At 63.5% G+C, this 108,631-nt stretch carries 124 protein-coding genes, 1 tRNA gene and 1 other RNA gene (2 of these 126 cut by a window edge); 52 read left to right on the top strand and 74 right to left on the bottom strand.

The features are described 5' to 3' along the window. Both cyoB and cyoA read right to left on the bottom strand, forming a co-directional pair. Nucleotides 1–916, bottom strand: partial view of a cytochrome o ubiquinol oxidase subunit I gene (cyoB, locus tag U8330_RS03295; RefSeq protein WP_323103730.1) — the 5' end (the start) only. The gene continues 1,088 nt to the left of window position 1, outside the view; 916 of the gene's 2,004 nt are visible here — the first part of the coding sequence; its start codon is at nt 914–916; its stop codon lies off the left edge, out of view. 47 nt (nt 917–963) lie between these two features. After that, complete coding sequence (gene cyoA / locus U8330_RS03290; RefSeq protein WP_323103729.1) at nt 964–2,253, bottom strand: ubiquinol oxidase subunit II; 1,290 nt, start codon at nt 2,251–2,253, stop codon at nt 964–966. 410 nt (nt 2,254–2,663) lie between these two features. On the opposite strand from cyoA, the gene U8330_RS03285 reads away from it, so the two are divergent. Next, entirely contained in the window at nt 2,664–4,001 is a 1,338-nt protein-coding gene (locus U8330_RS03285; RefSeq protein ID WP_416236807.1) for an MFS transporter, read from the top strand. 198 nt (nt 4,002–4,199) lie between these two features. Then, complete coding sequence (locus U8330_RS03280; protein ID WP_323103728.1) at nt 4,200–4,382, top strand: hypothetical protein; 183 nt, start codon at nt 4,200–4,202, stop codon at nt 4,380–4,382. 188 nt (nt 4,383–4,570) lie between these two features. On the opposite strand, the gene U8330_RS03275 is transcribed toward U8330_RS03280, so the two are convergent. From U8330_RS03275 to U8330_RS03260, 4 genes are all read right to left on the bottom strand, one after another. Beyond that, nucleotides 4,571–4,750 carry a hypothetical protein gene (locus U8330_RS03275; RefSeq protein WP_323103727.1) on the bottom strand — a complete coding sequence of 60 codons (180 nt, stop codon included), beginning with the start codon at nt 4,748–4,750 and terminating at the stop codon, nt 4,571–4,573. Between the two features lie 268 nt (nt 4,751–5,018). After that, nucleotides 5,019–5,924: an RNA polymerase sigma factor RpoH gene (gene rpoH / locus U8330_RS03270; RefSeq protein WP_323103726.1), complete on the bottom strand. Its 906-nt coding sequence runs from the start codon at nt 5,922–5,924 to the stop codon at nt 5,019–5,021. A 264-nt stretch (nt 5,925–6,188) separates the two neighbouring features. Beyond that, a complete protein-coding gene (locus tag U8330_RS03265) occupies nt 6,189–6,446 on the bottom strand; it encodes a DUF2171 domain-containing protein (protein ID WP_323103725.1) in 258 nt (85 codons plus the stop codon). A gap of 96 nt (nt 6,447–6,542) precedes the next feature. Beyond that, a complete protein-coding gene (locus U8330_RS03260) occupies nt 6,543–7,565 on the bottom strand; it encodes an RluA family pseudouridine synthase (protein WP_323103724.1) in 1,023 nt (340 codons plus the stop codon). A gap of 28 nt (nt 7,566–7,593) precedes the next feature. On the opposite strand from U8330_RS03260, the gene U8330_RS03255 reads away from it, so the two are divergent. Together U8330_RS03255 and U8330_RS03250 are read left to right on the top strand one after the other, a co-directional pair. Further along, nucleotides 7,594–7,980 (top strand): hypothetical protein, encoded by a 387-nt coding sequence (locus U8330_RS03255; protein ID WP_323103723.1) that lies wholly within the window; start codon nt 7,594–7,596, stop codon nt 7,978–7,980. Nucleotides 7,981–7,986: 6 nt separating this feature from the next. Then, nucleotides 7,987–8,820: an RNA methyltransferase gene (locus U8330_RS03250; protein ID WP_323103722.1), complete on the top strand. Its 834-nt coding sequence runs from the start codon at nt 7,987–7,989 to the stop codon at nt 8,818–8,820. 27 nt (nt 8,821–8,847) lie between these two features. Here the strand turns inward: U8330_RS03250 and U8330_RS03245 are convergent, their stop codons facing one another. Further along, nucleotides 8,848–10,197, bottom strand: a complete 1,350-nt coding sequence (locus U8330_RS03245; protein WP_323103721.1) for a hypothetical protein — start codon at nt 10,195–10,197, stop codon at nt 8,848–8,850. A 136-nt stretch (nt 10,198–10,333) separates the two neighbouring features. Continuing rightward, nucleotides 10,334–10,924, bottom strand: coding sequence for a DUF1134 domain-containing protein (locus tag U8330_RS03240; protein ID WP_323103720.1), 591 nt, complete (start codon nt 10,922–10,924; stop codon nt 10,334–10,336). 258 nt (nt 10,925–11,182) lie between these two features. On the opposite strand from U8330_RS03240, the gene chpT reads away from it, so the two are divergent. Both chpT and U8330_RS03230 read left to right on the top strand, forming a co-directional pair. Continuing rightward, nucleotides 11,183–11,830, top strand: coding sequence for a histidine phosphotransferase ChpT (chpT, locus tag U8330_RS03235; protein WP_323107123.1), 648 nt, complete (start codon nt 11,183–11,185; stop codon nt 11,828–11,830). 109 nt (nt 11,831–11,939) lie between these two features. Continuing rightward, on the top strand, nt 11,940–12,302 hold the full coding sequence (locus tag U8330_RS03230) for a response regulator (RefSeq protein ID WP_323103719.1): 363 nt from the start codon (nt 11,940–11,942) through the stop codon (nt 12,300–12,302). A gap of 190 nt (nt 12,303–12,492) precedes the next feature. Here the strand turns inward: U8330_RS03230 and ctrA are convergent, their stop codons facing one another. Further along, complete coding sequence (ctrA, locus tag U8330_RS03225; protein WP_323103718.1) at nt 12,493–13,191, bottom strand: response regulator transcription factor CtrA; 699 nt, start codon at nt 13,189–13,191, stop codon at nt 12,493–12,495. A 441-nt stretch (nt 13,192–13,632) separates the two neighbouring features. On the opposite strand from ctrA, the gene U8330_RS03220 reads away from it, so the two are divergent. Then, on the top strand, nt 13,633–13,983 hold the full coding sequence (locus U8330_RS03220; protein WP_323103717.1) for a flagellar export protein FliJ: 351 nt from the start codon (nt 13,633–13,635) through the stop codon (nt 13,981–13,983). 234 nt (nt 13,984–14,217) lie between these two features. On the opposite strand, the gene U8330_RS03215 is transcribed toward U8330_RS03220, so the two are convergent. Further along, a complete protein-coding gene (locus U8330_RS03215; protein ID WP_062474978.1) occupies nt 14,218–14,493 on the bottom strand; it encodes a DUF1153 domain-containing protein in 276 nt (91 codons plus the stop codon). A 439-nt stretch (nt 14,494–14,932) separates the two neighbouring features. Here U8330_RS03215 and U8330_RS03210 point away from each other — a divergent pair, with 439 nt between their 5' ends. The 3 genes from U8330_RS03210 (at nt 14,933) to U8330_RS03200 (ending at nt 17,261) form a co-directional block, all read left to right on the top strand. Continuing rightward, complete coding sequence (locus tag U8330_RS03210; RefSeq protein WP_323103716.1) at nt 14,933–15,691, top strand: helix-turn-helix transcriptional regulator; 759 nt, start codon at nt 14,933–14,935, stop codon at nt 15,689–15,691. A gap of 151 nt (nt 15,692–15,842) precedes the next feature. After that, entirely contained in the window at nt 15,843–17,033 is a 1,191-nt protein-coding gene (gene mnmA / locus U8330_RS03205; RefSeq protein ID WP_323103715.1) for a tRNA 2-thiouridine(34) synthase MnmA, read from the top strand. A gap of 151 nt (nt 17,034–17,184) precedes the next feature. Next, nucleotides 17,185–17,261 (top strand) — tRNA-Met (locus tag U8330_RS03200). 515 nt (nt 17,262–17,776) lie between these two features. Here the strand turns inward: U8330_RS03200 and U8330_RS03195 are convergent. Together U8330_RS03195 and U8330_RS03190 are read right to left on the bottom strand one after the other, a co-directional pair. Continuing rightward, entirely contained in the window at nt 17,777–18,793 is a 1,017-nt protein-coding gene (locus U8330_RS03195) for a hypothetical protein (protein WP_323103714.1), read from the bottom strand. Nucleotides 18,794–18,897: 104 nt separating this feature from the next. Beyond that, nucleotides 18,898–19,407: a hypothetical protein gene (locus U8330_RS03190; RefSeq protein ID WP_323103713.1), complete on the bottom strand. Its 510-nt coding sequence runs from the start codon at nt 19,405–19,407 to the stop codon at nt 18,898–18,900. Nucleotides 19,408–19,954: 547 nt separating this feature from the next. On the opposite strand from U8330_RS03190, the gene U8330_RS03185 reads away from it, so the two are divergent. Next, the gene (locus U8330_RS03185) at nt 19,955–20,692 is read left to right on the top strand and encodes a hypothetical protein (protein WP_323103712.1); all 738 of its coding nucleotides are present in this window, start codon (nt 19,955–19,957) and stop codon (nt 20,690–20,692) included. A gap of 54 nt (nt 20,693–20,746) precedes the next feature. Here U8330_RS03185 and U8330_RS03180 read toward each other — a convergent pair whose 3' ends face one another. From U8330_RS03180 to U8330_RS03135, 10 genes are read right to left on the bottom strand one after another with little or no spacing between them, the layout of a single operon-like run. Continuing rightward, complete coding sequence (locus U8330_RS03180) at nt 20,747–22,378, bottom strand: hypothetical protein (protein ID WP_323103711.1); 1,632 nt, start codon at nt 22,376–22,378, stop codon at nt 20,747–20,749. A gap of 12 nt (nt 22,379–22,390) precedes the next feature. Continuing rightward, nucleotides 22,391–23,035, bottom strand: a complete 645-nt coding sequence (locus tag U8330_RS03175; RefSeq protein WP_323103710.1) for a hypothetical protein — start codon at nt 23,033–23,035, stop codon at nt 22,391–22,393. A gap of 2 nt (nt 23,036–23,037) precedes the next feature. Further along, on the bottom strand, nt 23,038–23,877 hold the full coding sequence (locus U8330_RS03170; protein WP_323103709.1) for a gp53-like domain-containing protein: 840 nt from the start codon (nt 23,875–23,877) through the stop codon (nt 23,038–23,040). Further along, entirely contained in the window at nt 23,864–24,148 is a 285-nt protein-coding gene (locus U8330_RS03165) for a hypothetical protein (protein WP_323103708.1), read from the bottom strand. The genes U8330_RS03170 and U8330_RS03165 overlap by 14 nt, the downstream gene beginning before the upstream one ends. After that, on the bottom strand, nt 24,145–27,213 hold the full coding sequence (locus U8330_RS03160; RefSeq protein WP_323103707.1) for a phage tail protein: 3,069 nt from the start codon (nt 27,211–27,213) through the stop codon (nt 24,145–24,147). The genes U8330_RS03165 and U8330_RS03160 overlap by 4 nt, the downstream gene beginning before the upstream one ends. Nucleotide 27,214: 1 nt before the next feature. Continuing rightward, a complete protein-coding gene (locus tag U8330_RS03155) occupies nt 27,215–27,643 on the bottom strand; it encodes a DUF6950 family protein (RefSeq protein ID WP_323103706.1) in 429 nt (142 codons plus the stop codon). After that, nucleotides 27,643–28,284 (bottom strand): hypothetical protein, encoded by a 642-nt coding sequence (locus U8330_RS03150; RefSeq protein ID WP_323103705.1) that lies wholly within the window; start codon nt 28,282–28,284, stop codon nt 27,643–27,645. The genes U8330_RS03155 and U8330_RS03150 overlap by 1 nt, the downstream gene beginning before the upstream one ends. Beyond that, nucleotides 28,281–28,940 (bottom strand): hypothetical protein, encoded by a 660-nt coding sequence (locus U8330_RS03145; RefSeq protein ID WP_323103704.1) that lies wholly within the window; start codon nt 28,938–28,940, stop codon nt 28,281–28,283. Before U8330_RS03145 ends, U8330_RS03150 begins: the two co-directional genes overlap by 4 nt. Continuing rightward, complete coding sequence (locus U8330_RS03140) at nt 28,937–32,737, bottom strand: phage tail length tape measure family protein (RefSeq protein ID WP_323103703.1); 3,801 nt, start codon at nt 32,735–32,737, stop codon at nt 28,937–28,939. The genes U8330_RS03145 and U8330_RS03140 overlap by 4 nt, the downstream gene beginning before the upstream one ends. After that, nucleotides 32,737–32,967, bottom strand: coding sequence for a DUF1799 domain-containing protein (locus U8330_RS03135; protein ID WP_323103702.1), 231 nt, complete (start codon nt 32,965–32,967; stop codon nt 32,737–32,739). The genes U8330_RS03140 and U8330_RS03135 overlap by 1 nt, the downstream gene beginning before the upstream one ends. Here U8330_RS03135 and U8330_RS03130 point away from each other — a divergent pair. Then, a complete protein-coding gene (locus U8330_RS03130; protein ID WP_323103701.1) occupies nt 32,956–33,171 on the top strand; it encodes a hypothetical protein in 216 nt (71 codons plus the stop codon). The two genes, U8330_RS03135 and U8330_RS03130, sit on opposite strands and share 12 nt — an antisense overlap. Here U8330_RS03130 and U8330_RS03125 read toward each other — a convergent pair. The 23 genes from U8330_RS03125 to U8330_RS03015 form a co-directional block, all read right to left on the bottom strand. Continuing rightward, a complete protein-coding gene (locus tag U8330_RS03125; RefSeq protein ID WP_323103700.1) occupies nt 33,126–33,539 on the bottom strand; it encodes a hypothetical protein in 414 nt (137 codons plus the stop codon). The two genes, U8330_RS03130 and U8330_RS03125, sit on opposite strands and share 46 nt — an antisense overlap. Nucleotides 33,540–33,597: 58 nt before the next feature. Next, nucleotides 33,598–34,530: a phage tail tube protein gene (locus tag U8330_RS03120; protein WP_323103699.1), complete on the bottom strand. Its 933-nt coding sequence runs from the start codon at nt 34,528–34,530 to the stop codon at nt 33,598–33,600. Between the two features lie 2 nt (nt 34,531–34,532). After that, complete coding sequence (locus tag U8330_RS03115) at nt 34,533–34,712, bottom strand: hypothetical protein (protein ID WP_323103698.1); 180 nt, start codon at nt 34,710–34,712, stop codon at nt 34,533–34,535. Beyond that, the gene (locus U8330_RS03110) at nt 34,712–35,140 is read right to left on the bottom strand and encodes a hypothetical protein (RefSeq protein ID WP_323103697.1); all 429 of its coding nucleotides are present in this window, start codon (nt 35,138–35,140) and stop codon (nt 34,712–34,714) included. Before U8330_RS03110 ends, U8330_RS03115 begins: the two co-directional genes overlap by 1 nt. Beyond that, the gene (locus U8330_RS03105) at nt 35,131–35,556 is read right to left on the bottom strand and encodes a DUF1320 domain-containing protein (RefSeq protein ID WP_323103696.1); all 426 of its coding nucleotides are present in this window, start codon (nt 35,554–35,556) and stop codon (nt 35,131–35,133) included. The genes U8330_RS03110 and U8330_RS03105 overlap by 10 nt, the downstream gene beginning before the upstream one ends. Next, nucleotides 35,556–36,290: a hypothetical protein gene (locus tag U8330_RS03100; RefSeq protein WP_323103695.1), complete on the bottom strand. Its 735-nt coding sequence runs from the start codon at nt 36,288–36,290 to the stop codon at nt 35,556–35,558. Before U8330_RS03100 ends, U8330_RS03105 begins: the two co-directional genes overlap by 1 nt. A gap of 98 nt (nt 36,291–36,388) precedes the next feature. Beyond that, on the bottom strand, nt 36,389–37,327 hold the full coding sequence (locus U8330_RS03095) for a capsid protein (RefSeq protein WP_323103694.1): 939 nt from the start codon (nt 37,325–37,327) through the stop codon (nt 36,389–36,391). Nucleotides 37,328–37,357: 30 nt separating this feature from the next. Next, the gene (locus U8330_RS03090) at nt 37,358–37,729 is read right to left on the bottom strand and encodes a hypothetical protein (RefSeq protein ID WP_323103693.1); all 372 of its coding nucleotides are present in this window, start codon (nt 37,727–37,729) and stop codon (nt 37,358–37,360) included. 12 nt (nt 37,730–37,741) lie between these two features. After that, complete coding sequence (locus U8330_RS03085; RefSeq protein ID WP_323103692.1) at nt 37,742–38,848, bottom strand: peptidase; 1,107 nt, start codon at nt 38,846–38,848, stop codon at nt 37,742–37,744. A gap of 214 nt (nt 38,849–39,062) precedes the next feature. Then, a complete protein-coding gene (locus tag U8330_RS03080; RefSeq protein ID WP_323103691.1) occupies nt 39,063–39,575 on the bottom strand; it encodes a phage virion morphogenesis protein in 513 nt (170 codons plus the stop codon). A gap of 120 nt (nt 39,576–39,695) precedes the next feature. Then, complete coding sequence (locus U8330_RS03075; RefSeq protein WP_323103690.1) at nt 39,696–40,937, bottom strand: PBECR2 nuclease fold domain-containing protein; 1,242 nt, start codon at nt 40,935–40,937, stop codon at nt 39,696–39,698. Further along, nucleotides 40,927–42,399, bottom strand: coding sequence for a DUF935 domain-containing protein (locus U8330_RS03070; RefSeq protein ID WP_323103689.1), 1,473 nt, complete (start codon nt 42,397–42,399; stop codon nt 40,927–40,929). Before U8330_RS03070 ends, U8330_RS03075 begins: the two co-directional genes overlap by 11 nt. Nucleotide 42,400: 1 nt before the next feature. After that, nucleotides 42,401–44,023, bottom strand: coding sequence for a hypothetical protein (locus U8330_RS03065; RefSeq protein ID WP_323103688.1), 1,623 nt, complete (start codon nt 44,021–44,023; stop codon nt 42,401–42,403). Further along, nucleotides 44,020–44,601: a DUF3486 family protein gene (locus U8330_RS03060; RefSeq protein ID WP_323103687.1), complete on the bottom strand. Its 582-nt coding sequence runs from the start codon at nt 44,599–44,601 to the stop codon at nt 44,020–44,022. The genes U8330_RS03065 and U8330_RS03060 overlap by 4 nt, the downstream gene beginning before the upstream one ends. Next, the gene (locus U8330_RS03055) at nt 44,601–44,897 is read right to left on the bottom strand and encodes a hypothetical protein (protein WP_323103686.1); all 297 of its coding nucleotides are present in this window, start codon (nt 44,895–44,897) and stop codon (nt 44,601–44,603) included. Before U8330_RS03055 ends, U8330_RS03060 begins: the two co-directional genes overlap by 1 nt. Continuing rightward, the gene (locus U8330_RS03050; protein WP_323103685.1) at nt 44,894–45,250 is read right to left on the bottom strand and encodes a hypothetical protein; all 357 of its coding nucleotides are present in this window, start codon (nt 45,248–45,250) and stop codon (nt 44,894–44,896) included. Before U8330_RS03050 ends, U8330_RS03055 begins: the two co-directional genes overlap by 4 nt. After that, nucleotides 45,247–45,375: a TraR/DksA C4-type zinc finger protein gene (locus U8330_RS03045; RefSeq protein ID WP_323107121.1), complete on the bottom strand. Its 129-nt coding sequence runs from the start codon at nt 45,373–45,375 to the stop codon at nt 45,247–45,249. The genes U8330_RS03050 and U8330_RS03045 overlap by 4 nt, the downstream gene beginning before the upstream one ends. An 86-nt stretch (nt 45,376–45,461) precedes the next feature. Beyond that, entirely contained in the window at nt 45,462–45,896 is a 435-nt protein-coding gene (locus U8330_RS03040) for a hypothetical protein (protein WP_323103684.1), read from the bottom strand. Continuing rightward, nucleotides 45,893–46,735 (bottom strand): peptidoglycan-binding protein, encoded by an 843-nt coding sequence (locus U8330_RS03035; protein WP_323103683.1) that lies wholly within the window; start codon nt 46,733–46,735, stop codon nt 45,893–45,895. Before U8330_RS03035 ends, U8330_RS03040 begins: the two co-directional genes overlap by 4 nt. A gap of 95 nt (nt 46,736–46,830) precedes the next feature. Continuing rightward, complete coding sequence (locus tag U8330_RS03030; RefSeq protein WP_323103682.1) at nt 46,831–47,229, bottom strand: helix-turn-helix domain-containing protein; 399 nt, start codon at nt 47,227–47,229, stop codon at nt 46,831–46,833. Beyond that, on the bottom strand, nt 47,213–47,431 hold the full coding sequence (locus U8330_RS03025) for a hypothetical protein (RefSeq protein ID WP_323103681.1): 219 nt from the start codon (nt 47,429–47,431) through the stop codon (nt 47,213–47,215). The genes U8330_RS03030 and U8330_RS03025 overlap by 17 nt, the downstream gene beginning before the upstream one ends. Continuing rightward, a complete protein-coding gene (locus tag U8330_RS03020) occupies nt 47,428–48,075 on the bottom strand; it encodes a regulatory protein GemA (RefSeq protein WP_323103680.1) in 648 nt (215 codons plus the stop codon). The genes U8330_RS03025 and U8330_RS03020 overlap by 4 nt, the downstream gene beginning before the upstream one ends. After that, entirely contained in the window at nt 48,072–48,263 is a 192-nt protein-coding gene (locus U8330_RS03015; protein WP_323103679.1) for a hypothetical protein, read from the bottom strand. Before U8330_RS03015 ends, U8330_RS03020 begins: the two co-directional genes overlap by 4 nt. Nucleotides 48,264–48,334: 71 nt before the next feature. On the opposite strand from U8330_RS03015, the gene U8330_RS03010 reads away from it, so the two are divergent. The 3 genes from U8330_RS03010 to U8330_RS03000 all read left to right on the top strand — a co-directional run bounded on the left by U8330_RS03010 (nt 48,335) and on the right by U8330_RS03000 (nt 49,579). Continuing rightward, nucleotides 48,335–48,661, top strand: coding sequence for a YnfA family protein (locus U8330_RS03010; protein ID WP_323103678.1), 327 nt, complete (start codon nt 48,335–48,337; stop codon nt 48,659–48,661). A gap of 174 nt (nt 48,662–48,835) precedes the next feature. Continuing rightward, nucleotides 48,836–49,216 (top strand): hypothetical protein, encoded by a 381-nt coding sequence (locus tag U8330_RS03005; protein ID WP_323103677.1) that lies wholly within the window; start codon nt 48,836–48,838, stop codon nt 49,214–49,216. Between the two features lie 96 nt (nt 49,217–49,312). After that, on the top strand, nt 49,313–49,579 hold the full coding sequence (locus U8330_RS03000; protein WP_323103676.1) for a DUF6894 family protein: 267 nt from the start codon (nt 49,313–49,315) through the stop codon (nt 49,577–49,579). 38 nt (nt 49,580–49,617) lie between these two features. Here the strand turns inward: U8330_RS03000 and U8330_RS02995 are convergent, their stop codons facing one another. The 14 genes from U8330_RS02995 to U8330_RS02930 form a co-directional block, all read right to left on the bottom strand. Then, the gene (locus U8330_RS02995; RefSeq protein WP_323103675.1) at nt 49,618–49,827 is read right to left on the bottom strand and encodes a hypothetical protein; all 210 of its coding nucleotides are present in this window, start codon (nt 49,825–49,827) and stop codon (nt 49,618–49,620) included. Beyond that, nucleotides 49,824–50,372, bottom strand: a complete 549-nt coding sequence (locus tag U8330_RS02990) for a hypothetical protein (RefSeq protein ID WP_323103674.1) — start codon at nt 50,370–50,372, stop codon at nt 49,824–49,826. The genes U8330_RS02995 and U8330_RS02990 overlap by 4 nt, the downstream gene beginning before the upstream one ends. 13 nt (nt 50,373–50,385) lie before the next feature. Beyond that, entirely contained in the window at nt 50,386–50,580 is a 195-nt protein-coding gene (locus U8330_RS02985) for a hypothetical protein (RefSeq protein WP_323103673.1), read from the bottom strand. An 8-nt stretch (nt 50,581–50,588) separates the two neighbouring features. Beyond that, complete coding sequence (locus tag U8330_RS02980) at nt 50,589–51,242, bottom strand: DUF3164 family protein (protein ID WP_323103672.1); 654 nt, start codon at nt 51,240–51,242, stop codon at nt 50,589–50,591. Between the two features lie 2 nt (nt 51,243–51,244). Continuing rightward, nucleotides 51,245–51,538: a hypothetical protein gene (locus tag U8330_RS02975; protein ID WP_323103671.1), complete on the bottom strand. Its 294-nt coding sequence runs from the start codon at nt 51,536–51,538 to the stop codon at nt 51,245–51,247. Next, nucleotides 51,535–51,819 (bottom strand): hypothetical protein, encoded by a 285-nt coding sequence (locus tag U8330_RS02970; RefSeq protein WP_323103670.1) that lies wholly within the window; start codon nt 51,817–51,819, stop codon nt 51,535–51,537. The genes U8330_RS02975 and U8330_RS02970 overlap by 4 nt, the downstream gene beginning before the upstream one ends. Then, complete coding sequence (locus U8330_RS02965; protein ID WP_323103669.1) at nt 51,816–52,121, bottom strand: hypothetical protein; 306 nt, start codon at nt 52,119–52,121, stop codon at nt 51,816–51,818. Before U8330_RS02965 ends, U8330_RS02970 begins: the two co-directional genes overlap by 4 nt. Continuing rightward, entirely contained in the window at nt 52,118–53,143 is a 1,026-nt protein-coding gene (locus tag U8330_RS02960; protein ID WP_323103668.1) for an AAA family ATPase, read from the bottom strand. The genes U8330_RS02965 and U8330_RS02960 overlap by 4 nt, the downstream gene beginning before the upstream one ends. A gap of 79 nt (nt 53,144–53,222) precedes the next feature. Then, the gene (locus U8330_RS02955) at nt 53,223–55,241 is read right to left on the bottom strand and encodes a transposase domain-containing protein (RefSeq protein WP_323103667.1); all 2,019 of its coding nucleotides are present in this window, start codon (nt 55,239–55,241) and stop codon (nt 53,223–53,225) included. Beyond that, nucleotides 55,241–55,699, bottom strand: a complete 459-nt coding sequence (locus tag U8330_RS02950; RefSeq protein ID WP_323103666.1) for a hypothetical protein — start codon at nt 55,697–55,699, stop codon at nt 55,241–55,243. The genes U8330_RS02955 and U8330_RS02950 overlap by 1 nt, the downstream gene beginning before the upstream one ends. Continuing rightward, nucleotides 55,696–56,523, bottom strand: coding sequence for a ParB N-terminal domain-containing protein (locus U8330_RS02945; protein WP_323103665.1), 828 nt, complete (start codon nt 56,521–56,523; stop codon nt 55,696–55,698). The genes U8330_RS02950 and U8330_RS02945 overlap by 4 nt, the downstream gene beginning before the upstream one ends. Further along, nucleotides 56,523–56,885 carry a hypothetical protein gene (locus U8330_RS02940; RefSeq protein WP_323103664.1) on the bottom strand — a complete coding sequence of 121 codons (363 nt, stop codon included), beginning with the start codon at nt 56,883–56,885 and terminating at the stop codon, nt 56,523–56,525. Before U8330_RS02940 ends, U8330_RS02945 begins: the two co-directional genes overlap by 1 nt. Next, nucleotides 56,879–57,100: a hypothetical protein gene (locus U8330_RS02935; protein WP_323103663.1), complete on the bottom strand. Its 222-nt coding sequence runs from the start codon at nt 57,098–57,100 to the stop codon at nt 56,879–56,881. Before U8330_RS02935 ends, U8330_RS02940 begins: the two co-directional genes overlap by 7 nt. Before the next feature lie 292 nt (nt 57,101–57,392). Then, complete coding sequence (locus U8330_RS02930; RefSeq protein ID WP_323103662.1) at nt 57,393–57,722, bottom strand: helix-turn-helix domain-containing protein; 330 nt, start codon at nt 57,720–57,722, stop codon at nt 57,393–57,395. Nucleotides 57,723–57,840: 118 nt separating this feature from the next. On the opposite strand from U8330_RS02930, the gene U8330_RS02925 reads away from it, so the two are divergent. The 10 genes from U8330_RS02925 to U8330_RS02880 all read left to right on the top strand — a co-directional run bounded on the left by U8330_RS02925 (nt 57,841) and on the right by U8330_RS02880 (nt 64,908). After that, nucleotides 57,841–58,647 (top strand): LexA family transcriptional regulator, encoded by an 807-nt coding sequence (locus U8330_RS02925; RefSeq protein WP_323103661.1) that lies wholly within the window; start codon nt 57,841–57,843, stop codon nt 58,645–58,647. An 84-nt stretch (nt 58,648–58,731) separates the two neighbouring features. Beyond that, on the top strand, nt 58,732–58,983 hold the full coding sequence (locus U8330_RS02920; protein ID WP_323103660.1) for a hypothetical protein: 252 nt from the start codon (nt 58,732–58,734) through the stop codon (nt 58,981–58,983). Nucleotides 58,984–59,730: 747 nt separating this feature from the next. Then, entirely contained in the window at nt 59,731–60,273 is a 543-nt protein-coding gene (locus U8330_RS02915; protein WP_323103659.1) for a hypothetical protein, read from the top strand. Between the two features lie 11 nt (nt 60,274–60,284). Beyond that, nucleotides 60,285–61,010 (top strand): hypothetical protein, encoded by a 726-nt coding sequence (locus tag U8330_RS02910; RefSeq protein WP_323103658.1) that lies wholly within the window; start codon nt 60,285–60,287, stop codon nt 61,008–61,010. A 96-nt stretch (nt 61,011–61,106) separates the two neighbouring features. Then, on the top strand, nt 61,107–61,721 hold the full coding sequence (gene ruvA, locus U8330_RS02905) for a Holliday junction branch migration protein RuvA (RefSeq protein ID WP_323103657.1): 615 nt from the start codon (nt 61,107–61,109) through the stop codon (nt 61,719–61,721). 119 nt (nt 61,722–61,840) lie between these two features. Continuing rightward, nucleotides 61,841–62,881 (top strand): Holliday junction branch migration DNA helicase RuvB, encoded by a 1,041-nt coding sequence (gene ruvB / locus U8330_RS02900; protein ID WP_323103656.1) that lies wholly within the window; start codon nt 61,841–61,843, stop codon nt 62,879–62,881. Further along, nucleotides 62,878–63,756 (top strand): metallophosphoesterase, encoded by an 879-nt coding sequence (locus U8330_RS02895; RefSeq protein ID WP_416236806.1) that lies wholly within the window; start codon nt 62,878–62,880, stop codon nt 63,754–63,756. Before ruvB ends, U8330_RS02895 begins: the two co-directional genes overlap by 4 nt. Beyond that, a complete protein-coding gene (locus U8330_RS02890) occupies nt 63,756–64,265 on the top strand; it encodes an NUDIX hydrolase (protein WP_323103655.1) in 510 nt (169 codons plus the stop codon). Before U8330_RS02895 ends, U8330_RS02890 begins: the two co-directional genes overlap by 1 nt. Nucleotides 64,266–64,319: 54 nt before the next feature. Further along, complete coding sequence (locus U8330_RS02885; RefSeq protein WP_323103654.1) at nt 64,320–64,535, top strand: DUF2945 domain-containing protein; 216 nt, start codon at nt 64,320–64,322, stop codon at nt 64,533–64,535. Nucleotide 64,536: 1 nt separating this feature from the next. Continuing rightward, complete coding sequence (locus U8330_RS02880) at nt 64,537–64,908, top strand: hypothetical protein (RefSeq protein ID WP_323103653.1); 372 nt, start codon at nt 64,537–64,539, stop codon at nt 64,906–64,908. A 9-nt stretch (nt 64,909–64,917) separates the two neighbouring features. Here the strand turns inward: U8330_RS02880 and U8330_RS02875 are convergent, their stop codons facing one another. The 3 genes from U8330_RS02875 to U8330_RS02865 are packed head-to-tail and all read right to left on the bottom strand — an operon-like array spanning nt 64,918 to nt 67,889. Then, nucleotides 64,918–65,814, bottom strand: coding sequence for an NAD(P)-dependent oxidoreductase (locus U8330_RS02875; RefSeq protein ID WP_323103652.1), 897 nt, complete (start codon nt 65,812–65,814; stop codon nt 64,918–64,920). Beyond that, the gene (locus U8330_RS02870; protein ID WP_323103651.1) at nt 65,814–66,659 is read right to left on the bottom strand and encodes a glycosyltransferase; all 846 of its coding nucleotides are present in this window, start codon (nt 66,657–66,659) and stop codon (nt 65,814–65,816) included. Before U8330_RS02870 ends, U8330_RS02875 begins: the two co-directional genes overlap by 1 nt. A gap of 9 nt (nt 66,660–66,668) precedes the next feature. Further along, nucleotides 66,669–67,889 carry an NAD-dependent epimerase/dehydratase family protein gene (locus U8330_RS02865; protein WP_323103650.1) on the bottom strand — a complete coding sequence of 407 codons (1,221 nt, stop codon included), beginning with the start codon at nt 67,887–67,889 and terminating at the stop codon, nt 66,669–66,671. A 123-nt stretch (nt 67,890–68,012) separates the two neighbouring features. Here U8330_RS02865 and ybgC point away from each other — a divergent pair, with 123 nt between their 5' ends. From ybgC to serA, 15 genes are all read left to right on the top strand, one after another. Then, the gene (ybgC, locus tag U8330_RS02860; RefSeq protein WP_323103649.1) at nt 68,013–68,456 is read left to right on the top strand and encodes a tol-pal system-associated acyl-CoA thioesterase; all 444 of its coding nucleotides are present in this window, start codon (nt 68,013–68,015) and stop codon (nt 68,454–68,456) included. Nucleotides 68,457–68,742: 286 nt separating this feature from the next. Continuing rightward, the gene (gene tolQ, locus U8330_RS02855) at nt 68,743–69,462 is read left to right on the top strand and encodes a protein TolQ (protein ID WP_323103648.1); all 720 of its coding nucleotides are present in this window, start codon (nt 68,743–68,745) and stop codon (nt 69,460–69,462) included. Between the two features lie 30 nt (nt 69,463–69,492). Continuing rightward, on the top strand, nt 69,493–69,948 hold the full coding sequence (gene tolR, locus U8330_RS02850) for a protein TolR (RefSeq protein WP_323103647.1): 456 nt from the start codon (nt 69,493–69,495) through the stop codon (nt 69,946–69,948). Between the two features lie 10 nt (nt 69,949–69,958). Then, complete coding sequence (gene tolA / locus U8330_RS02845; RefSeq protein WP_323103646.1) at nt 69,959–71,071, top strand: cell envelope integrity protein TolA; 1,113 nt, start codon at nt 69,959–69,961, stop codon at nt 71,069–71,071. A 45-nt stretch (nt 71,072–71,116) separates the two neighbouring features. Beyond that, complete coding sequence (gene tolB, locus U8330_RS02840) at nt 71,117–72,421, top strand: Tol-Pal system beta propeller repeat protein TolB (RefSeq protein WP_323103645.1); 1,305 nt, start codon at nt 71,117–71,119, stop codon at nt 72,419–72,421. Between the two features lie 267 nt (nt 72,422–72,688). Beyond that, nucleotides 72,689–73,225, top strand: coding sequence for a peptidoglycan-associated lipoprotein Pal (gene pal, locus U8330_RS02835; RefSeq protein ID WP_323103644.1), 537 nt, complete (start codon nt 72,689–72,691; stop codon nt 73,223–73,225). Nucleotides 73,226–73,407: 182 nt separating this feature from the next. Next, the gene (gene ybgF / locus U8330_RS02830; RefSeq protein WP_323103643.1) at nt 73,408–74,397 is read left to right on the top strand and encodes a tol-pal system protein YbgF; all 990 of its coding nucleotides are present in this window, start codon (nt 73,408–73,410) and stop codon (nt 74,395–74,397) included. A 68-nt stretch (nt 74,398–74,465) separates the two neighbouring features. Continuing rightward, nucleotides 74,466–75,848 carry a tRNA lysidine(34) synthetase TilS gene (gene tilS / locus U8330_RS02825; protein ID WP_323103642.1) on the top strand — a complete coding sequence of 461 codons (1,383 nt, stop codon included), beginning with the start codon at nt 74,466–74,468 and terminating at the stop codon, nt 75,846–75,848. A gap of 112 nt (nt 75,849–75,960) precedes the next feature. Continuing rightward, a complete protein-coding gene (ftsH, locus tag U8330_RS02820) occupies nt 75,961–77,898 on the top strand; it encodes an ATP-dependent zinc metalloprotease FtsH (RefSeq protein ID WP_323103641.1) in 1,938 nt (645 codons plus the stop codon). 286 nt (nt 77,899–78,184) lie between these two features. Continuing rightward, entirely contained in the window at nt 78,185–79,537 is a 1,353-nt protein-coding gene (gene glmM, locus U8330_RS02815) for a phosphoglucosamine mutase (protein WP_323103640.1), read from the top strand. Between the two features lie 194 nt (nt 79,538–79,731). Continuing rightward, nucleotides 79,732–80,571, top strand: coding sequence for an outer membrane protein (locus U8330_RS02810; protein ID WP_323103639.1), 840 nt, complete (start codon nt 79,732–79,734; stop codon nt 80,569–80,571). A gap of 188 nt (nt 80,572–80,759) precedes the next feature. After that, the gene (locus U8330_RS02805; protein ID WP_323103638.1) at nt 80,760–81,083 is read left to right on the top strand and encodes a hypothetical protein; all 324 of its coding nucleotides are present in this window, start codon (nt 80,760–80,762) and stop codon (nt 81,081–81,083) included. 123 nt (nt 81,084–81,206) lie between these two features. Beyond that, nucleotides 81,207–82,004 (top strand): outer membrane protein, encoded by a 798-nt coding sequence (locus U8330_RS02800; protein WP_323103637.1) that lies wholly within the window; start codon nt 81,207–81,209, stop codon nt 82,002–82,004. Nucleotides 82,005–82,151: 147 nt separating this feature from the next. Beyond that, nucleotides 82,152–83,330 carry a phosphoserine transaminase gene (locus U8330_RS02795; RefSeq protein WP_323103636.1) on the top strand — a complete coding sequence of 393 codons (1,179 nt, stop codon included), beginning with the start codon at nt 82,152–82,154 and terminating at the stop codon, nt 83,328–83,330. A gap of 77 nt (nt 83,331–83,407) precedes the next feature. Beyond that, nucleotides 83,408–85,003: a phosphoglycerate dehydrogenase gene (gene serA / locus U8330_RS02790; RefSeq protein ID WP_323103635.1), complete on the top strand. Its 1,596-nt coding sequence runs from the start codon at nt 83,408–83,410 to the stop codon at nt 85,001–85,003. 39 nt (nt 85,004–85,042) lie between these two features. Here the strand turns inward: serA and U8330_RS02785 are convergent, their stop codons facing one another. Then, nucleotides 85,043–85,933, bottom strand: a complete 891-nt coding sequence (locus U8330_RS02785; protein ID WP_323107118.1) for a DMT family transporter — start codon at nt 85,931–85,933, stop codon at nt 85,043–85,045. 288 nt (nt 85,934–86,221) lie between these two features. Between U8330_RS02785 and U8330_RS02780 the strand changes: the two genes are divergently transcribed. Next, on the top strand, nt 86,222–87,520 hold the full coding sequence (locus U8330_RS02780; RefSeq protein WP_323103634.1) for an adenylosuccinate synthase: 1,299 nt from the start codon (nt 86,222–86,224) through the stop codon (nt 87,518–87,520). A gap of 66 nt (nt 87,521–87,586) precedes the next feature. After that, nucleotides 87,587–90,445, top strand: a complete 2,859-nt coding sequence (locus U8330_RS02775; protein WP_323103633.1) for a hypothetical protein — start codon at nt 87,587–87,589, stop codon at nt 90,443–90,445. 63 nt (nt 90,446–90,508) lie between these two features. Here U8330_RS02775 and ruvC read toward each other — a convergent pair whose 3' ends face one another. After that, nucleotides 90,509–91,024, bottom strand: a complete 516-nt coding sequence (gene ruvC, locus U8330_RS02770; RefSeq protein WP_323103632.1) for a crossover junction endodeoxyribonuclease RuvC — start codon at nt 91,022–91,024, stop codon at nt 90,509–90,511. 147 nt (nt 91,025–91,171) lie between these two features. Here ruvC and U8330_RS02765 point away from each other — a divergent pair, with 147 nt between their 5' ends. Then, complete coding sequence (locus U8330_RS02765) at nt 91,172–92,188, top strand: LLM class flavin-dependent oxidoreductase (RefSeq protein WP_323103631.1); 1,017 nt, start codon at nt 91,172–91,174, stop codon at nt 92,186–92,188. An 82-nt stretch (nt 92,189–92,270) separates the two neighbouring features. Here U8330_RS02765 and U8330_RS02760 read toward each other — a convergent pair whose 3' ends face one another. The 5 genes from U8330_RS02760 to U8330_RS02740 all read right to left on the bottom strand — a co-directional run bounded on the left by U8330_RS02760 (nt 92,271) and on the right by U8330_RS02740 (nt 96,176). Then, on the bottom strand, nt 92,271–93,017 hold the full coding sequence (locus U8330_RS02760) for a YebC/PmpR family DNA-binding transcriptional regulator (protein WP_323103630.1): 747 nt from the start codon (nt 93,015–93,017) through the stop codon (nt 92,271–92,273). Nucleotides 93,018–93,137: 120 nt separating this feature from the next. Then, nucleotides 93,138–93,983 (bottom strand): MBL fold metallo-hydrolase, encoded by an 846-nt coding sequence (locus U8330_RS02755; RefSeq protein WP_416236805.1) that lies wholly within the window; start codon nt 93,981–93,983, stop codon nt 93,138–93,140. Between the two features lie 119 nt (nt 93,984–94,102). Next, nucleotides 94,103–94,927, bottom strand: a complete 825-nt coding sequence (locus tag U8330_RS02750) for a TIGR00282 family metallophosphoesterase (RefSeq protein ID WP_323103629.1) — start codon at nt 94,925–94,927, stop codon at nt 94,103–94,105. Then, nucleotides 94,905–95,516, bottom strand: a complete 612-nt coding sequence (locus tag U8330_RS02745) for a 5-formyltetrahydrofolate cyclo-ligase (protein ID WP_323107116.1) — start codon at nt 95,514–95,516, stop codon at nt 94,905–94,907. The genes U8330_RS02750 and U8330_RS02745 overlap by 23 nt, the downstream gene beginning before the upstream one ends. Nucleotides 95,517–95,588: 72 nt before the next feature. After that, nucleotides 95,589–96,176 carry a hypothetical protein gene (locus U8330_RS02740; protein ID WP_323103628.1) on the bottom strand — a complete coding sequence of 196 codons (588 nt, stop codon included), beginning with the start codon at nt 96,174–96,176 and terminating at the stop codon, nt 95,589–95,591. 165 nt (nt 96,177–96,341) lie between these two features. On the opposite strand from U8330_RS02740, the gene U8330_RS02735 reads away from it, so the two are divergent. Next, the gene (locus U8330_RS02735; protein WP_323103627.1) at nt 96,342–97,520 is read left to right on the top strand and encodes a polysaccharide pyruvyl transferase family protein; all 1,179 of its coding nucleotides are present in this window, start codon (nt 96,342–96,344) and stop codon (nt 97,518–97,520) included. Nucleotides 97,521–97,658: 138 nt separating this feature from the next. Continuing rightward, nucleotides 97,659–98,309, top strand: coding sequence for a hypothetical protein (locus U8330_RS02730; protein ID WP_323103626.1), 651 nt, complete (start codon nt 97,659–97,661; stop codon nt 98,307–98,309). A gap of 25 nt (nt 98,310–98,334) precedes the next feature. On the opposite strand, the gene U8330_RS02725 is transcribed toward U8330_RS02730, so the two are convergent. The 4 genes from U8330_RS02725 to U8330_RS02710 form a co-directional block, all read right to left on the bottom strand. Beyond that, nucleotides 98,335–99,237 carry a glycosyltransferase family 8 protein gene (locus U8330_RS02725; RefSeq protein ID WP_323103625.1) on the bottom strand — a complete coding sequence of 301 codons (903 nt, stop codon included), beginning with the start codon at nt 99,235–99,237 and terminating at the stop codon, nt 98,335–98,337. A 138-nt stretch (nt 99,238–99,375) separates the two neighbouring features. After that, a non-coding RNA gene (gene ssrS / locus U8330_RS02720) (6S RNA) lies at nt 99,376–99,534 on the bottom strand. A 57-nt stretch (nt 99,535–99,591) separates the two neighbouring features. Then, on the bottom strand, nt 99,592–99,984 hold the full coding sequence (locus U8330_RS02715) for a cell division protein ZapA (RefSeq protein ID WP_323103624.1): 393 nt from the start codon (nt 99,982–99,984) through the stop codon (nt 99,592–99,594). Nucleotides 99,985–100,036: 52 nt separating this feature from the next. Beyond that, nucleotides 100,037–100,309: a DUF4164 domain-containing protein gene (locus U8330_RS02710; RefSeq protein ID WP_323103623.1), complete on the bottom strand. Its 273-nt coding sequence runs from the start codon at nt 100,307–100,309 to the stop codon at nt 100,037–100,039. A gap of 318 nt (nt 100,310–100,627) precedes the next feature. Here U8330_RS02710 and tkt point away from each other — a divergent pair, with 318 nt between their 5' ends. The 6 genes from tkt to U8330_RS02680 all read left to right on the top strand — a co-directional run bounded on the left by tkt (nt 100,628) and on the right by U8330_RS02680 (nt 108,036). Further along, nucleotides 100,628–102,610 carry a transketolase gene (tkt, locus tag U8330_RS02705; RefSeq protein WP_323103622.1) on the top strand — a complete coding sequence of 661 codons (1,983 nt, stop codon included), beginning with the start codon at nt 100,628–100,630 and terminating at the stop codon, nt 102,608–102,610. 87 nt (nt 102,611–102,697) lie between these two features. Beyond that, a complete protein-coding gene (gene gap / locus U8330_RS02700) occupies nt 102,698–103,708 on the top strand; it encodes a type I glyceraldehyde-3-phosphate dehydrogenase (protein ID WP_323103621.1) in 1,011 nt (336 codons plus the stop codon). 83 nt (nt 103,709–103,791) lie between these two features. Beyond that, complete coding sequence (locus U8330_RS02695) at nt 103,792–104,364, top strand: putative glycolipid-binding domain-containing protein (RefSeq protein WP_323107115.1); 573 nt, start codon at nt 103,792–103,794, stop codon at nt 104,362–104,364. Nucleotides 104,365–104,379: 15 nt separating this feature from the next. After that, entirely contained in the window at nt 104,380–105,576 is a 1,197-nt protein-coding gene (locus U8330_RS02690) for a phosphoglycerate kinase (protein ID WP_323103620.1), read from the top strand. A 207-nt stretch (nt 105,577–105,783) separates the two neighbouring features. Beyond that, nucleotides 105,784–106,809 (top strand): class I fructose-bisphosphate aldolase, encoded by a 1,026-nt coding sequence (locus U8330_RS02685; RefSeq protein WP_323103619.1) that lies wholly within the window; start codon nt 105,784–105,786, stop codon nt 106,807–106,809. Between the two features lie 306 nt (nt 106,810–107,115). Beyond that, the gene (locus tag U8330_RS02680) at nt 107,116–108,036 is read left to right on the top strand and encodes a PhzF family phenazine biosynthesis protein (RefSeq protein WP_323103618.1); all 921 of its coding nucleotides are present in this window, start codon (nt 107,116–107,118) and stop codon (nt 108,034–108,036) included. Nucleotides 108,037–108,051: 15 nt separating this feature from the next. Here U8330_RS02680 and U8330_RS02675 read toward each other — a convergent pair whose 3' ends face one another. Then, on the bottom strand, nt 108,052–108,207 hold the full coding sequence (locus U8330_RS02675; RefSeq protein ID WP_323103617.1) for a hypothetical protein: 156 nt from the start codon (nt 108,205–108,207) through the stop codon (nt 108,052–108,054). A gap of 132 nt (nt 108,208–108,339) precedes the next feature. Here U8330_RS02675 and U8330_RS02670 point away from each other — a divergent pair, with 132 nt between their 5' ends. After that, nucleotides 108,340–108,631 carry the 5' end (the start) of an MFS transporter gene (locus tag U8330_RS02670; RefSeq protein ID WP_323103616.1) on the top strand. Its footprint extends 1,022 nt past the window's final position, so 292 of the gene's 1,314 nt are visible here — the first part of the coding sequence; it begins with the start codon at nt 108,340–108,342; its stop codon lies off the right edge, out of view.

The following is a 108,631-nucleotide window of genomic DNA, read 5'->3' as shown; positions in this document are numbered from 1 at the left end:
CGAAGGCCGGCAGGATCAGGATGTAGACTTCCGGGTGACCCCAGATCCAGATGAGGTTCACATACATCATCGGGTTGCCGCCGAGATCGTTTGTGAAGAAGTGCGTGCCGACATAGCGGTCAAGCGACAGCAGGGCGAGCGTTGCGGTCAGGATCGGGAACGAGGCGACGATCAGGATGTTGGTGCAGAGCGAGGTCCAGGTGAAGATCGGCATCTTCATCATGGTCATGCCCGGCGCGCGCATCTTGATGATGGTCGCGATGAGGTTGATGCCGGACAGCGTCGTGCCGACACCCGCCACCTGCAGGCCCCAGATGTAATAGTCCACCCCGACGCCCGGGCTGTAATCCGCGCCGGAGAGCGGCGGATAGGCGAGCCACCCCGTGCGGGCGAACTCCCCGACGAAGAGCGAGATCATGATGATCGCCGCACCGGCTGCCGTCATCCAGAAGGAGAAGTTGTTGAGGAACGGGAACGACACGTCGCGCGCACCGATCTGCAGCGGGACGACGAAGTTCATGAGACCGGTGACGAAGGGCATGGCCATGAAGAAGATCATGATCACGCCGTGGGCCGTGAAGACCTGGTCGTAATGATGCGGCGGCAGGAAGCCTTCGCTGCCATTGAAGGCGATGGCCTGCTGCGTCCGCATCATCAGCGCGTCGGCAAAGCCGCGCAGCAGCATGATCAGCGCCAGGATCACATACATGATGCCGATCTTCTTGTGGTCGACGCTCGTCAACCAATCCCGCCACAGGAGCCCCCAGAGGCGGAAATAGGTCAGAGCGCCGACGACCACGATGCCGCCCAAGGCGACGGCCGCGAAGGTTGCCACGAGAATGGGCTCATGGAGCGGAAAGGCATCGAGCGTCAGCCGCCCGAAGATCAGTGCCGATATGTCCTGGTTGGAAAACATGGTGAACCCTGTTCCTTCAGTTCCGCAACGCGCAACGCGCTGACGGATTAGTTCTGGCTGTTGTTGAGCTGGTCCGGTGCAACAGTGTTGTCCTTGCTGTCCGGCTGCTGCTCCTGCTGCTGGTTGCCGTCCGGCGCCGCCTGCGGCTCGGTCGAGGGCATGGTGTGCCCGTCATGGCCGCCCATGGCACCGCCGGGCATGCTGTTCATGTCGTGCTGCATCGGCTGGCTGCCTTCGGCGCCGCCTTCCTGCGCACCGTTCGAACCCGCGCCATCCTCGTTGCCCGTGCCTTCCGGCTTGCTTTCGCTGCGGGCGGGATTTTCGCTGGCCGGGAAGGTGGCCGCATTCGTGCCGTCGCCGGTGTCGGCATGACGGTTGTCATATTCGAGCTTGGCGCGGTTGGCCGCACTCTCCTCGCCGCCGCCGCCCATCATGTCGACATGCATCATGTCCTTCATGCACATCTTCCCATCGATCACGCAGAGATTGACGATACGATCGAAGAGGTCGTTCTGGATCGAGGCAAAATAGCGCACCGGCTCGCGTTCGCTGGGCTTTTCGAGCTTCAGATAGGCATCGCGGTTCAGTGCGGTGCCCTGCTGCTTGACCTTGGCCACCCAGCCGTCGAAGCCGGCGCGGTCGAGCCCATGGAACTTGAAGCGCATATGGGAGAAGCCGTCGCCGCTGTAATTGGCGGAGAACCCGTCAAATTCGCCCGGCTCGTTGATCACGGCGTGAAGGCGCGTCTGCATGCCCGGCATCGCATAGATCTGGCCGGCGAGCGCGGGAATGTAGAAGGAGTTCATGACCGACGAGGCCGTGATCTTGAAGTTGATCGGCGTATCGACCGGGGCTGCCAGCTCGTTCACCGTCGCGATGCCGAGATCGGGGTAGAAGAACAGCCACTTCCAGTCGAGCGCCACCACTTCGACCGTCAGCGGCTGCAAGTCGGCCGGGATCGGACGCTCGGCGTCGATCCGGTCGAGCGGGCGATAGGGGTCGAGCTTGTGGGTCGAGATCCAGGTGACCGCGCCGAGCGCGATGATGATCGCCAGCGGCGCCGACCAGATGACGACTTCAAGCCGCGTGGAATGATGCCATTCGGGATCATAGACCGCTTCGGTGTTCGAGCGGCGGTAATGGAAGGCGAAATAGAGCGTGAGCGCGATCACCGGAATGATGATCAGCAGCATCAGGAAGGTGGAAACGAGAATAAGGTCCCGCTGCTGCGTCGCAATATCGCCGGAAGGAGACATGACGACCATGTTGCAGCCCGACAGGAGGCCGAGGAGCGGCAGAGCCAGCAACCGACATGCATGTTTGAAGGAGTTCGCCATGGTCCGGTGTCTTTCGTTTCGTTCGTCCTGCAGCTAGTCCTGCCCGTCGCGAAGCTAAATGAGGTGTTTGGTCGCACCGCAGCAAACCGCATTCCGCCGGGTAAGTTGCCGTGAGCGTGCATATCGGTGGCGTACAAGGAAAACAACGCCGTCCGGACCCACGAGCTATGCGCTGTACGAAAGCTAGGTATGCGCGGATGTGCGAAAGTCGAGTCCGCCTGACGCAGTTCGTTGCGCGCAGCACGGGCGGCTGAAACGTGGCTGATTTGCCGGCGTGCAGCGGCCACGGGGCAGAAAATACGAGACATGGGACTTGATAAGCCCATCGCTTTGATCAACATCGTCTTGGAGGCAAAGAAGGCGCGCCTCATGAACCGGGTTGCGCCTTGTCGGGAACGGGAGACGATCAGATGAGCAGTGCGAACATGGCGGCAAGCAGCCCATCTTCGACATCGATGGAACAGGATGCCCGGCGCATCCATGGCGACGCCCCGGTGTCCCCGGGCAGCATCGCCATCGGCGTGGTGATCGGGCGCATGTCGGAATTCTTCGACTTCTTCGTCTACGGCCTGGCCTCGGTGCTGGTCTTTCCGCAGCTCTTCTTCCCCTTCGCGCCCGATGCGCTGACAGGAACGCTCTATTCCTTCGCGGTCTTCTCCCTCGCCTTCATCGCACGCCCCATTGGATCGCTCGTGTTCGGGGCGATCGACCGCAAGCACGGACGCGGCACCAAGCTGACCATCGCGCTCTTCCTGCTCGGTGGATCAACGGCTTCGATCAGCTTCCTGCCGGGCTATAACCAGATCGGCGTCTGGTCGATCTATTTGCTGGCTCTCTTCCGCCTCGGCCAGGGCTTTGCGCTCGGCGGCGCCTGGGATGGCCTTGCCTCCCTGCTCGCCTTGAACGCGCCGGCCCGCCACCGCGGCTGGTACGCCATGATCCCGCAGCTCGGCGCACCGATCGGCTTCGCGCTTGCCAGCGCCCTGTTCGGCTTCTTCGTCGCCAATCTGTCGAGCGAGGATTTCCTGAGCTGGGGTTGGCGATATCCGTTTTTCGTCGCCTTCGCGATCAACGTGGTGGCGCTGTTCGCCCGCCTGCGTCTGGTCATGACCAAGGAATTCGGCACGCTGCTCGAACAGCATGAACTCGAAGCCATCCCGGTCTCGAAGCTGGTTCAGGTCCATGGCCGCGATATCGTCATCGGCGCCTTCGCGCCGCTCGCCAGCTTCGCCATGTTCCATGTGGTCACGATCTTCCCGCTGAGCTGGACCAAGCTGTTCGGCGACCAGTCGATCGGCAGCTTCATGCTGATCCAGATCGTCGGCGCGATCGTGGGGATCCTGTCGGTCATCGCCTCGGGCCTGCTCGCCGATCGTATCGGCCGCCGCAGCCAGCTTGGCGTCGCAGCCGTCATCATTGCCATCTTCAGCTTCATCGGCCCGATGCTGATGGCCTCCGGCCAAGCCGGCATCGATGCCTTCGTCATCATCGGCTTCGGCATTCTGGGCCTGTCCTTCGGCCAGGCGGCCGGTTCGGTTTCCTCGCAGTTCGGCCTCGGCTATCGCTATTCCGGAGCGGCGCTGACCTCGGATCTCGCCTGGTTCATCGGCGCAGGCTTCGCGCCCTTGGTCGCGCTCGGCCTCTCCAGCCATTACGGGCTGCCTTTCATGGGCTACTACCTGCTGTCCGGCGCGCTGTGCACCATGGCCGCCCTGTTCCTCAACAAGCGGCTGCTCGCCCGCGAGTAGTCGACCGCCGCAGATCGATACCAGAGACCATGCCGGCGCGCCCTACGCGCCGGCATTTTCATCCGTATGACCATCTCACGGGAAAATGATCGCACCACTCTGCCAGTTCGCGAAAAGCCTGCGGAACCTTGAGTCAATCGGGTCGTTCATGGGCCAAGAGGGCGTCAGCGCGCCCGACCTTGAGAGATGGAGCTGATCATGCTGAAAACTGCTCGTTTCGTTGCGCTCTATGGCGCAGCAGCCGCCCTCTTCCTCGGCGCCGCCGTGATGACGGTGCCGAAATCCGACCCGGTCGTCACGAGTTCGGTGACGCTCGAAAAGACCAATCGCGCCAATATCGGTTCGCCCGAGAGTTTCGAGAGCGACCGTTTCGCTGGCTAAGGTTGCGACAGTCCCATCATTGCTCGAAGGGGCAAGTTCTGCGGAGCAACCCTCAACGACGTCTTGCGCACCAGAGAAACGCACGCCCCCCCCCCCCCGCGAGGCACACCGCGTCGCGAGGTTTTTAAATCCGCAGGGGTGAAGGTCTTTTCGCGCAGCTGGACGGAGCGGCGCTCCACTCCTGTTAGCTAGAGCGCAGAGATGAGGACGTAAAGTCCGCACCACATCAGGATCGAGACGGCGAAGCAGGCCACAAGGGCGACGAGCCGCAGGCTCGGTCCCTGACTGTCCCCGGTCGCCGGGTTTTCCGCGCGGCGAAAAGCCGGGAGATTCGGCAGAAGATTGCGCTTCGACGAGACGTCTTGCATGCCAACACTCCTCTCCGCCTTTCAGGCCTCCATCTGGCAACTCGCGAATAGGTTGATTGTTTCACGGACGTGACAGCTTGGCAAGCATCTGCCCCGTTTTGTCCATAACTTGCCCGTGATCCTGCCCCATCTTCGTCACTCGTGCCTAACACTTTAGCAACAAGCTGGCCCGAAGCTGGACAGACGCCGCACATTCTTTATGTAAGTCTTCGAATACAAAAGACCCGGCTCATCGGCCGGGTCCATTTACGCAATCTCTAGTTGCTAATCAGGCGTCTTCGACGACGCGGAGAGCCTTGGCGCGGTCCAGCGCGGCCTTTTGCACCGCATCCTGAACCTTCTCGAAGGCGCGAACTTCGATCTGGCGCACGCGCTCGCGGCTGATGTCGAACTCCGTCGAGAGCTCCTCCAGCGTGATCGGGTCTTCGCGAAGGCGACGCGCCTCGAAGATCCGCCGCTCACGGTCGTTCAGCACACCCATGGCAGAGGAGAGCAGCGAGCGGCGGTTTTCCAGCTCGTCCTGCTCGATCAGAATATCTTCCTGGCTGTCATGATCGTCGACCAGCCAATCCTGCCACTGCCCCGACTCGCCTTCGCTGGCCTTGATCGGCGCATTGAGCGACGCATCGCCGGAAAGGCGCTGGTTCATCGAGATGACCTCTTCCTCCGAGACGTTCAGGGTCGTGGCGATCTGCTTGACCTGGTCGGGCTTGAGGTCGCCATCGTCCAAAGCCTGGATCTTGCCCTTCAGCCTACGCAGGTTGAAGAACAGCCGCTTCTGGTTGGCAGTCGTTCCCATTTTCACCAGCGACCAGGAGCGCAGGATATATTCCTGAATCGAGGCCTTGATCCACCACATGGCGTAGGTCGCCAGACGAAAGCCGCGTTCCGGGTCGAACTTCTTCACGGCCTGCATCAGGCCGACATTGCCTTCGGACACGACTTCGCCGATCGGCAGGCCGTACCCACGATAGCCCATGGCGATCTTCGCCACGAGGCGCAGATGGCTGGTCACGAGCTCATGGGCGGCCTTGCGGTCGTCATGTTCCTGATAGCGCTTGGCGAGCATGTATTCCTGCTGCGGCTCAAGCATGGGGAATTTCCGGATCTCGTCGAGATACCGGCTCAGGCCGCCTTCGCCGGCGGCCAGGATCGGAAGATTGTTACGGGCCATGTCGCACCCCTTTCGCATTCCGGTCCCACGCAGCGGACCGGCCTCGTGGGTTCATCAGAACCCCACCGAGTGTAGAGATAAGAATGACGAAAGCATGATTCAAGACGCCGGCCACCGGTCAGGGCGGGCCGGAGCGACAGGCGCTGGCTGCAATGTTTCGCCTTAGATTGTGCCTCGGTTCCGAAGATCAAGAGCACGGGCGCACCAAAGCCGGATCGCCCTGCCCGCTCGGGGCGGGGCAACCGACGCGGTGCAGGCTGTCCGTCAGTGGATCGAGGACCGATCGCCCTCTTCTTCGGAGGCGAAGGCATCTGCGCCCTTGGCGCTCAGGCGAACCCGGTTCTCATCGATGCTTTCGACAAGGTCGAGCGCGATGAAATGGTGATGGTCCTGATGGCCGGCCGGGTTCTCACGCTTGGTCAGCTTGATCCGGTCGCCTTCGACACGGTCGACTGTCCCGACATGGATGCCGTCCGCGCTGATGACTTCGGCATGTTCGCGAATCTGGCTTGCATCGATCATGGCATTGCTCCTTGCGAGGGTTGATGCCGCCTCAACGCGGCTCCGCGCAAAAAGATGCATGGCCATGCCATCGCTCCCGGGCGATCGCTGCACGCGTCAGGCCTGCAGAGCTTCGGCCAGTTGGCGCATGTCCTCCGGCAGGTCGGAGCTGAACCGCATCGTCTCGCCGGTCGAGGGATGTTCGAAGGCCAGCATGAAGGCGTGCAGCGCCTGGCGGGGGAAACGGTCGACCACGGTCTTCGCCGCATCGAGAAGCAGGTTCGACTTTGTCCGGAACGCCGCGCCATAATCGGCATCGCCGATCAGCGGATGGCCGATATGGGCCATATGCACGCGGATCTGGTGCGTCCGCCCGGTTTCCAGCCGGCATTCGACCATGGCTGCGAGCGCGGTGGCATCCGGCTTTTCATGGTAGCGGGCAATCACCTCGTAGTGGGTGATCGCCTCGCGCGCATCATCGGCATCCTCGCGTTTCACCGCGCGACGGGTGCGATCCGCAGCGCGGCCGAGCGGCGCGTCGATCGTACCCTTCAGGCCGCGGGGCCGGCCCCAGACGATCGCCGCATAGGCGCGTTCGAGCGGTCCCGTGCGGCCGTGATCGGCAAACTGGTCGGAGAGATGCCGGTGGGCGGCATCGTTCTTCGCAACCACCATGACCCCGCTCGTATCCTTGTCGAGCCGGTGCACGATGCCCGGTCGACGCACCCCGCCGATGCCCGACAGGCTGTCGCCGCAATGGTGGATCAGCGCGTTGACCAGAGTGCCGGTCCAGTTGCCGGCGCCCGGATGCACGACGAGACCCGGCGGCTTGACCAGCACGATCAGATCGTCATCTTCATAAAGCACGTCGAGGGGAATATCCTCGCCCTTCGGCTCCGGGTCCTCCGGCTCCGGCAGGCCGATGGCGATCTGGTCGCCCGGCTGCACCTTGCGCTTGGGCTCTGTGATGCCGGCGCCATTGACGCTGACCTCTCCAGCCTCGATGAGCGCCTTGATGCGGCTGCGTGAAAAGGCGCCGGCCAGCGCTTCGGCCAAGTAGGCATCGAGCCGTCCCGCGGCATCCGGTCCGGCCGTCAGCTCTTTCCTATCGGCGCTCGCTTGTTTAAAGGGGTCGCTCATCGCTGGATCCATAGGCAAAAGGCTGGACATGTCACTTTCCGAACCCGACGATCAGGACGAAAAGCCGCTCGATCCGGTGATGGAGAATGTAAGGCGCAAGATGATCCGCCTGCAGCTCGTCTCCGCCGGTGTCATGGCGGTCATGCTTATGGCCGTGCTGGGCGCGATTGTCTACAAGGTCACCCGCCCCGATCCGAAGGCAATCGCCGCGCAGCAGGCCGGCGGCGCCCTGCCCGTTCCGGCCGATGCACCGCTTGCCGCGACCGCCACGCTGCCGGAAGGCTTCGTCGTCGCCTCGACCGCACTGTCCGGCGGGCAGATCCTCTTCTTCGGCACCCTGCCGCAGGGGGAACGCAAGGCCTTCGTGTTCGACATCGCCGCCGGCCGGATCGTCGCCGACATCACGGTCGATTGAGGCCGCATGCAGCCGGACAGCGTCCTGCCGATCCGCATCACGGACCCGGCCGATCCGCGCATTGCAGGCTTTGTCGGGGTTCGCGAACGCGACCTGATCGGTCGCCAGGGCGCCTTCATCGCAGAGGGCACCGTCGTTCTGCGCATGCTGGCAGAAGCGAGCCGGGCTGGCGCGTTCGACGCGCTGTCTCTGCTCATTCTCGAAAACCGTTTTGCGGGGCTTGCCGATCTCGTCGCCCGCTTTCCGGTGGATGTGCCGGTCCATGTGGCGGACAAGGCGGTGTTCAACGCCATTGCCGGCTTCGACATGCATCGCGGGGTGATGGCGCTTGGCCGTCGACGGCCGCCTCAAAGGCTTGCGGATCGGCTGGCGGCGCTTCCGGCCGAAGCGCTGGTGCTGGCCGCCTGCGGCCTGAGCAACCACGACAATGTCGGCTCGATCTTCCGCAACGCGGCCGCCTTCGGCGTCGATACCGTGGTGATGGACGAGACCTGCTGCGACCCGCTCTACCGCAAGGCCCTGCGTGTCTCGGTCGGCGCGGTGCTTGCCGTGCCCTATGCCCGCGAAGGGAGCGCCGATGAGATGATCGAAGCGCTGGATGCCGCCGGCTTTGCGCTCTGGGGTCTTTCGCCGCGCGGGGCAACGGATCTCGATGCCATCCCGCCGGCACCGCGCACGGCGCTGCTGGTCGGAACGGAAGGCGAAGGCCTGCCGGAGGCGCTGATGCGCCGTATCCGCACGGCACGCATCCGCCAGCGGCCCGGCCTCGACAGTCTCAACGTGGCAACCGCCACAGGCATCGCCCTGCACCGCGTCGCCAGCCTGAACGGACGCATCTGACCGCTCGGCCCTGCGGGCACCCGACACTCAAACGCTGCGCGAGGCCTCGGCCGCGGCGATGAGCGTCCGGCTGCGGGCCGCCAGGGTCTGCAGCCCGTCGGGGCGCACCCCGTCCAGCCGGTCGAGCAATTCGGGAATGGGCGAGGCCTCGCCCTCGCGCTGGGCGGTAAGAGCTGTCATGATCGCGCCGATTTCGGCAAGCTCGAGCCGCAGGGCATCGTCGTCCTCGGGCGGGGCAGTCATCAGGCGCTCGACGAAGCGGGCCGCGCGGTCGCGCACCGTGTCCTCCGACAGGGCCGGTACGGCCTCTGGCTCGTCGATGACCGTGGAAACCGGAACGACGGAGGAGAAGGTCGGCAGAGGATCGGCGAGACCAGAAACCGGCGGCGGCGTCAGGCTTTCCGCATTCCCTCCGGCCAGGACCACGCCCTCCGGCGGAAGCGGGATTTCATCTCCCAACGGGGCGCCGACGCCGAGCGGGGCATCGACAAGAACGTCCTCATTGGTTGCGGGCAGTGGCTCCGCGACGTCGCTCACCATCGCCGCGCGCTGCGGCGGGGCGATACCGGCCTCGCGCAGCAGGCGGGTCATGTCGCGCAGCTCGGACGCGGTTTCACGAGCCCGGCCGAGCAGACGCTCGATCTCCGTGCCCCGGCTTTCGATCAGGCCGTCCTTTTCCGCAAGCGCGGCGCTGATACGGCTGATCTCTCTGTCGAGCTGCTCATTGCGCGCTTCGAGCTCGCCGATGCGCTGTTCGGCATCGGCCGCTCGGGCGCTGTCCTGTCGCGCTTCCTCATGCAGCCGACGTCGCTCCTCGCGCAGGCGGGTGACCTGATCGCGCAGCACCTCGAGATCGGTATCGCGCTGCAGCGTCTCGGCGCGCAGGGCTTCGAGGTCGCCAGAAATGGCCTCGATCTCCGCAGAGAGGGCCGTCGCCTGGTTCGCCTTGGCAGCATAATCCTCCTCAACCTTCGAGAGCGCCGCCTTCAGCCGCTCGATATGCTGCTCGCCTTGGCGAATGGTGCCACGCAAGCCGACCGCATCGCGATCGAGCGCCTCGATATGGGCTTTCAGATCCTTGTTGTCCCGCTCCAGCTTGCGCGCGGCCTGGACCGCCTCTTCCCGCGCCAGCATGATCGCGGTCGTGCGGCTGCGCTCCCGGTTGAGCGCCTGCGCGATCCGCGCATTCTCGGCGGCATAGACAGCGCGGGCCGCATCCTTCTGGGCGCGGACCTCCTGGGGGGAGAGCGGCATGGTGGCCTTCAGCCGGTCTTCGGCAAACCGCACGATGCGTCGCTGGACGATCGGCGCCAGCAGCATGCCGATCAGAACGGCCGCAAGGAAGCCAAGGGCGAAGAGCAGGGCATATTCGATCACGCGGAATTCACTTCAACCCGGCAAAAGCGCCTTTTGAGACAGGAGGGCGCATTATCTCGCAACTGCGCGTGGCTTGGCAAGGCGCAAGCGCCATCGCGCCGAAGGCGAGGATGGCGCGGTGCGCGGGACCTGCGGATCAGAAGGGATTCCAGGTCGGCTGCTGCGTCAGTTTGAGGTAACCGACATTGACGCCGAGGCGGGCACCGACGCCGGTGCGGATCGGCACGAGCACGATATGTTCATCCGTCAGCACGGTCATTCCAACCCCGGCTACGACGTAAGCCGACCCGGACACACCGCCGAAGCGTTTGAACAGGCTGGGCACGCTTGGAAGATTGTAGACCAGCATCATGATGCGGCTGCCCTGCCCGCCGGCATCGATGCCGAGCGAGGGACCCTGCCAATAGACATTGTGCTGACCGGCATTCTTGGTGTTGAGGCTGCCTTCGCCATAGGTCAGGCCCGCAACGAAGGCGCCCGAACCTTCCTGGCCGAGGATATAGCCATTCGGCAGGCCGTAGCTCTGGAAGGCGCGCTCCACCACCTTGGCCAAGCCACCCGAGGTGGACCCGAAGAAGCCATGGCCGGCATCGACGATTTCCTGCATGGAATAGCCGCCGTCATTGGCCTGCTGCGCCTTGGCTGCACCCGCGGCGAGGCCAAGCGCGAGAAGGGCGCAGAGCACCTGGACAGGGCGCAGGACGCCATGAATGAGTTTCGGGAGCATCGCGTGGTCCTCCTCACGTGAGAGCGCAACCGGCGGGCGGCACGAGGCCTCTAGAGCCCGCGACCTGCCTTGAAAGCCCGGCAGGCGATACAGTGAACCGATGATCTTAACAATCGGTTTACCAAATATGGTGTCTTTATGATCGAAGGCTGAACACCACATCCGCGCAACCTTCACCGTTTAGAAGCGCGCCGACTGCCGGGTTTGCCGGCGCCTACAGGCTGAAGAAGCCGTCGACGACGTTTTCGAGGAGATATGATGGACAAGAATCCGAACCTTACGCTGACCGGCCCCGATCTCGCGGCGCTGCTGTGCAGCCGGGTCTGCCACGACATCATCTCGCCGGTGGGAGCCATCAACAACGGCCTCGAACTTCTCGACGAGGGCGGCGCCGATGCGGACGCGATGGACCTGATCCGCACCTCGGCGCTCAACGCCTCCGTCCGGTTGAAGTTCGCCCGCCTGGCCTTCGGCGCTTCCGGCTCGGTCGGCGCATCGATCGACACGGGCGAAGCGGAAAAGGCCGCCCGCGATTTTGCCGAGGTCGAGAAGAAGACGACCGTTTCCTGGGAAGGCCCCAGGGCGATCATCGCCAAGAACCGGGTCAAGCTGCTGTTGAACCTGTTCCTCATCGCCTACGGCGCCATTCCGCGCGGCGGCTCGATCGACGTGGTTTTGGAACAGCCGGATGGCGAGGCGAACTTTACGCTGACCGCCAAGGGCAAGATGATGCGCGTGCCGCCGAAGCTGGTCGAGCTCCTGTCCGGCACCGTGGAGGAAGCGATCGACGCCCACTCGATCCTCCCCTACTACGCCGTGCTGCTTGCCGACGAGGCGCAGATGGCCATCGACGTGACATCCACCGGCGAGGCGATCGTCTTCACCGCAAAAACAATCACCGGCTGAGTACGCAAACACGCATCCGTGTCTCCCTGGTAACCGATTGTTTGCCAAAAACGGCTAATCTCGGCTGTCGGGCCTCTCTGGGGCCCGATCAAGGGACAAGGAGCCGAAGATGCAGCGCTTGATGATTGCCGATGACTCCGACGTTGTTCGCAAGGTCGGAAAGCGGATTCTGACGGGAATGGGCTTCGTCGTCGCCGAGGCGGCGAACGGACTGGAAGCCTTCGCCCGCTCGCGCGAGGAACTGCCGAACATTCTCATCGTCGACGCCGCGCTGGACGGCGCCCTGGAGCTGATCGCCAATATCCGCCTCCTGCCGGAGGGCAAATCGGTGCGGATCTATTATTGCGTGATCGAGGCGGATCTGAAGAAGATGATGGCCGGCAAGCGGGCCGGCGCGGACGACTTCCTGCTCAAGCCCTTTGACCGGAAGATCCTGACCAGCGTCTTCGGCGCCTACGCTGCCGCAGCCTGATCCCCTCCCCTGACCGCAAGACCGCTCGATCCCAAGCCGCGTTCGACACGCGGCTTTTTCTTTGCGCGATTTCATGGGTGCCAAAACGCGAAAACCCGCCACGAGGGCGGGTTCGGCAGGGGACCTGCGGCCGGTGCGGGCGGAGCGCCGGCGCGGATCGGGGTCTTCTCGTTGGTTCAAAAGACGAAGCTTAGGCGCTTTCGGCGAGGTCGCCATCCGGCTCGCGCAGAACATAGCCGCGGCCCCAGACGGTTTCGATATAGTTCGCGCCGCCGGCGGCATTGGCGAGCTTCTTGCGCAACTTGCAAATGAAGACGTCGATGATCTTCAGTTCCGGCTCGTCCATCCCGCCATAGAGATGGTTGAGGAACATTTCCTTGGTGAGCGTGGTGCCCTTGCGCAGCGAAAGGAGCTCCAGCATCTGGTATTCCTTGCCGGTGAGGTGCACGCGCTGACCGCCGACTTCGACCGTCTTGGCGTCCAGGTTCACGATCAGCTCGCCGGTGGCGATGACCGACTGGGCATGGCCCTTGGAGCGGCGAACGATCGCGTGGATGCGGGCAACCAGCTCGTCCTTGTGAAACGGCTTGGTCATGTAATCATCTGCGCCGAAACCCAAGCCACGAACCTTGTCCTCGATGCCGGCCATGCCGGAGAGGATCAGGATCGGAGTCTTGACCTTGGACAGACGCAGCGTCCGCAGGACCTCATATCCGGACATGTCCGGCAGGTTGAGATCGAGGAGGATAATGTCGTAGTCGTAAAGCTTTCCAAGATCCACGCCCTCCTCGCCGAGGTCCGTGGTGTAAACATTGAAGCTCTCGGATTTGAGCATCAGTTCGATGCTCTGCGCTGTTGCGCTATCATCCTCGATGAGAAGAACCCGCATGTGTGATGTCCCCTTTTCCGCCGCCGAAAGGTGCAACCTTCAAATGCGACACGGATCCAGTCGTTGCCTGATTTGAGGTTGCCACGAAATGGTTAACAAATTCTGATTCCTTCTGACAAGGACCCCAGGCCTCGTTAAATATTTTTCGCAGCCCCTTGTTTTCATTGGTTAATACCTAGACAGAATCTTAACCTTCCGGATGAGGAAGTAAGCCTATCCGACTCAACAGACTCACCAAATGACCGCTTGTCGAAATTTCGCCGCTGTCATTTACCGGGCCTTAAAACACTGCCGCTAGGATTAACTATGCCCGTAAACGAAAGGTTACCGGCGGTAGGCTTTTGTTAATGCCGCAGGTGATTTTTTGAAGACGTCGCGGGCAGGTGCCCACGGCAGGGTTGAGCATCGAAATCCGGGTCTCGCACTGCGGGAGTATTGCGTATGAAATCACGTGAGAGCCTTGTCCGCCTGAAAGAATTTCAGGTGAAGGACAAGCAGCGTCAGCTGAAACAACTTCAGATGATGATGGCAGAATTCGAGCGGATGACGAAGGATCTGGAGCAGCAGATCACGTTTGAAGAAAAGAAGTCCGGGATCACCGATCCCACACACTTCGCCTATCCGACCTTCGCCAAGGCGGCGCGCCAGCGCGCCGACAATCTCCAGGTCTCCATCCGCGAGCTGAAGGTTCAGCAGGACGCGGCCGAGCTGGCCCTGGAAGAGGTGCAGGCGGAATTTGCCAAGGCAGCCGCGCTCGAAGAGCGGGACGGCACGGTGCGGATGCGCGCCTGACACGGCGCCGCGCCGACGATCAAGACGCCGAGCCAGCCCTGCAGCTGGCCCGCCGGATCACGATGGACCGATGAAAGCCGGCGGGCACTCCCCGCCGGCGCTTTCGTGCGTTTGGACTTCCCCTTCGATCCCCGCGCCTGGCACAGGTGGGAGCCTCGTCGGCACAGCAAAAAGGGCGGCAAAGGAGAGGACCTCCCTTGCCGCCCTTTTCTCGATGTCACGGACGAACCGTGCTTAGTGGCGATATTGCTGGATGCGCGTGGTGCGCAGGCCGGCCAGGCCATGATCGTTGATCGAGGCCTGCCAGGACAGGAACTCCTCGACCGTCAGCGTGTACCGCTCGCACGCTTCCTCGAGGCTCAGGAGGCCGCCGCGCACTGCGGCGACCACCTCAGCCTTGCGTCGAATTACCCAGCGCCGCGTGTTTGCCGGCGGAAGGTCGGCAATCGTCAAGGGACTGCCATCCGGGCCGATGACATATTTCACGCGGGGTCGTACCATTTCGGTCATTGGACTCTCTACACATACTCAAGACCACACCCGTCACGTTAGTCCGCCAGCTTTAAGAATTGACTAAACCGTCCGCCGCAATTTTTCCATCTTCGCCAGAATGTACGCTGGCGCGGCCGAATCTTCCTGTTTCAGGCATGAATTTCGTCAGACGTGCCGTTTTCCTTGGGTGCGACATGGTTACCTTCCACTTACGCACATGGGTGCCATGCAGGAAACAGCCTTCATTTCGTCGTCAAATCGACCTATAGCCACCACCATTGAGACAATCGGCATCGCTGAACGATGCCCCAGGTTGCCGAACCCGCGCTCCCTCCCTCTGACCGGCTCGATCTCAGCTGCTTCGGCAAGCCGAGATCATGCGGCGGTCGGAGCGCTGAGGCGTTTCGCACACCTGAAAGAACGCTCGGGCGATCGCCGGGCGCGAGGATAGGAACGCATGTCAGAAACGACGACGTCTTCGACCGGCAGCGCCGATTATGCCGCGCTGCTCTCCACCCTCGACACTTGCTGCCCGCAGACCGAATATGAGGTGTTGCGCCTGATGCGCCGCTGCGTGGCAAGCTATGATTTCGCGCATTTCATGATTGCAAGGTTGCCGGGTGGCGACCGGCAATCCTTCGCCGAGCGGCTGGTGATGAGCAGTTGGCCGGCGGAACTGGTACAGCGCTACGAAGCGGCCGATCTCTTTCCCGTCAGCCGCCTGGTAAGCGAGGTGCGCCGCACGAAGCTGCCGCTGTTCGAGGAAACGCAGGCGCTGCTTGGCCGCGTCGGCGAAGCCTTCGAACCCGCTCTGTGCCTGACGATGGGCGAACCCGGCAAGCCGCGCCCGCCAAGCCGCACCTATGCCGCGCTGCTCCACACCACCTATGGCGAACCCTTCATGGTCGCGCTCACCGGCACGCGCAATGCACCGCGCGGTCTCGAAGCGGCGGGGCTCTATTTCCTGCTGGTCAGCCTGTTCGAACGGCTGGAGAGCACGATGGAAGGGGCAAGCCCGGTGCGGGAAAGGCTGTCCGCCCGCGAGGTCGAGTGTCTGCGCTGGGCGGCGGCCGGCAAAAGCAGCGACGAGATCGCCATCATCCTCGATATTTCGGCCTATACGGTCAGCAGCTACTTCAAATCGGCGGCCCGCAAGCTCGATGCGGTCAACCGCATGCAGGCGATCGCGCGCGCCATGCGCCTGAAATTGATCTGACCTCAAGCCTGCCGTTGCCGGGCAGGATGCGCGCCGAACGGTGCGAGACGGCGAACCTTGTCGCGACCGGCCGGAGATCTTATACTCTGGCAAAATTCCTGTCGGCCGCCTGGCACCGTGCCCGCCGCCGCAAGACAATCGGACGCCGCCTGTGAACAGCCTCGATTTCGACCGCAAGCCGGAAGATACACGCGTTGTCGTTGCCATGTCCGGCGGCGTCGACAGTTCGGTCGTGGCCGGGATCTTGAAACGCGAAGGCTATGATGTCTTCGGCATCACGCTGCAGCTCTATGATCACGGCGCGGCCGTTCACCGGGCCGGCTCCTGCTGTGCCGGCCAGGATATCGACGATGCGCGGCGCGTCTGCGAGGTGCTGGGCATTCCGCATTATGTTCTCGATTACGAACAGCGGTTCCGCGAAACGGTGATCAACCCCTTCGCCGAAAGCTATGTCGCCGGCGAGACGCCGATTCCCTGCGTGGCCTGCAACCAGACGGTCAAGTTCGCCGATCTTCTGGCGACCGCGCGCGAGCTTGGTGCTGATGCGCTGGCGACCGGCCATTACATCCGCTCGCGCCCCGCCCCGCTGCCCGGCCAGCCGCAGCGGCGCGCCCTCTTCCGCCCGGCCGACGCCGACCGTGACCAGAGCTATTTCCTCTTCGCCACGACGCAGGAGCAGATCGACTATCTGCGCTTTCCGCTCGGTCACCTTACCAAGGCGGAGACGCGGGCGCTTGCCGAGGAGATGGGGCTGGTCGTCGCCAAAAAGGCCGACAGCCAGGACATCTGCTTCGTGCCGCAGGGCAAATACAGCGACATCGTTTCGAAGCTGAAGCCGAATGCGGCGCTCGCCGGCGACATCGTCCATCTCGACGGCCGGCTGCTCGGCCAGCATGACGGCATTCTTCACTACACGATCGGGCAGCGGCGCGGCATCGGCATTGCCACGGGCGAGCCGCTCTATGTCGTGCATCTCGATGCGCGCAGCCGCCGGGTGATCGTCGGGCCGAAGGAGGCGCTGGAAACACGCCGGATCATCCTGCGCGACGTGAACTGGCTGGGCGACCAGCCGCTCGAAGACCTGCCGGCAGACGGATTTTCCTGCTTCGCCAAGGTCCGCTCCACCCGCAGCCCGGCACCGGCCATTCTGCGCGTCGTCGATGGAGAGGTGAGCGTCGAGCTGATGGAAGGCGAAGCGGGCATCGCGCCCGGCCAGGCCTGCGCGCTCTATTCCGGCCAGGGCGAGAATGCCCGCGTCTATGGCGGCGGCTTCATCCGCCGCTCCGAACGCGAACCGGCCGCCGAAGCCGCCCTGCGCGACCTCCTGCAGCCGGCCGCCTGAGGGCTGCAGGCACCCCTGCCAGGAGCGCTGCCCGGCCGCGCCACCGGCACCCCTCCCCGTTCGAATTTTTCCCCAGCCCTCGCTTGACACTTCAGGGACCCAAACCTTATAAGCCGCGCACCGACAGCGACCCGATGGGCTCGTTTCCGGCGGCGGGGTAGCTCAGGTGGTTAGAGCAGCGGAATCATAATCCGCGTGTCGGGGGTTCAAGTCCCTCTCCCGCTACCAAATTTTCCAATAGACAGCCGATTAATCGATAGTTGCTGACTGAATTTTTCGGCTTTATCTTTGTGTAGCCGGACGCGGTTTTCCGGAATTTTGACAAGAGAAATCGGAAAAATCTAGATTTCCAGAACGTTTGTCAAAAAGCCTGTGTCAGGATGTAGCCGGTCGCGATTTTTCGCAGATTTGACACAAGGATCTGCAGTAACTTGGTTTTGCAGACTGCTTGTCAAAGACGCCACACATAGCAGTGTAGCCGGACGCGAGTTTCCGGAATCGACCTCGCGAATCGAAATTTTCTATTTTTCCAGTCGCCTTGTCAAAAGGTGCTCGTCGGCCGCCAGTGAATGTTGACGACCTTCCCAACTGACATGTTCTCGTTCTGCCATGGATCATCAAGCCCGACCGAGCGTGAGGTGGCCTAAACTTCAGCTCCACTCCCTAACCAGTTTAACAATGTCAGGCTGATCCGTTTACGTCCGCAAACTAGTGAAGCGTCGTGCAAGCGTGCCTAGATGTCGTCAGTCGTCCTCTGGGATGTCTTGGATGGCAGGGAGCTCCCCGCTGCGCTTCAACGCATCCAACTGTGGCCTGAGGACGCGCCAGCGCCGGAGCAACTTGCGTTGATATAAATGTCCTTCGTTTCCCCATGCAGCGGTGATTGCCTCCGTGGCAGGAGAAATTCCGTTTATCGTGGCGTACAGCCACTCTGCTTCTGAGATGCCTCTCAAGATAATATACATGGCATCATCTTCAGAGGCGGCATTCCTCCTGAGCGCTGCAGCAATTAACGACCCTGCGATCATCCTTTGGCGAAGCGGTGGAGACGGATGAACCTGTTGTTCCTGAGGATCAAAATCAATTGGTTTATTAAAAATCCTAAATGTGAAATGGAGACTCATGGCTATCATCAATAGTCGTGTAGCGCCGGTTCCATGGGTTTGTTCCCATTGGGAATTAATGCCGGGAAATGGCCTATATTCGAGCCCGAAATCGAAAAGGTTGTCTGCGGCAAAGCCGTCGGCGTCCATCTCCATCGTTTGGCGATCAATCTTGCTGAGCGGACGTCCCTTCAGGGGTCCAGTTTCGAACCAGAACGCTGGCACTCTACCGGTTTGAAGCAGGCTTGTATGACCATGCCAAATGTGGCCCAACTCATGTATGAAAATAAAATACTTGGCGCAGTCGAACAGCCAATCAACAGCTTCGAGTTCCTTGCCTGAGGGCAGCCACGCAAACTGATCTCGATAGTCTATTGCCCGGACGAATTCAGAGCGCAGCTTCTGCAGCCCTCCCCAGCTAATCCCAATCGCATCCTGACCATCACAAGTGGTTGCGAAAGCATTCACTTGCAGAGAATCATAAAACCCAATCGCGATGTGATGGCCTGGAAGGGCGAGGTCGATATACGACTTGGCAAAAGCTTCGAACTGTTGAAGCGTACGCTCCAACTGTAAACGATCATCGTCATTTAGATACTCGGCGTTTACCACCTTTTTACCCGCAGCTTTGCAAACTCTTTCGAAACGGTCGTCCATTCGCTTCTCCAAATAGAAAATAGCCGCGCTAACCAGCTCTGAGTTTGATACCGTCCACAGGTCCTGGAATTCGGCCGCGTTTTTGCCAACGATGGAGCGCGGGCTCAGGCCGCGAGCTGATCAACGTTACCGCTAAAACGCCTCCACTGCAGGGAGAGATCCAGGGTGTCGCGCTTTGAGTGCCTGAATACATATACCCACTCAGGGCGAAACTCTAAGCCATCGGCGCCAAACGTAACTGTACCTTTTTCCTGAGCTAAATACTGAGGGCCGAAGATACCCGTCTCTTCATCAAGATCGCGCACGCGTATCCGCGTTTGTAAGTGTTGTTCGACTGCCTGTGCAAACGCCTGCTTTGGACTGTGAAGGCGAACCACGAAAGGATCGATCTCCGGTGGAGTGGCAGTCGCTCTATAAGCGGTGAAGAGTTTTTCAGACAGCGCCAGTGGGCCGACAAAATCGACCACCGGTGTGATCAGGACGAGCAGAAACATTTTATCTGCCGGATCATAGGCCCATAACAGTCCAGCCGGCTTAAGGCCGAGACTCTCGAGCGCGGTTTTGTAACGTGCCCCAGCGGCTAAGCGCTCGGCGTTAATTTCGATAGTATCCATCTCACTGTTCCGCGCGTTCCGAACGTTGCTTCGTACATTGATTTGGCGACTAGCCTTGGCATCCTTTGAGGATCATAACGTTGGCGATGGTCCCACGATACCATCATGTGCCACGAGGCCGCTATGGGATTAGCAGCTGTGAGATTGATGCCCGCGTGAGAAATGAGCTTTCGCAAATCATGGGTTTTTAGACCGTTTGCGGTCGCATAGGCGTCCCAATCGTTGGGGCGTTGGCTCCAGAGGATGTAGGCCTTTAGAGCAGCTTCAGCCGCCATGCCACAGTGCCACCAGCCTTCCGCGGCAGCCTTCTTGTCCACGATTAGCAACGCTGCTGCGCGTTCGTGTCGCGCCGCAACCGAAAGCCACTCTTCTACCGTTGAAGGATCTGCCACAAGCTGCCCCCGTCGTGCCATAGATCCAAGCAGGTCTTTGTCGGAAAGTCGACCCGATCTTGGTACCAGCGACGAGCTGTTTCTGAGGCTATGCTCCACCATTGGTAAGAATCACAGCGACTTGTTGATTCTCGCAATGCGGCTAGGGGATGCAGATGAGACGAGCCTACGACTTGACTTCGCTACTGGAAGAACTGCCTTCGGGGAAAGAGTACCGACCTTTAAAGGAGAGCATCAAGCGCTTTGCGGGTGCGTTCTCAATCCGAGAGGATCTCAAGGAAGTCGCAAAAACACTCGACACACTCACAATTCTCGACCAGTCGAATGTCAGCCAAGACCGTGAGCGATTTGGCCTCGCGTTGATGACCTTGACGGTCACGACCTACTGCAGAGCCTTCGCTGTCAACGGTTCACGACGCAGCATAGATGGCACCAAGGGCATGTCGCGAGAACTGCTAGCAAAACACCAGAGGGTTATTCAGCTCCGCCACAAGGTTATGGCGCATTACGACGATGGCTCGGACGATGCTCTCGTCCAAGCTTTTTTGAGTGAGCGAGCGGTCCTTAAGGTCGTGGAGGCCGGTGCCGCGTTATCGATTGTACTGATTAGGGCAAACTATCTCGCTCAGCTCGTTCAGGACATCTACCTGCTTCTCGAGCATGTGGGCCCGATTGTCCAAGCGGCATGTGGCGAGCGCATGAGCGAGTTGATGGAACGCTTGCTGGTGTTGAACAGGACTGACCCACACTTCAATAAATTGATGGAGCGGTGCCCGTTCGATCCAGCGGATTTCTATCGGGGCGCATACTCGGAAGAGCGCTTTTGGGCCAACGAAGATAGCAGTTCAGAAAAGCGTGACCCCCTCGGTCAGCTTTTCCCGTTAGAACCATAACCAGGTATGCTCATCGCTGGGCTAGCAGCAGATCGACGCCAAGTTGATCAATAATTATGATACCCCGATCTGCGGCCGCCAAGCTGCGTTCAAAAAGTAGCCGATACCAACGGCACCGTGGGTTGAATCTCCTCGATACGGGTGCGTGGTGTCGGTCGAAATCCAGTCTTGATAGGTCGTATCCTTGATCAGCGCCGTTGCATAGTTTGACGAGATCGGCAGGAAGAAAGCATTCGTCTCGCCGGTCTCGGCCTTCCAAGCGTCGAACTCCGCCTTGATCGCCGCCTCTGACGTGATCGTGTTGCTCGTGTCATTCGCCACACTTGCGCCGCCGCAGGTGCCGCAAACTACGATCGTTGCGCCTGGCTGGCGCGTCCGAGCCTTCACCCAAGCGGCGCGGGCGTCTGCTCGCATCTGCGCTACGTTGAGCCCCTTATCGTTGTACGGCCCGCCGAAAAAGATGAGGTCATACAGATCATCATCGATCCAGTATTCCATCTGATCCAAAATCTTCGACTTGGTACCCGCCGTGTTGCTATAGCCAGTCCCACCTTCGGCCGAGTTGCGCCAGTCGTATCCGTTCAGGCGGCAGAAGACTTGGAACAAGCCGTCCCAAGGTGCATAGCGCGCGACGCCGGCAGCATCCTTAGTGAACGTTCCAGCGGTGTATAGGCCCATGAGAAGAGCCTCTTCAAAGCTCGTTCCAGTCGCGACGGCCTTGGGACGACGCGTGGGTTCAACGAGCTGCGCTCCCGCGTTTAACCGCAGACCGCCGGCGCGGTTAGCGTGCTGGAGCTCAAGCTCGACCTCGTGTGTTCCTGCCGGCACGGCGATCTTCATATAGCGGGTAGAAACTCCGTTAAACGCCTGGCCGTCGCGGTTGACGTACTGCCCGTCGATGATGATGCGGATCGGCTGGTTGGTTGCATCATTGGCGTGGTCATACTCGATTGTCTGGAGGCCGGTTGCCTTAAAGCGGAAGTTCCAGTTCTTGCCTTGATCGAAGCCGGTGGTAGGGGCCGGCGGCGTTGTTGCAGGGTTTCCCGCCGATGTGAGCTGCGATTTCACTGAGCCGCCCGTCGAAGGAGCGATGCTCGTGTGCGCTACATATGCGAAGTTGCTGGTATTGTTCTGGAAGAACTTGCCGCTCGTTTTGTAGATGAGCGGATTACCGGCGATCTGAATAGCGGGCTGCAGGCTGGCATCGGAGACGTTGGAGTAGGTGACGACTGCACCGAGCGTCGAATCCGGAAGCTCCTGCGGATTGTTGCCCTTCGCGGCGGTAGAGGCCGCCCGCAGCTTGGCGAGCGAGCCGCCCCCATCGCCCTGCCCGAGGGCGGGCATGATGATCGCTTCGAGTTGGTCGCCAGCCGCCATGTTGTAAATCGACCGGCCACCGACGTAGTGCTTGCCGGTGGCCATGTCCGCCACGGCGCGTCCGTTGACGTCGGCCGTGAACGCCGCGCCCGGCGTGATAGGCCCACCCGCTTCGACCTGGGCTATCCCTTCAAGCACGATGTCGACGCGCCCCTTGTTCAACACTCCGCCAGGGCAATCGCTAACGCCGGCGATTACGTCGGCTGGGCTGGTGGCAAGGGCGACCTCGTCATCGGTAGCGGTGAATTTGACGAGACGGCGATGGCCGATGGCTCCAGAGGCTCGGTAGGCTTTGGTGATCTTCCCCATTTCAAAGGCCCTTCAAAGGTTCGATGAGGGCCACAGGCCCGGATTGGTGATGTCGAAATCTTCGCCGGCGGCGAGCCGGTCCTTGATCGAGCGGCCGGCCAAGGTCATGGCGGTCACCCAGGCCATCGCCGTCTTGCCGAAGGCGATCACCGTCTGCGCATCCATCGGTGCAAGCGTGTTGTCGGCGCGGATCCAGGCGAAATCTTCGGCCGGGTTCGCCCAGCGGAGATCGCCGGACTTGGCGCCCGCAATGAAGGCGAGCGCCGCGCCGGTCGCAGCGCCGTTGATGTTGCGGAGATCCTGCGGCCGAGCCTGGTATAGGCTGCCGGCGAAGGCAAAGCCCTCGGCGATGCGCCGTTCGCGCTCCGCATCGACTTGGTCAGCCGTCGCGATCGGAGCCGCCGGCACATAGGGCACAGGCTTCGAGCCGTCCCAGCGCCGCTGGTTCGGATAAGCGAGAAACTCCTGCCAATGCGCGACGCTGATGATGATTGCCGCTGGCGGGATCAGGCACTCCGGATTACTGCGTTCACCCGTGATCGGTGCTTCGCCGCTTTCATCGGGAGCGCCGTATAGCGGGAGGGTTCGCGGCCCGTGCATGTCTTCGGTGAAGAAGCCCGATGGCAGGCCGAGTTGATCGAAAGTGGCGTAGATCATCGTCAGAACCCTATTGCGAGCCAGCGGATCGGGACTGGTGAAGGAGACCAGGCGCCGCCGGCTGCAGGCTGAGCCTTCTTCCGGAACAGGACGGAGGAGGCGGAAATGCCGGCAATGTGGATCGAGAAAGCGCCCGGGTAGGCGCCGTCCTCGCAGATCGCGCTGACCACGATGGGATAGACCGGGAACGAGAGCGGGAAGATCACCGTCGTGTCGGTCGTCTGATCGTTAAGGTAGCCCCACTGAAGGATCACCCCGTTCGGCAGCTTGCAGAAGCCCGGCGACGCGAGGCTCTTTGGCGCCTGGAAATCGCTCCAGATCTCGCCGATCGGCGTCCCGTCGATCTGGCCGATCAGCCGCGCATTCGCGCTCCAGCCAAGACGGACCTTGTTCGCGTTCATGCCCTGCCCGCCACCTTGCTGGACAGGCATGAAGTTCGCGCCAAGGAACTGGCGGGCGATCAGCGGGAAGTCCGCAAGCTCGGCCGCGCCATCACCGGTAAAGAACGGCACCTTGTTGGCAGCGCTATCCAGTGCCGCGATCGCCGCCAGCTCGCCGCCGGTCAGCATCTCCATCAGATCACGGATCGTGGCCTGGAAGCGCACCGCGTCGGCTTTCGGCTGGATCGCATAAGCGCCCGCGATCTGCGCCGGGCCCCGCCACGGATAGGCGAGCGTGATGACATTGCCTTCGATTTTCTCGATCGGAACAGCAAGTCCGCGATGCGCTCCGAAGAAGTCGCCTTCGCGGACGTTGCCCCAGCTGATGCCCTGGCCGGTAACCGTCAGGCCATCCGCATCGACGGTGACCGTCCCACCTCGGATCAAGTCAGCATTCGCCATCGTTCGACACCTCCGTAGGCTTGAATGCGCTTTGCGCGATGCGTAGGTCGTCCTCGAGACCGGCGATGCGGGCGAGGAGGCCAGTCTCGATCTCCTCCAACGCCGCGCTGTGCGCAGCTTCGGCCTCCACCGCTGCGCTCTTCAGCGCCTTCGTTTCAGCTTCCTGGTTCAGGAGCTGCTGGCTGAGGATCATGCAGCGGGTGCGCAGATGCGCGACGAGGCTGTTGGCTTCGTTCAGTTGCGCTTCGACCGTGATGGTCAGTTCGGTCATGCCTTCACTGCCTTCTTCTTCCGTTCCGCGACCAGCGTCCGGCGAGAGATCGCCAAGGTGGAGATGCGATCTTTCTCGATGGTCAGCGTCAGCGCACGATTGCCGGTCCCGCTGACGACGGTCCCTTGCAGCTGGATCGTTTGCCAAAGGCCAGTTTCGGTGATCACGCAGGTGCCCTCGCCGATAAGGAGAACACCGTCTCTAAGCTGGACGGTCACGTTGATCGGCGGGTTTTGGATGCTCGTTGCTCGCACGCGAACATCCGCGAGCACCGTCACGGCATCGACTGCCTCTTTCGGAACGTTCAAAGAAAGAAGCGTCGTGGTGCCGGCAGTATGCTCTACGGTCGTATTGGAGGCTTCGAGGTAGACTTCTGAAACCGCATTCCTGGCCATGGCCGAGTCGAGCACGCTCTCGTCGAGGAATGTGATGCGGTCCGTGGTCAGGTTCTTAATGAAGGCGCCATTGACGGACATCCCGGTCCCGTCCACCAGGAAGATCTCGGTGACGAGTGCCGATGCCGGATCTTCGCTGGTTGAGAACGCAAGCTGCTTCGCGTTAATGATGAAGCGTGATGGCTCGGCGGGGTCTGCCGGCATATCGACGAAGAAACCAGCCGAGCGCCAAACGCTTTGCGTCCCGTAGCGCACCTGCACGCCGATCCGGGCGAAGCCTGCATTGGTGCCGTCGTTCAAACCTTCGAACTTGATCCTGCCTTCGGCCGACACGTCGTCGAGGTCAACCTTCAGCCCATTGATCAACGTCGCCTGCGCGGTGATCTTGTCGCCTTGTTGAACGACGTTGGCGGCGAGTTCGCTGAAGGCTTGCGCCTCGGCTTTCCCCTCAAGCTTAGCTGTGATCGTCGTGATCTGCCCGGCGATAGATTCGGTTGCCGAAGTCGCAACGATGATGCGCTCGTCGAAGGACGCTTGCATGGCGCCGGTGCGCGCCGACACCTCGCGGCGAAGCGTCTGCTTGTCGAGGAAGTTCTGAAGATCCTGCTCTGCGACACCGCGAGCCAGGCGGTCGACCTTGTCGCTGAGGTCGCGCGTGTTGCTCGTTCCCCAGATCCAGTTGAGATCGCTTGAAAGGCTATTCTGAACGTCTGCGGTCACCTCCTGGAGATGAAGGTCTTCAGCCGAGAAGCGCGTGTCACTGGTTTGAACGGCGAGCCAGTCCGACCAGTCCGACTTCCCCTTCCCAGACATGATCAGCTTCCCTCTCACCTCGTAATTCGAGTTCGGCAAACACCAGTTGCCGGACAGCAGCCAGTTGTAGTCTGCCACGTAGGGGAACCGGTCGGACTTGTAGATCACCTCTTTCGAGCCAGCATGACGCACTTCGACTGACACCCGCTCCACGCGGTCGAGGTCTCCGGAGCAACTGATCCGGATCGCCGGCCGGCGCGGCTTGCCTGTGCCATCGAGGATGATGGCCGGCTGGACGAGCCATCCCTGCATCGGCAGAACGGGAACATCGATCTGGCCGCGCCAGCCGGTCGAAGTCGGCAGCTCGTAGGACGAGCTCCAGTCGTAATCGGACGGATCGACCTCGCGCAGCGTCACGACCTGGTTCATGCCGATGTCGCCGGTAATGTCGTCGACGATGAAGCGCTTGTTGTTGTAGCCGTTGTGTTCGCTCGACCAGGTCACGATGTCGATGCCCGGCTCCAGGAGCCACGCTTCGGGCGGCAAGGTCAGTTGATGCTTGCGCCAGCGCTGCTCTTCCTTCAGTGCCGCGCGCATCAGCCGCTGGACCTGCCGCTTGAAGGGCGCAGCAGCAAACCGGAGATCGGCCGGCAGTCGCTTGCCGTCGCGGGCAAGATAGTCAGCATTTTGAAGCGCCGGCGCATCCTTCGCTTCCCAGCCTTCGTCGGGCTCAGGATAAACTGCGTTCACCGCGTTGATGGTCTTGTCGAGCGTCGGAAACGGATCGAGCCCAGCTTTTTCCGTCGTGACGACATCCTCGTCTGTGAAGGCATAAACAGAGGCTGGAAGCGCTCCAACCTGGATCTTGAAGATCCCGCCGACTTCCACGATCCGGGCACCCATTGCCTTCGCCAGTTCGTTCAGCACCTCGTAGGGCTGCATATCGACGGTCAGCTCGTAGCCGCCGCGGAACTGCGATTCCGTCCCACCTCCGGAGAGGTCGATCTGGCGGGCGCATTCCTGCGCAGCCGCGATCCAGTTGGCGGCGGGCAAGCGGTGCGCGGCAACATCCTGCCCACCGTAGAACCACTCGTCCTTGTAGGTCAGGCCGCGGATCAGGTTGTAAGCCATCAGAGCGAGATTGTTGCTCGGCTCGTAGGTGGCCTTGTTGCCCCATCGATGCGACCCATTGCCGCCGACCGAACTGTCGCGGCGGACATCGTAGAGGGGCAGTGGGTCGAGCTCAAAAATCGCTTTCGGCTGGCCGTACCATTTGTCGCGATTGTAGCGGTAGGACATCACGGCGTAGGGCGTGCCGATCCCGACCATGGTTGCGAGGTAAGGGCGCTGCTTGTCCGTGCCGAGCTTCGAGCGCAGATATGGGTCGGCCGTCGTCTGGCTGCCATCGTAGAACCGCACCCAGGCATAGTCCTTGCCGCCCTCGCGATACTCCATGATTGGAGCACCACGGCTCGACATCTCGTTCCACAGGATCGTGCAGGGCTCGCCGTTGATGTGGACGCGCTTCAGGCCGACACCAGGAATGTTTCCAAGCTCGTAAACCTCGCTGACATGCGAGTTCGGCACGCCGTCGAGGTCGCCGTAGGAGCCGGAGTACTTCAGCTTGCCGCGTGTGGCGAAGGTGCCCATCGTGGTCGATTGCGGCTGGTCGTCCCCAACCTTGACCTGCAGCTCGACGCCCACCGGCTTCTGTTGCGGCGTGTCGGTGAGCGCCATCTGGAGCAGCGAGCTTCCGACTGAGATCGCGAGGCTGAGAGCGACCTGGCCAAGCGTCGCGCCACCGGCGATGGCCGAGAACACGCTGATGATGCCGCTGATCGGATCGGCATGGGCAGCAGCCGGCGTGAGAAGCAGCGCTGTCAGGGCGGTTGTGCATAGAGCGAACGTCCGGTTCATCTCAGCCCACCTTGAAGGCGCGCACGGCCGCCGCGCGATCGACTGAGCCGAGACCGCCTTCGGTCAGCACCCAGATGCGCTCGCCGTTGAAGACGCCCAGCACGTGGCGAAACGGGGTATGGGTCGGGATGGCGGCGATGTCGGCAATGTGCGCGTCGACCGGATGATCGTATTCCGGCAGAACCGATGCGGCGAAGTCGGCGAGATCTGCAAAGCCGGTCGAGCGGAGCGTTCGGTAAGCCGAGACCGCGTCTTGGTAGCGGCCGGCATAGGGCAGAGCGAGATCGACCCCGGTCACGGCCGTGACGACGCGGGCGGCGAGGCCCGACGCGCACTCATGCTCCTTCCAGGAGAATGGTGTGCGACGGATCAGTTCGAGCTCGTCGTGATAAGCGGAGAGCCACTGGTCCTTGCGCTTCAGGGTGATCATCAGTCCTCACCCCATGGTTCTCGCCATTGCTTCACGGAGCCGGCATAAATGGAAAAATCGTCCGGCCGGCCGTCCGGCAACAAGCGCTTCTTTCCTTCTTCGTGGCTGGACTTTGCCGGGTTTGACCTGGTCAGCATCACCATCGCCTCGTTCACCACGGTGAGCGACACCATTACCCCGTCGTCGCCTTCATCGATCGGCGCGCCGTCGATGATGCCAAGCCACGCGAGCTCCGGCATGCCGACGGGCACGCGCGATTGCGGGCTGAGAAGTTGAACCCAGATCTCGACGCGCGCGCCCTTCAGATTGTTCGAACGGATGAAGTCGTTCACGGCCGGCGCCGAAGCACTCATCTTCACCTCGACCTGCTGAATCCTCAGCTCAGACACGCGCGGGATGCGGCCGATCTCCAGATTGACCGATCCAAGGAATTGACGCGTCGTCACGAGGCCCGTCTTGGTGGAGACGACATCGATGTTCATGTGATCGTCGTAGGTCGAGAAGCTCCGCATCACCTCGACCGCGTCGGCCGGGCTCTCGGCAAACGTCTTGCCCGCGATCGAAATCAGCCAGCGCGGCACAATCCCGTCGCGGGTCGCGTTCTTCAGTGCATTGGCGAAGTTGAGGGAAACGCTTCTCATGCGAACAGCTTCTGGATGGCGGTGAAGCCCGCACCTTCCGTCAGATGACGGCGTGCCCGGCCGGGGTTGTGGCTGCCCGGCTCGACGACAAACAGGCCGAAGGGCTTGGCAAGGATGACCACCGCATTTTCAGCAACGCCTGCCGGCAGGTGCGGATAAACCCCGATCAAGCCGGTCGTGCCGTCCGAGGTGGCTGCGGCATCCTCCGTGATCTCGAAAAAGCCGTAGCGGGTCGGATTGCTGCCGTAGACGACCGTGAACTTGTCGGCGATCGACAACTGATAGAAGGGCGGCAGTCCCTTGAACGACTGGGATGAGCGATGGCTCGGAATGCTCTCGATCTGGACCTGCGAATTGCCAAGGATCTGGCCGCCCGGATCGGCGGCCGGAAACGGCGATAAGGGGTCGGTCAGGAAGAAGCCGTTCTGGACACCGTGAAGCGCGCGAATAAGCGCCGCATAGCGCTTCATCTCGGAGCTCGGCCGGGTCGCGAGTTCGATCGTCGGCCGCCACAAGGGCGGCGCGAGCTCAGCCCCCCAGAAACGACCGCTCGCCTGTCCGGAGATCCGGTCCATCCGCTTTTGATCCCAGACAACAGCCGCGATCGGCAGCTTGTCGTTCAGAACGTTCGGAGCAAGGGGAAACACAAGGGTCATCGTGGCGCCCTCACGAGAGGTCGCTTCTTGTAATCGTCCACCAGGTCCGGAAGCTGAGCCCGGAGCTCCTTAAACCCGGATTTGAGGCCACTCGCCACCGCCGCATCGATGGCGCTGTCGCCCTGCGGGTTGTCGACGTTGACGATGATGTCGCGAACACCGGAACGGCTGTTGCCACCGCGACCGCCAGATCCTCCTGCCCTGGGCAAGTCATAGACCGGCGCCGGCGTGTCGATCCGGCCGCCGCGCCGCACGTCGCCGCCAGAAGCGAAGGGTAGAACCTTACTGCCGCTGTTGATCGCGCGAAGCAGTGGGCGATGAAGAGCCGTCGCTTTTGCGTTCACGACGAACTCGCCGTCCGAGAGCATAGCAGGAATGCTGTCGGACGTGCCCGTACCTGGTCCGGACACGTCGCCGCCGCCGGCGAGATGCGCGCCGGTAAGCCATGCCCCCATCGTCGTGTTCGGCGCCCATAGCGGGCTGGTGGGGCTGATACCGCCCAACAGGCTACCGAGGCCGCCGAGCAGGCTGCCGCCCGGTGCGTTGGCGCCCGACACAGCGTTCATGAGCTGCTGGCTCACCTGACCCATGCCAGCGCCGAGCGCGCCGACGCCCTGGACCGCCTGGCTGGATGCGTTGGCAACGGCGGCAAGCGCGCCGCCGGCGTCATCAGCGCGTCGAGCCATAACATCGGCCGCATCGATCCAGGACTTGCTGACCTGGTTGCCCTGGTTGCCGGAAAGCATTTCGAGCTGAAGCCCGCCGGCACCCATGCGCGACGAGCCAGTTGCGAAGCCGACATGACCGCCTGGCTGGCCTGGGCCAAGCCCGCGCGACTCGACCAGCACGTCGCCGCGCAGGACCTGGGACACATCCACGCCCTTGCCCCAGCTCTGGAAGCTGTTCGCGGTCAGGCCGCCCGATCCCTTGACGCCGATCTGCTCGAGCGAGGAGTTTACGAAGGCGGCGCACCACGCGGTCTGCGCCGCATCGATATTGACGCCGCCGGCCTTGAGGAAGCTGTTGATGTTGCCGCGCTGCGCGGTCTCGTTGAAGCCGAGAAGCCCACCGGCGAGATCCACGGCCGACGACGTGGACATGACCGCCGCCGGAACGGCGACTGGCGAGGGGATTGCCGCCGCGGCAGTGGCGGCGACCTGATTGGCAGCGGCTGGAGCGGCTGCCGCGCTTCTGCCGCGGCCTGACAAGGTTTCGAAGATCGTGCCGATCGTCGGCAGGTCGGTCTTGAATAGGCTGTTCTTGATCGAGTTGCCGGCGAGCTCGCTGAAGAATGACGAGATGTCGCCCAGAAGCCCGTTCAAAGCGCCCTTAAAGTCGCCTTTCGTCAGGTTGCCGATGATGTTGTCGATCGCCTGCGAGCCGGCCGACTGAACGGTCTGCCAGGCAGCCTCGTGACGATGCAGCTCTTCGGTGCTCTCAGCGATCGCCCGTGCGTTCCGCCGGATCGCCTCGGCCTCGGCCGAAAGCGAACCGAAGCCGCGGGCGCGGATCATCTGCTCCGTCTCGAGGAGGGCGAGCGCCTTTTCGCGCTCGGCCGTGCTGGCGCCGACGAGAAAGGTTTCGAGCTTCAGCTTCTCGATTGTGTCGGCCTGGCCGCGGGCCACCTCGATTGCGCCGGAGCGTCGGGTTTCCGTTTCCATAGCGGCCTGCGCGGCACGCGCTTCTTCCAGGACGGCCGTCAGTCGTCGCTGCTCATCGCCCTGCGCGGCGGCCGCGGCGGTCGCCAAGGGACGGAGCTGAATTTCGGTGCGCAGCCGCGCTTCGGCCTCGGCCGCGGTTATGGTGCCGGCAGCGACTTCGGCGTTGAGCTGCCGGCGGATCGTCACCTCGTCTGCAATTTGAGCCGACTGCGCTTGTGCGGTCGACATGAACTGTTGGAGTGCCTGATTGCGCGCCGCAGTAATCTGCGCCTCGGCCTGCGCCGATGTGATCTCCTCGCCGGCGAGCTCGACGCGCCGCCGTCGGGCTTCAAGATCCGCCCGCGCGATCGGGTTGCGCTCGGTCGAGATTTGCGTTTCGAGCGCCGCCAGCTGGTTGGCACGCTCTTGGGCAGGGATCATCGTCTGCAGCGCACGGGTCTTTGCATCGAGAGCGGTGGCAATATCGCTGTTCTGATCCGCGGAGCGCCCGTCCGCGCCGTTCATACCGGCGGTGATGCCCTTGATCTCGTCTTCCAGCTGGCGACGTGAACGGGCGTAGGAGGTTGCGGGAGACTGTTGCGCAATATCGAGTGACATGGCGCTCTGACGGAGGTTGCCCTCACGCTTGGCGCGCTCCGCTTCGAGCGCCTCGCGCCGACGCTGCGTTTCCATCATGTCGCTGAGCTTCGCATCGCTCTCAGCAAGGTCATCGGAGAACAGGTTTGGAACGCCGAGACGACTGAGGAAGCCACCCTTCGACCTTTCCTGAGCATTGCGAAGCGTGCGGTTATTGGCCGCTTCCTCAGCGAGCGCTTGAGCGGCGGTCGGACCCGAGATAGCCCGGTCAGTCGCCTTTCCGATGTAATCGAAGGCATCGCTTGCCGCAGTGGCGACCGTGTTCCAAGCGCGTCCGAGTGCCGTTGTGGCCCTGCTCGCATCAGCCAGGCGGCTGGGGAGAGCTTCGAGGAGCACCTTTTGCGCCGCCCCGAGCTGGTTCTGTGCAGCGAGCCGGCGCGCATATTCGGCTGTTGCGCCGTCGATCAGGCCATATTGACGATAGAGCGCGTCGGCAGCCTTGGCCGGATCGGCGAACATCTGCGCGAGCTGATCGCCTGCTTCTTCGGCCGAGATGCCAAACGTGGCGGCGAAGTTCTTGCTGATGCCGATGAGCTGCTCGAAATTGCCGGAGGCAATCCGCCCGGTGCGAAGGAATTGCGCCTCCATAGACCGCGCTGACGAAACCGAGATCCCGGCTGCGGCTGCACCGCGTGTCGCCGCCAGCTCCATGGCTTCCGCCGTGCCAGCCGTCGTCCGGCCGAGGCCGGCCGCAGCCGTTTCGACTTCCTTTATCGACTCGAGGTAGGAGCTCAGCGCCATGCCGGCGCCAGCGACAACCGCAACCGTGCCGCCGATCGCGAGATTGAGCGGCGTCAGGACGCCGAGTGCAGCGCGCGCGGCTCCGCCGATGCTTCCATAGACCTGAGCGATCTGCGGCCCCTGCTGAAGAAGGACCTGAATCGGCGGCATGCCAAGGGCCAAGCTCTGTACCGTATCGACGCCCTGCATGTAGAGGTTCGACTTCTGGTCCGGACGCAGCCCGCCGCCGCCCATCGCCTGGTTGCGGCCCTTGATGGCCGCGAGGCTCGCCAGCGTTGCCTGCCGTTCACGGCTCATCGCCTGCGCCATCTTGTTCGACGACAGCTCCCCCTGGGCATGCGCCATGCGCATTTCGAGGACGGCCTGCTTGTAGCGGGAGATGGCGGCGAAGGCCGGATCGTATTTTCCCCGCAGATTGTCGACGGCCAGCCCTTCAGCCGCCAGTGCGCCCGTCCACTGCCGGACGTTCTCGTTTGCCGCACCGGTATGGAGCCCGACCGATCGGTTGATCAACCGCTGAAGTTTGGTCTCGGTTCGGTCGGCCGCCTCGCCGATCTCGTCGATACCCTTGCGCGCAACGCCGGCGCCGCCGGCCTTGTCAGCCTTGTCGATCGAAGTGGCCAAGGCGTCTAGGGCTGGCTTGGTGGCTTCCGCCTCTTTCTTGATTGAGGCAACGGCGGAGCGCGTTTCGGTGCTGCCGGCTTTCGCCTGGCTGGCGTCGATGCTGACGCCGATCGCGATGCGGTAGGCAGGCGCCATCAGCCTTCGCTCCCGCCATCGTCCTGCCGGTTGAAGATCGGCAAGACGGCCTCTTCGATCAACGGAAAGTCGGCAAGCGATGAGATCGGCAGATCTTGGGCTTCGAGCATGGCCTTGCAAGCCGTGTAATCGAGACCGATCCAGACGAGGCCAGCTTGAGTGCCTTGGGTGCGCCACTGCGTGGAGCAGGCCATGAAGGCGGAAAGGCTATCGGCATTGTGAACGCTCAACTCGAACCCTTCCTCTTCATCGTCGGTGAAACAGTCATCCTCGACGAGGTGGACGCCGAGGCTTGCAAACTGGTCGCGGAGATCGTCGTCTATCGCGGTGACCTGATGGGGATTGGTGCGGCCGAGGCGCTCGTAGCCCCAGACCTCGGCCGCATCCGTCAGTTTTTTGCGCGGCCCTTCTCGAGGGTGATCGCTTCGTCATAGGCGCGAACCAGCGCCATCTGGACGCGGCGGTGCGCCCATACGGCCGCGAAGGTCTGGTCGTTGAACGGGATCGCCTCGCCGGCATCGCTTTCGATCTTGCGCCAGTTGCGAACGACGCGGCGCATGGCCGCCAGATCGTGCAGGTCGATCTTGTCCTGGAGGGCTTCGAGCTCGACATCGGTGAGATCGGTCTTGATCTCCTCGAGAAGCGCGCGGCGGGCGCGGGCGCTCGCCCGGCTTTCATCCTTCGAGATGATCTCGAACTCGACCTCAAAGACATGCTCGACGGTGTCGCCCGTCTTACTCGGGTTGGGCTCGTAAACTTTGACCGGCCACCAGAAGGTGAGGTTATCGACCAGTTTGAACATCGATTGACATGCCTTTGAACGGAGCTTGAAGAGGGTCGGCCGTCGGACGGCCGGCCGATTACTTGATGGTGAGGAGGAACTCGTCGTTGCCGGCGGTCGGCAAGCAGAAGAACGGCAAGCGGTTGTTGATGCGCTTGCGGCTCTCGCCGTACTTCGGGCGGCCGATCTGCACCTGTGACGCGTCGAACTTGACGATGTTGCCGGCGGTGATGCCGTGCTGGCCTGCGAGCGGGCCCGGCGTATGGTTGGCCGAGCGATCGTACCAGTTGATGGTCGAAAGCGAGTCGGCGCGGATCGTGGCCTCACCAGTCATCATGCGGTCGACGTGCTCGATCGCTTCCTCGCCGATGAGGAAGTCCGGCTCGATCTGGTTGCCGAGGTCGAAGGAAATGCCATCGGTGCCACCGGCATAGCCGTGCAAGGCAAAGGTCGTGTTGGCCTTGTTGACCGGCACGGGCTTGATGAACTTCGTCAGGTCGATCGTCGTCGGCATCGCCAGATCCGTGACCTGGCCGAGGAGGCCGGTGAACACGAACTTCAGCCGCGGAATGGCAAGCGGGGCCAGGTCGAGGGTGAACGTGCCGCGGCAGCCAAGCAGGATATGCTGGACGCCGTCGCCGTTGAACCGGATCGAGCAGCTCTCCTGGTTCTTCGACACGGGGCTGTACTGGACATCGGCCCCGGCCGTGACGACCTCGCGCATGGCGCAGGCGCGCAGAAGGACACCGTAGGCGGGCACGGTACCGGCCGCGCCGGCGCCGGCGAGCTCCACCTCACCGGAAAGCGTACCGTAGGAGCCGACGAGCATGACGCCCTGGTGGCCCATGTACGGCAGCACGAGGTCGCGCGCGACTTCCTGACCAGCGGACGGATCGAACTCGACGTTCGTCATCTGCATGGCATTGGCGGCGGCCGTCGGCGCACTGTCCTGGCCATAGGTGGTTTCGATCTTCGCCAGGATGGCGCGGTTTCGCCAATAGCGCTTCGCCATGATCAGGATCCCTTCTTCGGGGTGGTAGTCGCGGGGGCGGCTTCAGGAAGCGCAGGCCCGTCAATGATCGCCTCGGCGGCGTCGACGGCTTCGTTCTCGATCGGCTTGGTGCGCTCGACGAGCTTCAGCGAGCCGTCCTTCTGGCGGGTGTAGGAGCCGCCGCCTTCAGTTTCATCGGACATCAGTCGGTCTCCAGGTAACGGCTTGTCTGCCAGGTCTGCACGTAGACGGTGACCCCGTTGCCGAGCGGCGCGGCCTGTGCCGCCACCAGCTCGAAGAGATCTCCGCGGGGGTCGATCGACCAGCCGGCAAGGGCCTGCTCGACCGTGTTCTTGAGCGCATCGAAGTCGAGCGCGCGCTTCGTACCCTTCGCGTCGTCGTGACGGCGAATGACGATCGCGACGAGTATCTGCGCATGGACGAGCTGCTCGAAGCCGCCGGTGGCCATCCCGTTCGGCTCGGCCTGTTCGCGGTAGGGGATCACGAACACCGTGCCGTGCTTCGGAGCCACGCCCTTGCCGATCGCATCGAGATCCTCGACGGCCAGAACGTCCGTCAGGTCTGGAGCGGCCGCCTTCAGCCGGGCGATGGTCGCAGCGATCAAAGCCATCCCTCCAGCTTTTCGGCTGAGAACACCGGCGCCGGTCCATCGACACGAATCGTGCCGGTCGACGACTGCGCCGGCGCAATCCCGTCGAGGCCGGGAAGCGCCTGGAGGCCGCGCGCTGCCTGCTGGAGCGCGGTCAGCGCATCCTTGTAATCGCGCACGACATAGTCAGGAGCGCCGTCGCGATGCAGGTGGTAGCGCGCGATCGCCACGGCCCAACCGCGGACATTCGCCGGAACCACCGTCAATGGCAGCTGGAAGCGGACGCCCAGGTAGCCGTCGATCGTGTTGCCGGCGGTTTCGAACGCAGCGGCAATCACGTCCGAATCTGGTGCGCCGTCATCATCGCGATCGGCGACCTGCCGGATCTCGTCCTCGCCGGCGCGCTCGATCAGATCGGCGAGGGTCGCATAAACCATCAGACGGTGAAGCCCTTCTCCCAGGTGGACGCAATGGCGCCCGCCGCGAGCAGTTCGACATGCTCATCTTCAGTGAGATCGAGCGTCTTGCCGATCTCAGCCATCACACCGTTCAAGCTGACCCGTTCGCAGACGATGAAGCGACGCTTACCCTTGCCGGAGTTATCCGGCTCCGCGGCAGCACTCAGGGTATTTAGGGTTTGCTGGAACCGGCCCTTGATCTCGAAAAGCTGCTCAATCACTTCGGCAGGTTCGAGCACGGCGAAAAGAGCAGCGTCCGGATCACCGGAGCCGATCAGCTTGGCCAGAGCCAGATGAGCCGACTGCCCGGCGTTCGCCATGTCGATGAGATCATCGAGATCAGCGCACCCGGTCACCTCGAGCACATGCTTGAGGCTTCGCACGTCGAGCGCGTCGGCGGTCTCCGAGGTTGATGCCGGCACCTCGGAGGTCGGTGCTGTGACAGGAGCAGTTCCCGTGTCGTCACCATTCGGACTTTCCGCGCCGGACAATTCCGGCACGTCGGCATCGCCGCTCTCGCTCTCGGGGGTATGGGCAGTATCGGGGGGAAGGACGACGCCTTCAAGGATGCTCCCCTCCGGCCCGTTCCCACCGGAGGGGAGAGACGCGGTTCCGGGAGGAGTGGAACCTGCGTCGGCCGACGCCACGCCTTGGACGGCGGTCACGTCCTTCTCGGCGGCGGGCGCGCGGGATGCAGTGGTCTTCTTGGCCATGAGGTAAGATCCTTCGAGCTTTTGAAAAGACGCCGGCAATGCGGCGTCTTCCGAAAAGCTCCGGCCGGGGCGAGCCGGCCGGACTTCGAGAACGGCCGTCAGGCGGCGACGGCGTTCTGGAAGAAGTAACCGAGCTCTGGAGCCGAGATGACCTCGGCCACGCTCTCGCCGGCACGCACACGGCGGGATCCGCGCAGGCCAACCAGCGGCGCATCCATCGAGCCGGCGACGCGATCGCCAAACTGTGCGGTCCAGCCGAAGGTGGGCACTTCGCCCAGGCTCGACACGATCTTCTCGCGGCGGATAAGGGCGGCGTGGTTGCCCCACAGACGGTAGCGCTGCGCGGCCTGGCCGGGCTTGGCGGCGTTCGCCCAGCCGGAGCCGACGACGATGTCATCGAGCTCGAGAAGGTCGGCAACCGCGCGGCGGTCGGCGAGACCGTCACCGGCGCCGGACACGGTGAGTGCGCGAAGGATGCTCGGGTTCTGACGCAGCGAAGACCAGGACTTGCGGCCGAGCACCATGACGTTGGCGCGCATCACCATGCTGTCGAGCGCCAGGGTGATCGCGTTTGCCGGCTTGCTGTCGGCATGGCTCCACTGCGACGTGCCGGCGAGCAGCTCGCGGTTCGCTGCAGCATAGGTGTTCGGATCGAATACCTTGGCCGCGACACGCTTTTCGCGATCGAGCTCGATGATGTTGGTGAGCTGCTGGACGGCGAAGGCTTCCGGATCGTAGCCGGCCGGCGCCTGCGCGATGTCTGCGTTCGGGATCACCGAGTCCTGACCGTAGTCGGTGGTGTTGCCGGGAACCGACGTGCCTCCGAACTCCATGACGTTCGGCTCGGACTTCCGGCCGACCTTGGTGTCGGGAATGGTGATCTGCTGATCGAAGCCGAACACCATGTACTTGAAGGTCTCGGCTGTCAGCTTCGGCTCGAGGCGCGGCAGCACCTGGTCGGCGATCATTTCGGCATTCTTGAAGGCGATGGCGATGCCGGTCAGTACCGGATCGACGGGAAACGGCTGTCCAGCCATGCGTCATTGCTCCTGGGGTGCGCGGGCTCATCAGCCCTGGATGCGCGTGGGGTTGATGATGGCCTTGGCGATGTCGCCGGCGGCTGTGTTGACGAGGGTGCGGCCGGCGACGAAGGCGTTAACGCCGGCGCCGGGGGCAGCTGCGACCGCGCGGCCGGTGCCATCGGCCGTGATCGCGGCGCCGGGCGTCATGACGCCACCCGCCTCGATGTCGGCCGGGCCGTCGAGCACCACGTCGATGCGCTGACCGTTCGAGGCACCGTTCGGATAATCGGTGACGCCGGCGATGATGTCGGTGGAAGCGGTGGCCAGGGCGACCTCGCCATCATTCGCCGTGTACTTGACGAGGCGGCGGTGGCCGATGGCGCCAGCGGCGGTGAAGGCGCGAACGATGCGGTTCATGAAGCGTGTTCCTTAGCGGCGGGTCTTGAGGCGCATGGCGGCCTGAGCAGGGGACAGGTCCTCGCCGCGCGCCTTGGCTTCGGTGATTTCCTTGGTGATCGCGTCGGCGACCTGCTCGGAATCGGAAAAGTCCGGGCCGTCGCCCTGGGCGAGCTCGCCAGCGACGACCGGCACGGGCAGCTTTTCGAGCAGGCTACGGAAGGCCGCGCGGGGCGAGGTCTCGACGGACGCGCCACCTTCCGAGAAGGTCAGCACGTCGTCCGACAGTTCGGAGAAGAGAGCGACTGCCGTGGCCTGCAGGCCGATCGGCAGACGGCCGGCCTTCACAACACCGTCGACGAACGCAGCATCGGCCTCGGCCTTTGCCTTCTTCTCCGTTTCGGAGAACGTCGTTTCGCGGCTATTGAGCGCGGCTTCGCGGGCATCGAGCGCGGCCAGGCGCTCGGCTTCCGCCGTCTGGGCAGTCGTCATGGATGTATCCTCGTGTGTTTCGGAGAAGGATGGCCGCAGATCCTCGACGCGAGCTTCAGCGCGCAGGTCGGCCGACATCTGCGTCAGCTCGTCGATCTGATACTGCGGCAGAAACCGGTCGGCGGTTTCGAGATCGGTCGTGGCGATGAAGTGGTCGCGCAAGCCTCGGAACAGCCGGCCGATGCTTTCGAGCCCCCACAGGGTGCGCCAGTTCGTATCCGCAAATTCGAGGATGATCTCTTCGCCTTCTGCGAACTCGATCGCGGCGAGGCCCTTCACTGCCGGCGGCTCGGCGCCGAGGAAGCCGACATGGCGCAGATGATAGGAGCCCGGCGTCGGGTTGCCCTTCGATGCGGGATCGTAGAGCGCGGCGGAAACCTTGAGAAACTTCCCGTCCTTGACCATTTCCGCGAACGCTGGGTCGAGACGGTCGGGCTCAGCAACCAGGCGGTCGCCCTTTACCGACAGGCTCTTGATCCAACCGAATGCCGGCATGTTGGTTTTGGGATGGCCGACGACGATCGGCGCCTGATGCAGGGCCGGGTCATAGCTCGCCGCGATCGCCGCGACATCAGCTTCGGAGAAGGTGAGTGCCTTCCCCTGCGATGAGGTATGGTTGCCGGTGCGGAAGATTTCGAACGGTTTCATGCTCGGCATCTAGCCGGAGCGCCGCTCGCCAGTCGGGGATGCGAAAACGCAGCCCGAGGAACAATCGGTGGTGTTTTGCTGATCAGGGCGGATCGTCGGGCTCAACCTGCTCGGCAGATCGATTTCAAAGCCTCTTCAAAGCCCTCTGGCGCGTTTGGCGCCCCTGAAGGCTATCACCGGGCGTCGAAGAGCGCCAGCGCGCTCCTGAGGCCGCTTATTTGGCAGCCTCTTCCGAGCCGACTGCCTCAACGAAATGGTCCTGGACAATGTCGAGGATCGCAGCGATCGATGCATCGTTGAAGCCGAGGAACTGACGCCTCGGGATCGTCACGCTCTTCACCCGGAAGGTCTGGCCGCCCATCGAGAACACGAGCGCCGACGCGGTCTTCGGCGTGATGACGCCGCCCTCATTGTGGATCCGCGCGTAAACGACATTGGAGCCGATCGACACGCTGTCCTTTGCAAGCTGCCAGACGATCGAGGACAGGTCGCGCGTTTCGCCGCGCAGGATCCCTGGCCCCTTCTTGGTCTTTGCGTAGAGCGGGTTGAGCGGTTTCCAGCGGTGGCCATCGGGATCGACCTGGTCGACGAAACGCCGGCGCGTCACTTTCGCCTCGTATTCGCCGATGTTCTTCAAGGCAGGCTTCACGTCGCCGGCGGCCTCCAGGAGGCGGGCGAGCAGCTGCTCGACGCTAGTATCGTTGAAGGTCAGTGTCGCGGCAGCCATAGCCCGCTCCGTTGTTTCACCGCCAGGGCAGTGCTATATTCATCTTGTCGCGATCGAGGCGCCGGAGCCCTCCGTAGATCGTGACACCGAAGCGCGCCCCGGCAGGCGCGCTTTTTCATGTCATCTCCGCTGATACAGCAGCGCGCCGCGGCGGTAGTTCGCCAGGTAGGCTTCCGTGGTGTCGAACCCCGTTATCGCCACCCAACCCTTGGCCGTCCATTCGAAGCGCACGAACAGCGCCTGGCCGTCCGGCAGCACGATGCGCTTGAGGTAGGCGCGCCGCAGGACAATCCCGCTTCGCACCTGCGCCCAATCCACCCAGATCTCGTCGGGATCGATGATCGCGTCGGCGAGGAGCTTGGCGAACTGGCCGCGGCCGCGCTTGCCGGCCTTCAGGCCGATGACCGTCCCGTCCGGCGCCCGGCTTTGGAACAAGCGGTCGCTCACAGTGATGATACCGCCCGACTTGTCCCGGTAGAAGCCGCGATCGTTCTTGAGCTCGAAGCGCTCGAGGAAGGCCGAGACATAGGCATCGGCCGTCAGGTTATCCGGCATGATGTCGCGGCGCGCCGCGGCGCGAGCGGGAGGAAGTTCAGGCAGATCCGGAGGAGAGGCCGGTTCCGCGCCGGCCGGCGCCAGCGGTGTGCGCAGCTCCTCGGGAACCAGGCCATTGAGCCAGCTCTTGCCGACGTTGTATTCCCAGCCGCGGTCGATGGCGCCGATCCGCGGCTCCGTCCCGCCCTGGCGAGGATCCACGCCGTCATATTCGACGAGCGCCGGCGCCTGGTCGGGCGCGTCCTTGCCGAGCGCCTGTAGCTCGCGCCGCGACAGCGCTTCGACATCGCAGCCGCAGCCCCAGCCGTTTGGCGGATACATCACATCCCAGGCCGGATCGGTTGCCGCCAGCACGAGGCCGTCCCATGCCAGATGCTGCTTGCGAGGATGCAGCGCGCCGGAATGCACATACTGCCAGTATGGGCGGTATTTGAGCACGTCGGGATCGGTCAGCTGCTTGTAGCGGCCAGCCATGTAGCTCGTCCGCATGTTGGTCGTGTAGATGATCCGCGCGCGCCAGGCCCGCCGCTCCTCGTCGGTCGATCCGCGGGCGTTGAACTTCCAGCCAGTGCGCTCGATGATGGCGTCGAAGTCCTTTTGGAACTCCTTGAAGCCGGTGCCCTCGCTGCGCGCCTTCTCGATCGCGCGGCGGAAATCGGCCAGCATGTCGTCGCGCGTGACGCCGGCGACCGAGAAGGCGCGGACATGCGCGTCATGCTTCAGGTCGTCGTAGCGCCTGGTCGGCAGGTTGACCTTGCCAGCGAGGAAGTCGATCGCCTCCTGAAACGGGATCGCGTCATCGGCCATTGACGGATGCCACGCCTTCAAGCTGCGCAAGCGTCATGCCGCGCTCGAGGAGCCCACCGAGATCATCGACGCCCATCTCGGACGAAAGACGCGCCAGTCGCAGCGTGAGATCGTCGAAGTCTCGTGCCTCGGCGAACTCCGTCCGGATCTGGTCAATCATCGCGTCGATCGACGCGGCGCCGGCGGTGTCGAGCTGGTCGGCAAGCTCGACCGTCACCTTGTCCCCAGGTCGTGCCTGCGCGGGATCGGCAAATTCGACATCGTCGAGGGCACCAGGCTGAGGCGGCGCGACTGGCGTAGCCGCCGCCGGCTTTTCGATCCACTCGCCGCCATAGGTGTTGTCGATGTACTGCGGATCCTTGGGCTTGAAGCCCATCTCAAAGATCGCTTTATCGCGCTTCACCCTTTCATTGAGATCCTCGGCCTCGGAGAAGTCGCGCCACACATCCGGGATTGCGGAGCCCGGAAAGTTCAGCTCGACGATCCACCGCACGAGCGTCTGCTTGATGCTCATGCAAACAAGATCGGCGTCCGCCTTGGCGATCGCGACGCGCACGTCGTTGTGAACCTCACCCAGTGAACGGGCGCCGCGCTCGCCGGAGTTGGTGGACAGGGTTTCACCCAGGACCGCCTCGCTCATCAGCTCGTCGAGGTAGCGGTTGAGAGCTTCGGAGACATTGCCACCGCCGCTGTTTTTGGCTTCCAGGAGCTCGACGATCACGTCCTCGGGCACGGCGATGCCGCTGTCGTTCGCGAGCGTCCGAAGGGTCGAAAGCATCTCTTCCTGGCGCTGCTTATCGTAGCCGCCCGGGTAAGTGATCTTCGTCGTCGGGGACGCGAATTTCTCGACCGCACGCAGCCAGTGCGCCAGCGACTGGCGCTTCATCCAGGCCGGCCAGTAGAGAACCTGACCGAGGCCAACGCCGTACGGATCGTCGTCGTCATCGTCGATCGAGTGCCGATGGACGATGAACTTGCGATCCGGTACTGCCACGCCGTCCGTGATGTTGCTGCGCGTCAGGAGCCGCAGCTGGCCGTCCATGTCGAACTTGAAGCGCCGCTGCTTCTTCACCTTGACGGCCGCGATCGTCCAGATGCCGTCCTTCAGCTCCCACATCACCTCGCCAACGGCGAAGCCCTTGAGGATGGCGCCGAGCAGGCCACGGGTCAGCCGGTCGAAGTCGATCGCCTTCAGCTGCCGCGTGACTTCCTCGGCCACCTGCTTGTCGGCCGGCGCTTCCGACGCTTCGAAGACGCTCCACTCGCGGCTGACGACTTCCAGCTTACGCTTTTGCAGGATCGCATGGGCGTGCGGGTCGCGCCGGATCTCGTCATAGAGCTGATGGCCTTTGCCCAGACCACGGCCGCGCAGCACCTCATCTGTCGGCTGCAGCACGCCGGTATAGCCCGGAATGAACGGGTCGGACTTTATGGAGGCGAGTTCGATCACCTGGTCGGCCATGTCAGTATCCTGTGAATGCGGAAAGATCCGCGCGTGCTTCTACCGCGCCGAAGCCACCGCTTTCGGCGCGCATCACTTCGCTCGACGGACGGGCGTCGCCCATGGTGCCGGCGCCCGCCTCGCCCCCGCTCTGTTCGCTGGCATAGATCGCAAGCGCACCGGCAACGGCGCTGTCGCCATGGCGCTCGAAGCCATCGGAACCTTGCGTGCGGGCATCGTCCGGCACTTTCGCCACGCCCTTCGTCATCTTCAGCAGCCGGTAGTCACCGAGCACGTCGTCATCGAGCGGCAGCTCGAACGTTGCGTCTTCGAAGCCCGCTTTGAGCTTCGGCATGTTGAGCATGTACCACTGCGTCGAAAGCTTGATCTCCGACACAAGCGCAGCCCCAAACTCCTGGCGTGCCGCCTCGGCATGGGCCGAGCCGTTACCGGTCGCATCGAAAGCCGCATGGAAGAACCGCGGCATATTCTTGCGCAGGAACACGATGATCTGACGCTGGCTCTCGAATGGCACGTCGCGCAGCTCGAGGAGGAAGGGCGTGCGAAGGCTGGTGTCCTGGCGCACCTGGAACGGGTGGATGACCGACAAGTCGCCCGATCGTCCGAAGTCCTGGCCGAACCCGGTTCGAAGTTTCGGGTCGAGAGCTTTGAGGAGCGGCAGCAGCTGCTCGGCGCAGAAGTCCGCGATCTCTCCTTCGCGCAGCGGCTTCAGCCAGTCGACGAAGCCAGGCGGCGACTTCCAGCGGATCACCGGGATGTCGCTCTTCATCCGTGACACGATCAGCGAGCGCGGCAGGAATGCGCCCGAGGACATCGATGGGATGCAGAAGAGCTCCTCGTCAGCGCCGGCGCCATAGAAGCGGATAATGTCCTGGCGCCAGTCGGCCTCCGCCTCCGGCGTCCAGGTCTTGCCGGTGACATAGCAGATCCGCTGGTAGAGACCCTCGCGCAGCGCCTCGTCGAAATCGATGCGCAGGTGCTTATAGCTTTGCCGGCCGGCGAGGATGTCCTGGATCTGCTCGTTGAAATGGTTCTCGAAGCCGTCATGGGTCGAGCAAACGATGACCTGGCCGCCCCACATGAGGAATGCGAGCGCCGCCTTCAGAAGCTGCTCCAGGCTATCCACGAAGGCAGCCTCGTCGATCATCACCACGCCCTGCTTACCGCGCAGCGTGCGTGGAGCCGACGACAGGCCGACGATCTCGAAACCGGACGAGAACTTGATGCGGAACGCCTGGATGGCGCGCTCGCCCTCCGCGTCGCTGTCGTCGAAAAGGAACTCCTCCATTGACAGTGCGGCCTGGCTGAAGGCGCGGGCCCACATGGCGCAGGCGTCGATGAACTCGCGCGTCATCTCCTGGCTGTAGGAGATATACATGAAGTCCATGCCGCCGGCGGCGCGCGAACGCGCAGCGCGCAGAACGGCATAGGCAGCGCAGGCCCAGGTCAACCCGATCCGTCGCGACTTCTCGACGAACAGCACCGGGCACGAGCCTTCGAGGAGCGAGATCGTCCGCTGCTGATAAGGCAACAGCGCCTTGCGGGCGCCGATCTGGTTGATGACCGCGTCGGTGGACAGTCGCCGCGCTTCCGCCCACTGCTCTTTGCTGACGGGAGAGGTCATGTCTTCTGCACTCCGAGGATCTGGTCGAGGATCTCGGATGCAGTCTCATCCGTAAGGCCGCGCGAGCGCTGGACGAGATTGACGGCTTCCTTAGCCTTTGTCTCGAAGTCTGCCTCGACCTTTTGACGACGCGCGGTCGAGACGCCCTGCGCCTGGGCGGCAGCGCGTAGCGCGTTGGCGAGAGACATGGCGCCTTTCGGATCGAGCCCGGCCTCACCACTGTTGGTCAGCAGTTCGAAAACGAGCGTCTTGATCGCCTCGGCCGCAATCAGCGTCAGATCGTCGGACGCCTTAGCGTCGAACTTCTCGGCCAGCGTCGCCGCAATCTCACGTGTCTGGTTCATGCGGCCGGAGATATGCGCCAGCTTGAGCGAGTAGCGGTTGAACGAAGAAAACGAGGGGATCGCGAACTCGAGCTCGCCGCGATGCTCACGCTGGAGCGCCTCGAGCGAGGCGTGAAACTCCTCGTAGATCTCCGTCTGCGTCCGGCTGCGATCCTGCAGATCAGCAGCAGCCTTTGCGATGATCGCATCGCATTCCTCCGGCAGAAGCTCGATGCTGTTCAGCCGCCCACGCATCAGGCCACCAGGGAGGGGCGTGCAACGCCTTCGATGATGATGCGCCGATCGACGTGATCCTGCCCGGCGCGGCGAAGCTCGGCGATCATGATCGGGCCGGCTTCGGTGACCGAGACCGCGCCGAGGTCGGCGAGGATGCGCAACTGCGTGCGGACCCAATCGCGGGTGCGGCGATGGCCGAACGTGTCGAGGACAGCCGTCAGCAGCGTCTCGTTCAGGCGGTTGTCGGTCTGCTTGGCAAGCTCGCGCAGGATCACAAGGCGAGCGTCTTTGGTCAGGTGTTCGTCAAAGCTCATGCGACGTTGCTCTTCAGAAGATAGTCCTGCACCTGCAGGACAGTGCGGGAGGTAGATGTCAGGGCCTCTTCCATGCGCCCCAGCTTGCCGGTCTGCTGCGCGATCTCGAGGCGCATATCCATAAAGGCCTTCGCGTCCGGCAGGTGCTTCATCTCGCCTTCAATGGTCTGAGTGCGGCGGCCAAGTTCTCGAACAGCCTCCAAGAGCGCCTTCATCTCTTCGGCGTTCTGCTTCTTGTAGACTTCCAGATCGGACGCGGTTTTCTTGGCCGGCGATGTGATCCAAGACCAGATCACAGTGCCGATCGAGATCAGCATCGCCATAAAACCGAGATACTCTTTCCATTCGGTCATCGGTGGAACTTCTCTGTTTCCCAGAACTTCTGGCACTCGATGCACCTGGTCGCGGACGGGTTTGCGGAACGGCGCCCTTCGGGGATTTCTTCGCCGCATGACACGCAGTCGATGGTGCCGGGCATCGAAAGCGCGGCGCTGGCGGATCTGATGCCAGCGTCGCGCTCCTGCTCAGCCCGAACTGCTGCGAGTTCGAACAGGGCCTCTTCCGTCATCTGAGGATGGACCTCGCCGCTCGCTCGCCGCTTGCGACTGCATCCTTGAGCCCTCGCCTGATGCCGGCGTCGACCGCGTCTTCGATGGCATGATCATCGCGCGCAATCGAAGTCACGATTTCCGGCAGCTTCGGGAGGCTCAACACGTGCGGTTCGAGGAGTTCGCGGACGCGGTCATCGGATAGGCGGAAGCGCTTCAGCGCATCGGGTACCGACTGCAGAACATAGTTCAACGCGTCGTCGATCGTGCCGCCGGGCTGAAGCAGGAGCTTGGCGCCGTTCGCCAGCGCTGACTGCAGCGCGTCGCGGTGCCTGGCGTCGATCTGGATGCCGGTCCAGCGGTGGAACAGCGCGAAGATCGCGCCGAGCAACAGCAAGAGGAGGTAGTTGATCAGCTCCGGGAGGAGCTGCGTCATAAGCAGTTCTTTCATGCGGCTTGGTCCTGTTCGAAGGGTTCGAGAGCCACGAGGGTCTGCTCGCCGACGATCCCGTCCACGATGAGGCCGCGCGAGCGCTGGAAGGTTTTGACGGCGCCTTCGGTACCGGGACCGAACTCGCCGTCGATGGTGAGGAGGTAGTGGCCGGCCGCAGCCAGGGCACGCTGGAGGCGCTCGACGGCTGACCCTTCGGAGCCGCGGCGCAGGGGAGCGATGCCCTGTTTCTCGGCAACCAGCTCGGCCTGCATCTTGGCGACGACGAGCTTGGCCTTGGCGAGTTTCGTGCGGCGATCGGCGAGCCCGTTGGTGCCGCCATTGATCTTGCGGGTTATGCCGACGAAGTCTCCGCGATCGGCGAGAGCGTTTAGGTCACGGCTCGACCAGAAATAGACGGTGGCCCAGGCAGCCCAGGGCGCCTGCGCGACCAGCTCGGGCTCCGCTTCGAAATCTGGGCAGTCGGCCTTGTGCTGGCGCATCCAGGCGGTGAAGGCGCGATAGTTGGCGCGGCCGGTCAGCTGGATATAGGCACGGCCTTTGAATCGCCTGCCGTCGCCATCCTTGGTGTTGCCCAGATCTCGACGACCATCATAGGCAGCGCCGCTCGCATATTCTTCGGTGGTGGCGAAGTTGTCGCACTCGTGGGCCGTCTGCGCGAGGAATGGCTCGATGCGGGCCGGCGTGTTGATGCGGAACAGCTCCATCAGAGCGGGCAGCGTTTCGGCCGCCGCTTCGATGATGCCGGCTTGCTTGCGGCCGATGGCGCCGGTGTGACGCATCACGAGCGCAAACAGCGTGGCTTCGCTGAGACGCGATGCGAGAGAAATGGTGGTCATGAAGTGCCTTCGAAGCGCCAGTGAGCGGCGTCTGAAGAGGACTTTGACCGAATTCGGAAGGAAGAGCGGGGCTGCGAAATCGCAGCCCAAGGAACCTAAAGCAGTTTCAGCTGCGGGTCGACGATCGGCCGCTTGCGGCGATGTTCGGCGACGGTGTTCTGAGAGATCCCCAGAGTACGGGCGATCGCGTTCGTTGAATAGCCCCTGTCTATCAGGTCGGCAATGGCAGCGGCGCGGCGCCGTTTGTCGCCAGCGATCGACTGCGGGATCTCCATCTTCTGGGAACCGAAGGCAGCGGAGATCTTCGACGCCGCATCAAGGCCGACGAGCTCGGCAAGCCAATGATCCGCCGTCATGCGTTCCGGGATATAGATCCGCTCGCCGGCGCGGGCGCGGCCGAGCGCGATCGCCGCGTTCTCACCCGCGACGTTCGCGATGCGGTTGAGAAGCGGCGTCAGCCATACTCGATCGTTCTGATTATCGGGCGTCTGCATCGCGACGCTCCCGGCTGCTCGCCAACTCGGCCTTCATTTGCTCCAATGTAATGTTCTTCAGACGTTCTTCGAGAGCAACCCGCTTGTGCGAATGCAGCCGGAGTTTCTGGATCCGGCCGAGGAGTGCCTTCCGGTCACGGCAAAGCCGCTCCGCTTCACGGGCTTCGCGCCAGTTGAAAAGCGGGAGCGGCTGGCTGATCATCCGCCTATCTTTCGCCGGCGGATACGCTCGCCGAATGTGTTCATGACGGGGATCCATTCCTCCTGCGTCAGCTCGCGGCCGGCGACGTGACGGCCGAGGATGCCGACGATCGCGTCCCAGAAGGCACGGCTGATCTTCGCCTCGGCTGGGCCGACCAGGATCACCCACTGCGCGCGGGCAATCCGATACCCCTCGGCCTTCTCCCACTCGGCCGTGAACTTGCTGACCGTCCAGTCGACCTTCGCCTCCCGCTCCATCCAGCCCTTCAAGGCTTCGATGACACGGCGCGCGTCTGCTGCATCATGCAGGAAGCGAGTGTGGTCGATCCCTGTCTGGCGTTTGACGAAGGCAAGCAGGGCGCTGTCGTCGCGTTCGCGGGCAATTCCGAGATTATAGGCAGCAATCCAGAGCGCCTGCAGCTTCGGAACATACTTGCCGGTCAGCTTCTGCCGGCCGTCCTGGCGACGAGTGGCGGGACGGAAGCCAAGGCGGCGGAAGTCCTCAATGACGCGCTGGCGCTCATCTTCCGTCATATCTTTGGCGGAGGTTTTGCCGGTGATCGAGTGGAGCCGTGCCCGGTAGACATCGTCATCCAAGCCGAGTTGCTTCTGAGCGACCTTGATGGCAGCGATCGATGAACTCATTTCACCTCTCCCGACATCAAAGCAGCCCGACCGGCATCGGTGATCCTGGCGATCCCGTAACCCTCGTGCTCGACGAGGCCGAGGGCGTGAAGCTGGCCAAGGACCTCACTGCGGATGAGCGTTCGCCCGGTCGGATTGACTGTGGCGCTTTGCAAGTAGGCTTCCTGCCTTTGGGTGAGCCGCTTCATGAAGGCACTCCCGGCAGGGTTTGCTGCGATGGGGCTTGGCAGTGCCCAGGCAGATGTGAGAAGTGCCAAGGATGATCACGATCGTTGCCTACATTGGCGCCGCCCTTGCCGAAATTGCCGGCTGCTTCGCTTTCTGGGCGTGGCTGCGCCTCGACAAGTCCGCGATGTGGGTCATCCCAGGGACGATTTCGCTGGCTCTGTTCGCCTACTTCCTCACCTTGGTTGAGAGCGATGCTGCAGGTCGGGCCTACGCAGCTTACGGAGGGGTCTACATCGTTGCATCTGTTCTTTGGCTCTGGCTGATCGAAGGACAGGCCCCGGATCGATGGGATCTCCTTGGCGCGGCTGTGTGCGTCGTCGGCGCAGCAATCATCCTTTTTGCTCCAAGGGCTGCTTGATCTGGTTAAAGCCATCACACGGGTTTGGGGCGATGGGGCAGTCGATGATTCTTTTAGGAATCTCGCTGAAAGTGAAGTAACCTCCATCCACCGCTCGCACTGTGTTGGCGGAATGTCGTGACCATGACGATCCTCATGACAGCCGTTCTCGTCGTTTCGGAAGGGAGCTGGCCCATGATCAGCAGCAGCGAACTCGCTCGTATTAGCGAACTTGGAAGAGTTGCCGGTGCAGTGAATTTGGCGCAGGCAAGTGAGTGCCCATACAGTCACAACACCCCTGACGAGCGGTTTGCTTGGCTGGCAGGTTTCAGCATTGGTCGGGCAGAAGCGGCGAAGCTTTTCGATGAAAGCTCCCAAGCTTCCATGCTCGCTCGGCACGACAATACGCGAATGACACCGTTCGGAAGTAAGGTCGTATACCATCACGGCGCAAACACGGTGGCTGTGACTTACTTGGGTGAAACACGAGTCCTCGGTCCGTTCCCTAACGAGGACGCCGCTCATCTCGAAGCCGCAGAAGCCATTGCAAATTGGCGACAAGCATCGGACACCTAGCTCTTGAGTTTGGAATGCTGGGGCTGCGTTGATTTTCCTGTGAAACTCTGCTCGTCGCTGGGTGTTTGGCAGCTGCAGAGCAAGTAGGAATTTTTGATGCCCCGCTATTTTTTCAGTCTGACGACCCAGAATTGCCGAATCGACGACATTGACGGCCAAGACGTTAGAGACTTGGACGCAGCCGTCGAGATTGCTGAACTGTCCATCTGTGAGATCGCAGGCGAGAGCCTCAAGGTTGGAGAAAATGTCCAGCTTGAAGGCATCTCGATTTTGGACGAAAGCGGTCTGGTTCTTGCGCATTTGACGACGGAGGAGGCAGTCCTGCCGCGTTTCAATGCCTTGCGAAAGTATCTCAACCGGTAGCGCTTCTGCCTGGGGTGCTGGGGTATGATCAGCGGCTCTCATTTCGACCGCTCCAACTGCTGAAGCCCGATGTAGCAAGCGGCGCATGCCGGCTGGAGCTCAGCGCATCCGGAGATGAGGAAGAACAAACCGCTCCACATCATCGCGGACAGGAGAAAGCTGCAGATGAGAGCGAACATGCGCAGGCTGATCCCCCCGGCGTGGGGGGATCGAGGAACGAGCGCCGGTCCGATGATGACGCGTGTCATGCTGGCATCTCCCCGCTCTCGTAGCTATCGACCATCAAACGAAGGCGGGCAGCGACCAGAAGCCGAGCCTGGCTTTCCAGATCACGCTGCAGTTCGGCCATCGCGTCAGCCATCATGCTTTCGGTCAGGAGATCGAATGAGTTGCGAGTTCGAGCGAGCGGCATCGGCGCGGGTGCCTTATCGAGCTGCTCGGGTACCGCTGGCGTGGCTGGAGGCTCTGAACTTTCGGCATCTTCGAGGACTTCCTCAACGACCTGGTCATCGCCGATGACGTCCCCTGTCACTGTCGGTGTCTCCTCAGATTCGCCGCGAGGCGCGAGCTCGATCAGGCCGGCCTCGCAGCCGGCCAGGAAGCGGTTCATTTCCTTTTGGTTCGGCCGATCGTAACCAAGGGCGAGCATGTCTTTGTTGAAGCTGCTCTGGATGAAACGCGGGCCCATGCTCGCCCTAACGCGCTGGAGGACGACTGCTACGCTTTCATAGGCTGCGCTCTTCAGCTCATCGAAGTACGGGATGCCGGTCGGCTTGGCGAAAATCTTACTCATGTCGATGATCCTCTCAGTGCAGCAGCGTGGAACTGGAGATGCGATCCCAGATCACCTGGGCGGCTTCGTTGACGCTGAAGAGGCCACCCGGCGTGCTAAGCGCCGGCACGATGAAGTCATCGGCGTTTTGAATGACGCGGACGCCTTGGGTCAGGTATGCTTCGAGCATCAGGTCCCGGATCTCGACCGGGTCGCGGAAGTGCCTCATGATGCACCTCACGCCCTTGCCAGATCGATGGTGACGGGCTGCCAGGGATCCGTGGCCTTGTCGCGCCGATAGAAGCGGACATACTCCTTCGAGCCGGTGATCCGCATTGCGTCGCGGATCGCATCCATCGCGCGCTGCCAGCGCTCATCCTCGATCTGGTGACGCAGCAGCATGAAGATCTCAGACCGGTTAATCTTGCCTTCCTTGTCGGTATTGAAGGCGCGGGTGACGATCGACTGGATCTCCGGCCGGCTGTCCTGGGACCATTCGTTCAAGCACTCGTCGATGAGAGACTTCGCGGCGATGAGCTCGGGCCCGAAGTCGACCAGATCGGCGACCTGCACCTGCACCTTCATCGTGCCGTCGATCGTTTGGTAGGTCCGATTACCCTTCGCGCCGCCGATCTTGGCACCGTATTCCTGCGAGAGCAGCGCATCGAGATCGCCGAGGTCGGTCATGGTATGGCCGCGGAAGCGGCCGATCTGCTCGCTGAGCGCAACCGCGAAACTCATGGCCTTGCGGACCACTTCGTCTTCGAGCTTGTGCTGTGGCTTGACCATATCAAGCGGCAACAGGGCGCCCTTCGCGTCTGCCATGTAGGCCTTGCCGTTGACGATGGTGACGCCTTCGTCACGGCGTTCTTCGAGGATGACAGCTTCCATGGTCATTGTCCCTTTGTGTAGGCTGCGTCAGCGGCTCGAAGCCCCTTTGCAGCGGCGATGAGCTGTGTCGTTGCCGCCCGTTCGCCTGGAGTGAATTGAGCTTTTTCCAACTGCGAGACGGCGAGCGTCACGCGGTTGATGCTGCGCTGAAGGGCCATGACCCGTGTCCGGGCGAGACCTTCCTTCCGACGCCCGATCGCGATCAGGCGCTCGTTGACGATGTCGTCGATCTCCGGCTGCAGCCGAGCCAGAACGTCGGCCTTCGGGAAGGTGCAAACGATGTCGATCGTCTTCATGCGGCGTCACCTCCGTCGATCGAGCACGGCCCGCGGTGTGCGCCGGGAAAGGCCACGACGTTCCCGCCGACTACGGCCGGCAGCCGGTTCTGCATGGCGATCGCCAGCTGCCGGGCGAGGATGCGGTTCTCCTCTTCCGTCTCTTCCGCAAGGCTGACGACGGTGTTCATCCGCTTGATGAGCGCGAGGATGTCCTCGCTCGAGAAGAACTTGCCGCCGTGGACGAAGTCCTTCAGTCGGTCGCGGATAACGGCGGAGTGATGGGATGCGAGAGCGGTCATGACTTCCTCCTGAAATCCGGGCGAATGACGGTGCCTTCGGCCGGCAGCAGGGCTGCCAGCTGATCGGTCGCGGTCTGCTCGATCCGGCCGCAAAGGGCGCGGCCGGCCTCGCTGTCTCGGAGGATGGCAAGCTCGAGCTCCATCTTGGCGCACTCGTCGCCGATGGCTTCGAAGATCTTGATGAGGCGGATGAACTCCGCCCCCTCGATCTCGATATCGAACACGCCTGCCGACGCGGCATGCGGTGCAAGGTCGTCGAGGACCTTGCGGATCTGCTCGGAAGGCTTCGGAAGAGCGCTCATGCGATGTCTCCCAGATCGCGGTTCTTCCAGGCCATCTGCAGGTGCTTCAGCGACACGTCGTCGCCGTCGCCGATCGCAGCCATGGTGGCGAGCTTCATCGTCCGGTCGATCTGACGAAGCGCACCTGGCTTCAGCGCGATCCCGAGCAGGAAGCGGATCATGTCCTCATCCTGCACATCCCAGGCGGCGATCAGCGTGCGTGCGTCATCGCTGCGGCTCGGCTCGCGCTTCAGCCGCTTGTCGAACCGTGACAGCACCTGTGCGCGGCTCGAAACCGACCGGGACCGCTCCTTCATGAAGTCGGTCGCGGTGTCTTCGTTGCCGAGGAGAGCGACGCCGCACTTGTTGATGTCGACGAAGTGGCGAAGCTGATTGATCGCCTCAGGGACGAGGTTCTGGGCCTCGTCGATGATCAGCAGCGAGCCATCGCCGATCCGCTGGAGCTTCCGACCGATGGCACGCACCAGGCGCGCCGGATTGTGTTCTAGAACATCGAGCTCGGCGGCGAGCTCGACGAGCATGCCGTGAACCGTCTTCGTGTTCGGGCTGATCGTCGCGAGGTAGGCATGCGGCCGCGTCTGGCAGAAGTGCCGGGCCGATGTCGTCTTGCCGACGCCGGCGTCCAGCGTGATGGCCACGAAGCCGGCCGTCACCTGCGCATAGGCGAGCGTTTCGAGGATCTCGCGCGCGACCAGCGTCTGCTGGAACAAGGGCGAGGTCGGGACGCGCGACGCAAGGCCGGAGCTTTCCTCAAGAGCAGCCAGCCAGTTGCTGACCTGGTTGTTCTGGTTGACGAGGCTGCCGATATACTTGCCCGAAGCCCACTGCGAGAACGTCCCTTCCGGAATGTTCGTGCGGCGAGCGACCGCGGTCTTCGTCCAGCCGTTGGCAGTTGCCACCCCGATGACGCGAGACACGAGATCGCGCCAGATCTCGACATCGTGGGCGGCATGCTTCGACAGAAACTCCGCACTTGGCTGCGGATGTTCCCAGCCGGCGCTTGTGCCAATTGGTTTTTTCATTTACTTGGTTCCTTGCTTATATTTGGTCGGGCGTTCCTTCGCGGGAACGCCCGCTTTTTTTGGTCGGGAACCGTACGCACTACTTTTCGGCTCTGGTCTTACGGCCGGGCTTGACTGACCCGTCCGCTGTCTTCCCCGAAGGGAATGGGATGATCGCGCTCTCCCCGCCCATGATCCGGGCAAGTCCACGCGAAAAACTGGTTTCGAATTCACCCTCGCCGATCGCCTCGGGCGACACGGCCGGAGCAAGGTTGCTGCCGGTGATGAGGCGGGTGACCATCGGCCGCGGCGCCGGTGCTTCCTCGCGCTTCTCGGCCTTGCGGGCTTTGGCGTAGATGTCGGCGAGCTCGTCGGCCGCGATCGTGCGGTTGAGCTCCAGGAGCGATTTCTGCGCCTTGGCGTAATCGGAGGCTTTGCGGGCGGTCTGACGGGCGGCGGCTTGGCAATCGAACCCATGCGCGAGGATGCAATCCGCATCGCCGAGGAAGCGGCCGGCGGTGTCGTAGAGCTTGATCGCGGCGTGCAGGTTGGCCGGGTCGAAGCGAATGGTCAGCTTCTTGCCGATCCACTGATTGAGCACGGGCGCCCAATAGCGGTTGCCGAGGTAGTGGATCGCGCCATCCGGCTTGCGGGCGGTGACATTCTCGGCCGCGAGCATCCAGAGCGCGCGCTGCGCGGTGCTGGAATAGCGCAGGATGGTCGAGGGATCTGCGACAGATTCAGCAAACACGGCGTTGAAGCTGCGGCCATCGGCGATTTCCGTGCGGCGCCCTTCGCGAGCGTTGTGTTCTTCGACCATGGCGGCGACGTGCTGCTGAAGCACATCGAGCTTGACCGCGCTGCGACCGTAGTTTTCCGGCTTCTCGTCGACGTTCGGGCCGGTGTAGGCTCCGGACATCGCCGGATGCCGCGAAATCTCGTCGGCCAGATCCCTCCAGGCGCGCTCGATCGGCTTCGATCGCCCGGAATATGGCTTGGTGAAGTGCGCATCGATGTCGAGGGTCTTCAGGAGGCCCGCAACTTCGTCTTCCGTGATCTTGAACCGGTTTCGGGCGGTCGCCTGGCCGGAGATCTTCTTCGAGGCGAAGGCGCGGCCATTGTCCATGTAGATGTGGTAGGGCAGCGCGCCGTCAGCGTTCTCGATCATCGCGCCGATGCAGGACCGCACCGCTTCCCACGTCTCGGCTTCCGACAGGATCCACGAGAGGACCTTGCGGGAATAAATGTCCTGGATGCCGATGAGGATCACGCGCACCGGCACCTTCTTCCAAGGCACGCGAACGAACAGATCGAGCTTGTGACCATCAGTGTTGACCATCTGCATGGCATGCAGGTGAGCGACCGAGCGGGTCTGTGCCGGGAACAGCCGGGCAGCGGCTTCCTTGCCGTCGCGTGCAAGGATCTGCACGGCCTTCGGCACCTCGGCCTCCAGGCGGCGGCGCAGCGAGCGCTCCGAAGGGATCGGCGACCACGCATGCGCCTTTGCGGCTGTCATCATGCGTCGGAAGCAGGATGAGAACTTCGGCTTTTCGGGCCGGAGGTAATCGGACTTCAGCGTTGCCCATGCATCCGGATGGCAGTCGGCGCGATCGGCGACGACGCCGTTCACAGTCGGGGAAAAGGCGGGCGCAAGAGCGGCGAGCCAGTCAGCGCGCGGCTTCCCCGCGACCATCTCGCGCCATTCGTAAAGCGTTGCGCGACCGATACCGGCTACGCGGGCGCAGTGTTCAACTGCCTTCGTGGCTGCAATGCCCGACGCTTTCATCTCCTCGACGGAAATGAGCGTGTCGAGGCGCTTCCGGCAGATCGCCTTATGCTCGTCGGTCAGCGCCTCGAAGCGAGCCCACAGCATCTTTGCAGCGTCGTTGACGGGTGCCTGAAGGTCTGTGCTGAGGAAAGCGAGCTTCTGGCGCGCTTCCTTCGGCAGCAGGGAGTAATGATATTCACGCCCACCACCACGCTTGGCGAGAGCACGAACCTTGCCGGGCTGATGGTCCCATCCCGCACGATCAGCAAGATCATGGATCCGCCGCACCGTTGTCGGAAGGCCGGGAAGCTTTGCCTCAGCAAGTTCAGGGATGGTGAACCACTCTTTCATCAGCGGCCTCGACGCTTGATCGAGACGGGCCGGGAATGGAGTGCCTTTAGCTCGGCGGCGATCGAACGCTGCTCTTGCTGGAGACGACCGATTTCGGCCAGGCGCGCTTCGTCGCCTTCGAGGAGGATCAGGCCGTCCTCGCTGACGATGACATCCCAGAGCCAGACGGCGCCGGTCGCACGAACGAAGGCCTTGAACCGCACAAGGCTGATGTCGTGCGCGGTCTTGCTTTCGGCCGTGTAGGCATCGAGAGCGCCCTTCGAGACTGAAGCGAGACCGAGGTAATGCGCCATGCGGGCGGCGATCGTCGGCCGATCGTAGGGGCATTCGCGGATGGCGCGGGCCATCTCCCGCTTTAGCCGGGAGCGGAAGCGATCGAGATCGATGCGCTCGGCAGCCTGACGGACAGGGAATATCGCTTCGGCAAAGAAGTCGAATTGGTGCGGGTCGCGCTTCATGCTGCGCGCTCCAGGAACGAGAAGTCGCTCTTGTCGCCGATATGGTCGAGGAAGCGGCGCTGCGTCGCCTCGTCGGCCTTCGCCCACAAGGACGCCATCTTGTCGAAGATGGCCTGCTGCGGATCGACCTCAACCTTCGGCCCCTTCAGCCAGTTCAAGACCGGCTTGAGGTCGGAGCTCTCCTTCAGCGCTGCCGCGACCTTGAGCTGATCATCGGCCGGCAGTTTCGCCAGCTTGAGCAGCTTCGACTGGTCGGTCTCCGCTTCCGTGCCGCGAACAGCCTGGCGCAGGGTCGGGTGCAGGTTCTGGCCAATGCGGGTGGCGCGCTTATAAGCCCCTTCACCAAATCCGAGCCGCTCCTGGACCTCTTTTGCGAGCTGCCGACCGGCCGCGGAGAAAACAGGGACATCGTGTCCCTGTTTTTGAGGGCGACCGCCGTTCGGGTTGATTTTCCCGTGCTGCTCTTCCCAGAGCTCGCGGTACTTCATGACGAAGATGGCGCGATCGAGCGGGTTGAGCTCGTTGCGGAAGAGGTTCTCGGAGATCTCCAGCAGCTGCGCCTCGAGCGCGTCTGCCTCGACGATGATCGCGTCGATTTCGGTCCAGCCGAGCAGCTTTGCGGCCGAGGTGCGGTAGCTACCGGCCACCAGCGTGAACGGCGTGGCGCCCTTGTTCTTCGCCGGCGTGCGGCGGATCATGATCGGGCTGATTTGGCCGCGTTCGGTGAACGATGCGGCGATAGCCTCGACATAGGCGGGGTCGATCGGCCGCAAGCGGTCGCCGATGTGGATGTCTGTCAGTGATGCGCGGATGAAATCGGCCATTATGCTGCGTCCTCGGCCGCTTCGCTGAGGGCCGTCATGAAGAGGTCGTTGGCCCGAGCGGCGATCGCTCGGTAAGTGCGTTCGAAAACGGCCTCGTCGCAGCGGTAATCGACCGTGCGGATGGCCTGATTGACCATCGAGCGGCCGACGTTCAGCAGCACGATGAGGCGACGGCGCGGGATCGAGAACTGGACGACCAGGACGTGGATCGCGACTTGGCGAGCAAGCGCCGCGTCGAGCATGTCGACCGGTGGGTCGATGATGAAGCGCAGCGGCAGGTGGCTGAAGTGCGAACGGCTGGCCCGGTAGGCTGCCGAAACCATCGCCTGCAGGCGCTCTTCTGCGGAATAGGGGTTCAGCATGCCGCCACCTCCCCGCTGAAAAGCGCCTCGACGAGGTCATCGTGGAAGTGGCCGATCAGAACCACGTAGGCCTCGAGCGCCTTGGCGTCGCTCTGGTCCGTGTCGATGGCCTGAAGAGCCGCAGCAAGGATGGATTGCGCATTGGGCTTGGCGCCGTCGCACGCTTCGGCAGCGCGCACCATCAGGCGCTCGTTGATGTCGCCAATCCGCATCATAGCGCACCGCCTTGCAGGCGGACGATGAGCAGAGAGACGGCAGCGACGAGGCTGGAAGCTGCAACAGCCCACATCATGACGACGTTCTCCATCCTGCAGATCGGAGAGCGTGACGGGATGAAGGGATTGCTGCCAAAATCGCCCTGACGTTTCGCCATAGGCGCGACAGCGGAAATGCGAGAGAGTTCAGTCGTGGCGCGGACGGCGCCGTGACTGACGGCCGGGGACTTCGAGTCCCTGCGGCAAGCGTCGCGGTAGGCTAGAGCAGACGGTCGTTCGTTCGCGCCCACCATCACGCGGCCTCATGATGTTCGGAGGCGCCGCGACGACCGTGGCGGTAGTTCTCGGAAGGCTGGGGAGAAAGGCGATGGCCATCGCTGTGATAGCGGGTGAACCAGAGCAGCTCGGGGCGGGTCTTGAGCGCAGCAGCAATGGCGCGCTCGCCGGCGAGGTGGGGTTCATGGACCGCATTTCCAGCGGTTCCAGCAGGCAGATTATAGGCCTTGTCGATCTCGGCGAGCGTCAGCTTGGCGAGGATCAACCGTTCCTTGATGCGACCGACTTCCTTGAGGCGTCGGTGCTCGGCACGGCTGATCTTGTCCCCTTTGGGAGCGCGATGCATAAGTGGAATCCTTGATCCAGATGGGGAGGCCCTGGCCGGCCTCCTTTTTTGGGGTGATGCAGTCTGTGAACACAGAAAGGATATGCACTTTTGTGCTCTTTAACAAGCACAAAAGTGCATGTTGATCGAAATGGCTATCGATGGGCAGAACACGGTCGCTGAGCGTGCTAAGGCCGTGCGCACGGAGAAAGGGCTTGGACAGCAGGCGATCGCCGACCTGCTGGGCATCTCGCTACGCGGGTGGCAGAAGATCGAACGTGGCGAAGGCACCCCGAGTGGAGAGACGCTGCTCCAATTTCAAACGTTGGGCATCAATCCGGGCTGGGTCCTAACTGGCATCGGGCCAAAGCATCTCGGAGACGCGGCTAACGAGCCTGAACCATTGAAGGTTGACGCAAAGATCGTGCAGCAGCTTGTCGACACGATCGAAGAGGTCGCAGAAGCCACCGCACGCCGCCCTCGCGTGCCGCCGCCACGTTCGGAACCTCGCCCGCCAAAGACACTTCGGTGGTTTGCCGACAACTACGTGTCCGCAGGCGGCGGGTATGTTCCTCCATCCGAGACGCGGGGCGAGGGCCTCGAGCTCGACGAGTTCGCCGATCGAGTCCTCGGCATGCGGCCAGAGGACATGCTGATGTTCAAGATCCTGGGCGACAGCATGTACCCGACTCTGGCGTCTGGAGACACGGTGGTCGCAAATACGCGGCGTCGGGAAGTCTTCGACGACACCCTGTATGTCGTCTCCATCAACGGCACGATGCTGGTTAAACGAGCGTCGTGGGGAGATGATGGGTCGCTCACCTGGCAGTCCGACAACAGCGATCCCCGCTATCAGCCGATCCGTCTCGAGGAGGACGAGATCAACTCGGCAAAGGTGGTCGGGCAGGTTGAGCGGATGATCATCGCGCTCCCCAAGCGGGTATAGGAATGTTTTCCACAGGGCGGATTGACTCCAATTTGAGACGAGAACAAACTAAGAACATCCGCAACGCAAAGTTAGGTGTTCCTCATGAAGATCGTCGAGAAGTTCATCGTCATCCCGTTCCGCAAAGGTCCGCGAGGATCGATCATCCTCGGCGAAATGCGGCAGGCGAGCAACGAGGGGTCGGCGGAGCGGATCGCCGAGAGCATGGCACGCTACAACCTCGGTGCTTCAGCGATCGCCGTCCTCGTTGATGAGGAGAACGGCTACATGACGAGCCCGCGGCTGATAAAGGAGTTCGGCCAGGTGATGAACGTCATCGAGGATATGGCCGCCTAAGCGACGTCATTCTTAGAACGCGCCTCATAACAGCCAAGCTGCTGTTTTTATTGGAAAACGCGGAAGAATGACGCGACGTCATTCTTGAAATTGAGACTAGCAGGCCAGACACAGCAACAAGAGCACGGATTGGCCCGTCCCTCAGCGACTGTCGAACTGTTAGAAAACAGAGGCTTGAAGGCGCCTCAAAGGCCGCTCAACGGTTTTTGAGGCCGTCCTCACAGCCGCAGCCAATTTGGGCGAATCCGCCGCGTGGCCGAAGATTTCCATCGGATCGCGTGTCAAAAACTCCGCCGCCGCCGCTCTAAGCGCGATGGTAAATCTCAAGCACTTACAACGACTTCCCACGCAATATCATTTAATCCCGGCTGATCCCGGTTTTCCGGTTAGCGGTGACAAACAACACTTTGCCATCCATCGGCTGGAAGGTGCAGCATGCCCATCTCAGTCATGGCAGAACTCAAATTCGGCTTTCACCCTCAAGCGTCAATCCTGGACAACGAATGCTTTAAATAAGCTTCGTTGCCAAGTTGATTGCTCCCGGCCGCCGATATTGCTTATATTTCTGATATGCGCTTTATTGCGCAGAGCTGGGCACGACGCTTGAAGCTTGAAGCTTGAACTTGTTGGAATGTTATTTTCCTTTGTGATGCAAGCCTACTTTGAGCGGATAAAGGTACAAATTGCCGGTTCGCTACTCCAGAATTCAAGGGCTTGTTATGGTCGCTGCCTTCGATGGGGGATTTCTTGACACCGGAGCAAACCGACCGTTTTTTTGCTCATCTCGATCTTGTTGACGCAGCAGAGAAAACGGTCGACTTTTTCTCGGAGTGGCAGTTGCTCCTGCAGCGAACGACGGGGACACTACAGTGGACAACGTCACTTCGTCTTGGAGGCACGCTGGGCGGAGGTGTCTCGGTCAGGCTGATAACGCCGGCAGATGTCTGGGAACGCGATGTCTACGGGCATATCGAAGTCAGGTCCGCGGCAACCTTTGGCAGAGCGATCCGGATAAATCCGGTTGAATGGAGGCCGAGAAGGCCGCACCACAATCCGCGCTACGCTGACGAGGAACATAGCCTTGCCACTTATCTTGATAGGTGGCATCCATACGCCGTGAACCGCAGGCAAGCCGTGGCGGTCTTTTTGCAGCATCAACCGGGAATAGCCTTCCCTTTACCGGAAACGATTACCAGTTTCGAGGCTTATCTCCTTTTCTGCAGTCAAGTCTGGAAATGCTCTGATATTAAGGACGTGCCGCCGCCGCCATGGTCGCCACAGTTGGTTTGACAGTTCAGAGCTTGACCACGATCGCTGAGGACGTCGCGAGATCCCTCTCGTATGCTTTGGTTGAAGGTCGTACAGCATTCATCACCACGCCCGTGACATACGCAAATGGCACCAGCGTTGTTGTGAGGCTAGACGAAGACGGCGAATACTTCTTTGTCTCAGACGACGGGCAAGCTCGCCTCACCGCAGATATGTTTGGCGCGGGTTTGACCTTCGCTCGACTTGCGACGGATGTGGCAAAACGCTTCTCCGTTGAATGCGATATGCGCTCATTTTTCATGCTTCGGGTCGAAAAGCGCCAGTTACCGGCTGCAGTAGCGATGATTGCGAATGCTTCGGCCATATCTGTCGAGAAGACGTTGGCCGCGCTAGACAAGCACCGCGCGAAGGCTTCGCACGAGCTCTTTGTCGAGCGCATCAAGGAAGCGTTTGGGCCGGCCGCGTCGTTCGACGTCAATGTTCCAGGGACCAGCAAGTCCTGGGAAGTCGATGCGGCGGTGTTCCAAGACGAGCGCTTGACAGCGATTTTCGAACTTGTTTCGCCTGCCTACGCCTCAGTGGCGTCTGCCAACATGAAGGTCGGTGACATTTCTGCCATGTTCGACCGCCCCCGTACAGCGATCGTTCTCTCGGATTATGAGCGGACGGATGCGTCGTTGCGGAGGATCCTTTCATCATCTGCTGATGTAGTCATCGCGGCTAGGTCGGAGATACACGATTACCGATTGGCCGCTTAACTGGATCTAACCACCCCCTCCAGTAGCGCTTTCTCCGCGAGTCGCTTAGCGAAGGGGCTGCGGCGGTGGGTCGTGGTTGGGTGAGGGAGAGGCGGCATGATCGGCAAGCTCAAGGGCACGGTCGACGAGATCGGCGAGGATCATGTGGTGGTGGATGTGCACGGGGTCGGCTATGTCGCCTATTGCTCGTCGCGCACCCTCTCCCGGCTTTCGGTCGGCGAGGCGGCGGTGCTGCAGATCGAGACCTATGTGCGCGAAGACCAGCTGCGTCTGTTCGGTTTCATGAGCGCGCTCGAGCGTGATTGGTTCCGCCTGCTGCAGAGCGTGCAGGGCGTGGGATCGAAAGTGGCGCTGGCCGTGCTGTCGGTGCTCACCCCTGGCGACCTTGCCAATGCGATCGCGCTGCAGGACAAGACCGCCGTTTCGCGCGCGCCCGGCGTGGGACCGAAGGTGGCGATCCGCATCCTGACCGAACTGAAGAACAAGGCGCCCGCCTTCGCCGGCGAAGCGGGGCCGGCGATCGGCCTGAAGCAGGAGCTGGGCGAGGGCGTGGCGCCAGCGCCGGTGGCCGATGCCGTTTCCGCGCTGACCAATCTCGGCTATTCGCGCGACCAGGCGGCCAGCGCCGTGGCGGCGGCCATGAAGGCCGGCGGCGAAGGCGCCAGCAGCGCGACGCTGATCCGGCTCGGCCTGAAGGAACTGTCGCGCTGATTGTGCCGAGCGGCGTTTCCTTTTAAGTTCGCCACCTGCTGCGCCGCGCTGCGCCGACCCCTGCGTTCCGTCCGGCACTGCCGGCCAGTCGATCCACATCCCGCATTGGAAGAGCCTTGATGACCGAGCCCCCCCGCCTCGTTTCCGCCGACAAGCGCGGCGAGGATGCCGATGCCGCGCTCAGGCCGCAGTCGCTCGACGAGTTCACCGGCCAGGCGGAAGCCCGCGCCAACCTGAAGATCTTCATCGAAGCGGCAAAGATGCGCGGCGAGGCGCTGGATCACGTGCTGTTCGTCGGCCCGCCCGGGCTTGGCAAGACGACGCTGGCGCAGATCATGGCCAAGGAGCTCGGCGTCAATTTCCGGTCTACCTCCGGTCCGGTGATCGCCAAGGCTGGTGATCTCGCGGCGCTGCTGACCAATCTCGAAGAGCGCGACGTGCTGTTCATCGACGAGATCCACCGGTTGAATCCGGCGGTGGAGGAAATTCTCTATCCGGCCATGGAGGATTACCAGCTCGATCTCATCATCGGCGAAGGGCCGGCGGCGCGCTCGGTCAAGATCGATCTTGCCAGGTTCACGCTGGTCGCCGCCACGACGCGGCTCGGCCTGCTGACGACGCCGCTGCGCGACCGCTTCGGTATTCCGGTTCGCCTCAGTTTCTACACGGTGGAGGAGCTCGAATCGATCGTGCGGCGCGGCGCGCGGCTGATGGGCCTGGCGATGAGCGATGACGGCGCGCGCGAGATCGCCCGCCGCTCGCGCGGTACGCCGCGGATCGCCGGACGGCTGCTGCGCCGCGTGCGCGATTTTGCCGAGGTTGCCCGCGCCGAGCAGGTGACCCGCGAGATCGCCGACCAGGCGCTCACCCGGCTGCTCGTCGACAATATGGGCCTCGACCAGCTGGACAAGCGCTACCTGACCATGATCGCGCTCAATTTCGGCGGCGGCCCGGTGGGGATCGAAACCATCGCCGCCGGCCTTTCCGAACCGCGCGATGCGATCGAGGACATCATCGAGCCCTATATGATCCAGCAGGGCTTCATCCAGCGCACCCCGCGCGGCCGGGTGCTGACGGCGAATGCCTGGAAACATCTGGGACTGACGGTGCCGAAGGATCTCGAAGCCAGCCAGTTCCGCCTGTTCCAGGAGGACGAATGAGGCTCTTCACCCGCCGCGGCCTCATGAAGAGCGCCGTTGGCCTGTTGCTGGCCGGGATGGCCACCGGGGCCTATGGGTCCGGGATCGAGGCCCGCGCCGCGCCGCGCGTCGCCCGCTACAGCATCCGGCCGGGCGCCTGGCCGGATGGGCTGAAGCTCCGCCTCGTGCTGATTGCCGATATTCATGCCTGCGAACCGTATATGCCGGCGGCGCGGATCGCCGCCATCTGCCGACAGGCCAATGCGCTTGAGGGCGACATGATCCTGCTGCTCGGCGATTTCATCTCCAGCATGGGGCTTTCCTTCGGCCCGGTCGCGCCGGACGCCTGGGGCGCGGCGCTGGCCACGCTTGCTGCGCCGCTTGGCGTGCATGCAATCATGGGAAACCACGATTGGTTCGACGACCCAGGCCCCCTGGCGCTGGAGAACGGGCCGACCCTGTCGCACCGGGCGCTCGCCGCCATCGGCGTGCCGGTCTATGACAATCGCGTTGTCCGGCTGGAAAAGGACGGGCAACCATTCTGGCTGGCCGGTCTTGCCGATCAATGGGGGCCGCGCCTCGGCATGGACGATCTGCCCGGCACGCTCGCCCAGGTCAGTGACACGGCGCCGGTGATCCTCATGGCCCACGAGCCCGATATCTTCCCGAGGGTGCCCGAGCGGGTCGCCGTGACCCTCTCCGGCCATACCCATGGCGGACAGATCCGCCTGTTCGGCTATGCGCCGATCGTGCCCTCCCGCTTCGGCAACCGCTATGCCTATGGCCATATCGTCGAAGAGGGACGGCATCTGGTGGTGTCGGGCGGGCTCGGCACTTCGCTGCTTCCCATCCGGCTCGGTTCGCCGCCGGAACTGACCGTGGTGGAGATCGGCTGATGGCCAAGCGCAAGATGGTGCGCCTGGATTCCGGCGAACGGCGCTTCAATTTCCGCATCGCCGGCCTCGCCTTCCGCGATGGCCATGTGCTCGTTCATCGCGCCACGCACGAGCTGTTCTGGAGCTTTCCCGGCGGTCGCGCCGAGATCGGCGAGCCGTCCGACGAAACGCTGCGGCGGGAGATGCGGGAGGAACTGGGTGTCGATGTGACGGTCCAGCAATTGCTCTGGACGGTCGAAAATTTCTTCCGCTACGAGAACCGCGATTATCACGAGATCGGCTTCTACTACCGCATGCGCCTGCCGGACTCCTTTCCCTTCCATCCCTCCGCCATCGTCCACACCAACCGCGATGGCAAGAACGATCTGGAATTCAAATGGGCGGAGGCGACGACGGCGTCGCTCAAGGCGCTCGACATTCCCCCCTACTTCATCGCCGAAACGATCGAGACGCTGCCGGAAACGCCGCGTCATCTGATCTGGCATGACGGGAATCTCGACGCCAAGTGAGGGAACTCCTTCCGCGCCTTCCGCATTTTGCAGGCAGTCGAGAAGGAGAAGAAGATGACAACCTATCGCAAGGGCGCCAGCGTTTCCTGGAAGTGGGGCAACGGCACGGCCAAGGGCAAGGTGGAGGAGAGCTTCACCGAGGATGTCGAGCGGACCATCAAGGGCTCGAGAATCAAGCGCAAGGCCACGAAGGACGATCCCGCCTATCTGATCAAGCAGGAAGACGGCGACAAGGTTCTCAAGAGCCACTCGGAACTGGAGCATGCCTGAGATGAGCACCCAATCGGAGCATGTTCCGCCGGCAGCCGTCGCCAAGGCTGCGGAAAAAGGCCTGAAGCTGCGCGAAAAATTCGGGCGCGGCGGAACCGAGATCGGCGTTTCGCGCGCCCGCGATCTCAAGAACCGCGCGCACCTCTCGGACGAAGTCGTCAAGCGCATGGCGAGCTATTTCGCCCGCCACAATGTCGACAAGCGGGCCAAGAATTTCGGCGATGACGACAACCCGTCGGCCGGTTATGTCGCCTGGCTGCTCTGGGGCGGCGACGCCGGCAAGGACTGGGTGGAAAAGGAAAAGGCCAAGCTCGGCTCATCCGAGAACGGCACCAAGTCCAAGACATCGTCGAAGAAGAAGACGACACATTGAGACAATCGGTCAGACCCGATGTGCGGCGGCCATCCGCCGCACCGTCTCTTCAAGCTTTGCCCTACCGCCAGGCTGCCAGCCGAGCGCGCGCAGGCGCGCCGTCTCCATGGCGTTGAACTGCGATCGATCCGCTGCTTCGGGCAGCGCATGGCCGGTGCCGAGCGAGTCCGCGGCGATGGAGAGAACGTCCCGGTAGCCGGTCAGAATATCCGAAACATTGAAGACGCCGCGCATCTTGTCCGCAGGCGCCCGGATCAGGCAGAGAATGGCAGCGGCAAGATCGTCGCCATGCACCTCTGTTCCGATCCGGTCCGCAACCGGCTCCCCCATTAGATAATCGGCTAGAAGCGGCGTCCATTTGTTGCCGCTTCCCGGCGCGCCTTCCCCATAGACGCCGGTCGACCGCAGGCTGGCCGTCGCAAAACCCTCGGTGTCGAGCGCCGCAAGCGCCCGCTCGGCCTCGAGCTTGACAATCCCGTAGAGACTGGCCGGATCGACCGGCGTCTCCTCCGTCATCGCCACGCCGGGCGGTTGGCGGCCATAGACGGCGCGGCTCGAGAGAAACAGGCATCGCGAAACGCCTTCTGCCCGCGCCGATTCGAACAGGCGGATCGAACCGGCCGCATTGGCCTGCCGAAATCCCTCCGGATCGTCCCCCTCCCCGCCCCGATAGCGCCCCGGCACGTGCTGGAAGGCCGCATGAACGAAGACATCGATATCCCTGAAGAGGAAAGATTGATCGAGCGCCGGATCGAGATGGAGAGGACACGTTTTAACCGGATGCGAGAAGAAGCCGGCCGCCGGTGCGCGGCGACAGCCGGCAATCACCGTCTCACCGGCCTCGGCCAGATGCTCGACGATGAACCGCCCGACGAAACCCGTTGCTCCCGACACCAGCACCCGCATCAGCCGGCGCGCTCCGGAGGGCCCGGCAGCGCGGCAATGTCGGGGATGCCGCGATTGTCGTGGAAGGCATGCCAAAGCTCGATCAACGTCTTGAGCTGCTGCGCCTTCGGATGATCCCGCTCCCAGGGTTTTTCGTATTGATAATGGAGCACGCCGATCGATGGCCAATGCCAGAGTTCCGGCAGCGCGAACCAGACATATTGCAGCATGTTCATATAGACCGGCAGACCATGCCAGTTCGGGAAGAAAGCCTGCAGGAAGCTCTGGTCGGTGCGCGGCCAGGTCACGTCCGGTTGGTCGAGCCGCTCCAGCATGGCGGCAAAGGTGGCCGTGCTCGGCTGCGCGACGAAGACGCCGGAGTTCAGGCGGCGGAAATCGGCGAGACCCTCGTAAACATTGGGCGCCGCGGAGAACTCGGGAAAGGCGAAGAACCGGTCGATGTTCTGCAGCACCAGCGCGTCCGCATCGATGAAGAGGCAGCGCTCATACTCCGTCAGCTCCCAAAGCCGCAGTTTGCAGAAATTGTCGAGCGGCGAATGGAAGAGCGGCTTGCGGCCCTTGGTGAAGGGCTTACCGGCGTGGATGGCGCTGCGGGAATGGCGCGCGTTGAACGCCTCTGACAGCGGCAGATGCTCGACAGGAATAAGCCGGCACCCGGCAGCGGTCAGCGGCTCCAAGTTTCCGGCTTCGACACCCCCCGTATGGAGGATGACGAGGTCTGCGGCCGTGCCGCTGTGCCGCAGGGAGTGGACGAGCGCCGTTGCGCCCAACGCATAGTCCGCATTGGTGACCAGCGTCACGACGGCGTGACGGGCCGGCGGAAGAGTCGATCGCGCCCCGGACATGGCGTCGGCTCAGGAAACCGATTTCAGGCGGCGGCCTTCGGGATCGTGATCGACCTTGGCGGCGAGATCCTTGGTCCAGGCGGAAACGGCCGGCACGCGGCTGCGGTCGACGCGGTAGGCATAGCGCTTGGCCACATCGACGATCTCGGCCAGAAGCCCGTCTTTCAGCTTGGTCGGCGCAAGGCCGAGCTCCAGGAACTTCTCGTTCTTGACCACCAGCTCGTTTTCCGCCGCTTCCTTGCGCGGATTGGGCAGCCAGGCGATGCGCGAGCCGGTCATCGCGGCGATCATTTCCGCCAGGTCGCGCACCCGATGCGTCTCGGTCATCTGGTTGAAGATTTCGACGCGGGCGCCGCGCTGCGGGGGGTTGTTCAGCGCGAGCTCGATGCAGCGCACCGAATCCTGGATGTGGATGAAGGCGCGAGTCTGGCCGCCCGTGCCATGCACGGTCAGCGGATAGCCGATCGCCGCCTGGATCAGGAAGCGGTTGAGCACCGTGCCGTAGTCGCCATCATAGTCGAAGCGGTTGACCAGTTGCTCGTGGCGTCGCGTCTGCTCCGTATGGGTACCCCAGACGATGCCCTGGTGGAGATCGGTGATGCGGATGCCGTCGTTCTTCGCATAGAATTGGAAGAGCAGCTGATCCAGGCACTTCGTCATGTGGTAGATCGAGCCGGGATTGGAGGGGTAGAGGATCTCCTGGCTCACCGTCTCGCCGCTCTGCGTTTCGATGCCGACCGGCAGATAGCCTTCGGGAATGGCCGCGCCGACGGTCGAATAGCCATAGACGCCCATGGTGCCGAGATGGACGAGATGGGCATCGAGCCCAAGCTCCACCAGCGCGTTCAGCAGGTTGTGCGTGGCCGAGACATTGTTGTTGACCGTATAGTTCTTGTGACGGTCGCTCTTCATCGAATAGGGCGCGGCGCGCTGTTCGGCGAAATGGATGACCGCATCCGGGCGATGCTCTGCCAGCCAGTTCTTCAGAAGCTCGTAGTCGCGAGCAAGGTCGATCAGGTGGAAATGGATGCGGCGACCAGTTTCCTGATGCCAGATGCGCGTGCGCTCCTGGATCGAATCCATCGGGGTCAGCGACTGGACGCCAAGCTCAGTGTCGATCCAGCGGCGCGAGAGATTGTCGAGAATATGGATCTCGTGGCCGGCATCGGAGAGATGCAGGGCCGTTGGCCAGCCGATGAATCCGTCTCCGCCCATCACGGCAATCTTCATGGCGCTCTCCGAACGATTTTTCCAGGACTTCGGCTGTAGATAGAAAATGTGACAATTGTTCAATGCTTGCCGCGATGCAAGCTTTGCGCCATGGAGCAAAAGGACGAAACAGGAGAGCTGTGGATGACCGACACCCCCGCCCTTGCCGGCCAGCTGGTCGGCGCCGGCCACCGGCTGGAGCAGCGCGTCTATTACGAGGACACCGACTTCTCCGGCTTGGTCTATCACGCCCGCTATCTGCACTTCCTCGAGCGGGGCCGCACGGACTATCTGCGCTGTCTCGGCGTCGAGCAGAGCGCGCTGCGCCATGCCGATGCCGAGGGGCTGGTCTTCGTCGTTCACCGCATGGAGATCGACTTCCGCCAGCCGGCGCGCATGGACGATATCCTGACCATCGACACCACCACCGAAAAGGCCGGCGGCGCCAAGATGGTTCTGACGCAAACCATCCGCTGCGAGGCGCGTCTTCTGATCGAGGCGCGGGTGATCATCGCGGTCATCAACGCCTCCGGCCGGCCGCGCCGCCTGCCCGAGTCCCTCGCCCGCCAGTTCCTCGGCGCCCGCTAGGGTCAATGGTGCGATACCGGTGTCTGCACCGTCGGTAACAATCCCTTAACCATAATGATGTCTTACTGCCCGCCTCAGGATTTTGCTGCGCCACAGGGTTTTGTGCGTCGCACGTCATCCTTTGACCAAGATTGCTCCTAAAGAAGGCTGCTTTGGAAGCTTGTGTCGCGCCTTCGCGACGAGCGGCGGGCGGCCGGGGCGATCTTGCGACATGAATGGTTGAGCGACCTGGCCTCGAGCACGCACCGGCTCGAGCCGGGCATGCGGTTTCGGGGATATTGAGACGATGGAACAGGTTGGATTGGCCGCGGCAACGACCGACGTGACGTTGTGGTCGCTCTTCATGGAGGCCGGCTTCGTCGTCAAGCTGGTCATGCTCGGCCTCCTTGCGGCCTCGGTCTGGACCTGGGCGATCGTGGTCGACAAGACCATCCGCTACGCCCGCATCCGCCGCCAGCTCGACAGTTTCGAGCAGGTCTTCTGGTCCGGCCAGTCGCTGGAGGAGCTCTACCGCACGCTGTCCGACCGGCAGACGAGCGGCATGGGGGCGATCTTCGTTGCGGCCATGCGCGAATGGAAGAAGAGCTTCGAGCGCGGCGCCCGCTCGCCGATCGGCCTGCAGATGCGCATCGACCGCGCCATGGACGTGACGCTGGCGCGGGAATCCGAGACGCTGGAATCCAAGCTCGGCTCGCTCGCCACCATCGGCTCGGCCGGCCCCTTCGTCGGCCTGTTCGGCACCGTCGTCGGCATCATGACCTCGTTCCAGGCGATCGCCGGTTCGAAGTCGACCAATCTCGCTGTCGTGGCGCCGGGCATCGCGGAAGCGCTGCTTGCCACCGCCATCGGCCTTCTGGCGGCCATTCCCGCCGTTATCGCCTACAACAAGTTCACCGCCGATGCCGGCAAGATCAATGCGCGCATGGAAGGCTTTGCCGACGAATTCTCCGCGATCCTCTCGCGTCAGATCGACGAAAAGCTGCAGCCGCGCCAGGCCGCGCAGTAAGCGGCGCGCGGGCGAAGAGGGAGAGACCCCATGGGCATGGCAGTCGGTGGTTCCAAGGGATCGGGCGGGCGGCGCGGACGGCGCGGTCGCGGCGGCAAGGCCGTGATGAGCGAAATCAACGTCACGCCCTTTGTCGACGTCATGCTGGTTCTGCTGATCATCTTCATGGTCGCAGCGCCGATGATGACGGTCGGCGTGCCGATCGATCTGCCGGAAACGCAGGCGAAGGCGCTGAATTCCGACACGCAGCCGATCACCGTCTCGGTCAATCCGGCCGGCGAGATCTTCCTGCAGGAAACGCCGATCGGGATCGAGGAAGTGGTGCCCAAGCTCGAGGCCATTGCCAAGACCGGCTATGAGGAACGCATCTATGTGCGCGGCGACACCAATGCCGATTATGGCACGGTGATGAAGGTCATGGCGCGCATTTCGTCTGCCGGCTTCAAGAATCTCGGCCTCGTCACGCTGCAAGAAACGGACAAGTGAGCCTCGGAGCATGAAGGGCAGCATCGCCACATCCGCCGTGCTTCATGGGGCCGTGCTCACCTGGGCACTGGTCTCGCTCGGCAGTCCAGCGCCGCTTGAAGTGGCGCCGGTCGAGGCCGTGCCGGTCGAAATCATCAGCGAGATCACGCAGGTCCAGCAGGGCGACGAGAAGGCCCCGATGGCCGAGAAGGCGGCACCGAAACCGTCGGAGAAGCCGCAGACCCAGCCGATGGCGGAAAATGCCGGCGACAACGAGATCGACATGAAGTCGCCGCCGAAGCCCTCGACCAAGCCGGTCGAGAACCAGGCCGCGGCCGCACCGCCCAAGACCGACGCCGCCGAGGTTTCGCCGGAGCCGGTGAAGGAAGAGGTGAAGCCGACCGAGAAGCCGCCGATGGAACCGGCGACCGAAGTGGCCGCCCTGCCCGAGCCCAAGGAAGAGGTGAAGCCGGAGCCCAAGCCCGATCCGAAGCCGGAACCGGAGGCGAAGGCCGAGCCGACCCCGGAGCCCGAGCCGACGCCCGCCGAGCAGACCCCGACCGAAAGCCCGGACGCAGCCGCCCTGCCGGAAAAGGTGCCGGCACCCACTTCCCGACCGAAGGTCGAGCAGACGGCCGCCGCCCAGACCCCGAAGACACCGGACCGCAAGGCCGACTCGGCCCCCAAGCCGCAGAAGAAGACGACCTCCGCCAAGGAGAGTGACTTCAACGCGGACGAGGTTGCTGCCCTTTTGAACAAGCAGGAATCCTCAGGCGGCGGTGCTAAGCGTTCGCAGCAACCGGCCGCGCTCGGCGGCAAAAAGACCACGACCGGCAACACGCTGTCGACCAGCGAAATGGATGCCTTGAAGGGCATGATTTCGAAGAACTGGTCGATCGTGCCGGGGCTCGATGGACTGGAAGGCATGATCATCACCGTCACGATTCAGCTCGATCAAGCGGGCGAGATCGTCGGCACTCCGGAAGTTACGGCGACAGGCGGCTCCGCAAGCGCACAGCGCGCTATGATGGGCGGAGCCGTTCGCGCGGTTCGCCGGTCGGCGCCCTTCAAGCTGCCGCCGGAAAAATACGATTCCTGGCAGGAAATCGTCATCAATTTCGATCCAGCAGACATGCTGATGTGATCGTCATCACGCAATGAATGGGAATGGCTGAGAGGCTTTCGACTGATGCATAGACGCACCTTTTTCAGGATGTCCGCGGCGCTGGCCGGCATGGCGGCGGTTGCTGCTTCCCCGGCGCAGGCGCGCGTGGAAATCAACATCAACCGCGGCAATGTCGAGCCGCTGCCGATCGCCGTGACCGATTTTCTGCAGGGCGAGCTCGGCCAGAAGATTTCGGATGTGGTGGCCGCCGACCTCAAGCGCTCCGGCCTGTTCGCGCCGATTGACCGCGCGGCCTTCATCGAAAAGATCACCAACCCCGACGCGCCGCCGCGCTTCGAGGACTGGCGCGTGCTCAACGTGCAGGCGCTCGTCACCGGACGCGTGACGCAGGAGGGCGACGGCCGGCTGAAGGCCGAGTTCCGCCTGTGGGATGCGACCGCGCAGAACCAGATGACCGGTCAGCAGTTCTTTACCCAGCCGGAAAACTGGCGCCGCGTGGCCCATATCATCGCCGATGCGATCTACAAGGAGATCACCGGCGAAGAGGGCTATTTCGACACCCGCGTCGTCTATGTCGCCGAAAGCGGACCTAAGACGGCTCGAAAGCGCCAGCTGGCGATCATGGACCAGGACGGGGCGAACGCCCGGGCGCTGACCAATTCCAACGACATCGTCCTGACGCCGCGCTTTTCGCCGAGCCGGCAGGAAATCACCTACATGTCCTTCGAAGGCCAGCAGCCGCGCGTCTATCTGCTGCAGCTCGAGACCGGGCAGCGCGAGGTGGTCGGCAACTTCCCCGGCATGACCTTCGCCCCGCGCTTCTCGCCCGACGGCCAGCGCGTGATCATGAGCCTCCAGCAGGAGGGCAATGCCAATATCTACACGATGGACCTGCGCTCCCGCACCACGACGCGGTTGACTTCAACGTCGGCCATCGACACCTCCCCCTCCTACTCGCCGGACGGCGCGCGGATCGTCTTCGAAAGCGACCGCGGCGGCAAGCAGCAGCTTTACGTGATGGGGGCGGACGGCTCCGGCCAAAACCGCATCTCCTTCGGCGATGGCTCCTATTCGACGCCGGTCTGGTCGCCACGTGGCGATCTCATCGCCTTCACCAAGCAGTCGGGCGGCAAGTTCTCGATCGGCGTGATGAAGCCGGACGGTTCGGGCGAGCGGATCCTGACCTCGGGCTTCCACAATGAAGGCCCGACCTGGGCGCCGAACGGGCGCGTGCTGATGTTCTTCCGCCAGGATGCAGGCGCCGGCGGACCGCAGCTCTATTCGATCGACCTGACAGGCTACAACGAGCAGCGTGTGCCAACCCAGGGCTTCGCCTCCGACCCGGCCTGGTCGCCGCTCCTGGAATAGCCTGCCAAGGAGGTCGGAGACGGCCTCCTTTTTCTTGGCCCTGGGCGGAAGCGATGACGGCACGGACGATGCGTCCCTGGCGAAGTCTGGCGATTGCGGCCGCAAATGTGGCGGCGCGCCGCGTTCTTGCCGTAAAGTGCTGATTACCACGCGCCATCTGTGCGGCGTAAAACACTCTGTTAACCACACTTGGTGCATAGGGATTAACCGTTCCCGGTTACAGTCCGGCAACCCTGAAGTGACAAGACGATCCAAGGAGACCGGCTCATGAGCCGCATTCACGTTCCGGCCGCTGGCCGTATGCAGTCCCTCGCACGCAACCCGGTCATGGTGGCGCTGTTCCTGACGCTGGCAATTGCCGGCTGCGCCAACAAGAAGAACGGCATGCCGAATGACGCGGCGGGTCTCGGCCTGGGTGCCGGCGGCGCCGCGACGCCGGGCTCGCAGCAGGACTTCACGGTCAATGTTGGCGACCGGATCTTCTTCGACACCGACTCGTCCTCGATCCGAGCCGATGCGCAGGCAACCCTGTCGCGCCAGGCCCAGTGGCTCGCCCGCTACCCCAACTACCAGATCACCGTCGAAGGTCATGCCGACGAGCGCGGCACGCGCGAATACAACCTGGCTCTCGGCGCACGCCGTGCCGCCGCTGCCAAGGAATTCCTGGCGTCCCAGGGCGTTCCCGCCAGCCGCATGCGCACCATCTCCTACGGCAAGGAAAAGCCGGTCGCCGTGTGCGACGATATTTCCTGCTGGTCGCAGAACCGCCGCGCGGTTACCGTTCTCGGCGGCGGCAACATGTAACAACCGGTCCTCATCCGGATCGACGGGCAAGGCGGTCTTCGGGCCGCCTTTCTTTTTTGTCACACTTTGACCGAACTCCGTTGCTTTTTGAGCTCATATGGAAAACTGTGCGCCCGTCGCGCGGAGGGGTTGTTTCGACAGCCCCCTGCGCGGCGAAACCAGCATCGAACGGGACTCATGACATGAAGAAGATTGTCGTGGCGGCCATGCTCGGGCTTGCGGCCGTCTCCGGCCTCAGCCAGCCCGTGACTGCCATGCCGCTCTCCGCTTGGCTCGACAAGGCGTTTCATCGCAGCGAGACAAAGCCGGCCGAGACGGCACCGCTCCTGAAGGTCCAGGCCAGTGAGGCCGGGCGCATCGGGCAGCTTGAGGAACAGATTCGCTCGCTCAACGGGCGGATCGAGGAAATGAGCTTCCAGCTCCTGCAGATGCAGGAACAGATCCGCAAATTCCAGGAAGACAACGAATTCCGCTTCCAGGACCTGGAAAGCGGCAAGTCGTCGCCGGCCCCGAAGAAGAGCGGCGCGCTGGAAACGCCCAGAACCTCGGACCAGGCGTCCGTTGCCCCAGGGGCAACGGACGGTTCGTCCGCGTCCGATGATCTGACGGCCAGCGCGGCACCAAGCGCGCGCACGGCCCGTCCGGCGGAAAACCCGGCCGCTCCGCCTGCAACCCTCGGCCAGATCATCTTCGATGCCAATGGCAATCCGATTTCGGCCAATGCCGAGCGCCAGCCGGAGCCCGGCCTGAACGCCACGCCGGAGACCGAGCAGCAGACCGCGTCGCTCGACAATCCAGGCGATCTCTATCAATCGGCCTACGGCCATGTGCTGTCCGGCGACTACAGCCTCGCCGAAAGCGAATTCCGCGATTATCTCGACACCTTCCCGAAGGGCGAGAAAGCCGCGGATGCGAGCTTCTGGATGGGCGAAGCGCAATATTCGCAGGGCAAGTTCAACGATTCCGCCAAGACCTTCCTCAACGCCCACCAGACCTATGGCAAATCGCCGAAGGCGCCCGAGATGCTTCTGAAGCTCGGCATGTCTCTTGCTGCTCTCGACAACAAGGAAACCGCCTGCGCCACGCTGCGCGAGGTGACGAAGCGTTATCCGAAGGCCTCCCAGGCCGTCAAAAGCAAGGTCACGTCGGAACAGAACCGCCTGGCCTGCTGAGGCTACACGTGCCGGCGATCGGGCTCGCCGCTGGCGTGAGGCACGGCCTGCATGGTCACGAAGGGCAAATGATGGCCGCTGCCAACGCCGCTCCCTTCCCAACCCCGACCTCCCCGTCGCTGGTTTTCTCAGGCGCCGATGCGGCGCTGCTGGCGGCACGCCAGTTCCTCGCCCGCCTTTCGACACCGACGAACCTGCTCCTCGCCGTCTCCGGCGGCAGTGATTCCACGGCCTTGCTGGCAGCCTTTTGCAAAGCCAATGCTGCGGAAGCCCGCCATAGGCTGGCTGTCTGCACGGTCGATCATGCCTTGCGGCAAGGGTCTGCCGAGGAAGCGGAGACGGTCGCAGCCCTCTGCCGCCGCTGGTCTATCCCCCACGAAACAGTGCGCTGGGCGCATGACGGCGTCGGCTCGGCGCTCCAGGCGCAGGCGCGGATGGCGCGCTATCAGTTGCTGGCCGGCTGTGCCGCCCGCCATGGCGCCTCGCTCATCCTCACCGGGCACACGGCCGACGACCAGGCGGAGACGATCGCCATGCGTAGCGCCAGGGCGGGTGGCGCGGAAGAGAGCCTTGGCCTGTCGGGCATGGCGGAGACGGTTCTCTTCGATCGCCGCATCTGGATCGCCCGCCCGTTCCTCACCCTGTCGCGGCTCGACCTCAGAGCCTTCCTCTCCACGCAGGATCTCGGCTGGATCGACGACCCGAGCAATGACAACCCCGCCTATGAACGCGTCCGTATCCGCCAGGCCGGCATCGCCCTAGACGGCCATCTACAGCGCGCCGAGGCCGCAGGCAGGCGACGGCGCGCCAGCAGCCAGCGCATCGCCGCCATGCTGCCCGAACAGCTGCGTCTCCACAGCCCCGCACTCGCCGAACTGACTCTCAAGGACGCGGGCCTCGACGATCCGGACATGCAGCGGCTGCTCGGCCTGCTCGCGGCCATCCTTGGCGGCCGGCCGCATGGTCCCGGCCGTGAGAGCTTGGCGGCGTTGATTCAAGCCCTGCGCGGCGAGCGGAGCCGGTTCGCCGCCAGCCGCTGCCTCTTCGACCGCAGGGGCTCCCGCCTGTTTCTTCACCGCGAGCGCCGCGCGCTGCCGGATGAAATGACTCTGCAGCCCGGCGCCGCGGTCGACTGGGACAACCGCTTCCGCCTCGTCAATGACAGCGCCGATCCGATCACGATCAGGTCGGGAGCACCGCCCGGGACGCTGGACACCGGACCGGATGCCTTAGTTCCCCCATCGGTTCACCGGGCAGCCCACGCGACGCTCCCCTGTCCCGTTCACGATCCCGCGAGCGGCACCATGCTGCCCAGCTTGCGCATGACCCCGCGTCTTCAACCCTTCGACACCTTTTTGCCGTGTTTCGACACCATCCTCGCGCTTCGTCTCGACGCGCTCTTCGACCGTGAACCCTTTTTCCTCTGTCCAGTTCACGATGTTCTTTCGTAATCCGGTTACGGACCTGTTGTTCGCCTTGGCAAGGCCGTTTACGAACCCTATGTTAGACGAGAAAGATTGAGCCGCCGGCACCGGCAGGCCATGGCAGGTTCCGGGGAGTTCGATGAACCCTAATTTTCGCAATTTCGCCCTTTGGGCAATCATTGCTCTGTTGCTGATCGCGCTGTTCAGCATGTTCCAGCAGCCTGCCGAACGCTCGGGCTCCCGGGAGATTCCGTTCTCGCAGTTCCTGAAGGATGTTGATGGCAGCCGCGTCAAGGATGTGGTGATCACCGGCAACAAGGTTGTCGGCTCCTACACCGAGAGCGGCTCCACCTTCCAGACCTATGCGCCTTCGGTTGATACGGCGCTCACCGAGCGGCTGGAAGCGCGCAATGTCACCGTGACGGTTCGCCCGGAAACGGATGGCTCGTCCGGCTTCCTCAGCTATGTCGGCACGCTGCTGCCCATGCTGCTGATCCTCGGCGTCTGGCTGTTCTTCATGCGGCAGATGCAGGGCGGATCGCGCGGGGCGATGGGCTTCGGCAAGTCCAAGGCCAAGCTTCTGACCGAAGCGCATGGCCGGGTGACCTTCGACGACGTGGCCGGCGTGGACGAGGCCAAGCAGGATCTTGAAGAAATCGTGGAATTCCTGCGCGACCCGCAGAAGTTCCAGCGGCTCGGCGGCCGTATTCCGCGCGGCGTGCTGCTCGTCGGCCCGCCCGGCACCGGTAAGACGCTGCTTGCTCGTTCCGTCGCCGGCGAGGCCAATGTGCCGTTCTTCACCATCTCCGGCTCGGACTTCGTGGAAATGTTCGTCGGCGTTGGCGCATCCCGCGTCCGCGACATGTTCGAACAGGCGAAGAAGAACGCGCCCTGCATCATCTTCATCGACGAAATCGACGCCGTCGGCCGCCATCGCGGCGCAGGCCTCGGCGGCGGCAATGACGAGCGCGAGCAGACGCTGAACCAGCTGCTGGTCGAGATGGACGGCTTCGAGGCCAATGAGGGCATCATCCTCATTGCCGCCACCAACCGTCCCGACGTCCTCGACCCGGCGCTGTTGCGTCCCGGCCGTTTCGACCGCCAGGTCGTCGTGCCGAATCCGGACATCAATGGCCGCGAGCGGATCCTCAAGGTCCATGTCCGCAACGTGCCGCTCGCCCCGAATGTCGACCTCAAGGTTCTGGCCCGCGGCACGCCCGGTTTCTCCGGCGCCGACCTGATGAACCTCGTCAACGAAGCCGCTCTCATGGCCGCCCGCCGCAACAAGCGCGTCGTCACCATGCTCGAATTCGAAGACGCCAAGGACAAGATCATGATGGGTGCGGAACGCCGCTCCTCCGCCATGACCGAGGCCGAGAAGAAGCTGACCGCCTATCACGAGGCCGGCCATGCGATCGTGGCCCTCAAGGTGCCGGTGGCCGATCCGCTGCACAAGGCGACGATCATTCCGCGCGGCCGTGCGCTCGGCATGGTCATGCAGCTGCCCGAGGGCGACCGCTACTCGATGAGCTACAAGTGGATGGTGTCGCGCCTTGCCATCATGATGGGTGGGCGTGTGGCCGAAGAGATCACCTTCGGCAAGGAGAACATCACCTCCGGCGCCTCGTCGGACATCGAGCAGGCCACCAAGCTTGCCCGCGCCATGGTGACGCAGTGGGGCTTCTCCGACCAGCTGGGACAGGTGGCCTATGGCGAGAACCAGCAGGAAGTCTTCCTCGGCCATTCCGTGTCGCAGTCGAAGAACGTCTCGGAAGCGACCTCGCAGAAGATCGACAACGAGATCCGTCGCCTGATCGACGAAGCCTATGACGAAGCCAAGCGCATCATCACCGAGCTCAATCCACAGTTCGTGGCCATCGCCGAAGGCCTTTTGGAATATGAGACGCTGACTGGCGAGGAAATCAAATCGCTGATCCGTGGCGAGAAGCCGGCCCGCGATCTGGGCGACGATTCCCCGCCGAGCCGCGGTTCGGCCGTTCCATCTGCCGGCACCAAGAAGGATCTGGGCGGCAAGAGCGGCGAAGCGGAAGGCGGCTTCGAACCCCAGCCGCAATAATCTCTTCGAAACCGACAACGAAGAAACCCTCCCCTCCACCCGGACGGGAGGGTTTTTGTTGAGCGTCAGTCGTAGTTTACGCATGTTTAACGCAGCGCGCGTAACATCGCGTAATGATTTCTGATGGCCGGCCTGCTCCCGGAAAACGCGAAACTGTGTCACAAGCAGGATCGCCGCCGGGCCTTGAGGGCAGCCGGCGCCTGAGACACGATGTGGGCCGCGCAGGCTCGCCGGACCGCGCATGGATCGATGCGCACGGCCGCGGCCCCTATGACGAGGAGCGTTCATGAAGCGCAGATATTTCGGCACCGACGGCATTCGCGGTCAGTCCAACGTCTTCCCGATGACCCCCGATCTCGCCATGCGGGTCGGCATTGCCGTCGGTACGATCTTCCGCCGCGGCGCGCATCGCCACCGGGTGGTGATCGGCAAGGACACCCGCCTTTCGGGCTATATGCTGGAAAACGCGATGGTGGCGGGCTTTACCGCCGCCGGCGTCGATGCGTTCGTTCTGGGCCCCATCCCCACGCCTGCGGTGGCGATGCTCACCCGCTCGCTGCGCGCCGATATCGGCGTCATGATCTCCGCCTCCCACAACCCGTTCGAGGACAATGGCATCAAGCTGTTCGGGCCGGACGGCTACAAGCTGTCCGACGATATCGAAAGCCAGATCGAGGACCTTCTCGACCAGGATCTCTCGCAGCAGCTGGCCAAGAGCGACGAGATCGGCCGGGCCAAGCGCATCGACGGCGTGCATGACCGCTATATCGAGCATGCCAAGCGTACGCTTTCGCGCGATGTGACGTTGAAGGGTCTGCGCATTGCCATTGATTGCGCCAATGGCGCAGCCTACAAGGTCGCGCCCGCCGTTCTATGGGAACTCGGCGCCGACGTGGTTTCGATGGGAACCGAGCCGAACGGCACGAACATCAACCTCAACTGCGGCTCCACCAGCCCGGCCGCTCTGTCGAAAAAGGTGCACGAGGTACGGGCCGATATCGGCATCGCGCTGGACGGCGATGCCGACCGGGTGCTGATCGTCGATGAAAACGGCACGATCGTCGACGGTGACCAGCTGATGGCGGTCATTGCCGAGAGCTGGGCCGCCGATGGCCTGCTCAAGGGCAATGGCATCGTCGCCACCGTCATGTCCAATCTCGGGCTCGAGCGCTATCTGAAAAGCCGCAAGCTCGCGCTCCATCGCACCAAGGTTGGCGACCGTTACGTGGTCGAGCATATGCGCGAGCATGGCTTCAACCTCGGCGGCGAGCAGTCGGGCCACATCGTCCTCTCGGACTTCGGCACGACCGGGGACGGCCTGGTGGCCGCCCTGCAGGTGCTGGCTGCGGTCAAGCGCCAGAACAAGCCTGTGAGCGAGGTCTGCCACCGCTTCACGCCGGTGCCCCAGGTTCTGAAGAATGTCCGCGTTTCGGCCGGCAAGCCACTTGAGGACCTGACCGTGCGCCAGGCGATCGCCGAGGCGGAGGCAGCGCTCGCCAAGAGCGGCCGCCTGCTCATTCGCCCCTCCGGTACCGAACCGCTGATCCGCGTCATGGCGGAGGGCGACGACAGGACCAAGGTCGAGACGATCGTCGACGAGCTGGTGACCGTCATCGGCGCCGTCCGCAACGCCGCCTGATTCGCAGCCCCACTCCTCCAAGACCGCGCCCGCTCGCCTCGAGCCGGCGCGGTTTTTCTTTGCCGCGCGTTCAGGAGCAAAGGGCAGCCGCGCCCGTCCATTAATCCGCCCTTAACCAATAATCTTCATCATGTTTTCCAAAGAACCTTTCCGCCTCGGATCATGATCCGGCGGGGGCATCGTTGGAGAAGATCATGAAGACTGTATTGATCGGCGTCGTCGCGACGATGCTGTCCGTATCCGCGGCCATGGCCGCCGATCTCTATCAGCCCGCGCCGGAGCCCATCCAGGCCGCACCGGTCGAGGCGGCACCCGCCGAGGTTGCCGGGGGGTGGTATCTGCGCGGCGATGTCGGCTATGCCTTCACCAAGCTGCGCGGCGCCCATTTCTACCAGGGCCCCGGCCGGTATGTTCGCGATTTCGACCGCGCCGATCTCGACGACAGCTGGACGGTCGGCGGCGGCGTCGGCTACCAGATCAACCAGCATCTGCGCACCGACGTGACGCTCGATTATCTCGGCAAGGCCGATTTCTCGGGCTCCACCTCCGGCTCCTGCGGTGTCTCGACCAACTGCACCTCGCGCGATGTTTCCTCGCTCACGGCCTGGAGCCTGATGGCCAATGCCTATGTCGACATCGGCACCTACGGCGCCTTCACGCCCTATGTCGGCGCCGGTATCGGCGGCACGCAGGTGCGCTGGGACAAGCTGAAGAACACCAGCTGCAGCACCAGCAATCCGGATGATTGCGACGACAGCTTCGACCATGACGGCAAGCGCAAGTGGCGCTTCACCTACGCGCTGATGGCCGGCACCTCGATCGACCTGACCTGCAACCTGCAGGCGGATGTCGGCTATCGCTTCCGCCACGTGCTGGGTGGCGACATGTTCGGCTACAAGGCCAATGGCGGCCCGGGCAGCGACAAGGGTCTCTACCTGCACGAGGCGCGCGCCGGCCTGCGCTACAACTTCAACGGCTGTGCGGAAACCGCCTATGTCCCCGACTACCCGGTCGAGCAGCCGGTCTACAAATAAGCGTCTGATCCCTCCCAAGACGCGCATCCGAAGGCCGCCCGAGCAAGGGCGGCCTTCGTCCGTTTTGGCACAGGCGAAGGATTGTCTTAACCACTCCTCGCCCTCCCCTCGGCATTCGGCTTGCTCCGCACGCCGGGCCGTCTAGTTTCAGCCGCTCCATCCGCACCAACGTGACGAACGAGGGACAGATGAACAAGCGATACTGGCGCATCACCGGCCATTGCGGTCTCGACCAGATCTTCGAGAAGATCCTGCCGACCGACATGCTGGCCGACCAGGAGGTGGCAGCCCTTCTGCAATGCCTGCTCGCCCGCGAGCTCGATGTCGACAGCCTTATCGAGCAGCTCAGCCGCCAGCGTCGGTCCATCCTTCCCCTCGTCGAGCGGCAGGAAGGCTCGATGACGCCGATCTACAGTGCCGCCAGCGGCGGCATCGCCTTCGAGGCCTATGTGATGATGGAGGCCGATCCGGCCGTTCCCGTCTTCCCGCAGTTCAGCACGGCAGCAGCGTAAGCGCTGTCGCACGTAGATCGCCTTCTTAAGCTTCGGTTAACCATGTTGCGCCAAAGGTTAACGACAAGGTAACGACCTGCCGCTTGATTCGGGCCGGCCGTGACAGTCGAAACGGAGGCCGGCATGCAGCGTTTTTCCCTTCTCAGCCTCGCAGTCCTGCTCCCGCTCGTCGGCCTCGCCGCATCGGCTGGGTCCGTCAGCGCGGCGGATGATCTGGATCTCGCACCGGAGGTGACGATCTCCCCCGACGAGGAGACAGGCGGCGGCCTGTATCTGCGCGGCGATGTGGGCTACACGCTCGCCCGCCACAGCGGCGATGTCGAGTTCACCATCGGCGGGTTCGACGGCGCTTTCGACGACTCCCGCTTCGGGCGCCCGCTGGCAGGCTCGATCGGTCTCGGGACGAGCCTTTCGGATATCCTGCGCACGGATGTCACCGCGGAGTATTTTCAGGGCCGGTTCGACGGTGACGTAGACGTGGCCACACCCTGCGCCGGCCAGCCGGCAGGAACGGGCTGCAGCACCGCGGTCGATGCCGATTACAAGGCATTGAGCTTGATGGCCAACGCCTATGTCGATCTCGCGACCATTGCCGGCGTCACGCCCTATCTCGGCGCTGGGCTCGGCGCCACCTATCTCGACTGGTCCTCCGTCGAAGCGCGGGCGCGCTGCGGCAGCGGCCCCTGCCCGGGCACGGGCGCGGTGGAAACCGGCTATCGAGGCCAGGACGACTGGCGCTTCACCTATGCTCTGATGGCCGGCGCCTCCTATGACGTCAGCGACCGTGTCAAGCTCGACGTCAACTACCGCTATTCCGACATTGCCGGCGGCGGCTTTGCCAAGGGCAGCGGCGTCGATGCCGAGGACGACGGCTTCTCCCGCCACGAGATCCGCGCGGGCCTGCGCTTCTCGCTCAACTGAGCGGGCAGCCGCTCCGCACATGACGCGGAAGCGGCAGAAAATTCGCTCATTGCGACAATGGGCTTGACTTCATCATCTCCAGCGCATATTCCCGACCTCAGGACACGCCTCCCTAACGAGGCGCTTCTATCTGGAAGGATAGCTCAGATGACGAAGACTGCGACACCGGACATCCGTCCGGCGAACACCCATTTTTCTTCAGGCCCCTGCTCCAAGCGTCCCGGTTGGACGCTCGACGCGCTCTCCGATGCAGCCCTCGGCCGCTCGCACCGCGCCAAGATCGGCAAGGCCAAGCTCAAGCAAGCCATCGACCTGACCCGCGAGGTTCTCGAAGTTCCTGCGGATTACCGCATCGGCATCGTGCCTGCGTCGGATACCGGTGCCGTCGAGATGGCCATGTGGTCGCTGCTTGGCGCCCGGGGCGTCGACATGGTTGCCTGGGAAAGCTTCGGTTCGGGCTGGGTGTCCGACGTGGTCAAGGAGCTGAAGCTTCCCGATACCCGCAAGATCACGGCCGATTACGGCAAGCTCCCCGATCTCGCTTCGATCGATTTCAACCGCGACGTCGTCTTCACCTGGAACGGCACCACTTCGGGCGTGCGCGTGCCGAACGCCGATTTCATTCCGGCTGACCGCCAGGGCCTGACCATTTGCGACGCCACGTCCGGCGCCTTTGCGCAGGCGCTGGATTTCGCCAAGCTCGATGTCGTCACCTTCTCCTGGCAGAAGGTGCTGGGCGGCGAAGGCGCGCACGGCATTCTCATCCTGTCCCCCCGCGCGGTCGAGCGGCTGGAAAGCTACACGCCGGCCTGGCCGCTGCCGAAGATCTTCCGCATGACCAAGGGCGGCAAGCTGATCGAGGGCATCTTCCAGGGCGAGACGATCAACACGCCCTCCATGCTGTGCGTCGAGGATTATATCGACGCGCTGCTCTGGGCGAAGTCGGTTGGCGGGCTCAAGGGGCTGATGGCGCGTGCCGATGCCAATGCCAAGGTCATCTTCGACTATGTCGAGAAGACCTCGTGGATTGCCAATCTGGCGGATGATCCGGCAACGCGGTCCAACACCTCCGTCTGCCTGAAGATCGTCGATCCGGCGATCACCGCCCTTTCGGCCGACGACCAGGCGGCCTTCGCCAAGGGCATGGTCGCACTGCTCGAGAAGCAGGGCGTCGCCCATGATATCGGCGCCTATCGCGATGCTCCGTCCGGCTTCCGGATCTGGGCCGGCGCGACGATCGACACGACCGACCTCGAGGCGCTGATGCCCTGGTTCGACTGGGCGTTCGAAGCCCAGAAGGCTGCGCAACTGCCTGCCGCGGCCTGACGGTCATTTGGCTTACCGCGCCCTTTGCGGCGCGGCTCTTTTCCCTTCCCGTCCCGACTCTTTTCAGGAGGCCTCTCATGGCACCTCGCGTTCTCGTATCCGATGAACTGTCGGAAACCGCTGTCCAGATCTTTCGCGATCGCGGCGTCGAAGTCGATTTCCAGCCGAAGCTCGGCAAGGACAAGGACAAGCTTGCCGAGATCATCGGCAATTATGACGGCCTTGCCATCCGCTCCGCCACCAAGGCGACCGAAAAGCTGATCGCCGCCGCCACCAATCTCAAGGTGATCGGCCGCGCCGGCATCGGCGTCGACAATGTCGATATTCCCGCCGCCTCGCGCCGCGGCATCATCGTCATGAACACGCCCTTCGGCAATTCGATCACCACGGCCGAACACGCCATCGCGCTGATGTTCGCGGTTGCCCGCCAGCTGCCGGCTGCCGATACCTCCACGCAGGCCGGCAAGTGGGAAAAGTCCAAGTTCATGGGCGTCGAGATCACCGGCAAGACGCTGGGCGTGATCGGCGCCGGCAATATCGGCTCGATCGTCTGCTCGCGTGCCATCGGCCTGCGCATGCAGGTTCTGGCCTATGACCCCTTCCTCTCCAAGGAGCGGGCCGAGGAAATGGGCGTGACCAAGGTCGAGCTCGACGAGCTGCTGGCCAAGGCGGATTTCATCACCCTGCATGTGCCGATGACCGACAAGACCCGCGGCATCCTGAACGCCGAGGCGATCGCCAAGACCAAGAAGGGTGTCCGGATCATCAACTGCGCCCGCGGCGGCCTGGTGGACGAAGCGGCCCTGGCCGAAGCCATCAAGTCCGGCCATGTCGCCGGTGCCGGCTTCGACGTGTTCGAGACCGAGCCCGCGACCGAAAGCCCGCTCTTCGGCCTGCCCAATGTGGTCTGCACCCCCCATCTCGGCGCCTCCACCACGGAAGCGCAGGAGAATGTGGCCCTTCAGGTGGCCGAACAGATGTCGGACTATCTGATCAAGGGCGCGGTCTCGAACGCGATCAACATGCCCTCGATCACGGCGGAAGAGGCGCCGATCCTCAAGCCGTTCATCCGGCTTGCCGATGTTCTCGGCGCCTTCGTGGGCCAGGTGACGGAAAGCGCGATCAAGGAAATCGAGATCCTCTATGACGGCTCCACCGCCGGCATGAACACCAAGGCGCTGACCAGCGCGGCGCTGGCCGGCCTGATCCGCAGCCAGGTCTCGGATGTCAACATGGTCTCCGCTCCGGTGATGATCAAGGAAAAGGGAATCATCCTCTCCGAGATCAAGCGCGACAAGACCGGCGTCTTCGACGGCTACATCAAGCTGACGGTGAAGACCGACACGCAGACCCGCTCGGTCGCCGGCACCGTGTTCTCGGACGGCAAGCCGCGCTTCATCCAGATCAAGGACATCAATCTGGATGCCGATGTCGGCGCACATATGGTCTATATCACCAACACCGACGTGCCCGGCATGATCGGCTTTATCGGCACCACCTTCGGCAATGCCGGCGTCAACATCGCCAACTTCCAGCTCGGTCGCAAGGAACAGGGTTCGGACGCGATCGCGCTGCTCTATGTCGATGGGCCGGTTCCGGAGGAGCTTCTGGAGACGCTGCGCGCCAATCCGGCCATCCGCCACGCCAAGCCGATCGCGTTCAACGTCGATTGAGACGGGCACGCTCGGGCGCGTCGGTCTCCGGCGCGCCCGTCAGCCGCCCTCCTTCGGGCGCCCCTTCTCGGCGATGGCGATGCCGCCGAGCGCCAGCCCCAGCGCGATGACATGGAACGCCTCCATCGCCTCTCCGATCAGCAGGATCGACAGCAGGGTGCCGAAGACCGGGATCAGATTGATGAACAGCCCGGCCCGGTTCGGCCCGATCATCTCGACACCCCATACATAGAGCACCTGCGAGACGAGCGAGGGAAAGATCCCGGCAAAGAGCGCAATGGTCCAGCCGACCGCATCCGGCCAGATGAGCGCACCGGAAGCCGCCTCCCAGATGACCAGCGGCAGCGTCGTCACCAGGGCGGAAAAGGCGGAGACGGCAATCAGGCTCTTCCAGTGGATGGCCGGCTTGTAGCGCAGCGACACGGTGTAGCCGGCATAGACGAGCACCGCGAACAGCATCAGCACATCACCCTGGTTGAGGTCGAGCGCCAGGAGCCGCCGCGGATCGCCATGCGTTGCCGTCAGCACGACGCCGAACAGGGTGATGACGAAGCCGATCCATTGCGCGGCCGAGACGCGCATGCGGAAGAGCAGGAAGTTCATGGCGAAGATCACCATGGGAATGCCTGCCTGCTCGATCACCACATTGATGGCCGTGGTGAACTGCAGCGCCGAATAGAGCGCGACGTTGAAGGCCGTGAAGCCGATCGCGCCATAGAGGAACAGCAGCGCCCAATGGCGCCGGATCTCCGGCCAATCCTCGCGCACCTGCCTGGAGGTAAAAAGGGCAAGCAGCGTGCAGGCGACCGTCCAGCGGATGCCGGTCAGCAGCATGGGGCTGATATGGCCGACGGCGATCTTTCCAGCGACCGAATTGCCGCCCCAGATAAAGGTGGTGATGGCGAGAAGAAGATAGGCCTTGGCATTCACGAGGGAGGTTCCGGCAGCATTCGGCAGGGCTTGGCGCAGACATAGGCCCGCCATTCTCCTCTGCAAGCGCGCCTTCGAACGGCATCGGGCATTCAAAGCCATGCAAAAACCCTGATTCCCTAGGGCGCAGGGTCGCTTTTGAAGATGCAACAGATTATAGATGCGCGGGTTTATGGCCTGTTGCCCCGGAAAAGGCGCGCGCGGGCCAAAGTTTTTTCGTGATGCGCAGGCATGGCCTGGGTGAGGAAGCGTGGCGCTTCCCGCAATTGAAGGACAGGAAGTGGGTCTATGACGAATGTCGTGGTGGTCGGCTCGCAATGGGGCGACGAAGGCAAGGGCAAGATCGTCGATTGGCTTTCGGAGCGTGCCGATATCGTCGTGCGTTTCCAGGGCGGGCATAATGCCGGCCACACGCTGGTCATCGACGGTGTCAGCTACAAGCTGTCGCTGCTGCCCTCCGGCGTCGTTCGTCCGGGCAAGCTCGCCGTCATCGGCAATGGCGTCGTCATCGACCCGCATGCCCTGGTGGCGGAAATCGAGAAGCTCGACGGCCAGGGCGTGACCATTACGCCCGAGAATCTGCGGATCGCCGACAATGCGACCCTGATCCTGTCGCTGCATCGCGAGCTCGACGGCATCCGCGAGGATGCTGCTTCCAACAGCGGCACGAAGATCGGCACCACGCGGCGCGGCATCGGCCCGGCATATGAAGACAAGGTCGGCCGCCGTGCGATCCGCGTCATGGACCTCGCCGATCCGTCCACCCTGCCCGCCAAGGTCGACCGGCTGCTGACGCATCACAATGCACTGCGCCGCGGCCTGAACGAACCGGAAGTCAGCCACGCCGCCATCATGGACGAACTGACCTCGGTCGCCGCCCGCGTCCTGCCTTTCATGGATACGGTCTGGCTGCTGCTCGACCGCCAGCGCCGCCGCGGCGCGCGCATCCTGTTCGAAGGCGCGCAGGGCACGCTGCTCGACATCGACCACGGCACCTATCCTTTCGTCACCTCGTCCAACACGGTGGCCGGCCAGGCGGCTGCCGGATCCGGCATGGGTCCCGGCTCGCTCGGCTATGTGCTCGGCATCACGAAGGCCTACACGACCCGCGTCGGCGAAGGTCCCTTCCCGACCGAACTGAAGGACGAGATCGGCCAGTTCCTGGGCGAGCGCGGTCATGAATTCGGCACGGTCACCGGCCGCAAGCGCCGCTGTGGCTGGTTCGATGCTGCCCTGGTGCGCCAGTCGGTCGCCGCCAACGGCATCACCGGCATCGCGCTCACCAAGCTGGACGTTCTGGACGGCCTCGAAGAGCTGAAGATCTGCGTCGGGTACAAACTCGACGGCGTCGAGATCGACCATCTGCCGGCGAGCCAGGCGGCCCAGGCCCGGGTCGAGCCGGTCTATGTGACGCTCGAAGGCTGGAAGGAATCCACCGTCGGCGCACGCAGCTGGGCGGATCTTCCCGCCCAGGCGATCAAATATGTCCGGCAGGTCGAGGAACTGATCGGCGCGCCGGTCGCTCTTCTCTCCACGAGCCCCGAACGGGACGACACCATACTTGTGACGGACCCCTTTGAGGACTAGTTTGTAGGATCAAGGACTTGGAGACGGCCGCCCCGGCCTCTCCTTCCGCGTTTCAAGAGAGTGTACATGGCGGATTTTGTAGCAGTCATTCGCAGGACCGTTGACGGGCTGTCCGACAACAGCCCGGACATGCGTGCGAAGGTCTACGAGAAGGCGCGCGGCGCCGTCCGCCGTCAGCTGGAAGGCATGAAGCCGCGTCCCTCGGACGACATGATCGACCGGCAGATGGCCAAGCTCGAGGCGGCGATCGGCGAGGTGGAATCCGCCCATGCCGCTCCCGAAGAGCCGGATGTCTTCGACGACACCCCCGCGGCGACCGACTTCGAGCAGCCTCCGGTTCCCTATGATGTGTCCTCCGCCGAGCAGCGCGATCTGCCCGCGACGACGCATGCGCCGGAACCCGAAGCAGACACCGAACCCCACGAAGAGCCGCACGCCGAGCCGGCACCGCGCGAGCTTCCGCCCGCACCCGTGATCCTGCCGGTTGCCGTGGCGCCCGAGCCCGTCGCGCCGGAACCCAGCGAACCGCAAAGTTGGGACGAACCGCCCGCCTGGGCCGAGACACCGGCCGAGGACGAGCCCGCCCAGAACGGCTGGCCGGAGGTGGAAGCGGTCGAGAATCGCTCTCCAACCGCGCCCTATGACGATCGCGCCTCCGACGCATCCGCGGAAGAGCACCCGCCGGTTGAAGCCTACGACCCGATTGTGGCTCCCACGCCGCATGGCGACGAGACCTATTGGGAAGAGCCGCGCCAGGAAGAGTCCCCCGAGGAAGAGCTCAGAGAGGAAGAGTTCCGAGAAGTTAGGCCGCACGAAACCGCCAGCAATGCAGCGCTGGCAGCCGGCACAGTGGCCGTTCCTGTCGCTCTTGCCGCGCATGACCCGAACGACGAGCCCGTCAGGGATACGGACGCCCCGTCGCCGATGGTTCATGAGGACCAGTCGGCGGACAATCCTGTCGATCCGGCGCCGACCCCGGTTGAAGCCGAGGTCTACGACGAAAACGATGCGGAGGCGCTGCCGGCCGAAGAGGACGACCATTGGGCGCGTGAAGAGCAGACGCCTTCGCCTGCCTTTGACCATGCCGATCCCGTTGCCGATGCCGAGCCCGTCGTGGCAATGCCATCCGCGTCCTATGATCTCGACGACCATATTCGCGCGCCCGTTTCCCAGCCGGTGGATGTCCCGATGGCGCGTGACGAACCGGCCGCCATGCCGTCTGCCGAGTGGGAATTGCCCGAATGGCAGGATTCCGCCCCCGGAGATTCGCGCGCCGTCGAACCGCATCCGGTCGTCACGGCGCATGTGGAGCAGCCCTGGACGCAGCCTGTCGACGAGGACGCGATCCTCGACGAATTCGAGGCACTGGCCGGTTCCGGCGTCACCGCTACGCCTGTTGTTGCCCCGCCTGCAGCCGACGCCATCGACGCGCGCTCCCACGAGCCCGTTTCGCCGGTCGAGATCGATCCCCTGGACCTGCCGCCGGTTTCCGGTGGTGTGACGCCGGACGGCGAGCCTGCCTCCAGCTGGTCGCTGGACGAGGCCGACCCGTTCCACCAGCCGACCCGCGAAGCCGGTGACGCCAGCGCCGACAGCGCGATTTCCGACTGGTCCTGGCCGGTGGATCGAAGCGCCGTCACTTCAGCTCCGGTCGAGGAAACCGAAGACAGCCGCCGCGAGAGCTGGGACGAGATCGACGCCCTGCTCGGCGCCGGAGCGGCCGGAACGGCCGCCGGCGCCGCGGCCGGCGCCTATGAAAGCCCGGCAGCGTCTGCCGAACCGGCGCCCATGGCCCGTCCCGCATCTTATCGCGCCGAGCCGAAGAAATCCGCCTTCAGCGTCAAGCGGATCCTGACGACGGTCGTGCTGCTGCTGCTTCTCGGCGGCGGCGGCTATGCCTATTGGATGAATCGCGACACGATGAACGGCTGGATCGCCGAGCTGGTCGCCTCCGTCAATACACCGCCGCCCCAGCAAACGGTGAACGGCACCAATTCAAACGGCACATCCACCACGGCTGCAAGCGGCGGCGGCAGCACGACGCCTGCGACCGAGGTGGCCTCGGCAACACCGAGCAACAAGTTTACCCAGCGGCTTCAGCCGGACGGCACCGAAGTGGATGAAGGCCCGGCCCAGGTGGCCGGCAGCGCGCCTCAGAACGAGGAAGGCAAGTCCGTCGCCGCGCAGACGGAAGCAAGCCGCCCGACCGAGACAGCCGATGCCGGCGCCACAGCGGCACCGGAGGCCACCACCACGGATGCGCCGGCCGCCGATGCCGGGGCAACACCGCCGGTGACGACGGCGCCTGCTGCCGATACGACCGCGCAGACCGCGCCGCCGGATCAGACGACGACGCAGATGCCGGCCGGCGCGCAGAAGATGTTCCTCTACGAGGAGCGGCTGGGCCAGACAGCGCCGACCGCGATCGAGGGCGGGGTTGCCTGGTCCTTGAAGGAGGAAGCCCCCTCCGAGGGCCAGCGGCCGGAGCCAGTCATCCAGGCGCAGATCAGCGTGCCGGATCGTGGCCTGACCGCGCTGATGACGATCAAGCGCAACGCCGACAGCTCGCTGCCGGCCAGCCACACGATCGAATTCGTCTTTTCCCTGCCGGAAAACTTCGAAGGCGGCAGCATCGACAGCGTGCAGCGCGTGGCCATGAAGCGCACCGAGCAGGACCGCGGCGATCCGCTGATCGCCGTGCCCGCGAAGATCACCGACGATTTCTACATGATCGCGCTGAACGACTTCCCGGAAGCGGTGACGACCAATCTCGATCTCCTGCGCACCCGCAACTGGATCGATATTCCACTGACCTACCGCAACGGCCGCCGGGCGCTGCTGACGCTTGAAAAGGGTCCGGCCGGCAGCGACGCCTTCGACAAGGCGCTCGCCAGTTGGGGCACTGCCCGACCGGCCGGCCAGTAAAGCCGCAGACGAGCCGCGCGCGGAAAATCCCTTCCGCGCCGGCTGGCACAGGTTCATTTCTGATCAGGCAAGCATCGCCGCGATTCGGCCCTTGAGGCTCTGGCGGTTGTGGGCATGGCAGATGGCAATGGCCAAGGCGTCGGCCGCATCATTGCCCTTGAAGGTCGCCTTCGGCATCAGCACCTTCAGCATCATGTGGATCTGCTGCTTCTCGCCGTGTCCGACGCCGATCACTGCCTTCTTCACCGCATTCGGCGCATATTCGGCGACCGGCAGGCCGGCGCGGGCCGGCACCAGCATGGCGATACCACGCGCCTGACCGAGCTTCAGCGTTGCCACGGCATCCTTGTTGACGAAGGTCTGCTCTACGGCCGCCTCGTCGGGCTGGAAGGCATGCACCACCTCCGCGAGACCGTCATGCAGTTGGCAAAGCCGGGACGCGAGATCCATGTCGCCATCGGAGGTAACCGTTCCGGAATCGACGAAGCGCAGCGAATTGCCGAGCGATTCCACGATGCCCCAGCCGGTGCGGCGGAGGCCCGGATCGATGCCGATGATGCGAATCGCTGCGGTCTGCATATGTCACTCCTAGTCAGGATGGCCGAACGCTGCCAGTAAAATGTGAACAAAGGGGAAACACCACCACGCGGCGAAACCTTCCTCTTTAATTCCGCTTTTGGCGCGCCTACATGAACGGGACTGCAGGTCAGACCGAAGGCACGTCCCATGATCCCCTTTTCCCTTCTCGATCTCTCGCCGGTCACCGAAGGCAGCAGCATCGGCGATGCGCTGAACAATTCGCGCCGGCTGGCGCAGGAGGCCGAGGCCCACGACTATAAGCGTGTCTGGCTGGCCGAGCACCATGGCATGATCGGCATTGCCAGCGCCGCGACCGCGCTGGTCATCTCCCACGTCGCGGCCGGCACGAAGAGCATCCGCGTCGGCTCCGGCGGCATCATGCTGCCCAATCATTCGCCGCTGGTCATTGCGGAGCAATTCGGCACGCTCGAGGCGCTTTACCCAGGCCGGATCGATCTTGGGCTTGGGCGCGCGCCCGGCACCGACATGCGCACCGCGCAGGCGCTTCGCCGTAATCTCGAAGGGAGCGGCAACGACTTCCCGAACGACGTGGTGGAACTGCAGGCGCTGCTCGGCCCGGCCCAGCCCGGCCAGATCGTGGCAACGCCGGGGGCCGATGCGCAAGTTCCGATCTGGCTGCTCGGCTCCAGCCATTACAGCGCGCAGCTGGCCGGCATGCTGGGCCTGCCCTTTGCCTTCGCGTCGCATTTCGCGCCGGACATGCTGTTTTCCGCGCTGGAGATCTACCGCGAGCGCTTCGAGCCATCGGCCGTTCTCGACAAGCCCTATGCCATGGTCGGCATCATGGGGGTCGGAGCGGAAACGGACGATGAGGCTGCTCACCTCTTCACCTCCATGCAGCAATCCTTCTTGGCCTTGCGGCGCAATGCGCGCGGCAAGTTCCCCGCCCCGGTCGACAGCATGGAGTCACGGTGGAATGCGGCGGAGAAGGCGTTCGTCGACCACGCCATGACCTATGCGGTCGTCGGCGGCCCGGACACGCTAAAGCGCAAGCTCGGCGCCTTCCTAAAGCAAACCCAGGCCGACGAGCTGATCGTCTCCATGCCGATCTTCGATATGGAGGCGCGCTTGGCCTCGGTTCGCCATTTTGCTGCGGCACGCGACGCGCTGGCCGGCGACGCGAGCGCCAGCCGCGCGGCGTAAGGCCCAGAACTTTGTCGGTAAAAAAAGAGCGCGCCCCGGTCTGCCGGTGGCGCGCTCTTTGCAGTTCGGAATGGTCGGTCGCTCAGGCCGAAAGCTTGGCGAGCACTTCGTCCGACACTTCGAAATTGGCGTAGACGGTCTGGACGTCGTCATCGTCTTCCAGCGTCTCGATGAGCTTCATCAGCGATTCCGCCCGCTCTTCGTCGACGGGGATCGTGTTCTGCGGCTTCCAGATGGCTTTCACCGTTTCTGCCTCACCGAGCGTGGCCTCCAGCGCCTTGGACACCTCGCCGATATCCTCGAAGCCGCAGATGATGGTGTGGCCGTCCTCGTCGCTGGTCACATCGTCCGCACCGGCTTCGATGGCCGCTTCCATCACCGCATCCGGGCTGCCCACGGAGGCCTTGTAGGTGATTTCGCCGACGCGATCGAAGGAGAAGGAGACCGAACCGGTTTCACCCAGCGCCCCGCCGCCCTTGGTGAAGGTGGAGCGGACCGAGGAGGCGGTACGGTTGCGGTTGTCGGTCAGGGCCTCGACGATGACGGCGACGCCGCCAGGGCCGTAGCCTTCGTAGCGGACTTCGTCATAGCTTTCGCCATCGGCGCCCGATGCCTTCTTGATGGCGCGCTCGATATTGTCCTTCGGCATGGACTGGGCCTTGGCGTTCTGGATCGCCAGGCGCAAACGGGCGTTCATGCTGGGGTCGGGCAAGCCGGCCTTGGCGGCAACGGTGATTTCGCGCGCGAGCTTGGAAAACATCTTGGAGCGCACGGCGTCCTGGCGCCCCTTGCGGTGCATGATGTTCTTGAACTGTGAATGGCCGGCCATGGCGCCCTCTTGCGGTCGTCTTATCGGGTTTTCGGGATGCCGGGCCTTATATGGCGCGCGGCGCCATCCGTCCAGCCGCGCGCGCCCGGTTTTTGCTGCGAAGACTGCGCCTGCGCGCCCTCACATGCCCTGGAGAACGACGATCTGCGGCTTGCTTGGCAGGCTGTTCAGCGAGACGGTGATACTCGGGCTATCGGCGAAGCGGCGGTCGAAGCCGGGGCCGAACAGGTCGAGAAAGCGGGCGACCTGGGGGCCGGGCCGATGCATGGGCAGGATGATCGCCGAACGCAGACGCTCAACCACCCGCACCATGCTTGCCGCGCCCATGGTCAGGCCGCCATCGACCGGCACCATCAGCACGTCCAGCCGGCCGATCTCGGCATAGTCGCTGTCGTCGAGCTCGTGATGGAGGTGGCCGAGATGGCCGATGCACAGGCCCGCCACCTCGAAGATGAAGATCGAATTGCCATCCGGCTCCATCGCGCCATAGCCGGAGCGGATGTCCGTCGTGACATTGCGGATATAGGCGTCGCCGACCACCACATCATGATCGGCGGGCTGGCCCTCCTCGCCCCAGCCGTGCAGCACCGTCTTGATCTCCGGCCCGGGCGTCAGCGTGTAATGCGTCGAATGCGCCTTGTTCATCGTCACCACGTCCGGCGTGCGCGGCGGGCGGTGGTAGCCCGAGTAATCCGTGGCGATGGAGATCCCACCCGGCGTTTCGATATGGAAGGTGGAGTGGCCGAGAAGAGTGAGGCGGACGGTCCCCTCTTGCGTGGCAGCGATGCGGACGGGCGGGGTCGAGGGCCCGGGACTGTAGCGGGCGAACATGACGTTTGGCAGCGCTTCGGCGATCGCCTGGCACTGGCTGACGGCCGATGCCGGCTGCGCCGCGGCCGGGCGCGCGAGGGCCAGGAGGGCGAGCGGAAGGAGAAGACACAGGTAGACGGCATTTCGCGGCATCATGCACCTCACCCACTCTGTCAGCGGGGCAGAGGATAGACCCGCTTCAGAATGGGTAAAGCCATGGAGAGCCGGCCCCGCGTCACAATCGCGTCATTGCAGCCGGTGGGAGCCGCTGGCCGTCACGCCCAGAAGGGCGGGATCGTTTCGCCGAGCCGCGGGCCGATGCGCAGAGGAGCCACGGCTTCGGCGAGGCCGGTGCGGTCGGAAATCTCGACGCCCACGCCACAGAGCGTCGCCGGGCCGGACGCCGCTTCGAAGCGGCCTTTCGGCATCTTGGAAATGAAGCGGTTCAGCGGCTCTTCCTTGTCCATGCCAAGCGAACTGTCGTAATCGCCGCACATGCCGGCATCGGAGAGATAGGCGGTGCCGCCGTTCAGGATCTGGTGATCGGCAGTCGGCACATGGGTATGCGTGCCGACGACGAGGCTGGCGCGCCCATCGACGAAATGGCCGAAACACTGCTTCTCGCTGGTCGCCTCGGCGTGGAAGTCGAAGACGATCGCATCTGCCTGCTCCTTCAGCGGACAGGCCGAAAGAATAGCCTCGGCCGATTTGAAGGGATCGTCGAGTTCGGGATGCATGAAGACCCGGCCCATGATGTTGGCGACGAGCACGCGGGCCCCGTTGCGGGCAAAATAAAGCCCGGAGCCGCGCCCCGGCGTGCCGGAGGGATAGTTCGCCGGCCGCAGAAACTGGTCATGGCGCTCGCAGAACACCACGGCCTCCTTCTGGTCCCAGACATGGTTGCCCGTCGTCACCACATCGGCGCCGGCATTGATGGTTTCGAGGAAGATCTCCTCCGTGATGCCGAAGCCGCCGGCGGCGTTCTCGCCATTGACGATGACGAAGTCCAGCTTCAGATCGGAAACAAGGCTCGGCAGCTTTTCCCAGACCGTCGTGCGGCCGGTCTTGCCCACCATGTCACCGAGGAACAAAAGTCTCATATCGTATCGATCCCGCTTCCATTATCCGCAGCCCGTGCTCGGTCAGGATGGCGTCGAGCGGAATGTCATGCGGTTCAAAGGGTACTGATGCCACTTCCTGGCAGGCAAAGGCAATCCCGATCAGCCGCGGACGACGCCCGAGCGCCATGAGCCGGGCGATCGCGCGGTCGTAATGCCCCGCGCCATAGCCGATGCGCTGGCCGGACGCATCGAAGGCGGAAAGCGGAACGAGAAGAATGTCCGGTTCGAGAACCGCCGCCTGCGCATCCGGACCCAGGGTGCCGAAGCCGGTCTTGACCAGCGCCGCGCCCTGCAGAAACTCGCGGAAGACGATGGTTTCGCGGTCGAGCACCACAGGCAGGCAAAGCCGCGCGCCGCGGGTCCGCAACCGCTCCATCAGCGGGCGGATATCGGCCTCCGAGCGGATCGGCCAGAAGCCGGCCACCACCGCGCCCTTGACATGGTCGAGCGTATCGCCGGCATGGGCCAGCATGGCCTCGCTCGCCAAGGCGCGCGCCTCCGGCGTCAGCCGATCGCGTGCCGCAAGCCGCTCCGCCCGGATCGCCGCCTTCGTCTCCTTCGCCGTCAGCATGGCTCAGATCCCCGTTCTCCCTTCGGCATAAGAGCGCTGCAAGCTCGTGTCCAGCAGCCTCTGCCGACCTTACCCATGGATGAAGACCCGTCCCGTTTCGGCGAGCGACAGGGCAAAGGCGCGTTCGGCATCCCAATCATGCGGGCCGCGGTTTTCCCGCTTGCGGTAGAAGGTGGTGCTGGCCTTGAAGTCGAAGCCGAAGAGGTGGATCTCGCCCTCCGTCAGCGTAAAGAGCATGTGCAGCGCCTTCGCCCCGACGGAGGATGGCGCGCCGAGCTGCGCATCGAGCGCGGCGACCATGGAGAGCGGATAGAAAGCCTGGCCGGCCCGGGTTGCCGTCTCCCGCTCCATCTTGCTCATCCAGATGGAGAAGGCATCGTCCAGGCTGCGGCGCTTCCAGCGCACGCGCCAGCCGGCCCGGCGCAGGTTGTCCTCCAGGCTCGAGCGTGTGCTGAAGCAATGGATATCGGTGCGGCGCCCCTGCGCGGCGGGGCGGATCGGCACGCCGGAATTCAGCCGCACGACGCATCCGGCATCGATCTGCGGCCCAAGCCGGCCATCCAGCAGCGAGCGCGCATTGCCGACGAGCGAGATCGTCCGGCCGGCCACAGCCCTTGTCAGGGCCTGGCCCAGTGCGCGCTCCTCGTCTTGGCTCATCCTTGCCCCTCGCTCGGCGCCTCGCCGCCATCAACCGCAGCAGATATAGTTTTCACTTACTAAATCTTTGACTGACCTGTATAGGCGCGCGGACCGGCAGAGTGTCAGGATTGGCTTTCATCAAGCCAGCCCCGCCTCCGCCTTCCGCGATCAATCAGGGCAGCCATGGCCAACCGACACGCCATCCTCTTTGCCAATCTCAAGGGCAATCTCGGCGACTTCGCGATCCTGCAATCCATGCTGGCCGATATTCAGGCGCGCGATCCAGGCGCATCGATCGACGTCTATTCGCAGCCCTTCGTTGCGGTGGACGAGGCAAGGACCAAGGCCTTCTTCGCCGCCGCGCCGGCCTGCAAATATCAAGGCACGACGGTGAAGGCGCTGGCCACCACCGGGCCTCGACGCATCCGCCTGCTGCGCGCGCTCGGCCTGCTGCGGGCCTACGAGGAGCGGCGGATCGTGCGGCATGCGGCGGAGCTGAAGGCTGCCATGGCGGCGCAGCTTTCCGGCTACCACACCGTGTTCATTGCCGGCGGCGCGCAATGGACCGGGGTCGATGCCGGCGTCTCGATGTTTGCCGATCTGCGCGCTGTCACCGATCTCGGCGTCAAGGTTCAAACCTATCCCTTTTCCGTCTCGTCCTCTCTGTTCAAGCTCAACACCAAAGCCCGTCTGGCGCAGGACTTCAAGCGGATCGCCCCGCCGCGGATCGCGCGGGATTCGCAGACGCATCGCATGCTGGAGGAGATCGGCGTCCCGATGGTGCTCGGCGCCGATTGCGTCTTCGCTCTCGGACCGCCGCCCGGCAGCGTGGCGAAGCAGGGCGGCCAGTCCGGCCGGTTGCTCTTCATCACCACCAAGCAGAGCCGGGCCCAGCTGGAGCCGGCACTGCATGCCGCACTCCGCGAAGGGTTCAAGCCCGTTCTGCTGACCACCTGCGCGGATGAGGATGCCGCGGTGCAGGCACCGCTTGCAAAGGCGCTCGGCATCTCCTTCCTTGCTCCGCTGACCTGGCAGGAGGCTGTTGCCGAGATCGAGGCCAGCGAGCTCGTCGTGACCAACCGCCTGCACGGGCTGATCCTCTCTTCCTTCGCCCCAAAGCCGGTGATACCGTTGACGGACAGGCCCAAGGTCAAGGCCGTGACCCGCGATGCCGCCCTGCCGGTCAGCATCGACAGCCTCGACCGGTTGACGGCAGAAACCCTGACCAGGGCCCGCGCCGACGCCAAGGACATGGTCACGGCGCTCGGCCGATACCGGGCGGCAGCGCTGCAGACCACGTGGAGCCCCTTCGGACCAGGTGCGCAGGCCGCGGCAGACGCAGCATCCGGCACGGGAGAGTAACCAATCGCTTCCCTTCTTACCCGGTTCGGACGCAGCCTCGATCTCGCGCAGCGGCGCCTGCGGTTCCGGATCGGCGACTCGCGCTTCAATCCCCGTCGCGTTCCGACGCTGGAGCCTTCCCGCTTCAAGGGTCAACGCGTGATCATCATCGGCCCGGCGGCCACCGTGGTCGAGGATCTGGAGGGGGTCGATGTCGATAAGTTCGATGTCATCGTCCGGCTCAACAACGCCATTCCCGCCGCGCTGGCTGCGCCGCAGGTGCTCGGCGGGCGGACCGATATCCTGTTCCACAATCTGAACGAGACCGGACCGCGCCCGGCCGGCGCGATCCCGCCATCGCTTCTGCGCCAGGCGGGCGTGAAGATCTGCGTCTACCCGCATTGGGGCTGGCAGGGGAACAAGCGGGCGCTCATGAGCAAGCGCCGCGCCCTCGCTCTCGTGCCGGAGGTGCGCCTCGAAGTGCCGCCGGCACGCTTCTATGAACGGCTGCGGCGGGATCTCGACGGGCTGAAGCCGACGATCGGACTGGTGGCGATCGCCTATTTCCTCGCATGCCCGCTGCGCGAGCTGCAGATCCACGGTTTTACCTTTTTCCAGACCCGCTATCTGCCCGGCTACAACGACCAGGTCACGACCGACGAGGAGGCGAAGCGCTGGGTCGCCGCCTCGGAGCGTCATGATCCGGTGCGCGAGCGCCGGCTGGTGCAGGAGCGGCTGCGCGCGGCGCAGGCGGCGGGGTTGACCGTGACGCTCGGCCGCCATGTGGAAACCCATCTGACCGCGCCTTGAGTGTTCTCCCCGACCTGATGATGAGTCAAAGATCCCGGATCTCGGGAATATCCCGCTCGCAGGCCGCCATCAGCCGCCGATAGCGCAGCACCTGCAGCCCACCCTTGCGAAGCGTCGAGATGCGAAGGCGCTGCCAGGGCTTGTTCGGCCCGTGAAAATGCAGGATGCGCGGTGACGGGACCGCGCCGGCCACCGGCAGGCCAGCCATGTCGCGCCGCTGTCGTGCGAGGCGCCCCCAAGAGCAGTTCCAGGCCGGATCGAGCAGCGTGATGCGGCCGCTGAAGACGACGTTGATACGGTCCTGATCGACGGTCGGGTAGCCCTGCGCCGCCTTCATGTCTTCCATGGCCGCCTGCAGCGCAGGCTCGGCGCGGATCGCATCGCACTCCATCAGCAGCACACCCGAATTGATGTAGTCGTCGAGCGAGGCCGAGCCGCCGAGGAGCGCTGCCTGGCGAGCAAGTTTCTCTTCAGCCCGAAGCGCGCGCCAGCGCATGACCGCGAAATCGCGCACGCCGGCGATCTGCCGGCCCCGCAAGTCGAGATCGGCCAGCGATGCGAGGTCGCCCGCCACCATCGTGTCGCCATCGACATAAAGCACGCGACCTCCGGTGATGCGCGGCAGGAACATGCGGCCGAGGGCGGTGGGGGTGATGAAGCTTTTCGGGCTGGTCGCCTCACGCAGCCAGTCCTGCGGCATGGCGAAGACCTCGACCCGATGCTCCGAAAATCTCGCCCCGAGCCGCGACACTGCCGCCTCCATTGCCGGGCTCAACCCCACGCCGACGAAGAGCAGGCGCAAAGGTTCCGCGGCGTGCAGAAGCGCGGAATAGGCGGAGATGAGGCTGGGGCGGAAGAGCCCGGCATCGGTCACATAGGCAAGCGTCAGCCTTGCTGATCCCCCGGACTGCCGTTCACCCTTCTCCATGCCGCGCTCCTCGCCTTTTGCGCCACTCAAAAAGGCGCGCATCGTTGGTGTTGGCTAGCAGAGACGACGCCGCACGGCCAGCGCCGAGGCGGAATTGGCAGCGGGCACGCAGCAACCAGGCGAGACGAAGGGAGGGAAGTGCGATCCACGACGACCGATGGAGATTTACGATCCTGGGTGCCTACAAACGTAGGTGGGCGCCATATGTCCAGGCCCACGAGCCTGGTCAGGGACAGCTCCCGTTGGATCGAGTATGGCCCCAGGGATTGTGGTTCCTGTCGGGAAGCGCAGACCGCATTCTCAATATAGAGGCGAACGCCTCGTCCCGCCAGTGGGCATCACGCGATTTGCCGGTCACTCCGCCGGCGTCTGGTCGCGCGCGGCAGCGGGACGGCCGGAGATGCGGGCGGCGATGCCGTGGATCTGCTGCGTCACCTCGGTGAGCGCGGCGGCCAGTGCCTCTTCGCTGCGCTGTGTGTCGCTCAGCTGGCTGTCGCGCGCACGCTTCAGCCCGTCCATTTCCGCTTCCAGTGCCTGCAGCCTGCGGGAGACTTCGGAGAGTTCGTCGGTCACCATGATCGCAGCCATAACCGTAATCCTGAGATCACCAATTTCGCCGAACTGCTGCTTGAGATGGCTGACATATCGGTCGAAGCGGCCGGCGAGCTCGGTCAGGTGATCCTCTTGGCCTTCCTCGCATGCCATGCGATAGGCCTTGCCGTCGATCGTCACCGTGACTTGCGCCATTCAACCCTGCCTGCTCCCCCTGCCGGGGGCCTTGTCCAGTTTACGCCGACACTTACCGATCAAGCACCGCGCGGATCGTTTCCATCGCGGTCACGAGGCGGCGCGAGACCTCGCGGTTCACCTCTTCGAGACGGTTCGCCCGGAACTGCGACTGATCGAGCTCCTGGGCAAGCCGTGCGCGGTCCGTGTTCACCCGACGAACCTCGCCCTCGATCTCGGCGCGGTCGCGCTCCCGGTCGAACCGGCCGTCGATCACGCTTTCGAGGCTCGAAACAGCCCCCTTGAGCTCGTCGATCGCCGCCCTGACTGTCTTGCCTGCCGCCATTTGCCTGCTTCCGATCGCAAGAGAAAGGATCGATCCGAGGTTCGCGACATGCGTGCGGCCGAATTGGCCGGTTGCGCATTCGCATAGGAAAGTCGATCTCATTCTTAGACCCATCTTCCCGACCAGCACAACGCTCAGCCGCCCGCTTCTGCGCGGAAGCTGTGGATCATGCTTCGTTTTCCTGCCGTGAACCCCATGCCGCCAAGGGGTCGAATTTGTTGACTCCACCGGGCGAGGTGGTATGTCTCACCCGCTTCTGATGCGGTCTTTGGAGGATAGAGACCGTTCCCTGTCTCACCAACGCTTAGCGGAACAGTCATGATCTCTAATCAGCAGAACGACCGGATGGCGAATGCGATCCGTTTCCTCTCCATGGACGCCGTGGAAAAGGCCAATTCCGGCCATCCCGGCCTGCCCATGGGCGCGGCCGACATCGCCACCGTGCTCTTCAGCAAATATCTGAAGTTCGATCCGAAGAACCCCCATTGGCCGGACCGCGACCGCTTCGTGCTCTCCGCCGGCCACGGCTCCATGCTGCTCTACGCGCTGCTCTATCTGACCGGCTATGAGGACATGAGCATCGAGGACATCAAGCAGTTCCGCCAGCTCGGCTCCAAGACCGCCGGCCATCCGGAATATGGCCACGCCACGGGCATCGAGACCACGACCGGCCCGCTTGGCCAGGGCATTGCCAATGCCGTCGGCATGGCGATCGCCGAGCGTAAGCTCTCGGAAGAATTCGGCAGCGATCTGCAGGACCACCACACCTATGTTCTGTGCGGTGACGGCTGCCTTATGGAAGGCATCAGCCACGAAGCCATCGCGCTCGCCGGGCATCTGAAGCTCAACAAGCTGGTTCTGTTCTGGGACAATAACTCGATCACCATCGACGGTGCGGTTTCCCTTTCGGACTCGACCGACCAGATCGCCCGCTTCAAGGCGGTGCACTGGAACACGATCGAAGTCGACGGCCACGACCAGCAGGCGATCGCCGAAGCGATCGAAGCCGCGCACACGTCCGATCGCCCGACCTTCATCGCCTGCAAGACGGTGATCGGTTTCGGCGCGCCGAACAAGGCCGGCACGCACAAGGTCCACGGCTCGCCGCTTGGCGCCGAGGAGATCGCCGCGACCCGCAAGGCGCTGAACTGGGAAGGCAACGCTTTCGAAACGCCGGCCGACGTTCTTGATGCCTGGCGCTCTGCCGGCGAACGCTCGGTCCAGGCCCGCAAGGCCTGGGAAGCCCGCCTTGCCGCCGCCGACGAGGCGAAGAAGGCCGAGTTCACCCGCCGCTTCGCCGGCGCCCTTCCGGCCGACTTCGACGCCTCGATCGACGCCTACAAGAAGAAGCTCGCCGAAAACCCGCCGACGGTCGCCACCCGCAAGGCGTCGGAAGATGCGCTGGAAGTCATCAATGGCGTCGTTTCCGAAACGCTGGGCGGCTCGGCCGACCTGACGCCGTCGAACAACACCAAGACCAGCCAGATGAAGTCGATCACGCCGACCGATTTCTCCGGCCGCTACATGCATTGGGGCATCCGCGAACACGGCATGGCCGCAGCCATGAACGGCGTGGCGCTGCATGGCGGCCTCATCCCCTATTCCGGCGGCTTCATGATCTTCTCGGACTATTGCCGTCCGTCGATCCGCCTTGCCGCGCTGATGGGGATCCGCGTCGTCCATGTTCTCACGCATGATTCGATCGGCGTCGGCGAAGACGGCCCGACCCACGAGCCGGTCGAGCATCTGGCCGCCCTGCGCGCCATTCCGAACCTCCTGATCTTCCGTCCGGCCGATGCGGTCGAAACGGCGGAATGCTGGCAGCTGGCGCTGCATGAGGAGAAGCGTCCCTCCGGCCTGGCGCTGACCCGCCAGAACCTTGCGCCCTCGCGCACGACCTATGTGGCGGAGAACCTCTGCGCCAAGGGTGCCTATGAGCTGATCGCGGCCGACGATGCCAAGGTGTCGATCTTCGCCTCCGGCTCGGAAGTCGAGCTGGCGGTCAAGGCTGCAAGCGATCTGAAGGCCAAGGGCATTGCCGCCCGGGTCGTCTCCGTTCCCTGCTTCGAACTGTTCGAAGAGCAGGCGGAGGATTACCAGGCCTCCGTCGTCGGCACGGCTCCGGTCAAGATCGCCATCGAAGCCGCCGTTCGCCAGGGCTGGGATCGCTTCATCGATGCCAAGGGCACCTTCATCGGCATGCACTCCTTCGGTGCCTCCGGCCCGGCCAAGGAGCTCTTCAAGCACTTCGGCATCACCTCGGACGCCATCGTGGCCGCGGCGGAAGCCGAACTGGCCTGACACCCTGCAGTCGGGGCATGCGCGCCGCGCATGCCCCATGTTCACCCTGCCTTTCCAAGGCACGCCTTCTCAAAGGAGAGAGCTTCCATGACCGTGAAAGTTGCCATCAACGGGTTCGGCCGCATCGGGCGCAATGTGCTGCGCGCCATCGTCGAATCCGGCCGGACCGATCTCGAAGTCGTCGCGATCAACGACCTCGGCCCGGTCGAAACCAACGCGCACCTGCTGCGCTATGACTCGATCCACGGCAAGTTCCCGGCGACCGTCGAGGTCCAGGGCGACACGATCATCGTCAACGGCGGCAAGCCGATCAAGGTGACCGCCGTTCGCAACCCCGCCGAGCTGCCGCACAAGGATCTGGGCGTCGACATCGCACTCGAATGCACCGGCATCTTCACCGCGCGCGACAAGGCCGCTGCCCACCTGCAGGCCGGCGCCAAGAGCGTCATCATCTCGGCTCCCGGCGACGGCGCCGACATGACGATCGTCTACGGCGTCAACCACGACAAGCTGACCAAGGACCACACGGTCATCTCCAACGCCTCCTGCACCACCAACTGCCTGGTGCCGGTGGTCAAGGTGCTCAACGACGCGATCGGCATCGATCACGGCTTCATGACCACGATCCACTCCTACACCGGCGACCAGCCGACGCTCGACACCATGCACAAGGATCTGTACCGCGCCCGCGCCGCAGCCCTGTCCATGATCCCGACATCGACCGGCGCCGCCAAGGCCGTCGGCCTGGTTCTCCCCGAGCTCAAGGGCAAGCTGGACGGCACCTCGATCCGCGTGCCGACCCCGAACGTCTCGGTCGTCGACTTCAAGTTCGTCGCCAAGCGCGCCACCTCGGCCCAGGAAGTCAACGACGCCATCAAGGCTGCCGCCGACGGCCCGCTGAAGGGCATTCTCGGCTATACCGACGAACCGCTCGTCTCGCGCGACTTCAACCATGACAGCCACTCCTCGATCTTCGCCATCGACCAGACCAAGGTTCTGGAAGGCAATTTCGTGCGCATCCTGTCCTGGTACGACAATGAATGGGGCTTCTCGAACCGCATGTGCGACACGGCAGTCGCCATGGGCAAGTTCCTCTAAGTCTCAAACAAGCCCCGGCGCCAGCGCGCCGGGGCTTTTCCGTCCCGAAGCGCGGCGCGCTCTGCGATGCGGAGGATACGGCCATTTTTCGTCCGCTGGAGCAGAAGACGGTCCGTTGGACGCCGCTCGACGGCGCGGGGCTGGAACATCTGACCGTGACGCCGAGAAGCGGCAGCGAGCCCGGCATTCGCGCCGAGGGCGTTGTGATCGGCGATCGCGGCGGCCGCGCCTATGGCGTCACCTACCGGATCGACTGCACGGCCGAATGGACGGTCGTCGCGCTCAGCCTTACCACCACCGACGGCACGGCCCTGTCGCTGAAGGCCGATGGCCTTGGCCGCTGGCAGGATGGCGACGGCGCGGCGCTGCCCGCCTTCGATGGCTGCCTCGACATCGATCTGGCCGGCACGCCGTTCACGAACTCGCTTCCCATCCGCCGGCTCGGGCTTCGCCCCCAGGACGGCACGCGCAGCCTCGACATGGTCTATATTCCCTTCGACGATTTCGTGCCGCTGCGCGACCGCCAGCTCTACACCTGCCTTGAGGCCGGCCGGCTCTACCGCTACGCCGCCGACGACCGCAGCTTCACCGCCGATCTCCCCGTCGACGAGGATGGCCTCGTCACGGACTACCCCACCCTTTTCGCCCGACTGTGAACCGGAGAAACAGACATGACATTCAAGACCCTCGACGATCTGACCGATATCGCCGGCAAGCGCGTTCTCGTCCGCGTCGATCTCAACGTGCCGACCAAGGACGGCAAGGTCACGGACGCGACCCGCATCGAACGTGTCGTGCCCACCATCCGCGAGCTCTCCGAAAAGGGCGCCAAGGTCATTCTTCTCGCCCATTTCGGCCGTCCGAAGGGTGAGCCGGTCGCCGACATGTCGCTGAAGCCCATTGCCGCCGCCGTCGAGGATATTCTCGACCAGCGCGTTCATTTCGCCCCCGAAGCCACCGGCGACAAGGCCGCCTCCGCCATCGCCGCGCTGCAGAACGGCGAGATCCTGCTTCTGGAGAACACCCGCTTCTACAAGGGTGAGGAAAAGAACGATCCGGCCTTTACCCAGGCGCTGGCCGCCAATGGCGACATCTTCGTCAATGACGCCTTCTCCGCCGCCCACCGGGCGCATTCTTCCACTGAAGGGCTGGCCCATCACCTCCCCGCCTATGCCGGGCGGACCATGCAGGCGGAACTCGAGGCTTTGGAGAAGGGCCTCGGCAATCCGAAGCGGCCGGTGGTCGCCATCGTCGGCGGCGCCAAGGTGTCGACCAAGATCGACCTCCTGAAGAACCTGGTGAAGAAGGTCGATGCGCTGGTTATCGGCGGCGGCATGGCCAACACTTTCCTGGCGGCACAGGGCATCGATGTCGGCAAGTCGCTGTGCGAGCACGATCTCGCCGAAACCGCCCGCGAGATCGATGCCGAAGCCAAGGCCTCCGGCTGCACGATCGTTCTGCCTGTCGACGGCGTCGTGGCCCGAGAGTTCAAGGCGGGAGCCGAGAACGAAGTGGTCGAGATTGCCGCCATCCCCAGCGATGCCATGGTTCTCGATGTCGGCCCGAAGTCGATTGCGGCGGTCAACGAATGGGTGAGCAAGGCCGAAACGCTGGTCTGGAACGGTCCGCTCGGCGCTTTCGAAATCGCGCCGTTCGACAAGGCCACCGTTGCGGTCGCCAAGCATGCGGCAGCGCGCACCAAGAGCGGCGCGTTGACCTCGGTTGCCGGCGGCGGCGACACGGTTTCGGCCATGAACCATGCGGGCGTTGCCGACGACCTCACCTATGTCTCGACCGCCGGTGGCGCATTCCTCGAATGGATGGAAGGCAAGCCGCTTCCGGGTGTCGATATCCTGCACAAGGCGTAAGCTGATCCCGACCGACGCGCGGCACGACCCGCGCGTCGGCTCACCTCGCTTGACATCTTTCGCCCAGCACGCTGGCAATCGCTCACAATGAGTAATCTTTTCAAACGATTAAATTTTTTTCAATCGATTTTACCTGTTTAAACCGCGTTTGATTCACCCCGTTCTTCTGCTACCCAATCGGCATCCCACTCACGCCGAGGAGCAGACATGACCGAGAGACTGGACGATATCGCCGCCGCCATGATGGCCAAGGGCAAGGGCCTGCTGGCCGCAGACGAGTCTTCCGGCACGATCGCCAAGCGCTTCGACACGATCGGCCTTGCCTCGAGCGAATCATCGCGCCGCGATTACCGCGAAATGCTGTTCCGCGCCGATGATGCGATGACCTCCGCCATCTCCGGCGTCATCCTTTACGAAGAGACCCTGTTCCAGAAGGCAGCCGATGGCACGCCCTTCGTCGAGATCATCCGCGCCGCCGGTGCCGTTCCCGGCATCAAGGTCGATATCGGCGCCAAGCCGATGGCCGGCTTCCCGGGCGAAACGATCACGGAAGGGCTGGACGGCCTGGCCGACCGCCTGAGCGCCTATTATGACACCGGCGCCCGCTTCGCCAAATGGCGCGGCGTGATCGCCGTCTCCGACACGCTGCCGAGCTACGGTGCGGTAAAGGCGAATGCGCATGCGCTCGCCCGCTATGCCGCGCTCTGCCAGCAGGCCGGCATCGTGCCGATCGTCGAACCGGAAGTGCTGATGGATGGTGCGCCCGGCACCCATTCTATCGCCCGTTCCGAAGACGTGACGGAAGAAACGCTTCGCATCGTCTTCGCCGAACTGGCCGATGCCCGCGTCTCGCTCGAAGGCATGATCCTGAAGCCGAGCATGGTGATCGACGGCCGCAAGGCGCGCACCGCGTCGGTCGATGAGGTGGCCGAGCGCACGGTCAAGGTTCTCAAGCGCACCGTGCCTGCCGCCGTGCCTGGCATCGCCTTCCTTTCCGGCGGCCAGACAACGGAAGAATCGACCGCTCACCTCTCCGCCATGATCGCCTCCTACAGCCTGCCCTGGACGCTCACCTTCTCCTATGGCCGCGCGCTGCAGGCCGAGGCGCTGGCGGCCTGGCAGGGCAAGTCGGAAAATGTCGCGGCGGGCCAGCGGGCTTTTGCCCATCGCGCCCGCATGTGCAGCCTGGCCGCGCTTGGCGGCTGGAAGAAGGATCTCGAAAAAGCCGCCTGATACCGCCCCCCGTGGCCGGCCGCGCGGGGAGGCGCAGGCCGACCACCAAGGCAGGGGAGCGAGGAGAGGCCCGGCAGCCAGTCTGCCGGGCCTCCGTTCGTTCAGATACGATGCACCGGGAGGGAGGGGCTGCCGCTCTTGTCACCGTGACAAGTTCCGCATTTGCGCGGATGACGGGCTGCGCTAGAACAGGGTCAATGCAGGAAAACAGACGGATAGAGGATTTTCGGTCATCGTGTGATTGCTGAAAATGCGTGGGGCAGAAGACAGCCCAGGCTGCAGGTCCGCCAGCCCGAGGAGCGTACCATGTCATCCTATGCCTTCGTCACCGTCGATGTCTTCACCGACCGCCGCTTTGCCGGCAACCCGTTGCTGGTCGTCCCCGATGCGCGCGGCCTGACCGACGAGGCCATGCAGGCGATCGCGCGCGAGATCAATTATTCGGAATCGACCTTCGTGCTGCCCCCGCGCGATCCCGCGCACACGGCCGAGGTGCGCATCTTCACCCCTGTGACCGAAGTGCCCTTCGCCGGCCATCCCAATGTCGGCACCGCCTTCGTGCTCGCCCGGCAGGCGGACATCTTCGGCAAGGCGCCGGGTGATCAGCTGATCTTCGCGGAAAAGGCAGGGCTGGTCTCGGTCGCCCTGCGCCGGGATGCGACGGGCGTCGTCTGCGGCGCGGACATCGTGGCGCCGGAGCCCTTCTCTCGGCAGGCGGGGCCGCCACCGGTCGTCCTTGCCGAGGCGCTGGCCCTACCAGCCGAAGCCATTGCGACAGCCCCTCACCCACCGGTCATCGTCTCGGTCGGCCTTCCTTTCATCGTCGCAGCGCTGAAGGATCTCGAAGCGCTCGCCGCGGCAAGCCCGGATGCCCAGCGCTTCCAGGCCGCCGACCGGCAGTTCCCGACACGCGACGGCCAGTTCTGCACCTTCCTCTATGTCCGCGACCCCGAGGACCACGGCACGGTGCGCGCCCGTATGTTTGCTCCGCTCGACAATGTGCCGGAGGACCCAGCCACCGGCAGCGCCTCGGGGGCGCTGGCCGGCCTGCTCGCAACCCTTGACCCTGCCTCCGACGGCGAAACCAGGCTGACGATCGACCAGGGCGTGGAAATGGGGCGGCCAAGCCGACTGGAGGTGACGGCCGAAAAGCGTGGTGGAACCGTGACCCGTGTCACGATCGGCGGCCACTGCGTGACCGTCATGCGCGGAGAAATCACCGTCTAGACACGCCTGTCTCCCCTACGGCCGCAAAAACACCGTCAGCATCATGAGCGCCAGGGCGACAACGGCGATCTTCCAGACATCGCCTCGCCGGCGAAGACCGGCCACGCCGAGCGGCTTGACGAGATGCAGCGCCATCATCGCCAGCAGCAGCAGCGCAAGGGCCTTGGACATGGGTGGGTGATCTCCGGGGGCAAGGGGGCGAGAGGGCGTGCCTGCTGCAGGCGCGTGACGCATTCCGGCTGGCATTTCCGGCTGGCTCGCCTTACCTTCACGCTCCGCAGCCCGGACGCAAGCAGAACCCGCATGAAAAATCTTCTTCCCGTCGCCTCCCTCCTGCTCGGCACGCTCTTCCTCTTCCTGGGCAACGGGCTTCACAGCCTGCTTCTGCCGATGCGCGGCACGGCGGAGGGCTATTCCTCAACCCTGCTCGGCCTGCTCGGCACCTCCTGGGCCAGCGGCTTCGTGCTCGGTTGCCTGCTGGCGCCGACGATCGTGCGCCGTGCCGGCCATGTGCGGGCCTTCAGCATCTTTTCCTCCTTCCTTGCCATCAACGCGCTTCTGACGGGCATCCTGGTCGATCCGATCTGGTGGGTGG

The organism is Rhizobium sp. CC-YZS058, assembly GCF_034720595.1.
In the GTDB taxonomy this organism is placed as follows: domain Bacteria; phylum Pseudomonadota; class Alphaproteobacteria; order Rhizobiales; family Rhizobiaceae; genus Ferranicluibacter.
The sequence above is the reverse complement of the archived record's forward strand: the minus strand, read 5'-3'. Positions and strand labels throughout refer to the sequence as shown.

Excerpts from the sequence above, each read along its gene's own strand:
- U8330_RS02810 (WP_323103639.1), top strand. The coding sequence starts at position 79,732 with ATGAAGACTGTATTGATCGGCGTCGTCGCGACGATGCTGTCCGTATCC.
- ruvB (WP_323103656.1), top strand. The coding sequence starts at position 61,841 with ATGACCGAGCCCCCCCGCCTCGTTTCCGCCGACAAGCGCGGCGAGGAT.
- U8330_RS02675 (WP_323103617.1), bottom strand. The coding sequence starts at position 108,207 with ATGTCCAAGGCCCTTGCGCTGCTGCTGCTGGCGATGATGGCGCTGCAT.
- gap (WP_323103621.1), top strand. The coding sequence starts at position 102,698 with ATGACCGTGAAAGTTGCCATCAACGGGTTCGGCCGCATCGGGCGCAAT.
- tolQ (WP_323103648.1), top strand. The coding sequence starts at position 68,743 with ATGGAACAGGTTGGATTGGCCGCGGCAACGACCGACGTGACGTTGTGG.
- U8330_RS03105 (WP_323103696.1), bottom strand. The coding sequence starts at position 35,556 with ATGGTTTATGCGACCCTCGCCGATCTGATCGAGCGCGCCGGCGAGGAC.
- U8330_RS03110 (WP_323103697.1), bottom strand. The coding sequence starts at position 35,140 with ATGGCTTTGATCGCTGCGACCATCGCCCGGCTGAAGGCGGCCGCTCCA.
- U8330_RS03220 (WP_323103717.1), top strand. The coding sequence starts at position 13,633 with ATGAAATCACGTGAGAGCCTTGTCCGCCTGAAAGAATTTCAGGTGAAG.
- U8330_RS02715 (WP_323103624.1), bottom strand. The coding sequence starts at position 99,984 with ATGGCGCAAGTCACGGTGACGATCGACGGCAAGGCCTATCGCATGGCA.
- U8330_RS02885 (WP_323103654.1), top strand. The coding sequence starts at position 64,320 with ATGACAACCTATCGCAAGGGCGCCAGCGTTTCCTGGAAGTGGGGCAAC.
- U8330_RS02725 (WP_323103625.1), bottom strand. The coding sequence starts at position 99,237 with ATGGAGAAGGGTGAACGGCAGTCCGGGGGATCAGCAAGGCTGACGCTT.
- U8330_RS03060 (WP_323103687.1), bottom strand. The coding sequence starts at position 44,601 with ATGCGTGGGCGGCTGAACAGCATCGAGCTTCTGCCGGAGGAATGCGAT.
- U8330_RS03140 (WP_323103703.1), bottom strand. The coding sequence starts at position 32,737 with ATGGCGCCTGCCTACCGCATCGCGATCGGCGTCAGCATCGACGCCAGC.
- pal (WP_323103644.1), top strand. The coding sequence starts at position 72,689 with ATGAGCCGCATTCACGTTCCGGCCGCTGGCCGTATGCAGTCCCTCGCA.
- U8330_RS02960 (WP_323103668.1), bottom strand. The coding sequence starts at position 53,143 with ATGAAAAAACCAATTGGCACAAGCGCCGGCTGGGAACATCCGCAGCCA.
- U8330_RS03275 (WP_323103727.1), bottom strand. The coding sequence starts at position 4,750 with ATGCAAGACGTCTCGTCGAAGCGCAATCTTCTGCCGAATCTCCCGGCT.
- U8330_RS03070 (WP_323103689.1), bottom strand. The coding sequence starts at position 42,399 with ATGGCCGACCAGGTGATCGAACTCGCCTCCATAAAGTCCGACCCGTTC.
- U8330_RS02680 (WP_323103618.1), top strand. The coding sequence starts at position 107,116 with ATGTCATCCTATGCCTTCGTCACCGTCGATGTCTTCACCGACCGCCGC.
- U8330_RS02980 (WP_323103672.1), bottom strand. The coding sequence starts at position 51,242 with ATGGAAGCTGTCATCCTCGAAGAACGCCGTGACGAAGGCGTCACCATC.
- ruvA (WP_323103657.1), top strand. The coding sequence starts at position 61,107 with ATGATCGGCAAGCTCAAGGGCACGGTCGACGAGATCGGCGAGGATCAT.
- U8330_RS03285 (WP_416236807.1), top strand. The coding sequence starts at position 2,664 with ATGAGCAGTGCGAACATGGCGGCAAGCAGCCCATCTTCGACATCGATG.
- U8330_RS02895 (WP_416236806.1), top strand. The coding sequence starts at position 62,878 with ATGAGGCTCTTCACCCGCCGCGGCCTCATGAAGAGCGCCGTTGGCCTG.
- U8330_RS02800 (WP_323103637.1), top strand. The coding sequence starts at position 81,207 with ATGCAGCGTTTTTCCCTTCTCAGCCTCGCAGTCCTGCTCCCGCTCGTC.
- chpT (WP_323107123.1), top strand. The coding sequence starts at position 11,183 with ATGGACAAGAATCCGAACCTTACGCTGACCGGCCCCGATCTCGCGGCG.
- U8330_RS02780 (WP_323103634.1), top strand. The coding sequence starts at position 86,222 with ATGACGAATGTCGTGGTGGTCGGCTCGCAATGGGGCGACGAAGGCAAG.
- U8330_RS03160 (WP_323103707.1), bottom strand. The coding sequence starts at position 27,213 with ATGAACCGGACGTTCGCTCTATGCACAACCGCCCTGACAGCGCTGCTT.
- U8330_RS03115 (WP_323103698.1), bottom strand. The coding sequence starts at position 34,712 with ATGTCCGATGAAACTGAAGGCGGCGGCTCCTACACCCGCCAGAAGGAC.
- ybgC (WP_323103649.1), top strand. The coding sequence starts at position 68,013 with ATGACCGACACCCCCGCCCTTGCCGGCCAGCTGGTCGGCGCCGGCCAC.
- U8330_RS03010 (WP_323103678.1), top strand. The coding sequence starts at position 48,335 with ATGATCACGATCGTTGCCTACATTGGCGCCGCCCTTGCCGAAATTGCC.
- U8330_RS02875 (WP_323103652.1), bottom strand. The coding sequence starts at position 65,814 with ATGCGGGTGCTGGTGTCGGGAGCAACGGGTTTCGTCGGGCGGTTCATC.
- U8330_RS02950 (WP_323103666.1), bottom strand. The coding sequence starts at position 55,699 with ATGAAGCGCGACCCGCACCAATTCGACTTCTTTGCCGAAGCGATATTC.
- U8330_RS02710 (WP_323103623.1), bottom strand. The coding sequence starts at position 100,309 with ATGGCGGCAGGCAAGACAGTCAGGGCGGCGATCGACGAGCTCAAGGGG.
- U8330_RS02955 (WP_323103667.1), bottom strand. The coding sequence starts at position 55,241 with ATGAAAGAGTGGTTCACCATCCCTGAACTTGCTGAGGCAAAGCTTCCC.
- U8330_RS03215 (WP_062474978.1), bottom strand. The coding sequence starts at position 14,493 with ATGACCGAAATGGTACGACCCCGCGTGAAATATGTCATCGGCCCGGAT.
- U8330_RS02990 (WP_323103674.1), bottom strand. The coding sequence starts at position 50,372 with ATGAGTAAGATTTTCGCCAAGCCGACCGGCATCCCGTACTTCGATGAG.
- U8330_RS02940 (WP_323103664.1), bottom strand. The coding sequence starts at position 56,885 with ATGCTGAACCCCTATTCCGCAGAAGAGCGCCTGCAGGCGATGGTTTCG.
- U8330_RS03040 (WP_323103684.1), bottom strand. The coding sequence starts at position 45,896 with ATGAAAGAACTGCTTATGACGCAGCTCCTCCCGGAGCTGATCAACTAC.
- ftsH (WP_323103641.1), top strand. The coding sequence starts at position 75,961 with ATGAACCCTAATTTTCGCAATTTCGCCCTTTGGGCAATCATTGCTCTG.
- tolR (WP_323103647.1), top strand. The coding sequence starts at position 69,493 with ATGGGCATGGCAGTCGGTGGTTCCAAGGGATCGGGCGGGCGGCGCGGA.
- U8330_RS02690 (WP_323103620.1), top strand. The coding sequence starts at position 104,380 with ATGACATTCAAGACCCTCGACGATCTGACCGATATCGCCGGCAAGCGC.
- U8330_RS02870 (WP_323103651.1), bottom strand. The coding sequence starts at position 66,659 with ATGTCCGGGGCGCGATCGACTCTTCCGCCGGCCCGTCACGCCGTCGTG.
- U8330_RS03210 (WP_323103716.1), top strand. The coding sequence starts at position 14,933 with ATGTCAGAAACGACGACGTCTTCGACCGGCAGCGCCGATTATGCCGCG.
- U8330_RS03005 (WP_323103677.1), top strand. The coding sequence starts at position 48,836 with ATGATCAGCAGCAGCGAACTCGCTCGTATTAGCGAACTTGGAAGAGTT.
- ruvC (WP_323103632.1), bottom strand. The coding sequence starts at position 91,024 with ATGCAGACCGCAGCGATTCGCATCATCGGCATCGATCCGGGCCTCCGC.
- tolB (WP_323103645.1), top strand. The coding sequence starts at position 71,117 with ATGCATAGACGCACCTTTTTCAGGATGTCCGCGGCGCTGGCCGGCATG.
- U8330_RS03030 (WP_323103682.1), bottom strand. The coding sequence starts at position 47,229 with ATGCAGACGCCCGATAATCAGAACGATCGAGTATGGCTGACGCCGCTT.
- U8330_RS03145 (WP_323103704.1), bottom strand. The coding sequence starts at position 28,940 with ATGACCCTTGTGTTTCCCCTTGCTCCGAACGTTCTGAACGACAAGCTG.
- U8330_RS02925 (WP_323103661.1), top strand. The coding sequence starts at position 57,841 with ATGTTGATCGAAATGGCTATCGATGGGCAGAACACGGTCGCTGAGCGT.
- U8330_RS03265 (WP_323103725.1), bottom strand. The coding sequence starts at position 6,446 with ATGATCGATGCAAGCCAGATTCGCGAACATGCCGAAGTCATCAGCGCG.
- U8330_RS02765 (WP_323103631.1), top strand. The coding sequence starts at position 91,172 with ATGATCCCCTTTTCCCTTCTCGATCTCTCGCCGGTCACCGAAGGCAGC.
- U8330_RS03280 (WP_323103728.1), top strand. The coding sequence starts at position 4,200 with ATGCTGAAAACTGCTCGTTTCGTTGCGCTCTATGGCGCAGCAGCCGCC.
- U8330_RS03075 (WP_323103690.1), bottom strand. The coding sequence starts at position 40,937 with ATGGCCGATGACGCGATCCCGTTTCAGGAGGCGATCGACTTCCTCGCT.
- U8330_RS03125 (WP_323103700.1), bottom strand. The coding sequence starts at position 33,539 with ATGTTCAAACTGGTCGATAACCTCACCTTCTGGTGGCCGGTCAAAGTT.
- U8330_RS02735 (WP_323103627.1), top strand. The coding sequence starts at position 96,342 with ATGGCCAACCGACACGCCATCCTCTTTGCCAATCTCAAGGGCAATCTC.
- U8330_RS03025 (WP_323103681.1), bottom strand. The coding sequence starts at position 47,431 with ATGATCAGCCAGCCGCTCCCGCTTTTCAACTGGCGCGAAGCCCGTGAA.
- U8330_RS02865 (WP_323103650.1), bottom strand. The coding sequence starts at position 67,889 with ATGAAGATTGCCGTGATGGGCGGAGACGGATTCATCGGCTGGCCAACG.
- U8330_RS03165 (WP_323103708.1), bottom strand. The coding sequence starts at position 24,148 with ATGACCGAACTGACCATCACGGTCGAAGCGCAACTGAACGAAGCCAAC.
- U8330_RS02985 (WP_323103673.1), bottom strand. The coding sequence starts at position 50,580 with ATGAGGCACTTCCGCGACCCGGTCGAGATCCGGGACCTGATGCTCGAA.
- U8330_RS02995 (WP_323103675.1), bottom strand. The coding sequence starts at position 49,827 with ATGACACGCGTCATCATCGGACCGGCGCTCGTTCCTCGATCCCCCCAC.
- cyoA (WP_323103729.1), bottom strand. The coding sequence starts at position 2,253 with ATGGCGAACTCCTTCAAACATGCATGTCGGTTGCTGGCTCTGCCGCTC.
- U8330_RS03055 (WP_323103686.1), bottom strand. The coding sequence starts at position 44,897 with ATGAGCTTTGACGAACACCTGACCAAAGACGCTCGCCTTGTGATCCTG.
- U8330_RS03150 (WP_323103705.1), bottom strand. The coding sequence starts at position 28,284 with ATGAGAAGCGTTTCCCTCAACTTCGCCAATGCACTGAAGAACGCGACC.
- U8330_RS03015 (WP_323103679.1), bottom strand. The coding sequence starts at position 48,263 with ATGAAGCGGCTCACCCAAAGGCAGGAAGCCTACTTGCAAAGCGCCACA.
- U8330_RS02740 (WP_323103628.1), bottom strand. The coding sequence starts at position 96,176 with ATGAGCCAAGACGAGGAGCGCGCACTGGGCCAGGCCCTGACAAGGGCT.
- U8330_RS03155 (WP_323103706.1), bottom strand. The coding sequence starts at position 27,643 with ATGATCACCCTGAAGCGCAAGGACCAGTGGCTCTCCGCTTATCACGAC.
- U8330_RS03045 (WP_323107121.1), bottom strand. The coding sequence starts at position 45,375 with ATGCCCGGCACCATCGACTGCGTGTCATGCGGCGAAGAAATCCCCGAA.
- U8330_RS02880 (WP_323103653.1), top strand. The coding sequence starts at position 64,537 with ATGAGCACCCAATCGGAGCATGTTCCGCCGGCAGCCGTCGCCAAGGCT.
- U8330_RS03050 (WP_323103685.1), bottom strand. The coding sequence starts at position 45,250 with ATGACCGAATGGAAAGAGTATCTCGGTTTTATGGCGATGCTGATCTCG.
- rpoH (WP_323103726.1), bottom strand. The coding sequence starts at position 5,924 with ATGGCCCGTAACAATCTTCCGATCCTGGCCGCCGGCGAAGGCGGCCTG.
- U8330_RS02920 (WP_323103660.1), top strand. The coding sequence starts at position 58,732 with ATGAAGATCGTCGAGAAGTTCATCGTCATCCCGTTCCGCAAAGGTCCG.
- U8330_RS02760 (WP_323103630.1), bottom strand. The coding sequence starts at position 93,017 with ATGGCCGGCCATTCACAGTTCAAGAACATCATGCACCGCAAGGGGCGC.
- tilS (WP_323103642.1), top strand. The coding sequence starts at position 74,466 with ATGATGGCCGCTGCCAACGCCGCTCCCTTCCCAACCCCGACCTCCCCG.
- U8330_RS03240 (WP_323103720.1), bottom strand. The coding sequence starts at position 10,924 with ATGCTCCCGAAACTCATTCATGGCGTCCTGCGCCCTGTCCAGGTGCTC.
- U8330_RS02750 (WP_323103629.1), bottom strand. The coding sequence starts at position 94,927 with ATGAGACTTTTGTTCCTCGGTGACATGGTGGGCAAGACCGGCCGCACG.
- U8330_RS03185 (WP_323103712.1), top strand. The coding sequence starts at position 19,955 with ATGAGACGAGCCTACGACTTGACTTCGCTACTGGAAGAACTGCCTTCG.
- U8330_RS02975 (WP_323103671.1), bottom strand. The coding sequence starts at position 51,538 with ATGAAGACGATCGACATCGTTTGCACCTTCCCGAAGGCCGACGTTCTG.
- U8330_RS03170 (WP_323103709.1), bottom strand. The coding sequence starts at position 23,877 with ATGGCGAATGCTGACTTGATCCGAGGTGGGACGGTCACCGTCGATGCG.
- U8330_RS02965 (WP_323103669.1), bottom strand. The coding sequence starts at position 52,121 with ATGAGCGCTCTTCCGAAGCCTTCCGAGCAGATCCGCAAGGTCCTCGAC.
- U8330_RS03120 (WP_323103699.1), bottom strand. The coding sequence starts at position 34,530 with ATGGCGAAGCGCTATTGGCGAAACCGCGCCATCCTGGCGAAGATCGAA.
- U8330_RS02935 (WP_323103663.1), bottom strand. The coding sequence starts at position 57,100 with ATGATGCGGATTGGCGACATCAACGAGCGCCTGATGGTGCGCGCTGCC.
- U8330_RS03020 (WP_323103680.1), bottom strand. The coding sequence starts at position 48,075 with ATGAGTTCATCGATCGCTGCCATCAAGGTCGCTCAGAAGCAACTCGGC.
- U8330_RS02970 (WP_323103670.1), bottom strand. The coding sequence starts at position 51,819 with ATGACCGCTCTCGCATCCCATCACTCCGCCGTTATCCGCGACCGACTG.
- U8330_RS02685 (WP_323103619.1), top strand. The coding sequence starts at position 105,784 with ATGACCGAGAGACTGGACGATATCGCCGCCGCCATGATGGCCAAGGGC.
- tolA (WP_323103646.1), top strand. The coding sequence starts at position 69,959 with ATGAAGGGCAGCATCGCCACATCCGCCGTGCTTCATGGGGCCGTGCTC.
- U8330_RS03180 (WP_323103711.1), bottom strand. The coding sequence starts at position 22,378 with ATGGGGAAGATCACCAAAGCCTACCGAGCCTCTGGAGCCATCGGCCAT.
- glmM (WP_323103640.1), top strand. The coding sequence starts at position 78,185 with ATGAAGCGCAGATATTTCGGCACCGACGGCATTCGCGGTCAGTCCAAC.
- U8330_RS02805 (WP_323103638.1), top strand. The coding sequence starts at position 80,760 with ATGAACAAGCGATACTGGCGCATCACCGGCCATTGCGGTCTCGACCAG.
- U8330_RS03255 (WP_323103723.1), top strand. The coding sequence starts at position 7,594 with ATGTCACTTTCCGAACCCGACGATCAGGACGAAAAGCCGCTCGATCCG.
- U8330_RS02775 (WP_323103633.1), top strand. The coding sequence starts at position 87,587 with ATGGCGGATTTTGTAGCAGTCATTCGCAGGACCGTTGACGGGCTGTCC.
- U8330_RS03065 (WP_323103688.1), bottom strand. The coding sequence starts at position 44,023 with ATGACCTCTCCCGTCAGCAAAGAGCAGTGGGCGGAAGCGCGGCGACTG.
- U8330_RS03100 (WP_323103695.1), bottom strand. The coding sequence starts at position 36,290 with ATGGCCAAGAAGACCACTGCATCCCGCGCGCCCGCCGCCGAGAAGGAC.
- U8330_RS03085 (WP_323103692.1), bottom strand. The coding sequence starts at position 38,848 with ATGAAACCGTTCGAAATCTTCCGCACCGGCAACCATACCTCATCGCAG.
- serA (WP_323103635.1), top strand. The coding sequence starts at position 83,408 with ATGGCACCTCGCGTTCTCGTATCCGATGAACTGTCGGAAACCGCTGTC.
- U8330_RS02795 (WP_323103636.1), top strand. The coding sequence starts at position 82,152 with ATGACGAAGACTGCGACACCGGACATCCGTCCGGCGAACACCCATTTT.
- U8330_RS03035 (WP_323103683.1), bottom strand. The coding sequence starts at position 46,735 with ATGACCACCATTTCTCTCGCATCGCGTCTCAGCGAAGCCACGCTGTTT.
- U8330_RS03190 (WP_323103713.1), bottom strand. The coding sequence starts at position 19,407 with ATGGATACTATCGAAATTAACGCCGAGCGCTTAGCCGCTGGGGCACGT.
- ctrA (WP_323103718.1), bottom strand. The coding sequence starts at position 13,191 with ATGCGGGTTCTTCTCATCGAGGATGATAGCGCAACAGCGCAGAGCATC.
- U8330_RS03195 (WP_323103714.1), bottom strand. The coding sequence starts at position 18,793 with ATGGACGACCGTTTCGAAAGAGTTTGCAAAGCTGCGGGTAAAAAGGTG.
- U8330_RS02930 (WP_323103662.1), bottom strand. The coding sequence starts at position 57,722 with ATGCATCGCGCTCCCAAAGGGGACAAGATCAGCCGTGCCGAGCACCGA.
- U8330_RS03175 (WP_323103710.1), bottom strand. The coding sequence starts at position 23,035 with ATGATCTACGCCACTTTCGATCAACTCGGCCTGCCATCGGGCTTCTTC.
- U8330_RS03250 (WP_323103722.1), top strand. The coding sequence starts at position 7,987 with ATGCAGCCGGACAGCGTCCTGCCGATCCGCATCACGGACCCGGCCGAT.
- U8330_RS03090 (WP_323103693.1), bottom strand. The coding sequence starts at position 37,729 with ATGAACCGCATCGTTCGCGCCTTCACCGCCGCTGGCGCCATCGGCCAC.
- U8330_RS03080 (WP_323103691.1), bottom strand. The coding sequence starts at position 39,575 with ATGGCTGCCGCGACACTGACCTTCAACGATACTAGCGTCGAGCAGCTG.
- U8330_RS03260 (WP_323103724.1), bottom strand. The coding sequence starts at position 7,565 with ATGAGCGACCCCTTTAAACAAGCGAGCGCCGATAGGAAAGAGCTGACG.
- U8330_RS03230 (WP_323103719.1), top strand. The coding sequence starts at position 11,940 with ATGCAGCGCTTGATGATTGCCGATGACTCCGACGTTGTTCGCAAGGTC.
- U8330_RS03000 (WP_323103676.1), top strand. The coding sequence starts at position 49,313 with ATGCCCCGCTATTTTTTCAGTCTGACGACCCAGAATTGCCGAATCGAC.
- U8330_RS02945 (WP_323103665.1), bottom strand. The coding sequence starts at position 56,523 with ATGGCCGATTTCATCCGCGCATCACTGACAGACATCCACATCGGCGAC.
- U8330_RS02890 (WP_323103655.1), top strand. The coding sequence starts at position 63,756 with ATGGCCAAGCGCAAGATGGTGCGCCTGGATTCCGGCGAACGGCGCTTC.
- ybgF (WP_323103643.1), top strand. The coding sequence starts at position 73,408 with ATGAAGAAGATTGTCGTGGCGGCCATGCTCGGGCTTGCGGCCGTCTCC.
- U8330_RS02755 (WP_416236805.1), bottom strand. The coding sequence starts at position 93,983 with ATGATGCCGCGAAATGCCGTCTACCTGTGTCTTCTCCTTCCGCTCGCC.
- U8330_RS03095 (WP_323103694.1), bottom strand. The coding sequence starts at position 37,327 with ATGGCTGGACAGCCGTTTCCCGTCGATCCGGTACTGACCGGCATCGCC.
- tkt (WP_323103622.1), top strand. The coding sequence starts at position 100,628 with ATGATCTCTAATCAGCAGAACGACCGGATGGCGAATGCGATCCGTTTC.